General features: G+C 63.6%; 103 protein-coding genes. 39 read left to right on the forward strand and 64 right to left on the reverse strand.

What is annotated here, in order from left to right; genetic code table 11:
- Nucleotides 1-227: 227 nt before the first annotated feature.
- The gene (locus C8J43_RS17955; protein ID WP_056056105.1) at nt 228-1,469 is read right to left on the reverse strand and encodes a capsular biosynthesis protein; all 1,242 of its coding nucleotides are present in this window, start codon (nt 1,467-1,469) and stop codon (nt 228-230) included.
- A gap of 349 nt (nt 1,470-1,818) precedes the next feature.
- On the opposite strand from C8J43_RS17955, the gene C8J43_RS17960 reads away from it, so the two are divergent.
- Nucleotides 1,819-3,336 carry an LTA synthase family protein gene (locus tag C8J43_RS17960; RefSeq protein WP_330218692.1) on the forward strand — a complete coding sequence of 506 codons (1,518 nt, stop codon included), beginning with the start codon at nt 1,819-1,821 and terminating at the stop codon, nt 3,334-3,336.
- Here C8J43_RS17960 and C8J43_RS17965 read toward each other — a convergent pair.
- Nucleotides 3,323-4,081: an SDR family NAD(P)-dependent oxidoreductase gene (locus tag C8J43_RS17965; RefSeq protein ID WP_082471070.1), complete on the reverse strand. Its 759-nt coding sequence runs from the start codon at nt 4,079-4,081 to the stop codon at nt 3,323-3,325. The two genes, C8J43_RS17960 and C8J43_RS17965, sit on opposite strands and share 14 nt — an antisense overlap.
- Nucleotides 4,082-4,256: 175 nt before the next feature.
- Between C8J43_RS17965 and C8J43_RS17970 the strand changes: the two genes are divergently transcribed.
- Nucleotides 4,257-4,931, forward strand: coding sequence for a sterol desaturase family protein (locus C8J43_RS17970; protein WP_231420912.1), 675 nt, complete (start codon nt 4,257-4,259; stop codon nt 4,929-4,931).
- A gap of 90 nt (nt 4,932-5,021) precedes the next feature.
- Here C8J43_RS17970 and C8J43_RS17975 read toward each other — a convergent pair whose 3' ends face one another.
- The 5 genes from C8J43_RS17975 to C8J43_RS17995 form a co-directional block, all read right to left on the reverse strand.
- Entirely contained in the window at nt 5,022-6,713 is a 1,692-nt protein-coding gene (locus C8J43_RS17975; RefSeq protein ID WP_056056111.1) for a capsule biosynthesis protein, read from the reverse strand.
- Nucleotides 6,710-7,753, reverse strand: a complete 1,044-nt coding sequence (locus C8J43_RS17980) for a phytanoyl-CoA dioxygenase family protein (protein ID WP_056056113.1) — start codon at nt 7,751-7,753, stop codon at nt 6,710-6,712. The genes C8J43_RS17975 and C8J43_RS17980 overlap by 4 nt, the downstream gene beginning before the upstream one ends.
- 69 nt (nt 7,754-7,822) lie before the next feature.
- Nucleotides 7,823-8,449 carry a histidine phosphatase family protein gene (locus tag C8J43_RS17985; RefSeq protein WP_056056115.1) on the reverse strand — a complete coding sequence of 209 codons (627 nt, stop codon included), beginning with the start codon at nt 8,447-8,449 and terminating at the stop codon, nt 7,823-7,825.
- Complete coding sequence (locus C8J43_RS17990) at nt 8,446-9,243, reverse strand: 3-deoxy-manno-octulosonate cytidylyltransferase (protein ID WP_133032102.1); 798 nt, start codon at nt 9,241-9,243, stop codon at nt 8,446-8,448. The genes C8J43_RS17985 and C8J43_RS17990 overlap by 4 nt, the downstream gene beginning before the upstream one ends.
- Nucleotides 9,244-9,281: 38 nt before the next feature.
- Nucleotides 9,282-10,268 (reverse strand): KpsF/GutQ family sugar-phosphate isomerase, encoded by a 987-nt coding sequence (locus C8J43_RS17995; RefSeq protein ID WP_056056117.1) that lies wholly within the window; start codon nt 10,266-10,268, stop codon nt 9,282-9,284.
- 214 nt (nt 10,269-10,482) lie between these two features.
- Here C8J43_RS17995 and kdsA point away from each other — a divergent pair, with 214 nt between their 5' ends.
- Nucleotides 10,483-11,322 (forward strand): 3-deoxy-8-phosphooctulonate synthase, encoded by an 840-nt coding sequence (kdsA, locus tag C8J43_RS18000; RefSeq protein WP_056056119.1) that lies wholly within the window; start codon nt 10,483-10,485, stop codon nt 11,320-11,322.
- A gap of 25 nt (nt 11,323-11,347) precedes the next feature.
- On the opposite strand, the gene C8J43_RS18005 is transcribed toward kdsA, so the two are convergent.
- The 3 genes from C8J43_RS18005 to C8J43_RS21995 all read right to left on the reverse strand — a co-directional run bounded on the left by C8J43_RS18005 (nt 11,348) and on the right by C8J43_RS21995 (nt 14,291).
- A complete protein-coding gene (locus C8J43_RS18005; protein WP_231420914.1) occupies nt 11,348-12,556 on the reverse strand; it encodes a glycosyltransferase family 1 protein in 1,209 nt (402 codons plus the stop codon).
- Between the two features lie 212 nt (nt 12,557-12,768).
- Nucleotides 12,769-13,416 carry a hypothetical protein gene (locus tag C8J43_RS18010; protein ID WP_056056120.1) on the reverse strand — a complete coding sequence of 216 codons (648 nt, stop codon included), beginning with the start codon at nt 13,414-13,416 and terminating at the stop codon, nt 12,769-12,771.
- Nucleotides 13,417-13,694: 278 nt separating this feature from the next.
- The gene (locus C8J43_RS21995) at nt 13,695-14,291 is read right to left on the reverse strand and encodes a hypothetical protein (protein ID WP_165899674.1); all 597 of its coding nucleotides are present in this window, start codon (nt 14,289-14,291) and stop codon (nt 13,695-13,697) included.
- Between the two features lie 24 nt (nt 14,292-14,315).
- Between C8J43_RS21995 and C8J43_RS18015 the strand changes: the two genes are divergently transcribed.
- A complete protein-coding gene (locus C8J43_RS18015) occupies nt 14,316-15,854 on the forward strand; it encodes a glycosyltransferase family 1 protein (protein ID WP_207893448.1) in 1,539 nt (512 codons plus the stop codon).
- Between the two features lie 83 nt (nt 15,855-15,937).
- Here C8J43_RS18015 and C8J43_RS18020 read toward each other — a convergent pair whose 3' ends face one another.
- The 8 genes from C8J43_RS18020 to C8J43_RS18055 all read right to left on the reverse strand — a co-directional run bounded on the left by C8J43_RS18020 (nt 15,938) and on the right by C8J43_RS18055 (nt 27,160).
- Nucleotides 15,938-16,561 carry a sulfotransferase domain-containing protein gene (locus tag C8J43_RS18020; RefSeq protein ID WP_165899676.1) on the reverse strand — a complete coding sequence of 208 codons (624 nt, stop codon included), beginning with the start codon at nt 16,559-16,561 and terminating at the stop codon, nt 15,938-15,940.
- Nucleotides 16,562-16,818: 257 nt separating this feature from the next.
- The gene (locus tag C8J43_RS18025; RefSeq protein WP_133032089.1) at nt 16,819-20,430 is read right to left on the reverse strand and encodes a glycosyltransferase; all 3,612 of its coding nucleotides are present in this window, start codon (nt 20,428-20,430) and stop codon (nt 16,819-16,821) included.
- Between the two features lie 41 nt (nt 20,431-20,471).
- Entirely contained in the window at nt 20,472-21,068 is a 597-nt protein-coding gene (locus tag C8J43_RS18030; protein ID WP_056056127.1) for an NUDIX hydrolase, read from the reverse strand.
- Nucleotides 21,050-22,216 (reverse strand): glycosyltransferase family 1 protein, encoded by a 1,167-nt coding sequence (locus tag C8J43_RS18035; protein ID WP_056056129.1) that lies wholly within the window; start codon nt 22,214-22,216, stop codon nt 21,050-21,052. The genes C8J43_RS18030 and C8J43_RS18035 overlap by 19 nt, the downstream gene beginning before the upstream one ends.
- On the reverse strand, nt 22,213-24,000 hold the full coding sequence (locus C8J43_RS18040; protein WP_056056132.1) for a glycosyltransferase: 1,788 nt from the start codon (nt 23,998-24,000) through the stop codon (nt 22,213-22,215). The genes C8J43_RS18035 and C8J43_RS18040 overlap by 4 nt, the downstream gene beginning before the upstream one ends.
- A gap of 75 nt (nt 24,001-24,075) precedes the next feature.
- Entirely contained in the window at nt 24,076-25,002 is a 927-nt protein-coding gene (locus C8J43_RS18045) for a GDP-L-fucose synthase (RefSeq protein ID WP_056056134.1), read from the reverse strand.
- Nucleotides 25,003-25,236: 234 nt separating this feature from the next.
- The gene (locus tag C8J43_RS22000) at nt 25,237-25,779 is read right to left on the reverse strand and encodes a hypothetical protein (protein WP_056056137.1); all 543 of its coding nucleotides are present in this window, start codon (nt 25,777-25,779) and stop codon (nt 25,237-25,239) included.
- A 499-nt stretch (nt 25,780-26,278) separates the two neighbouring features.
- On the reverse strand, nt 26,279-27,160 hold the full coding sequence (locus tag C8J43_RS18055; protein ID WP_207893449.1) for an FkbM family methyltransferase: 882 nt from the start codon (nt 27,158-27,160) through the stop codon (nt 26,279-26,281).
- 614 nt (nt 27,161-27,774) lie between these two features.
- Here C8J43_RS18055 and C8J43_RS18060 point away from each other — a divergent pair.
- Nucleotides 27,775-28,593 carry an ABC transporter permease gene (locus C8J43_RS18060; protein ID WP_231420915.1) on the forward strand — a complete coding sequence of 273 codons (819 nt, stop codon included), beginning with the start codon at nt 27,775-27,777 and terminating at the stop codon, nt 28,591-28,593.
- Nucleotides 28,594-28,622: 29 nt separating this feature from the next.
- Entirely contained in the window at nt 28,623-29,747 is a 1,125-nt protein-coding gene (locus C8J43_RS18065) for a lipopolysaccharide biosynthesis protein (RefSeq protein ID WP_056056138.1), read from the forward strand.
- 456 nt (nt 29,748-30,203) lie between these two features.
- Here C8J43_RS18065 and C8J43_RS18070 read toward each other — a convergent pair whose 3' ends face one another.
- The 4 genes from C8J43_RS18070 to C8J43_RS18085 all read right to left on the reverse strand — a co-directional run bounded on the left by C8J43_RS18070 (nt 30,204) and on the right by C8J43_RS18085 (nt 36,154).
- Nucleotides 30,204-31,427: a polysaccharide biosynthesis/export family protein gene (locus tag C8J43_RS18070; protein ID WP_231420916.1), complete on the reverse strand. Its 1,224-nt coding sequence runs from the start codon at nt 31,425-31,427 to the stop codon at nt 30,204-30,206.
- An 88-nt stretch (nt 31,428-31,515) separates the two neighbouring features.
- Nucleotides 31,516-32,826 carry a glycosyltransferase family 1 protein gene (locus C8J43_RS18075; protein ID WP_056056147.1) on the reverse strand — a complete coding sequence of 437 codons (1,311 nt, stop codon included), beginning with the start codon at nt 32,824-32,826 and terminating at the stop codon, nt 31,516-31,518.
- The gene (locus tag C8J43_RS18080; protein ID WP_165899677.1) at nt 32,823-33,911 is read right to left on the reverse strand and encodes a glycosyltransferase family 1 protein; all 1,089 of its coding nucleotides are present in this window, start codon (nt 33,909-33,911) and stop codon (nt 32,823-32,825) included. Before C8J43_RS18080 ends, C8J43_RS18075 begins: the two co-directional genes overlap by 4 nt.
- Nucleotides 33,912-33,988: 77 nt before the next feature.
- Nucleotides 33,989-36,154 carry a glycosyltransferase gene (locus tag C8J43_RS18085; RefSeq protein ID WP_082471074.1) on the reverse strand — a complete coding sequence of 722 codons (2,166 nt, stop codon included), beginning with the start codon at nt 36,152-36,154 and terminating at the stop codon, nt 33,989-33,991.
- An 81-nt stretch (nt 36,155-36,235) separates the two neighbouring features.
- On the opposite strand from C8J43_RS18085, the gene C8J43_RS18090 reads away from it, so the two are divergent.
- The gene (locus C8J43_RS18090) at nt 36,236-37,468 is read left to right on the forward strand and encodes a right-handed parallel beta-helix repeat-containing protein (RefSeq protein ID WP_165899678.1); all 1,233 of its coding nucleotides are present in this window, start codon (nt 36,236-36,238) and stop codon (nt 37,466-37,468) included.
- 1 nt (nt 37,469) lies between these two features.
- Here the strand turns inward: C8J43_RS18090 and C8J43_RS18095 are convergent, their stop codons facing one another.
- Both C8J43_RS18095 and C8J43_RS18100 read right to left on the reverse strand, forming a co-directional pair.
- The gene (locus tag C8J43_RS18095) at nt 37,470-38,393 is read right to left on the reverse strand and encodes a glycosyltransferase family 1 protein (protein ID WP_133032090.1); all 924 of its coding nucleotides are present in this window, start codon (nt 38,391-38,393) and stop codon (nt 37,470-37,472) included.
- 41 nt (nt 38,394-38,434) lie between these two features.
- Nucleotides 38,435-39,094 (reverse strand): ABC transporter ATP-binding protein, encoded by a 660-nt coding sequence (locus C8J43_RS18100; protein WP_056056158.1) that lies wholly within the window; start codon nt 39,092-39,094, stop codon nt 38,435-38,437.
- 278 nt (nt 39,095-39,372) lie between these two features.
- Here C8J43_RS18100 and C8J43_RS18105 point away from each other — a divergent pair, with 278 nt between their 5' ends.
- Entirely contained in the window at nt 39,373-40,251 is an 879-nt protein-coding gene (locus C8J43_RS18105; protein WP_056056160.1) for a hypothetical protein, read from the forward strand.
- Between the two features lie 72 nt (nt 40,252-40,323).
- On the opposite strand, the gene C8J43_RS18110 is transcribed toward C8J43_RS18105, so the two are convergent.
- The 3 genes from C8J43_RS18110 to C8J43_RS18120 all read right to left on the reverse strand — a co-directional run bounded on the left by C8J43_RS18110 (nt 40,324) and on the right by C8J43_RS18120 (nt 43,926).
- Nucleotides 40,324-41,175, reverse strand: coding sequence for a GDP-mannose 4,6-dehydratase (locus C8J43_RS18110; RefSeq protein WP_056056162.1), 852 nt, complete (start codon nt 41,173-41,175; stop codon nt 40,324-40,326).
- Nucleotides 41,175-42,212, reverse strand: coding sequence for a GDP-mannose 4,6-dehydratase (gene gmd / locus C8J43_RS18115; RefSeq protein WP_056056164.1), 1,038 nt, complete (start codon nt 42,210-42,212; stop codon nt 41,175-41,177). The genes C8J43_RS18110 and gmd overlap by 1 nt, the downstream gene beginning before the upstream one ends.
- A 238-nt stretch (nt 42,213-42,450) precedes the next feature.
- Nucleotides 42,451-43,926, reverse strand: a complete 1,476-nt coding sequence (locus C8J43_RS18120) for a glycosyltransferase family 39 protein (RefSeq protein ID WP_133032091.1) — start codon at nt 43,924-43,926, stop codon at nt 42,451-42,453.
- Nucleotides 43,927-44,430: 504 nt separating this feature from the next.
- Here C8J43_RS18120 and C8J43_RS18125 point away from each other — a divergent pair.
- The 3 genes from C8J43_RS18125 to C8J43_RS18135 all read left to right on the forward strand — a co-directional run bounded on the left by C8J43_RS18125 (nt 44,431) and on the right by C8J43_RS18135 (nt 48,313).
- The gene (locus C8J43_RS18125; RefSeq protein WP_133032092.1) at nt 44,431-45,666 is read left to right on the forward strand and encodes an alpha/beta hydrolase; all 1,236 of its coding nucleotides are present in this window, start codon (nt 44,431-44,433) and stop codon (nt 45,664-45,666) included.
- A gap of 237 nt (nt 45,667-45,903) precedes the next feature.
- Nucleotides 45,904-46,434 carry a hypothetical protein gene (locus tag C8J43_RS18130; RefSeq protein WP_231420917.1) on the forward strand — a complete coding sequence of 177 codons (531 nt, stop codon included), beginning with the start codon at nt 45,904-45,906 and terminating at the stop codon, nt 46,432-46,434.
- 106 nt (nt 46,435-46,540) lie between these two features.
- On the forward strand, nt 46,541-48,313 hold the full coding sequence (locus C8J43_RS18135) for an ABC transporter ATP-binding protein (RefSeq protein WP_056056170.1): 1,773 nt from the start codon (nt 46,541-46,543) through the stop codon (nt 48,311-48,313).
- Nucleotides 48,314-48,340: 27 nt separating this feature from the next.
- On the opposite strand, the gene C8J43_RS18140 is transcribed toward C8J43_RS18135, so the two are convergent.
- Nucleotides 48,341-48,808, reverse strand: coding sequence for a lasso peptide biosynthesis B2 protein (locus C8J43_RS18140; protein ID WP_082471076.1), 468 nt, complete (start codon nt 48,806-48,808; stop codon nt 48,341-48,343).
- Nucleotides 48,805-49,440, reverse strand: coding sequence for an aspartyl/asparaginyl beta-hydroxylase domain-containing protein (locus tag C8J43_RS18145; protein WP_201780751.1), 636 nt, complete (start codon nt 49,438-49,440; stop codon nt 48,805-48,807). The genes C8J43_RS18140 and C8J43_RS18145 overlap by 4 nt, the downstream gene beginning before the upstream one ends.
- A 136-nt stretch (nt 49,441-49,576) precedes the next feature.
- On the opposite strand from C8J43_RS18145, the gene C8J43_RS18150 reads away from it, so the two are divergent.
- Together C8J43_RS18150 and C8J43_RS18155 are read left to right on the forward strand one after the other, a co-directional pair.
- Nucleotides 49,577-50,812, forward strand: coding sequence for a sulfotransferase family protein (locus C8J43_RS18150; protein WP_056056175.1), 1,236 nt, complete (start codon nt 49,577-49,579; stop codon nt 50,810-50,812).
- Between the two features lie 139 nt (nt 50,813-50,951).
- The gene (locus tag C8J43_RS18155; RefSeq protein ID WP_056056177.1) at nt 50,952-51,539 is read left to right on the forward strand and encodes a tail fiber protein; all 588 of its coding nucleotides are present in this window, start codon (nt 50,952-50,954) and stop codon (nt 51,537-51,539) included.
- 267 nt (nt 51,540-51,806) lie between these two features.
- On the opposite strand, the gene C8J43_RS18160 is transcribed toward C8J43_RS18155, so the two are convergent.
- On the reverse strand, nt 51,807-52,112 hold the full coding sequence (locus C8J43_RS18160; protein WP_231420918.1) for a hypothetical protein: 306 nt from the start codon (nt 52,110-52,112) through the stop codon (nt 51,807-51,809).
- 185 nt (nt 52,113-52,297) lie between these two features.
- Between C8J43_RS18160 and C8J43_RS18165 the strand changes: the two genes are divergently transcribed.
- Genes C8J43_RS18165 through C8J43_RS18175 form a run of 3 tightly spaced genes read left to right on the forward strand, consistent with a single transcriptional unit; the run spans nt 52,298 to nt 54,748 of the window.
- On the forward strand, nt 52,298-53,221 hold the full coding sequence (locus tag C8J43_RS18165) for a hypothetical protein (protein WP_056056181.1): 924 nt from the start codon (nt 52,298-52,300) through the stop codon (nt 53,219-53,221).
- Nucleotides 53,218-53,487 (forward strand): PqqD family protein, encoded by a 270-nt coding sequence (locus C8J43_RS18170; RefSeq protein ID WP_056056183.1) that lies wholly within the window; start codon nt 53,218-53,220, stop codon nt 53,485-53,487. The genes C8J43_RS18165 and C8J43_RS18170 overlap by 4 nt, the downstream gene beginning before the upstream one ends.
- A gap of 58 nt (nt 53,488-53,545) precedes the next feature.
- The gene (locus C8J43_RS18175; RefSeq protein WP_133032093.1) at nt 53,546-54,748 is read left to right on the forward strand and encodes a putative 2OG-Fe(II) oxygenase; all 1,203 of its coding nucleotides are present in this window, start codon (nt 53,546-53,548) and stop codon (nt 54,746-54,748) included.
- Here C8J43_RS18175 and C8J43_RS18180 read toward each other — a convergent pair.
- Nucleotides 54,745-56,502, reverse strand: a complete 1,758-nt coding sequence (locus tag C8J43_RS18180; protein WP_056056187.1) for an asparagine synthase-related protein — start codon at nt 56,500-56,502, stop codon at nt 54,745-54,747. The two genes, C8J43_RS18175 and C8J43_RS18180, sit on opposite strands and share 4 nt — an antisense overlap.
- Nucleotides 56,503-56,513: 11 nt before the next feature.
- Here C8J43_RS18180 and C8J43_RS18185 point away from each other — a divergent pair, with 11 nt between their 5' ends.
- Nucleotides 56,514-57,500: a hypothetical protein gene (locus C8J43_RS18185; RefSeq protein ID WP_165899679.1), complete on the forward strand. Its 987-nt coding sequence runs from the start codon at nt 56,514-56,516 to the stop codon at nt 57,498-57,500.
- Nucleotides 57,501-57,645: 145 nt separating this feature from the next.
- On the opposite strand, the gene C8J43_RS22005 is transcribed toward C8J43_RS18185, so the two are convergent.
- Nucleotides 57,646-57,792 (reverse strand): hypothetical protein, encoded by a 147-nt coding sequence (locus tag C8J43_RS22005; RefSeq protein ID WP_156364436.1) that lies wholly within the window; start codon nt 57,790-57,792, stop codon nt 57,646-57,648.
- A gap of 300 nt (nt 57,793-58,092) precedes the next feature.
- Between C8J43_RS22005 and C8J43_RS18190 the strand changes: the two genes are divergently transcribed.
- Both C8J43_RS18190 and C8J43_RS18195 read left to right on the forward strand, forming a co-directional pair.
- The gene (locus tag C8J43_RS18190; protein ID WP_056056190.1) at nt 58,093-59,289 is read left to right on the forward strand and encodes a putative 2OG-Fe(II) oxygenase; all 1,197 of its coding nucleotides are present in this window, start codon (nt 58,093-58,095) and stop codon (nt 59,287-59,289) included.
- Nucleotides 59,286-60,212 carry a hypothetical protein gene (locus C8J43_RS18195; RefSeq protein WP_056056192.1) on the forward strand — a complete coding sequence of 309 codons (927 nt, stop codon included), beginning with the start codon at nt 59,286-59,288 and terminating at the stop codon, nt 60,210-60,212. The genes C8J43_RS18190 and C8J43_RS18195 overlap by 4 nt, the downstream gene beginning before the upstream one ends.
- Here the strand turns inward: C8J43_RS18195 and C8J43_RS18200 are convergent.
- The 3 genes from C8J43_RS18200 to C8J43_RS18210 form a co-directional block, all read right to left on the reverse strand.
- Nucleotides 60,169-60,852, reverse strand: a complete 684-nt coding sequence (locus tag C8J43_RS18200; RefSeq protein ID WP_082471077.1) for a 2OG-Fe(II) oxygenase — start codon at nt 60,850-60,852, stop codon at nt 60,169-60,171. The two genes, C8J43_RS18195 and C8J43_RS18200, sit on opposite strands and share 44 nt — an antisense overlap.
- Nucleotides 60,853-60,917: 65 nt before the next feature.
- Nucleotides 60,918-61,643 carry a methyltransferase domain-containing protein gene (locus tag C8J43_RS18205; RefSeq protein WP_082471078.1) on the reverse strand — a complete coding sequence of 242 codons (726 nt, stop codon included), beginning with the start codon at nt 61,641-61,643 and terminating at the stop codon, nt 60,918-60,920.
- A complete protein-coding gene (locus C8J43_RS18210) occupies nt 61,613-62,122 on the reverse strand; it encodes a hypothetical protein (protein WP_056056197.1) in 510 nt (169 codons plus the stop codon). Before C8J43_RS18210 ends, C8J43_RS18205 begins: the two co-directional genes overlap by 31 nt.
- A gap of 137 nt (nt 62,123-62,259) precedes the next feature.
- Here C8J43_RS18210 and C8J43_RS18215 point away from each other — a divergent pair, with 137 nt between their 5' ends.
- Nucleotides 62,260-63,435 carry a hypothetical protein gene (locus C8J43_RS18215; RefSeq protein ID WP_056056199.1) on the forward strand — a complete coding sequence of 392 codons (1,176 nt, stop codon included), beginning with the start codon at nt 62,260-62,262 and terminating at the stop codon, nt 63,433-63,435.
- The gene (locus C8J43_RS18220) at nt 63,432-64,625 is read left to right on the forward strand and encodes a nucleotidyltransferase family protein (protein ID WP_133032095.1); all 1,194 of its coding nucleotides are present in this window, start codon (nt 63,432-63,434) and stop codon (nt 64,623-64,625) included. Before C8J43_RS18215 ends, C8J43_RS18220 begins: the two co-directional genes overlap by 4 nt.
- 27 nt (nt 64,626-64,652) lie before the next feature.
- On the opposite strand, the gene C8J43_RS18225 is transcribed toward C8J43_RS18220, so the two are convergent.
- Together C8J43_RS18225 and C8J43_RS18230 are read right to left on the reverse strand one after the other, a co-directional pair.
- Nucleotides 64,653-65,687, reverse strand: a complete 1,035-nt coding sequence (locus tag C8J43_RS18225) for a phytanoyl-CoA dioxygenase family protein (RefSeq protein WP_231420920.1) — start codon at nt 65,685-65,687, stop codon at nt 64,653-64,655.
- A gap of 508 nt (nt 65,688-66,195) precedes the next feature.
- A complete protein-coding gene (locus tag C8J43_RS18230) occupies nt 66,196-67,188 on the reverse strand; it encodes a tyrosine-type recombinase/integrase (RefSeq protein ID WP_056056205.1) in 993 nt (330 codons plus the stop codon).
- A gap of 367 nt (nt 67,189-67,555) precedes the next feature.
- On the opposite strand from C8J43_RS18230, the gene C8J43_RS18235 reads away from it, so the two are divergent.
- Nucleotides 67,556-68,839: a nucleotide sugar dehydrogenase gene (locus C8J43_RS18235; RefSeq protein WP_056056208.1), complete on the forward strand. Its 1,284-nt coding sequence runs from the start codon at nt 67,556-67,558 to the stop codon at nt 68,837-68,839.
- Between the two features lie 67 nt (nt 68,840-68,906).
- The gene (locus C8J43_RS18240; protein ID WP_056056209.1) at nt 68,907-69,701 is read left to right on the forward strand and encodes a metallophosphoesterase family protein; all 795 of its coding nucleotides are present in this window, start codon (nt 68,907-68,909) and stop codon (nt 69,699-69,701) included.
- Here C8J43_RS18240 and C8J43_RS18245 read toward each other — a convergent pair.
- The gene (locus C8J43_RS18245; protein WP_133032096.1) at nt 69,685-70,029 is read right to left on the reverse strand and encodes a hypothetical protein; all 345 of its coding nucleotides are present in this window, start codon (nt 70,027-70,029) and stop codon (nt 69,685-69,687) included. The genes C8J43_RS18240 and C8J43_RS18245 overlap by 17 nt on opposite strands.
- Before the next feature lie 26 nt (nt 70,030-70,055).
- Nucleotides 70,056-70,379 (reverse strand): hypothetical protein, encoded by a 324-nt coding sequence (locus C8J43_RS18250; protein WP_056056214.1) that lies wholly within the window; start codon nt 70,377-70,379, stop codon nt 70,056-70,058.
- 183 nt (nt 70,380-70,562) lie between these two features.
- Between C8J43_RS18250 and C8J43_RS18255 the strand changes: the two genes are divergently transcribed.
- From C8J43_RS18255 to C8J43_RS18270, 4 genes are all read left to right on the forward strand, one after another.
- Complete coding sequence (locus C8J43_RS18255; protein WP_165899681.1) at nt 70,563-71,258, forward strand: polysaccharide biosynthesis/export family protein; 696 nt, start codon at nt 70,563-70,565, stop codon at nt 71,256-71,258.
- A gap of 97 nt (nt 71,259-71,355) precedes the next feature.
- Nucleotides 71,356-73,515, forward strand: coding sequence for a polysaccharide biosynthesis tyrosine autokinase (locus C8J43_RS18260; protein WP_231420921.1), 2,160 nt, complete (start codon nt 71,356-71,358; stop codon nt 73,513-73,515).
- Nucleotides 73,505-74,758: a hypothetical protein gene (locus C8J43_RS18265; RefSeq protein ID WP_056056217.1), complete on the forward strand. Its 1,254-nt coding sequence runs from the start codon at nt 73,505-73,507 to the stop codon at nt 74,756-74,758. The genes C8J43_RS18260 and C8J43_RS18265 overlap by 11 nt, the downstream gene beginning before the upstream one ends.
- On the forward strand, nt 74,755-76,104 hold the full coding sequence (locus C8J43_RS18270) for an O-antigen ligase family protein (RefSeq protein WP_056056220.1): 1,350 nt from the start codon (nt 74,755-74,757) through the stop codon (nt 76,102-76,104). The genes C8J43_RS18265 and C8J43_RS18270 overlap by 4 nt, the downstream gene beginning before the upstream one ends.
- A gap of 1 nt (nt 76,105) precedes the next feature.
- Here C8J43_RS18270 and C8J43_RS18275 read toward each other — a convergent pair whose 3' ends face one another.
- Nucleotides 76,106-77,251 carry a glycosyltransferase family 4 protein gene (locus C8J43_RS18275; protein ID WP_056056222.1) on the reverse strand — a complete coding sequence of 382 codons (1,146 nt, stop codon included), beginning with the start codon at nt 77,249-77,251 and terminating at the stop codon, nt 76,106-76,108.
- 122 nt (nt 77,252-77,373) lie between these two features.
- On the opposite strand from C8J43_RS18275, the gene C8J43_RS18280 reads away from it, so the two are divergent.
- The 4 genes from C8J43_RS18280 (at nt 77,374) to C8J43_RS18295 (ending at nt 81,290) form a co-directional block, all read left to right on the forward strand.
- Complete coding sequence (locus tag C8J43_RS18280; RefSeq protein ID WP_056056224.1) at nt 77,374-78,441, forward strand: EpsG family protein; 1,068 nt, start codon at nt 77,374-77,376, stop codon at nt 78,439-78,441.
- A 177-nt stretch (nt 78,442-78,618) separates the two neighbouring features.
- A complete protein-coding gene (locus C8J43_RS18285; RefSeq protein WP_231420922.1) occupies nt 78,619-79,086 on the forward strand; it encodes an FdtA/QdtA family cupin domain-containing protein in 468 nt (155 codons plus the stop codon).
- Nucleotides 79,083-80,186, forward strand: a complete 1,104-nt coding sequence (locus C8J43_RS18290) for a DegT/DnrJ/EryC1/StrS family aminotransferase (protein ID WP_056056228.1) — start codon at nt 79,083-79,085, stop codon at nt 80,184-80,186. Before C8J43_RS18285 ends, C8J43_RS18290 begins: the two co-directional genes overlap by 4 nt.
- A gap of 99 nt (nt 80,187-80,285) precedes the next feature.
- Nucleotides 80,286-81,290, forward strand: a complete 1,005-nt coding sequence (locus C8J43_RS18295) for a glycosyltransferase (protein WP_165899682.1) — start codon at nt 80,286-80,288, stop codon at nt 81,288-81,290.
- Nucleotides 81,291-81,299: 9 nt separating this feature from the next.
- Here the strand turns inward: C8J43_RS18295 and C8J43_RS18300 are convergent, their stop codons facing one another.
- From C8J43_RS18300 to C8J43_RS18330, 7 genes are all read right to left on the reverse strand, one after another.
- Nucleotides 81,300-82,340: a glycosyltransferase family A protein gene (locus C8J43_RS18300; protein ID WP_056056232.1), complete on the reverse strand. Its 1,041-nt coding sequence runs from the start codon at nt 82,338-82,340 to the stop codon at nt 81,300-81,302.
- Complete coding sequence (locus C8J43_RS22575; protein WP_201780752.1) at nt 82,337-82,759, reverse strand: acyltransferase; 423 nt, start codon at nt 82,757-82,759, stop codon at nt 82,337-82,339. The genes C8J43_RS18300 and C8J43_RS22575 overlap by 4 nt, the downstream gene beginning before the upstream one ends.
- A 106-nt stretch (nt 82,760-82,865) precedes the next feature.
- Entirely contained in the window at nt 82,866-83,762 is an 897-nt protein-coding gene (locus tag C8J43_RS18310; protein ID WP_056056236.1) for a methyltransferase domain-containing protein, read from the reverse strand.
- An 86-nt stretch (nt 83,763-83,848) separates the two neighbouring features.
- The gene (locus C8J43_RS18315) at nt 83,849-85,042 is read right to left on the reverse strand and encodes a glycosyltransferase family 4 protein (RefSeq protein WP_056056237.1); all 1,194 of its coding nucleotides are present in this window, start codon (nt 85,040-85,042) and stop codon (nt 83,849-83,851) included.
- Nucleotides 85,039-85,956 carry a glycosyltransferase family 2 protein gene (locus tag C8J43_RS18320; protein ID WP_082471083.1) on the reverse strand — a complete coding sequence of 306 codons (918 nt, stop codon included), beginning with the start codon at nt 85,954-85,956 and terminating at the stop codon, nt 85,039-85,041. Before C8J43_RS18320 ends, C8J43_RS18315 begins: the two co-directional genes overlap by 4 nt.
- On the reverse strand, nt 85,953-87,446 hold the full coding sequence (locus C8J43_RS18325; protein WP_082471084.1) for an oligosaccharide flippase family protein: 1,494 nt from the start codon (nt 87,444-87,446) through the stop codon (nt 85,953-85,955). The genes C8J43_RS18320 and C8J43_RS18325 overlap by 4 nt, the downstream gene beginning before the upstream one ends.
- A 2-nt stretch (nt 87,447-87,448) precedes the next feature.
- Nucleotides 87,449-88,531: a glycosyltransferase family 4 protein gene (locus tag C8J43_RS18330; protein ID WP_082471085.1), complete on the reverse strand. Its 1,083-nt coding sequence runs from the start codon at nt 88,529-88,531 to the stop codon at nt 87,449-87,451.
- Nucleotides 88,532-88,929: 398 nt separating this feature from the next.
- Between C8J43_RS18330 and asnB the strand changes: the two genes are divergently transcribed.
- From asnB to C8J43_RS18355, 5 genes are all read left to right on the forward strand, one after another.
- Nucleotides 88,930-90,894: an asparagine synthase (glutamine-hydrolyzing) gene (gene asnB / locus C8J43_RS18335; RefSeq protein ID WP_056056241.1), complete on the forward strand. Its 1,965-nt coding sequence runs from the start codon at nt 88,930-88,932 to the stop codon at nt 90,892-90,894.
- 100 nt (nt 90,895-90,994) lie between these two features.
- Complete coding sequence (locus tag C8J43_RS18340; RefSeq protein ID WP_056056243.1) at nt 90,995-91,990, forward strand: NAD-dependent epimerase/dehydratase family protein; 996 nt, start codon at nt 90,995-90,997, stop codon at nt 91,988-91,990.
- Between the two features lie 205 nt (nt 91,991-92,195).
- The gene (locus C8J43_RS18345) at nt 92,196-92,435 is read left to right on the forward strand and encodes a hypothetical protein (protein ID WP_133032097.1); all 240 of its coding nucleotides are present in this window, start codon (nt 92,196-92,198) and stop codon (nt 92,433-92,435) included.
- 107 nt (nt 92,436-92,542) lie between these two features.
- A complete protein-coding gene (locus C8J43_RS18350; protein ID WP_082471086.1) occupies nt 92,543-93,574 on the forward strand; it encodes a M48 family metalloprotease in 1,032 nt (343 codons plus the stop codon).
- The gene (locus C8J43_RS18355; RefSeq protein WP_056056249.1) at nt 93,571-93,981 is read left to right on the forward strand and encodes a DnaJ domain-containing protein; all 411 of its coding nucleotides are present in this window, start codon (nt 93,571-93,573) and stop codon (nt 93,979-93,981) included. The genes C8J43_RS18350 and C8J43_RS18355 overlap by 4 nt, the downstream gene beginning before the upstream one ends.
- A gap of 34 nt (nt 93,982-94,015) precedes the next feature.
- On the opposite strand, the gene C8J43_RS18360 is transcribed toward C8J43_RS18355, so the two are convergent.
- From C8J43_RS18360 to traA, 7 genes are all read right to left on the reverse strand, one after another.
- Entirely contained in the window at nt 94,016-95,275 is a 1,260-nt protein-coding gene (locus C8J43_RS18360; RefSeq protein ID WP_231420924.1) for a sugar transferase, read from the reverse strand.
- A 202-nt stretch (nt 95,276-95,477) separates the two neighbouring features.
- Nucleotides 95,478-96,365: a glucose-1-phosphate thymidylyltransferase RfbA gene (gene rfbA / locus C8J43_RS18365; protein WP_056056253.1), complete on the reverse strand. Its 888-nt coding sequence runs from the start codon at nt 96,363-96,365 to the stop codon at nt 95,478-95,480.
- Nucleotides 96,362-97,291, reverse strand: a complete 930-nt coding sequence (gene rfbD / locus C8J43_RS18370; RefSeq protein ID WP_056056255.1) for a dTDP-4-dehydrorhamnose reductase — start codon at nt 97,289-97,291, stop codon at nt 96,362-96,364. The genes rfbA and rfbD overlap by 4 nt, the downstream gene beginning before the upstream one ends.
- Nucleotides 97,288-98,343, reverse strand: a complete 1,056-nt coding sequence (gene rfbB / locus C8J43_RS18375; protein ID WP_056056257.1) for a dTDP-glucose 4,6-dehydratase — start codon at nt 98,341-98,343, stop codon at nt 97,288-97,290. The genes rfbD and rfbB overlap by 4 nt, the downstream gene beginning before the upstream one ends.
- 11 nt (nt 98,344-98,354) lie before the next feature.
- Nucleotides 98,355-98,930 carry a dTDP-4-dehydrorhamnose 3,5-epimerase gene (gene rfbC, locus C8J43_RS18380; protein WP_056056259.1) on the reverse strand — a complete coding sequence of 192 codons (576 nt, stop codon included), beginning with the start codon at nt 98,928-98,930 and terminating at the stop codon, nt 98,355-98,357.
- A 382-nt stretch (nt 98,931-99,312) separates the two neighbouring features.
- A complete protein-coding gene (locus tag C8J43_RS18385; protein WP_056056261.1) occupies nt 99,313-99,996 on the reverse strand; it encodes a DUF6118 family protein in 684 nt (227 codons plus the stop codon).
- 11 nt (nt 99,997-100,007) lie between these two features.
- Complete coding sequence (traA, locus tag C8J43_RS18390) at nt 100,008-102,893, reverse strand: Ti-type conjugative transfer relaxase TraA (RefSeq protein WP_056056262.1); 2,886 nt, start codon at nt 102,891-102,893, stop codon at nt 100,008-100,010.
- 151 nt (nt 102,894-103,044) lie between these two features.
- Between traA and C8J43_RS18395 the strand changes: the two genes are divergently transcribed.
- The 3 genes from C8J43_RS18395 to C8J43_RS18405 are packed head-to-tail and all read left to right on the forward strand — an operon-like array spanning nt 103,045 to nt 105,134.
- Nucleotides 103,045-103,353, forward strand: a complete 309-nt coding sequence (locus C8J43_RS18395) for a conjugal transfer protein TraD (RefSeq protein WP_082471087.1) — start codon at nt 103,045-103,047, stop codon at nt 103,351-103,353.
- Between the two features lie 58 nt (nt 103,354-103,411).
- Complete coding sequence (locus C8J43_RS18400; RefSeq protein ID WP_056056264.1) at nt 103,412-103,618, forward strand: conjugal transfer protein TraD; 207 nt, start codon at nt 103,412-103,414, stop codon at nt 103,616-103,618.
- A gap of 1 nt (nt 103,619) precedes the next feature.
- The gene (locus tag C8J43_RS18405) at nt 103,620-105,134 is read left to right on the forward strand and encodes a right-handed parallel beta-helix repeat-containing protein (protein WP_133032098.1); all 1,515 of its coding nucleotides are present in this window, start codon (nt 103,620-103,622) and stop codon (nt 105,132-105,134) included.
- A 415-nt stretch (nt 105,135-105,549) separates the two neighbouring features.
- On the opposite strand, the gene C8J43_RS18410 is transcribed toward C8J43_RS18405, so the two are convergent.
- The 10 genes from C8J43_RS18410 to C8J43_RS18455 form a co-directional block, all read right to left on the reverse strand.
- Complete coding sequence (locus C8J43_RS18410) at nt 105,550-105,840, reverse strand: type II toxin-antitoxin system RelE/ParE family toxin (protein ID WP_056056269.1); 291 nt, start codon at nt 105,838-105,840, stop codon at nt 105,550-105,552.
- Complete coding sequence (locus tag C8J43_RS18415) at nt 105,837-106,103, reverse strand: hypothetical protein (RefSeq protein WP_056056272.1); 267 nt, start codon at nt 106,101-106,103, stop codon at nt 105,837-105,839. The genes C8J43_RS18410 and C8J43_RS18415 overlap by 4 nt, the downstream gene beginning before the upstream one ends.
- A gap of 167 nt (nt 106,104-106,270) precedes the next feature.
- Nucleotides 106,271-106,942: a hypothetical protein gene (locus C8J43_RS18420; RefSeq protein ID WP_060527258.1), complete on the reverse strand. Its 672-nt coding sequence runs from the start codon at nt 106,940-106,942 to the stop codon at nt 106,271-106,273.
- A 339-nt stretch (nt 106,943-107,281) separates the two neighbouring features.
- Nucleotides 107,282-107,548 carry a ribbon-helix-helix domain-containing protein gene (locus C8J43_RS18425; RefSeq protein WP_056056096.1) on the reverse strand — a complete coding sequence of 89 codons (267 nt, stop codon included), beginning with the start codon at nt 107,546-107,548 and terminating at the stop codon, nt 107,282-107,284.
- Nucleotides 107,545-108,213 (reverse strand): ParA family partition ATPase, encoded by a 669-nt coding sequence (gene parA / locus C8J43_RS18430; protein ID WP_133032099.1) that lies wholly within the window; start codon nt 108,211-108,213, stop codon nt 107,545-107,547. The genes C8J43_RS18425 and parA overlap by 4 nt, the downstream gene beginning before the upstream one ends.
- Nucleotides 108,214-108,343: 130 nt before the next feature.
- Nucleotides 108,344-108,739 (reverse strand): alpha/beta hydrolase, encoded by a 396-nt coding sequence (locus tag C8J43_RS18435; protein ID WP_056056099.1) that lies wholly within the window; start codon nt 108,737-108,739, stop codon nt 108,344-108,346.
- A gap of 22 nt (nt 108,740-108,761) precedes the next feature.
- Nucleotides 108,762-109,802: a CocE/NonD family hydrolase gene (locus C8J43_RS18440; protein WP_133032100.1), complete on the reverse strand. Its 1,041-nt coding sequence runs from the start codon at nt 109,800-109,802 to the stop codon at nt 108,762-108,764.
- Between the two features lie 276 nt (nt 109,803-110,078).
- Nucleotides 110,079-110,894 (reverse strand): helix-turn-helix domain-containing protein, encoded by an 816-nt coding sequence (locus C8J43_RS18445; protein ID WP_082471067.1) that lies wholly within the window; start codon nt 110,892-110,894, stop codon nt 110,079-110,081.
- Nucleotides 110,895-111,314: 420 nt separating this feature from the next.
- On the reverse strand, nt 111,315-112,394 hold the full coding sequence (locus C8J43_RS18450; protein ID WP_082471068.1) for a replication initiator protein A: 1,080 nt from the start codon (nt 112,392-112,394) through the stop codon (nt 111,315-111,317).
- Between the two features lie 443 nt (nt 112,395-112,837).
- Nucleotides 112,838-113,920 (reverse strand): mannose-1-phosphate guanylyltransferase/mannose-6-phosphate isomerase, encoded by a 1,083-nt coding sequence (locus C8J43_RS18455; protein ID WP_133032101.1) that lies wholly within the window; start codon nt 113,918-113,920, stop codon nt 112,838-112,840.
- Between the last annotated feature and the right edge of the window lie 30 nt (nt 113,921-113,950).

Below are 113,950 nucleotides of genomic sequence, written 5' to 3' on the forward strand. Positions count from 1 at the left end.
ATCGGCCAGAGGCGGGTCCCCGAACCACCCGACAGGATAACGGGGACGATCTTACGTACGGTCATGAATCCTCCAGATTGCGCCGAGCTATAACGGCGAGTCCGTGCCTGCCAATCGTATAATCGGTCAATTCGCTGCACGGTCTTCAGGGGTCTGGTATCTGGTCGCGTCACGCCGATCGGGTACCGGCCGCACTATCCGACATGTCGACATGTCGGATAGTCGGGTTACGAGATTGTGGTAGTCTGCCCCGTGGTCGACACCGCGGCCAAGCCCGTCATGTCCGCAATTCCGTGCCGCGGACTGGCCGCTTCCAGCCGGGCGATCACGCCTTCCGTTACGCGTGCGAGCGCTTCTTCTGAGAAGAAACCGCCGGGGATGAGGCACTGGTCGATGAGCACGCGGCGGAACGCGGCAAACGTCTCCGCGTCGGGCTTGCCGGGATCGCGCCAGAACTCGTCGAGCGATCCCTGGAAGGTGATCCCGTCCATGTCGTAGACCGCATGGCCGAGCGCGATCACCGGGACGCCCTGCATCAGCGCCAGCGTCCCGCTGGTGCTGTTGATCGTCACCATGCCTTTCGCCTTGCACGCGATCGGCACCATGTCGCCGCTTTCGAGATAGTCGACACGGTCGGTAATACCGTGGAGGGCCGCGAGCGACGCGGTTTCCTCACGCCAGTCGCGGACGCCGTTATCGAGCGGGTGCTCCTTGATGACCAGTCGCAGCGGGGCAGGGGCATTCTCGGCAAAGGAATGCATCACCATCCGCAATGCGTCGGCGATGCCGGCAAAGCTCGAATGCAGCCGGATCTGGGCATCGGAATCGAGCTGCAACGGAAACAGCACATAGGGATCGCCGCGGGTCTCGATTTCCGCGACCAGCGCGGCCGCCCGCACCGCAGCCTGCTTGCGGCCGCGCAACCGGCGTACCCAGCCCATCGCCTCGACCAGCGGATGCCACGGCCGGTGATTGGCCCAATGCGGGTAATACCAGCGGCTGAAAACGTCGGCGACGTTGTACGCGACCGCCTCGAGCGCGCGTCGCCGAAACGACGATGCGACCTGGCGATGCTCGGGGATCGGCGGAAGCGTTGCGGCCTGGGCGCGGTACCAGGCCGGATCGCGTGGCAAGCTCGAATGGCCGTTCACGCCGCCCAGTTCGAGCGTCACCCAGTCCGGCCGGATATAACCTTCCTCGAACACATGGACGGGGATGTGGAGGGTGCGGCACACCTGGGTCGCGCCGAGGTGCATCGCCCGGCAATCACCGAACAGCATGACATCGGTGATCTGGTGCTCCTCGATCAGCCGCGCCAGCGCGTCGGGCCAGTCGGCGAGCGAACCGCGATAGTCGATGCCGTTGGGCAGCCGCCAGAACAGCCGGTCGCCACCGTTGAAATTGACTTTATAGACCCCGTAGCCCTGCTGGCGCAGCGCCTTGCCGACCCGGCCGAAGAGCGGCCCCATCAGCCCTTGTAGAAGCAGGACGTTGCGTCGCGCCGGGGGTTGTATCGAACTCGGTGCCGCTATTTTGGGTGTAATGTCGGGCACATCGGCAAAGGAAGAAAGCATGCGGCAGCCTTTCATACATATCCGATGCAGGCGATAGACACATAATGCGGTGCATCATGGCGCGTGTCCGTCGGCATCCGGGCCGTTGACCCGGCAGCTAGATAGGTTGACGCACGGAGGCAAGATGACCGGCGGTGACAGCCTCACGGCCTCCCGCTATACGCCCGCCGCTACCAGTCCGTCGTCGCTTGCCTTCGCGCGTCGATATCATGACCCTCCTTCGAGTCCGACACCGCGGCAGACTGTGACGATCGGTTTTATATCCTTCCTGCTGATGCTGAGCGTCTCGCTGGCGCTCGATGCGGCGGTGCGACCGCGGCACCGCGATCGGGGCAGCACGCTGCGCAGTGCGCCGGGATTGATCCTGCACTGTCTGACGATGACCGCGCTGTTCGGCCTGATCCTGGCGCTTTCGGGAAGCGCGCCGGTTGCCGCCAGCCTGATCGTCGCGCTCATGGCGGTGTTCGTGACCGCATCGAACGCCAAGCACGCGATGCTGGGCGAGCCGTTGCTGTTCTCCGACCTGGCGCTGCTCTCCGCGCTGGTCCGACATCCCGGTTTCTATTTCACCGCGCTGTCGACGCCGCAGAAGTCGGGGCTGGCGATCGGTGCGCTCGGCCTGCTCCTCGCGCTGGTCTGGCTGTTCGTGCCGCATCTGACGCCGCATCTCGTGGGGTCGGGGGTGCTGCTGCTGGCGGGAGGGACCCTGGCGGCGCTGCTCCGCGGCAAGGCCTTTGCCGGCCTCGCGCGGATACCCGACATCGACGCCGATCTCGCACGCCACGGCCTGATCGCGACGCTGCTGCTGTATTGGCAGCGCTGGCGCGAAACCCCCGATCCCCCCTTATGCCCGACCGAATTTTCCGATGGATCGCTACCCGCAACCGATCCAGCAGCCGAATGTGCCCAGCCGGATCTCGTGATCGTCATCCAGTGCGAATCCTTTGCCGATCCGGTCGACCTGACGAACGATCCCCGACACGCTTTGCCCGGACTGGCGCGGGCGCGCGCGACGGCGTCGCAATGGGGCAACCTCGGCGTCAGCGGGTTCGGCGCCTATACGATGCGGACCGAATTCGGCGTGTTGTTCGGGCGTAGCGAGGCGGCGCTGGGCTTCCGTCGCTACGATCCCTTTCTGACCGCGCAGCGCGAAGGCTCCTACGCGCTGTCTGCCCGGCTTGGCGCATCTGGTTATGGCTGTCTGTTCGTGCACCCGCACGACCTGCGCTTCTACGGGCGCGACCAGATGATGCCGGCGATCGGTTTCGACCGCCTGATCGGGGAGGAGCATTTCCCGCCGGCAGAACCCGGCACCGGCCGCTACGTCGCCGACCGGACGCTCGGGGCGTCGCTCCGCAAACTGATCGACGACGCTGCGGAACCGACGTTCCTCTATGCGGTAACGATGGAAAATCACGGTCCGTGGATGAAGGACCGGGTGACCGGGTCGCCCGGCGGGCTCGACGCCTATCTTCACCATGTCCGCAACAGCGACACGATGCTGACCGAACTGATCGACGACCTCGCCGACACCAGCCGCTCCGCGCTGCTGGTCTTCTTCGGCGATCACCGCCCGAGCATTCCCGGCGTCGCCGAACCGGGGCCGGTCCGCCACACCCCCTATGTGATGCTGCGGTTCGTCGACGGAAAGCCGATTCCGGCACCAGTCACCGGCGCCGATGGCCGCATCGATCTCACCCCCGACCAGCTGCATCATGCCATCCTGCGCGCCGTCCGCGGCGCCTCCGTCACTTCGGCCTGAGGCTCCGCAACAACCGATCGCGCAGGCCCGCGGGCAGCAGGCGATCGATCAGCCGCAACGCGGCGAACGGCCAGGGCAGGACGAGATGCGCGTCGCCGCGTGCGCTCGCCGCCACGATCCGCGCGGCGACGTCGGCGGGTTGCATCAGGAGGCGCTGCGGTGCTGCGACCTGACGCCCTTCGGGCCGGTCGATCGGGCCGGGCGAGACGAGCATCACGTTGACGCCATGAGAGGCCGCGCCGATCCGCAGTGCCTGCGCGAAGCGGGCGAGGCCTGCCTTCGATCCGGCATAGGCCGCGGCGAACGGGAGCGCATGAAACGCCGCGGCCGATCCGATCAGGATGATATGGCCGTGGCCACGCGCTGCCATCCTGTCGGCCAGCGCCGCGGCCATCGCGCTCGGCGTGACGAAGTTGACCAGGCCCAGCCTGACCATCCGGGCCGGGTCTTCGCCCCGTTCGTGGCGACCCTGGATATCGCCGAGCCCGGCCGCGAGCACGGCTATGTCGATGCCCCCCGCAGACTCCTCCGCGTCGATCGCGGCGAGCGCCGCTGCGGGATCGACGAGATCGAGCAATCGGAGAGTTACCATCGCACCGGCGTCACGGCACTGATCCGCGACCTGCTCGAGCCGTTCGTGGTCGCGTCCCCACAACACGAGCAGGACATCCGGACCGGCATAATGTCGCGCGATCGCGGCGCCCAACCCGCGCGAGGCACCGGTGATGAGAATTCGCTGTCGCACGTCTATCCTGAATGGCGCTTATCTGAAGGAGCTGTCGGGTGTGTCGTCTACACCATAATTTGGCCCAAACCCGACGCGGTCTGTCGACAAATGCCGTTTCTCGGTAAGCTCAGGATAATCTATTGCTCCTAGTGTCACTTGACAGGGGTACCCCGCCTCTGTCCATAGCGGCGGTATGAGTATGCGTAGACAAGAGCCAAGGCCGAACCACGGCGGAGGCGCCGAGTATCCGCAACGCCTTCGGCTGTTTCGCAGCGATCTGCTCGAACGCCTGACCGTGATATCGCCCCGCGCGTTCGTCGCGACCTGGTCCATGATCCTCGTGCTGGTCACATGGGCGGGCTGGGGAACCGTGGCGCCGCTGACCTGGGTCGGACTGGTGATGACGGGTCTGCTGATCTGGTCGCTGTTCGAATATTGCATGCACCGCTTTCTGTTCCATCTGGAATTGCAGTCGGACCTGGGCCGCTGGCTCGGCTATGTGATACACGGCAATCATCATTCCGATCCGAACGATCCCTATCGCAGCCTGATGCCCCCGATCGTCAGCGTGACCTGGTCGGGTGCGATCTGGATCGGCCTGGCGTCGGCGTTCGGCCCTGCGGGCACGGTGATCTTCCTGGGGTTCGCGATCGGCTACGTCGCCTATGATAGCATCCATTACGCCTGCCATCAGCTACCGGCGCGCGGTCCGCTGATGCGCGCGTTGCGCCGCCATCACCTTCGCCATCATTTCGGTCGTCGCGACGGCAATTACGCGATCACGACGATCTTCTGGGATCGCCTGTTCGGCTCGCATATCTCCGCCAAGGCGGCAGCGACTGCGCCGGAGACCCCCGTACACTCCTGATCAAGGGTCCGATTGCGGGCCTGACCGAGACATGGTGCAGTGGCGATCGGTTCGACGCGCCCCCCGTCTCGGGCCCGCCTCAGTCCCGCTTCAGCGACGCCCCTTCATCAGGCGACCTTGGATCTGCCGCAGGCGCGTGACCCAGCCAAGCCGGTTGACGGCATCGCCCGCAACCATCCGCGCGAACAGCGTCTCGGGTTCGCAGGGCAGGCCGCTGACCGGATCCAGATACCGCGGATAGAGGATCAGCACGCCGGCGACGAGTTCGTCGAGCGTGAGCACGCGTCCCCTGCGATCGGAGATCGGCATCAGATCCCGCGTCAGTCCCCAGCCGGCATAGAACGGCATGCCGTGGCAGGTGACGTCGCACCCGCGCAACAGCGCCTCGAAACCGGTCAGCGAGGTCAGGACATGGACCGCATCGACGCGTTCCAGCAATGCGGCCATGCCGCCTCCGCGGACAATCCGGTCCGCAACGCCCAACGCGTCCGCATCGGGCACCGCGCCCTTGCGATGCCCGGCGTCGACATCGGGGTGCGGCCGGAACCAGAGTTCGGCCTCGGGCTCGAGCGCACGCGCACGGCGCAGCAGTTCGAGGTTGCTGGCGAGGCCTCCGCCACCCAGCTTGACCGACATATCGTCCTCGACCTGCCCGGGTACCAGCACGAGACGACGCCCGGGTTGGCGGGCCGGAAACACGTGCGGGGCGTTGCCGCCATATTTGCTGATCCCGCCCGCCAGGATGGCCGCGCGGAGATGCGCCGCGCGCGCCAGCAATGCCGGGGGGAAGTGCGTCTCCGCGAGCAACATCTCGAGATCGCTCGCGCGGCTCGGATCATAATGGATCCCGCGCCAGTCGACGGTGATCGAGGAGGGCGGCACCATGTCGCTGCCCAGCCCGACCGACCGGACGAAACCATCCTCGACCCGCACCAGCGGGACGCCCGCGGCCGCGGCATCGCGGACCATCGCCGGCGAGATCCGCGACGGCCACACCGCGACCGCACCACCGTGCCGCCTGGCATGCGCGATGGCGCGGCGTTCGGACGAAAAGAAGCGCAACCGGCGATCGGGCGACCAGAGGAAGCGCGCGATCTCGCGGCGCTTCCACCAGGCGATCCCGCAGGCCGCAACAATCCCGCGATTGCCGTCGCCTATCCGCCGCCAGAAGCCGAGATGCGCGATCGTCGCATCGATCCCGGTGTCCAGACCCGTCGCCGGATCGCGGTAGCGCGTGTCGAACAGCGCGGTGGCGATCCGCTGGCGGCGCGCCTCCAGGGCCGTATCCGGCGCCCCATAGGCCCCGTCGGACAGTATCCGCACGCGACATCCGGCGATGTCGGCCAACGCCACCCATTCGTCGTCGCCATGCGCGACCAGTTGCACGTCGTCGTCGAGCAGCGACCAGGGATCGACCTCCCCGAAGATCATCACCCCACGCGGATGCGGCGCGCGCAATGCCGGGTCGCGTGCGCGATCGGCCGGCAGCAGCCAGACGACCGCGTCCTGCTCGGCATCGGTCATGCCCGCACGAAGGTCTGCGACCTCGGACGCTGACCGTGCGCGGACGATCGTGCGGGCATCCGACGCAGCGGCGGGTCTCGCCCAGAAGGGGCCACCGACCCTGACCTCCCGGATAGCCGCGAAGATCCGCGCGATGTCGGCGTGCTCGACCGCCGGCGCGATCGCACCCGCGGTCGCAGGTATCGGGCCCGAATACGTCACGGCCGCGCCGGGAAAGGGCGGCGCGCGGAGCAGAGGGTCGGTCTTCGCGTCCCTCACGGCACCGTCCCGTCCGGATGCGCAGGCGCAGCCGCGGTCTTCAGCCCGGCGTCGCTCCAGGGCTGACCCAGCAGCCCGCGCAACCGGTCGCGGATCGACCAGGCCAGCGGCGCACGACGCTCGGCGATCCCGGGCAGGCTGAACGGATCGAGCCCGGTCCAGGGCAGGAAGGGATTGCGCCGGCCATAGGTCCAGATCTCGATCCGCACCGATGGTCGGACCGACGCGCCCCGCGCGTGAAACCCCGACGTATCTGCGACGACCAGGGTATTGGCGGGTACGGCGAATGCCTGCGGTTCGGGCAGATCGAGCGCCGGCAGTTCTTCCGGCGCGATCCGTAACGATCCGCGCGCCGACAACCGATCGAGACCCGACCGCGCGCGAACGCTGCGATCGCGTTCCCAGGCCAGTCGCTGCGGCGTCATCCGGTGCGACCCGGGAACATAGACCAACGGGCCTTCGTCCACGGCGACATCGGTCAGGAACAGCCACGCCTTGACCGTCGCGTGGAAGGTGTCGGCGTGTAGCGCGGTCTGCGGGTCGGGCGCGGCATCGCTCACATGGCTGAGGATGGTTTGGATATAGCCGACCGGTTCGCTGTCGAAGCTGCCGACATAGCGCATCAGCCCACGCCACCGGGCACTGCCGACCAACGCCGCGACTGCCGGCATCGCCGCCAGCGCGGCGGGATCGAGCGCGATCCGGCGGGTGATCGTATCGCCCTGCAGCATCTCGCGCGCCGGGGCGACATGCGCCAGCACCTGCCGCTTGAGGTCGGCGAACACATCGGCCGGCAGAAAGTCCCGCGTGAGAACGAAGCCGTCGCGGTCGAACGCGGCGCGATCCTCGGCCGAGACGAGATGTGCGAGCCGCTTGCGGCGGACCGCGGCCATCATCCCCGCCAGACGCACGCGCGCGACGTGCAGGCCCCAGCGGTTGAGCAGCGGAGACCCGATGATCGGATTGTCGCTGAAGGCCTTGGCGCCGGTCGGCAATTGCGCGATCCACCAGGGCAATAAGAGGTAACGGGCCGGTTTCATCGCCACCCTCTCTCCGAGGAGATCGACGGACGCAAGCATGCTGGTCGAGCAGGATCGATCATAGGCGGTTTACGGGCGCCGATCCCAGGCGACGCACTGCAAACCGGCATCGCTGCTCTGGATGATCCCGAACGCGCCGGTCCGCAATTTCAAGCTGGGGAGCGCACGTGCCTGCGTCATCAGTACAGCGTCGGCGAGCAACGCGAACCGCGCGGCGCCGTTGCTCGTGACGAGCAAGGTCGTGCTTCCCACCTGTTCCGCAAACGCCTGTTCCGCAAACAGGGCACGCCACCCCGCCAGCCGCGCTGCGGCATCGACGACCCACCCGGGGGGCGCGACGCCGTGCGTTTCCCATGCGGCCAGCGCGTCGCTGCCGATCCGCGCGATCACCTCGCTCTCGATCCGATCCTCGTCCGGCCCGTGATCGATCTCGGCGAGCAGCGGCGCGGGGATGACGGTCGGCGCATCGTCGAACGCGCCGCGGATCGCCTCCGCGGTCTCGCGCGTCCGCAGGAGCGGTGAACAGAGGATGGTGTCGAAGCGATACCCCTGTTCGGCGAAATAGCCTCCCAGCCGACGCGCCTGCTCGTGACCGCTGGCGACGAGCGGCAGGTCGGTTCTCGCGCCGATCCGGCGCGGGGCTTCGTGGTCGGCAAAGGTATTGCCGTGGCGGACGATGACGAACGTTCGGGTCACGACGCGTAAGGGTCGCCGAAGCGCCGGATCAGGTCCTCGGCAAGCGCGACGTCCTCGGGCGTGTCGATCCCCGACATGGCGTGCGTGGGCGGCGCGACCGCAAGCGTCTGGATATCGAGCCCCATCTCGAGGAAACGCAGCTGTTCGAGCCCTTCCAATCGCTCATAGCGGGTCGGGGGCATCGCCTCGAAACGCTCGAGCGCCTCGATTCGATAGGCATAGAGTCCGAGATGACGGAACACCGGCGACAGCGGGCTTTCCGCACGGAGACGGTCTTCGTCGCGAATCGCGGGGATGATCGTCTTCGAGAACCAGAACGCCTTGCCCTGGGCGTCGCGGGCGCAGGTCGTACCGCTGAACGGCGACCGCGCCTTGTGCGCGCGCATCGCGTCGAGCGCGGGCCAGTTGAGCTGGACCACCGGCGTGACGCAAGCGGCCGGGCTTTCCCGCGCGGCCGCGATCAGCGCGGCGACCATGTCGGCCGGAATGAACGGCGCATCGCCCTGGAGGTTGACGATGATATGCGGCCGCACGTCACGCCCCCCCGCCGCGGCGCAGGCACGCCCCGAACCCGACCGGATGTCGCGTGCGGTCATCACCGCATCGCAACCGAGCGATTGCGCATGTGCCGCGATGCGGTCGTCGTCGGTCGCCACGACCACGTCGCAACCGCCGGCGATCGTCGCGGCGGTGCGCGCGACCTGGACGACGCGCTCCAGCAGCGTTCGGCCCGCAATCCGGAGCAGCGGCTTGCCTGGCAACCGCGTCGAGCCGTATCGCGCCGGAACGACGATCAGGTCTTTAGGTGGCTGGACGCCAGGATGAACGGGAGTCAGACGACGCCAGCCCGCAACAGGTCGTGGACGTGCAGCACGCCGATCAGCCGGGTGCCGTCGCACACGAACAGGACCATGACGGCGTTGGCATTCATCGTCCGCAGCGCTTCGGTCGACAGCGTCGTTGGCGGCACGGCGAGCGGGGTCGGCGTCATATGCGCCTCGATCGGATCCTGCAGATGCTGGGTCGCGAAACTGCGCCGCAGATCGCCATCGGTAAACGCGCCGACCAGATTGCCATCGGCATCGACGACCGCAGTCGAGCCATAACGCTTGCGGCTCATCTCGAAGGTCGCATCCATCAGCGACGCACCGAGCCGGACCACGGGCACCTCTTCGCCACGGCCCATCAACTGCTCGACAGTGACGAGCTTGGCCCCCAACTGACCGCCCGGGTGCAGCGACAGGAAATCGGATTTCGAAAAGCCGCGCTGCTCAATCAGCGCGATCGCCAGCGCATCGCCCAAGACCGCCTGCAGCGTGGTCGACGAGGTCGGTGCGAGTTCGTTCGGGCACGCCTCGCGGACATGCGGCAGGACCAGACAGATATGCGCGGCCTTGCCCGCGGTGCTGTTCGCCTTGGCGGTCGCGACGATCAGCGTGATGTTGAACCGGTGGCAATAGGCGATGATGTCGCCGAGCTCGGCGGTCTCGCCCGACCAGGTGATCGCGAGCACGATATCGCTCGGGGTGATCATCCCCAGATCGCCGTGGCTGGCTTCGCCCGGATGGATGAACAGCGACGGCGTGCCCGTCGAGGTCATCGTCGCGGCGATCTTGCGGCCGATGATCCCGCTCTTGCCCATCCCGCTGACGATCAGCCGGCCGGAGGTCGCCGCGATCGCTGCGACCGACAGCTTGAACGCATCGCGGAGTGCTGAATTCTCCAGCGCGATCGCGAGAATGTTGAGCGCTTCCTGTTCGATCCGAACCGTCTTCAACGCCGATACCAGCGCGGCGTCGCCGACTTTACGCATTTCCATGGACTGCAACTCGTCACCTCGCCGGAGGGGCTCGTCATATCGCATATGGCGAATCCGTCCCTTAAAAGATACACGACGGCCGGGAGCCGTCGCGCGGCCCATACTGCAAGTGTGACGGGTGATCCAGTTTTTACAGTTCTCGCGGTCAGCCGTAACGATGTCGGTTTGATACCGATAATTGCGGCGGTCATCGAATGACGAAGGGTTAAGATAGATGCAATTATGCGGCAAGGCGGTGGGGTCGACGGAACCTTTGTTCCTGATCGCGGGTCCATGCGCGATCGAAAACGAAGCGCTTGCGCTGTCGACCGCCGAGACGCTGAAACGTATCGCGGACCGGCTGGGCATCCTGCTGATCTATAAGAGTTCGTTCGACAAGGCCAACCGCAGTTCCGGACTGTCGTTCCGCGGGCCCGGAATGGACGAAGGCCTGCGGATCCTCGCCAAGGTGCGCTCCGAAATCGGCGTACCGGTTCTCACCGACGTCCATACCGCCGAGCAGGTCGCGGCGGTCGCGGAGGTGGTGGACATGCTCCAGACGCCCGCGTTCCTCGCGCGCCAGACCGACTTCATCGCGGCGGTCGCGGCCTGCGGCAAGCCGGTCAACATCAAGAAGGCGCAGTTCATGGCGCCGGGCGACATGACGAACGTCATCGACAAGGCGCGACGTGCCGCGACCGAGGCGGGCTGCGATCCCGACAGCTTCACGGTGTGCGAACGCGGCGCGACGTTTGGCTACAACAATCTGGTATCGGACATGCGCAGCCTGGCGATCATGCGCGACACCGGATGCCCGGTGGTGTTCGACGCGACCCATTCGGTGCAGTTGCCGGGCGGGCAGGGCGATCGATCGGGCGGCCAGCGCGAGTTCGTGCCCGTCCTGGCGCGCGCCGCAGTCGGTGCCGGCGTCGCCGGCCTGTTCATCGAAACGCATCCCGATCCCGATCAGGCACTTTCGGATGGCCCGAATGCCTGGCCGCTGGATGACATGGAGCCGTTGCTGCGTCAGTTGATGGCGATCGACGCAGTGGTCAAGGCGACACCGATGCTCTGACCTTATCGGGGATCTTATCGGGATATTATTGGGCCGGGAGGGTTTCCAGCCAGCGTTCGACGATCGCGAAATGGCCCTCCCAGCTTGGTGCCCGGTATGCGCGCATCGCCGCGACCTGCCGCGCGCGTTCGGGGGAGGGACCACAGAAATCGAGGATCGTGCGCTCCCATTCTCCCGCGTCGTGGACCGGGATGAACGTCGGGATCGTGTCCGCGATCTCACGGAACACGGCCAAGTCGGATGCGATCACCGGCGCACCGAGCTGCAACGCCTCGATCACCGGCATGCCGAAGCCCTCGGCGAACGACGGCATCAACAGCGCGCGCGCGCTTTTCAGCAGCCCCGCCAGTTCGTGGTCGTCGCAACGACCGCGTTCGATCACCACGCCCTGCAGCGCGATGCTCCGGTCGAGCAAGGCAAACGCGCCCTCGGCCTCCCAACCGCGTTGCCCGACCAGCAGCAGGCGCGGGGCCGCGTCACCAAGCCGTTCGACCAGCCGCTTCCACACCTGCAGCAGCAGCAGGTGGTTCTTGCGCCCCTCGATCGTACCGACGACCACAAAATAGGGATGATCGGCGGGCGTCGGCGCGACCTCGGCCGGCAGCACGTCGCCGGCCAGCCACGCGGCGACCATAGGCGGGGAGGGGAGACCATACTGAGCGGCGAAGTCGCGCAGCGCGGTCAGCGTGGCCTCAGAATTGCCGATGATCCCGCTTGCGCTGCGCAAGGCGTTGGTCATGCGCTGGACGTGCCGACCGGCTTCGCCTGGCCGACAGAATTCGGGTGTCTCGATCGGAATAAGATCGTGGATCAGATGGACCGCACGCAGACCATGGTGGGCGATCCAGCTTACCAGGCTGTCGTCGTTCAGCCCGGTATGGCCGATATTGAGATAGAACTGGCCGCGTTGCGGCGCGCTGGCGAAGGCGGTCGGGATCGCCTTGCCCAGTACCGCGATCAGCTTCTGCCGGGACGGAAGCCCGGGGGCGACGAGCAGCGCCATCAGGCGTCGCGAATTGGCCGCGGTGAGCACGATACGGCGTCGCTTCCACTGGATGACCGCCTGCGCACGCGGACCGAAATGCTCGACATACGCCAGGCACACGCGATCGATGCCGGTCGGCAGCCGACCGGACCAGTAGCGCCAGATCGAGCGGCTGACGTCGATTAATATGGGGGTTGCCACGGCAATGTCGTCCGGAGCGGGGGCGGGCGGGCGGTCAACCATGGTCATGGTCGACGGTCGTCGATCTTGCGACCGACCCAGCAAAAGGCCCGGTAGGGAAATTGCACGTAACTGTCCTCGAAACCCGACGCAGGACCACGTCGGAATGTGGCTCACCGAGGAATGCCACGGCTGCCACTAGGGAGATCGTCCCTAGCGGCAGATTGCCTGTCGGCAAAGCGACGCCATCGGCGGTCGAGACCACCGATGGCGTCAACCGCTTACTTGAAGCGGATACCGATGCCGCCCATCACGCGCTGACGCGACGTGTGGTCGTCATACTGCGAGTAGACATACTGCGCGTTGACGTAGAGACCCGAGAGCGGGCCCTGGAAGCGGTTCGCCATCGAGGCTTCGACGCCACCGCCGACCTGATAGCCGTCGGTGTTGAAGTGGTTGTAGAAGCTCGTCTGGCCAGCCGGTGCGTCGAAGCGCTTGCGCTGCTCGTTGGTGACGTAACCGCCCTTGGCGAACACGAGGAGCTGCGGTGCGACCAGAACGCCTGCGCGAACGCCGACGCCATATTCCTCGAACGACTTGTGGCAGATCGACCCGCCCGAAACGCCGGCGGTGCAGTTTTCACCGAAACCGCTCGAACGCCAGTAGGTCGCTTCCGGCCCGATCACGATCCGCTCGCCGATCTGGCCGTCGAAGCCGATGCTCGCGCCGTAGCCGAACTTGTCGTCGTGGCGGCCCTGCGACTGGAAGCGATCGCCACCAGCGTTACCTTCGATGCGGAAACCGCGGAACGAGGTCGGGCCGGTATCGGTTGTGGTCTGGGTCGTGTCCGGCGTCGCATCCTGTGCGAGGGCCGGGGTAGCAACGGCCGCAAAGCCCGCGATCGCGCAGAGCGCAACGATTTTACGCATGTAAACATCCTTGATTGGTACGGTAGACGACGTTGAAACCGTGGCGCTGGCGGGACGTTCCCCGCCTAACATAGAATAATCGAAGCGTGGCTTTTGGGCCACAGGTTCGCCGCGCCACTCGGTTCCCGTTATTTTAGCTTCGTTAAATTTCGGTTATCCAATCGATGGTGGTGCGATCGCTCCAAGGTGCCGAACGTCGCGCCAAGCCTCTTCGCGCGCCTGTACCGTAAAACTTCTGTCCGCATCCCGGCCGGCGCGCTAGGGCCGGCGCCATGCGATCAATCAAACGGTGGTGGATCCGCGTATCCGCGCAGTTGCCGCTCAGTCCGCGGTCGGCCGGTGTCCGGGTACATCGAACGACAGCCCGTCATATTCGCGCTGGAAATGCCGCCCGCGAACATCAGGCGTGGCGGAACGCGGCGATGGCCTATCGTCAGGCCTTGGCGCGCGAACCCCATTTGCAGCATGTCTGGGTGCAGCTGGGCCATATGGAAAAAGAGGCCGGCGAGATCGACTTGGCCACGAGCGCCTATGAAGAAGCGGCGCGCCTCAGGCCGGACGACACGGAACCGCTCCTCCGGCTGGGCCATCTGGCGAAAGCATGGCGCCAACCGGCCGATGCCGCAGGCTATTTCATCGCGGCCCTGCAGCGCGACCGCAATACCTTGCAGGCCGTTTCCGAACTCGTGCGCCTTCTCCCTGATCGCGACGATATCGAGCCGGCCTTGTGGACGGCCGTGCTCGACGTTTTGGACATAGAACCGAACGACCGGATATCGAACGATACCGGCCACCTGCCCCCAGGAGCGGTGGTACTCGACGTCACCGATCTGCTCGCCTTTTTCGGCCAGCGGCGCCTGCCCACCGGTATCCAACGCGTCCAGATCGAGGTGTCGCTGGTGGGCCTCGAACAGATGTTCGATCCACAGCCGGTATTCTGCGTCTATTCGAGTGCGCGACGAGGTTGGATCAGATTGTCGCGCGAGCATTTCGATACGCTTTGCCGACTGGCCAAGCAAAGCGACGACGTCCAGGACCCGGCTTGGACCCGCCAGCTCGACCGGATGTATCGAGAAATCGCGGTAGCCCGTACGCTGCGATTTTCCCCGTCGACCGTGTTGGTGAACTTGGGGACGTCGTGGGCGGATCGGAATTATCTGCTCGACGTCCGTATGGTCCGCGCGCGCGATGGCGTGGTGTACGTCCCGTTGGTGTTCGACCTGATCCCGCTGATCGGACCGCAATGGTTCATGCAATCGCTGGTCCGCGACTATCGGGCGTGGTTCGGATCGCTGCTCCATTCCGCCGACGGGTTCCTGGCGATTTCCGAGGCCACACGCCAGGATCTGGTGCGTGTCTCCGCGGACTGGCGAGCACCTGTCCCCCCGGAATCGGTGCCGGTCGTCCGTCTCGACGGCGACTTCCGCCAGGCCTCGGCCGATGCCGCGTCGCTGCACGCTCATGGCCTCGAACCCGGCAGCTACGTACTGCTCGTCTCGACACTCGAGCCGCGCAAGAACCACCGGACCGCGTTCGAAGCATGGCTGGCGCTCGCCGATACGCTGGGCGAAGCGCACGTTCCCCGGCTCGTCTGCGTCGGTGGTCGCGGCTGGCTCAACGAAGACCTGCATCAGATGCTGCGCGACAGCCCAGCGCTGCGGCGCATGGTCCTCATCCTGCACGGGATACCCGACGACACCCTGGCCACCCTCTACGAGCATTGCCTGTTCGCGCTGTACCCCAGCTTCTACGAGGGGTGGGGACTGCCGGTGTCCGAAGCGCTCTCTTACGGCAAGGTTCCGGCGATCTCGCGCGTGTCGTCGCTACCCGAGGCCGGCGGACGCTTCGCGCAGTATTTCGATCCAAGCGATCCTGCCGATATCGCAACGACCGTGCGGGCGCTCCTGCACGCGCCGACGCGACACAGCGCCGAAGCGGCGATCCATCAGGATTATGTGCCGCGCACATGGCGCGGGATAGCGCAGGATGTCGTCACCAAGGCCGGGAGCGTCTCGTCGCGCGTGCAGGATACGCTGCCTTGTCTTGCCGGTGCAGGGCAATGGACCCTGGCGCTGCCGCACCAAGCGAACACGACGGATCGACCCGTCACGGACGCATGGCAAGGCGAAGCGCTCCGGCATGGCCGGGCGTGGCAATCACCTGGCCTGTCGGGATGCAGGATCGATGGAGACGATGCCGCGCTGTGGTTCCACTGGGCAGGCGCGCAAGGCGCCATGCTGCATATCCATTTCGTGGCCGGCCGAGCCGAGGCCACGGCCAAAGTCGGGATGGATGGTGTGGATCGGGCGTGTCGTGTTCAGCCCGGCATGCCCGAGATCGTCTCCTGCCCGCTGCCGAATACGGCCAAGACTCTTTGGATCACGATCGTACCGATCATCGGCGACGTGATCGTCGAAAAGATCGAGATCACGACATAGGACACACTGACAAGATCGGTAATTTGTTGCCGGTCAACTAAGCCAGACCGTGCGGATTCAGCCAATATACGACGTATACGCGCCTAAAGCTGATAACCGAAATCGCGCATCAATTCGCGAAACATTGCCGTCAGCTTTTCTATCGTGGCCGCCTGCAGCTTGTTTGCGTGGTCGCCAGGCGTTCCACGACGGATATGCCGTGTTGGATCTTCGAATACCGGGCGAATATCGTGGGCTACTGCAACGGCATCTATGATCTCTGTGTCTATCTCTATGCGGAGATGTGCCATCACAGCCCTAAGCAGCTGCCTCTTGTCGAAGAATATATCTTCGTAGCGAACCATGAGCAGGTTTTTGTCGAAGATACGCGCCCTGTAGCAGCATAGCTTGTCGTACAAGACCTCTGCATGATCGATCACATACTCGTCTATTTCCATATGCTTATCACGCATGTGGTAATCTACGACGGAGTCCGCATTCTTGTTGGGAAGCCTGTGAGAAAAATGCTTACCGCCAAATGAAAAATATTGTGATGTCAGTATGTCTCTAGGATCTCTTATCAGAAAGACCTTGGGAACGTCGCTAAGTCGCGCGTAGTTTTCTAGGATAGCGGGAAAATTCCGAAACCCGAAATACACGTAGCCCGGCGTGAACATCGGTCGAATATCATCGTCCGTCTGCCAATTATCATCGCCGATACCTTCCATAAACAAGATATCGGGTATCGATATCGCTGGAATTGCGCCTCTAGCGCAGGCATCCTCCAACATCCCAAAAAGCAGAGAGCTTCCTGCCTTGTGGACCGAAAACACAAATGACTCACTGCTGACACTGGCTGTCGGCATTTTTATAATGGAACTATAGTCCATACGAGTTTTTGCATGTTCTATACACGATCATAACTACACATACGCCCTTGAACTAATACAGTCCCGGCATCTCGCGTAGAGAAACGAACACAACCTTAAATCTCAAGCGAGAAACCAGAACGATCTGGGGCAGAATCTATCATGACTTCAAACAAAATGAAGCCAAGTTCCTGCCCGGGCGGACGCAACACGTCGCTGACTTCCAACGTTATATCGATATCCCCGACCGGCCAGTCCACCAGCCATGCGCGACGCTCGACGTGACCGATCGGGCCCGCCAACGGTGCACACCAGTCATAGGCCCGGCCTGCGATCACCGGGCGCACGCGTTGATCGCGGACGCCCGCGGCCAAGGCGAGACGCAGTGTCCGAGGTCCGCCAGTCGCGGTTCGCACGCGGATCTGGCATGTGTCGCCCAGGCTCCATCGGAAGGGGGCGTGTAGTCCTTCCTGCGGGACCGCCGGTTCTTCGGGCAGAAAGTTCGCCACGCGCTGCCAGTCGCCGTCGAACTCCAGCGTCGGCGTCGGCCAAGCTGCGGCGGGCACCAGCGCGAGCTTCGTTTCTTCCCAGCCAGGTGTCGTCGACACCGACTGACCGATCGCACTCAATCCGACCACATGGAGAAGCGGGCCGTCGACGTCACCATGCCGTTCGAACCTGACGCGGATCGGACCAGCATCGTATAGGCCGGCCACCGATACCGTATCGGCACCGTACTCGCCGAGGCAGAACGTCGCAGCGCTGTCGCCCGCATGGACGGTCCATGTGTCGCCGGGCGTTCCTCGAACGTGCACTCGCAGCCCCGATATGTCGGCATGATCGAGGCAGCCGACAATCTCCGCATCGCGTCCGCCGATCGACAGGCCCTTTTCCCCATCCGCAGCGATGAAGGGCAGTGCGTCGCCCAGCACCGCCATCGTCGCAGACCCGGCGATCGGATCGAACCAGCCGGGTTGCTCGGCGTCCCGGTAAGATCGCACCCGTACGGTTCCGCCGCGCAGATGCAGGGGCGACGATCCGCCGACACCCGAAAAATCGGAGCAGCGCTCGTCTATCGCGGTGGCAAGCGCCACCAGCGAACGCGTTGCCACGATCAGGTCGCGGAATCGGCACGCATCGTCCGCCGTGTCATGCTGCACGTGCGTCGCGATTCCCAAAGCGTCCAGTTCATCGTCGGGCCGCAGAACAGTACCGCTCTGGTCGAGGACCATGAGGCCGCACGCCCATGCTGCGCCGGCAAGCATCGTGCCGCCCGGTTCGGAGACGACCGCGGCGTCCGCTGCGCTGAGCAGATACGACAGCAGCAGCGGGTCGGCGATCGTGCCCAGCGCAAGCACCGCGCATCCGGGCGTCTCGGACGATGAACTATGGCCGAAGTTCAGGATCCGCGACGGGCCCTCCACCATCGCGGCGACCCGCGCGATCGCGGTCGCCGTTTGCTCTGCGGATGCCTCGGCGATGCAGACGATCCGCTCGTCCGCGGCAAAGCCCAGACGCTGGCGAGCCTCGCGCCGATGCCGCGGGAGAAGCAGATCGGTATCCACCGCCAGCGGCAGGTCGACCGCCTCGCCTGCATGCCGGACGAGACGTAGCGTTCCGCCATCGCTGGCGATCGTCAACGCTGCATCGGCGCGGTCGGCGAGACCTTGCGACGCGATGACCAAGGCACCGGGCGGCAGTGCCGGCACGGTACCGGCGCCGACGACGACGTGGCGCACGTCATATCCGAGCAGCGCCAGCCCCGCCGCAAGCAGCGCGGCCGGTGTCCGCCCGAGCAGCGGCCGATCGCCGTCGAGCACCCATATCACCGGTGGATCGAACACCGTGGTCGTCCGCGCGACCGCCTGGGCAAGCGCACAGCCGAGCCGGAGTACTACGGCGGTTTCAGCGGTGGCGCGGTACAAGACCGGTGCCGCGCCCTGGATGCTGGACAGGTGCAACGAGGCCCCCATCGAATCGCGCGCGTCGACGAACCCCGCCGCAGCGCCGGCGCCGGTCGCATCGAGCAGCGCGGATGCCGCGTCGATGCCGCGCGGAGTCATCACAGACCCGCGCCGCAGGATCAAAACCTCGTCATGGCCTGCGGCATGAAGCATCTGGCGCAACAGCTCGATGTCGATGTGCGGACCGGCGATATCGATGCAGCCGGCGATGTCAGCGTCCCGAGCACGAACGACCCGGTCCAGCACCGCGCTTTGTGGATCGCAGACGACGAAGATCGCCGTGCCGACCGGCGCAACCGCGGCGCAGCCGGTCAGGCTCAGGTCGAGCAGATCGGGCTCGTCGTCGTCGCACAGGACGGCGATCGCCAGCGCCGGACGATCGGACCGCATCGGCTGGGGAGGGGGAAGAACCGGTCGGCGCAGGAACGCTTCGTCGGTGCTGGTCGCTTCGCACCGGATCAGCAATACGGAGCGCGCATCGGGAGGCCCGTTGCAGTCGATGAACAGGCTGTTTTCACCGGGCTCGAGCCAGCGCACGGTTTCGATCACCTGATCGATGAGGGGTATGGGATTCTCAAGCGTAATCGGCTGCGGTTCGCGCACGCCGATGCCGAGACCGATGACGATATCCTTGCGGCTCGCGCGAAGCGTCAGGCGAAGCCGATAGCGACCGCTCGCCCGCACGCGTATCGCGATCTCGGCCCGGCAACCATCGATCCAGCGAATACCGCCCGGGAGCTGATATTGCGGATAGGGTCCTTCCGGTGCGGCGAACCCCGTCACCGGACGACAGACCGCACTGATCTCCGGGCGACCGTCGCGCAGGAGTGCGGGTGCCGTGAGCATTGCGGGGTCGTAGGCGGTCTCGATCCACCGTGCGCTCGCTTGGTCGAACGTGACGATCGTGCCGAGCACACTCAGTTCGGTGGTGTCCGGCAAGGCCGCAGCCGTGTCGATCTCGCGGCGATAGGCGTCCATGTCGCCCGACAACTGCCCGAGGCGACGACGGTGAAACCCCGTCAACGAGTCGACCGTACTGTGCCCGGCAACGCGCGCCATGCGGCGCCAGAGATCCCAGTCGCCGGCCAGACGAAACGCCGGATCGACGCCCCCTACCGCGTTCCAGACCCGCCCCGAAAAAAACGTCCCCTCCTGCATCAGGAAGGATAGCGTGCGGCCATCGTGAAGGCCGTCGGCCAACGCCTTGCGCGCGTAGGGAAGTGCCGGTGCCAGCACGATCACCGCGCCAGCCTCGTTGAGCAAGGCGGTCCGGCCGCTGAGGAATTCGCACCCCGGTATGTCTTCGAAAACGCCGCCCACGGTCACCAGCGCGCCTTGCGCCAAGCCGTCGTCGCTGTTGATCCAGGTCAGGATGTCAGTGTCTTGCGGTGCCAGTCGCGCAAACCCGCGCTGCAACGCATCGTACATCCCGCCATCTCGCTCGGACTCGAAGCTGAAGACGATATTGCCCGCATGGGGGATGTAGAGGCCCTCACGCAATCGTCGGTCCCACGCGTGCAGCTTGTCCACCGTACCGTCGGTCGAGCCCCCGTCCTGCACGTGATAATGAAGCGAATATCCGGGGACGCCCTGTCGCAGGACCGAAGCGACCGCCTCGTCGATGAACGCCTCGGCATTGAAGACGGGCGTGACGATCAGGAAGCGTCGCAGGCCTATCTCGGGCGCATGGGGTGCGTGCCCGTCGTCAGCGGTTTCGACCGGTTCGTCGAAATGCGATTGCGGCAAGGGGGCCTGCGCTTGCATCAGCAAACGCAAGCGGTGGGCAAGCGCCACATAGGCCTGCTTCAAGCGAACAGGTCCGGCCGACGAAGGCGTAGCGCCTGAACGAGGATCAGTGTCTTGGCGTCGAGCAGTCGCCCGTTATCGGCGTCTTGAGCCAGTCGCGCCAGCGGGAGTTCATGCACCATGATGTTCTCGTGCTCATCGTCGCACCCGCCACCTCGGCCGGTTCGGTCCGCCATAGTATAGGGGGCAAGGAATAGATCCAGCCGTTCGGTCGAGATCGACGGCATCGTCCATAGACAGACGACATGCTCCAGCGATTCGAGTTCGACGCCCGCCTCCTCCATCGCTTCCGCACGCACGCGCGTGGCGGGATCGGCCGCGTCGAGCCGACCTGCGATCGCCTCGAGTACGGGGGCGCCCCCGCTGAGCATCACGGCTGCGCGCGGCTGGGAGATGAGCAACGCGGTCCGGCGCTCACCATCATAGGGCAGTACCGCCACACCAGGCCCATGATCCTCGACGTGACGCTCGACCAAGGCGCCATCGGGCATTGCCATGCTCACCCGGCTGACGTTGATCCATCCCTGCAACACCATGTCGACCGCAGCGACGCGCGCACCCGCGTCTTCGGCCACGGTCACGCCGTCGGTGCCCATGTATTGACGTCGACCGCCGCCTGAAGCCGGCGCAGCGATTGCCATGTCTCGGCAAAAGCGAGGTAGTCGGCCTGTTGACCGAGCTTGGCTGTCTCGCGCGCCGCGTCCGCGATCGTCGAGACCAGAGCCGACCAGTCGAATAGCGCCGCCCGCTCCAGCCCGGCGCGGCGCAGATCGTTCCGCACCGACTGCGACATCAGTTTTCCGAGTGCGGCCGCCATCTCCGACCGCGAAGCGCCGTCGATGATCACGCAGGCATTCCCCGTCACCTCGGACAGCGATCCGCGCGCGGTCGTCACGACCGGGCATCCGCAGGCCATCGCCTCGAGAACAGGCAGGCCGAAGCCCTCGTACAGCGAAGGGTAGATCAAGCCTGCTGCACCCGACAGCGCAGCCGCCAGATCATCGTCGGACAATTGAATCCGCTCGGCCTTCACGGCTGGCGGCAATGCCGCCAGTTTTTCAGGAGCGATCGTCGGCTCGCCACCGATGCACAGGATGTCGAAGGCATCGATCCCGAAGGTGGCCATCGTATCGAACAGCAAAGCCCCGTTCTTGTAGTTGAGATGCTGCTCGCGCGAACCGACCGTAACCAGATAGGGGCGTTGGTCGAAACCGACCCGCTGCCGGAATGCCGCGACCCGCTCCTCGTCGACCGGGTGGAACACCGCGTGGTTGAAACCCGGATGCGCGACGTCGACCTGATCAAGCGTCGGATAGCAGGTCAGCAAATCCTCGCGCGTGCTCCGCGAAATTGCGATGTGCCGCCTGGCATAGGCGATCGCGACGGCCTTCTCCTGCCAATGACGGTGCTTCAGGTCGAACTCGAACAGTTCGGGGATCATGTCGTAGACGACGAGGACCATCGGCGTCGACAGCGGTGTCGTGTAATAGGTCGATGTGAAGACATCGATCGCGTAGAAATCGCAGATGCGTTGGATCAGTTCGCTGTCGTCCGCGGTGTAGAGATCCTTGTAGGTGGGAAACGGGATCCGCGTCACACCCTCGAGCGTGGGCATCCCGCCGCGGTCGAGCACCAGCACGTCGAGACCATCGATCGCGGCTAGCGCAGGCAGCACCGCTTGCCAGACGCGGGCGATGCCCGAACTCGCCAACTGGAAGAACACGCCGTCGACAAGAAGCTTCATGCCACCGCTCCTTCGCGCCGCGTGCCCAGCGCTAGCAGCGCGGACTGGACGATGTCGTACCGACGCCCTTTCCGCAGCGGCGCCGCGTCGATCTCATCGACTCTGGCGAGAAACTCGTCGTCGGAGATCACCAGCATGGGCGAGACGATCTTGCGATAGAGTTCGCGCGAAACCGCATAGGCTTCGATCGCACCGCGCGTGTCCGGGCGCGTGGACATGCCGTCGGGATTGACGAAATAGGCGGCATGGGCCTCGTTCACCTTGTAGAAGATCTTTCCGGCCACCAGACAGCGCAACCAGAACTCGAAGTCGGCCGCAGACTGCAGCGACTGGTTGAACAGGCCGACGTCGCGGTGCAGCGCAGCGCGCCACATCGGCGCGTTGTGGGGACTGTTGAACTCCATCAGATTGTACCGGCTGACGACCGGCAGGTCGCTGCAGAAGTCGCGTTTCGCAATCTCGTCGAACGGCATCCGAGGTTCGAAGGAATAGAGAACATCCTGGTAGGTGACGTCGACGAAATCGAGCGAATCGAGAACGGCGGCCTGTATTTCGAACGAGTCGGTGCGGCGGATATCGTCGACATTGGCATTGGTAAGGTACCGCCCCCGCGCCAGTCCGACGCCGATATTCCAGGCTTCGTAGATACTGACGCGCGCATCCATCCGTTTGTAGATGATGTTGGGGTAGTCCCGACAGAATTCCTCGATGATCGCCTGCTCGCCCTCGGGAGAATTGGCATCGATGATGATCAGTTCGCAATGCGTCCTGAAGATCGTCTGGGAGGTCATGTTTTCGAGGAAGGAACGGATGAACGCACCGCCGCGATAAAGGCTCGTGATGATGCTGACGACGCAGTCCTCGGTCGGGCGAAGGCGGATGGCGCTGTCGGCACCAAGGACGTCGTGGTTCTTCTTGATCCCCGGGAGCGCCTTGCTGGTCCGCCAGTCCGCGATGTTCACCGCCCCGCGCGACCCGAATACATAGGCGAGATGAGGATCGTTGGCGTGCTGCGGCGGTAGCAGGCGTTTGCGCGCTTCGTCGCCGAAGAGTTGCCAGACCAGCGGCGAGATATCCAATCCCTGCTTGTCGACCATGCCGCGGAAATGATCCACCTCGGCAGCCGCGGCACCACGCCCCAACACGATTTCGAACGCAAGCTGGACCTTTGTCCCCGGCACCACGTCGAGCGCGCCGCGGATCAGCTTGGCCTCGGCGCTCTCGCCGATGCCGAAAACCACGTTCGACAGACGCCCGCCGTTGCCGACCGCACCTCGCCAATTTTCCAGGTCCGCCGGGCCGGGCATACGCCCCAGCGCAAGCCGGTACATGATCTCGATCGTGCGATCGATCGAGGCCTCGTCCTCGACCGAGTCCTCAGCAGGTTGGAGAGGCTGCAAGGCGTCGCGAAGCACCACCGCGAGCGCGGTCCCGCGTTCGACATCGTCGACACGCAACTCCACCTCATAGGCCGAAGGGGCATCGTGTCTGGCCGCTTCGAGCGCATGCGCGACCACCTCGGCAACGTCGGTTCGACCGATCGCCAGCATTCCCTCTGGGAGGCTCGGCCGGGGCGGCTCGGCTGCCTGGGCCCGGACGGCCAGCGCCTCCGGGCTATAGACGATGCCCGATACGGCCGCCATCGCGCCATCGTTCCACAGATTGCCGCTATGCACCGCCACTTCGTCGTCGCTCGGTTCCCGAGCGAGAAACGCACGATATAATTGCCGTACCAGATCGGCCGCCTGGTCTGCAGGTACGGCATGCTCGATTATCATCAACATTCTCGTAATCGAAGGGCTCGTAATCGAAGGCGGCTCGTAATCGAAGGGACCGCTACACGACCGCGACGCCGTGGCTTACTCGGCCGGGGACGCCTCCAGGAACGCGGCAACGGTCGAGCGAATGCCGTCGACCAGCTCGATCCTGGGCGCCCAGCCGAGCGCGCGCAGGCGGCTCGAATCCATCACTTTCCGAGGGGTGCCGTCGGGCTTGCTCGTGTCGAACGCAAGCTCGCCCTCGTAGCCGACCACCGACGCGATCGTCTCCGCCAGCTCGCGGATCGTGACTTCCGACCCGCTGCCGCAATTGATGTGCTCATAGTCGGTATAGTTGTCGTGACAGAAGACTACGCCCGCGGCCAGATCGTCGACATGCAGAAACTCGCGCATCGGCTTGCCCGAACCCCAGACCTGAACGGTCGGGTTTCCCTGTCGCTTGGCATCGACGATCTTGCGGATCAGCGCGGGCATGACATGGCTGCTGCGGAGATCGAAATTGTCGCCCGGGCCGTACAGATTGCACGGCATCACCGAAATGTAGTTGCGGCCATATTGCCGCATATAGGCCTGGCACATCTTCAACCCGGCGATCTTGGCGATCGCGTACCATTCATTGGTCGGTTCCAGGCTGCCGGTCAGGAGACTATCCTCCTTGATCGGCTGTTCGGCGAATTTCGGATAGATGCACGACGATCCGAGGAAGACCAGATTGTTGACCGCCGCAAGATGCGCGGCGTTGATCGTGTTCACCTGGATGCACAGATTGTCGTACAAAAAGTCCGCAGGCAGCGTGTCGTTGGCCATGATCCCGCCGACCTTGGCCGCACAGAAGATGATCGAAGAAGGCTGGTTCTGCTGAACCCAGTCGCGCACGTCGCGCTGATTGGTAAGATCGAGATCGGCACGGTCGACAGTGAGCACACGCCGCCCCTGTGCTCTGAGCGCCCGCGTAACGGCACTGCCTACCATGCCGTTATGGCCAGCGACCCAGACAAGCTCGTGCATTCAATACTCCATCGGAAAGCGGCGGTGCTACCATAGCCGTTTGTGCCGTCCAAGCCGGACACCCCATAGGGGTCTACGTTTCTTGTTCAACCTGCAGCGGTGCACTCTTCGATCGGCGACCGCGCCGGGATCGGTGCGGGATCATCGGCATATCCATCTCCGCGCGCCCGATCTGGAATGCCAAGCGTGGGATGCCAAGCCGGGGATCCCGAACCCCGGATCCCCGGTACCGCGTTATCCGGTCCGCCCGACAAGGATACCAGGCAGATCGTTGCCACTGCGATCGGCCAGATCGAAAATCATCCCGATCTCGGCGCCAGCCGGCCCGTATAGTCGCCCCTGAAAGGCCCCTGCATAGGCACCATCCGCCGTCACCGCAGTACCGGCGAGACGGCCGGTCTGCGGATCGACAGTCCCCTGGAACACGACGTTGATTGTCGAACTCCCCCCGGTCAGCGTGATGGCGACGGTACCGGTGATACGCCGGGTTGCCGCATCGACGACCAGCGCCTGCCCGGCAGCCGACGTGCCGATCTGCGCTACGGTCAATCGATACGTGCTCGTCCCGGTGGTGGGCAACTCGCTGATGGAGGTCGGTGCGCCGATCAGCGCGAAGTTGGCCAGGCCCAATGGCTTCACCTGCTCGTCGTCGCGCACATAGCCGACATACGTCGTATCCGCGGACCCGCGATACACGGTGAGTGTCGCGGGGGAAGTACCGACCAGATAGCTGTAGACCAGGCTGTCGGCCGTCTGCGCGAGCGTAGCCCCCGTCATGCCCGGTACGATGGTCGTGCCGAACGCCGTGATCGCACGCGTCGCGGCGGTGTACGCGATCGTCCCGGAATCGAAAATACCATAGGTGAGCCGCGCGGGAATGGTCTGCGTCGTGCTCGCCGTGACCAGTCCTGCAAAACTGCGATCACGCGTGAAGTCGAATACGGGCTGATATGTAGACGGCGTAGGAGTTGGGGCCGGAGTAGGGGTTGGGGCCGGAGTAGGCGTAGGCGTTGGGACCGGTGTCGGAGTTGGCAAAGGGGAGGGCGTTGCTGTCGAGGAATCGCCACCACACCCCGCCAAAAGCAGAAGACACGCCATCGGCAGCGGTAGATGCCGCTGGGTCGTCACGACCATTTTCATCCATCCGTTTCGCAAAGACATATCCCCAAGACCGACTTCGGCAGACCAGTCCTGCCCACTCGCCAATTCCATCCTTTCCACATCGCGTCGCCTGATGCCACGCCGTCTGGCGGTATTGGCATCATATCCGTTCGGTTCAGCGCACCAGCAGCAGCATGACGTCTTCGGTCGGGGGCGCCGCGAGGATCGCCGCGCGGGTGGTCGGCTGGATACCGGCCTCCAGCGTGATTTCCGCCAGCGTGAAACCGTCCGCGACGATCTGGTCGATGAATGCCCCTGGATCGTCGTACCGCATCCGCGCGAATTCGAGGACGATCGTCAGCGGCCGCGCCGCCTGCAGGATCCCCGCCATCCCGCGCCAGATCGCCAGTTCGGACGTATCGGCGTCGATCTTGATAAGATCGGCGTCGCGCAGCGCGGCAAAGCTGTCCAGCCGACAGGTCCGCATCAGGCGGGTCTCGGTCGCCTGATCGTCCGAGACCGGATGATCCGCGGGCAGCAGATGGCCGTTCTTGGGTTCGTCGGTCGGCACCACCAGCACGACGTCGGTTTCGTCATCGGCCAACGCCTGCTCGTACACCGTGGCGACATCGTGGAAGCCGTTGATGGCGATGCTCTGCGTCATCCGTCGCGCCAGATCGGTGTTCGGCTCGAACGCATGGACATGGCCGGTCGGCCCCACCAGATCTGCCATCAGCAAGGTGAAATAGCCGAGGTTGGCGCCGACATCGACGACCTTCATGCCCGGCTTGATCAGCGTCGCGAGCAGTTCGGTGAGCCACATCTCCCAATAGCCGTCGAGCAACAGATGGCTCGACAGGCCGACGTCGGTCGTGTCGACGATCATCTTGTACCGACCCAGCACCCGGCACAGCGAGCGGTTGTCGCCAAGATAGGCGTTGGCGCAGAGCTGACGGATCACCGCCTCGTTACGCTGCCGCGACTGGCTTTGCAGATGATCGAGATGGAACAGACGGATGCCCGCCTCGGCGGTCGATCGACGATGAAGGCGAGACACGATACTCGACAGAACGGAAGACTGATTCATGTGGGTCGCCATATGGCAGGTCGGACCATAAGGCGACCATTACCCGGTAAAATGGTACCGTCACGCGGCCCGATGCAGCAAAAATATCGGAGCGGTTTTCGAAATGGGAACGCCCGTTCCCGCATCTGGCGTGCAGTAGCTTGTGCCCCTCTCGCGTCCAAAAGGCCGAACGCCACCTGCTACAGGGCAGGACCTATTTCGATCGGCGTGGCATTCACGGTGAGGATAGGGCAACCACGTTGCGATCTTTCCGTATCTGCCACGCCCTGTCGCTGCCACACTCTGTCGCTGCGACGCCTGATCGCAAGGTGTCGAACGCCTGCGACCGAAGCGATAACGACGGAAGTGCCCTTTCCCTACCGCAATTTGCTGATATTGCGCGCCCATGGACAGTATCCCGAACGTGCAACTCTGTTGGGCAGGCTAGACTTGGCTGACACGCTTTCCGTCTGTGGTGCGTGGGCCGCGCGTGGTTTGCGGGGCGCATTGCATCGCTACCCCAAGACGCGTTGCGCGAGGGCGCGGTGCGTCTCGGCATCATATGCGCCGCGCACGTCGCCCTTCCCCCAGCTGGATATCCGGGCATGACGATGATTTCGGACACCTCTGGCTCGACCGGAGATCGCGGCTTCTGGCGCGGGTTGAAGGTTCAGGGGGATGTGATCGGCGCGCTGCTGATGCGCGAACTCCATACCCGCTACGGTCGCGAGAATATCGGGTATCTGTGGATTTTCCTCGAGCCGATGACGTTGGCGGGCGCGGTCGCCTTGCTGCATGTCGGTGGGGGATCGTCGCACGGGACAGGCATCAACCCGATCCCCTTTGCCATTCTCGGCTATACGCTTTTCATCATGTTTCGCGGCATGGTCACGCGCGCCGACGGTGCGCTGGAAGCGAACATGCCGCTGCTGTATCATCGTCGCGTCACGATCTTCGACATGATGTTCGCGCGCGCGTTGCTGGAAGGAGCGGGCACGATCGTCACGTACGTCGTATTGATCGGCTTCGTCATGATCATAAACCTTGCATCGCTGCCGGCACGCCCGCTGGAACTGCTGATCGGGATCATCCTGATATTCTGGTTCTCGTTTGCGGTCTCCTTGCTGATCTGCGCCTGGACGCACGACAATCGGCTGGTCGCACGATTCGTCCACCCCATTACATACATCCTGATGCCGCTATCCGGCGCCTTCTACCAATTGGCGTGGATCCCCGAGCCGTATCGGACGTGGCTGACATGGTTCCCGCTGACCACGGTCTTCGAGTTGCTTCGCTATGGCCAATTCAGTGCCGCGAAAGACACGTACGTCGATATTCCTTATATCGTCGGATTTTGCCTCGTGCTGACATATGCTGGATTGGTGTCGATCCGGGTGACGCGGCGTCGCATTCATCTTCACTAAGGTAACTAGACTTGGATAACGCCTCTTCAATGGACCAACCACGGCGCGGCGGTGCGCTGCTTGGCTGGTTGCGCGCACATCGCAACTGGTGCCTGATCGTTCTCGTTCCCACGTTGCTGATCGCCGCCTATTATTATCTGGTCGCTGCCGATCAGTACGTGTCCGAAGCGCATTTCGTCGTGCGTACATCTGATACCCAACCCGCCGCGCCCAGCGGGCTGGGCCAGGCATTGAGCCTGGTGGGAGGGGCTTCGTCCGAGCGGGATGCCTTGCTGGTTGCCGACTATCTGAAGTCGCACGATGCGGTCGATGCCTTGCAGTCGCGGATCGGTCTGACCGAACGTTTCCGTCGCCCCGAGGCCGATATCGTTTCGCGCCTGTGGTACGCGGATCCTACTCCCGAACAGCTCCAGAAATATTTCGAGGGCAAGGCCGAGGTCGAGGTTAGCACCGAGACGGGGATTACGACGCTGAAGGTGCGCAGCTTTCGACCCGAGGATTCCTACCGGATCGTCCGCGAACTGATCCAACTGGGCGAGAAGCGTGTAAACACGCTCAATCGCCGCAACTATGCCAATGCTGTCGCCATGTCGCAGCGCCAGGTGAGTGAAGCCGAGACCAACCTCGCCCAGGTCCAGGGTCAAATCACACGCTTTCGGCGTGACGAGCGCGATTTCAACCCGCAGGTGACGGGTGCCACGCGGACCAGCATGGTATCCGAGCTTCAAGGCCAGCTTGCGGTTGCCCGAGCCCAGGAATCGTCGATGGCCGCGGTTCTCTCCCCCAACAGCCCGCAATTGGTCGCTACCCGCCAGCGCGTTGCGGCGCTCTCCCGCCAGGTCGGCGCGGAGACCGCCAAATTGTCGCAAGGGCCAGGCAACGTCGCAGCCGGCATGGGTGCGTACGAAAATATAAAGATCCGTCAGGAACTGGCGGGCAAGCGGTTCGAGCTCGCATCCGCGGCGTTGCAGCGTGCGCAGGACGACGCCCGTCGGCAACAGCTGTATGTCGTGCCCGTGGTCGATGCCAATCTACCGGTCCGCGCGCTGTATCCGCAGCGTACCAAGATCGTCCTGACCGCGTTTCTCGCGCTCCTGCTGATCTACGGGATCGGCTGGTTGATCACCGCGGGTGTCCGCGAACACGCGGCGTAACCCGAATGGGTCCGGTCGGCGCGATGATTTGCGCCGACCGGATGATCATGTCGATCGGGCGGTAGAACCGTGACGGCCCCCTTGGTGTCGGAACTTGAAAAGCTTGACGCTAGGGCTGTCGGTGGCCGTCTCGCCGATGACCGATTGCAAGGCCCCCGCGTGGCAGGGCGACACCGTTCAAATTCGGCGCAATTCGGCACGCCCCATACGGAGCGGAAGGCCGCGCCGCGTGGCCAGCATACGCGGCGCGATCGTTTCGAGCGGCCAGATCTGATCCTGTGCACCACTATGAGCGCGTGTCGGGCTGCGCGCGCGATCACTCGCCCGTCTGCGGTTTCTCGCGCCAGAACGCCTTGTACGCAATGTCAGATTGCGACGGGTCCGCGGGCCTGCGCCTGTCCTGTAGAGCCATGATCGGTGCGCCGCAGCGCACCGATCATGGTATCAACCATGGTATCAACGCGTCGCGTTCTGGACGGCGATGACCGGCGAGAAGAGCTGGCCCAGTGCCTGGACCAGCTTCAGCGGCTGGTTGGCGGAAGCGTTGGCGATATACACCACGTCCTTGTCGCGCATCGCAAATTGCTGCGCCAGGAAGTAGTTCTGGGCGCGCAGCATATCGATCCGGTAGATGATCGGCCTGACCGTCGCGGGTGCTGCGCCCGGCTGCTTCGCCTCAAGCGCTGCCGCCCCGGCCGGGAGGCGGAAGACGAACACCGAGCGGGGATCGGCGCGACCGTCGTTCGGTCCGCCGGCACGCGCCAACGCCTCTGCCAGCGTCAGCGTCCGGCTTTCGAAGGGAACCTGCGATATCCGGTCGATTGCCCCGAAGACGGTGAAGGTACGCGGCTGCCGGATCAGCTCGATCCGGTCCCCGCCGAGCAGCACAAGATCGTCCGGCGACCCCGACACGATGGAATCAAGCGGTTGTTCCACGGTGCGACCGTTGCGCGTAAAACGTACGATCGAATCCTGCGTGCCGGTACCGGTCGCGGTCGACGAACCGGATTGCGCCGCACGCGAAATGCCCCCCGTATCCGCGATCACATCCAGCAACCGCTCGCGCGCCAGCGTCAACGGTACCCGACGCGGGGTGGTGACAGCGCCCATCACGACCACGGTGTTCGCGACGTTGCTGCGCAGCGAGACAATCACCTGCGGGCTTTGCGACTTGCCGCGCAGGCCGGCGAGGATCCGTTGCTGGACCTGCGCGAGCGTCAGCCCGGTGACCTGGATCGTCCCGACATAGGGTATCGTGATATTGCCGTTGCGATCGACGGTGAGGCCGCCTTGACCGAGCGCCTGCCCACTCGCCGACGGCGCATCGCCGCCTGCCATGCCACCGCCCCCGGCGATGCTCGCCCGGCCACCGAACAGCGAAACACCGACCTCGTAGATTTCGACCGACAAGACGTCGCCCGGCCCCAACGTGTCGACGAAGCCATCGGCCGCCAGCGTGGCCAGCGCACCGCTCGGCACGTCCACCGTCGACAACGCCGCGATATTGCCGGGCGCGATGTCGACGAGTTGATAGCCGATATCGTTCGCCTTGGTCGCGTCATGCGTGATCTGGCTGCCGGTCGGCCCGTTGCGTGGCAGCGTCGCACAGGCACTCATGGCCGTCATCACCAGCAAGGCAAGGCCGGGTCGAACGACCCGCGCCGAGTGCATAACACGCATTATCTTCACTCCAGTGTCACCAATCGCAGCTGCGGGATATAGTCGAATGGGTCACGTTCGATCCGGGAGCCTGCGCCTTGCCACGCGCCTAGCGTGTCGCGACCACTTGGTAAAGTTGGCGAATGCGTTCGGCAAAGACGCGCCCCGAGAAGGTCGCCGCCTGGATGGGCCCGTCTTGCGAAAGCCGGTCCCGCAATGCGCCATCGGTATCGAGCCGACGTATCGCATCGACCATCCCGTCGACGTCGTACGGATCCACCGCGAGCGCCGCATTTCCGGTCACTTCGGGCAACGCGCCGGTGGTGCTCGACAACAGCGGAACGCCCGCCGCCAGCGTCTCCAGCGCCGGCAGCCCGAAGCCTTCGTACAGCGCGGGGAACAGGCTTGCCTTGGCACCGTGCAGCAGATCGGTCAGCAACGCGCGCGGGACGTAATCGATACGGCGGATCCGCTCGACCCCGGGCAATTGGCGACCGTGCGCGCTACCCAGCAGCTTCAGCTCGCGCTCGGCGTGCCAGGCTTCGGCCCCGACGATGACCAGCGGGGTTTCCAGATCGGCCTCGAGATACGCCTGGATCACGCGCCCGAGGTTCTTCTTGGGCTCGATCGCGCCGAAGAACAGGAAATAGCCCTTCATCTCCAGGTCGAACAGCCGACGCAACCGCCCGGCCAACCCGGCCGGATCGCGCAGCGGCGGGATGTCGCTCGACTGATAGCAGTTGGTGACCCGGTCGGGATCGGCGCCGAGTAGCTCGATGATATCGTCACGCGACTTCTCCGACACCGTGACGATGTGATCGCCGCGGGCGACGCAGGCGCGCGCGAGGCGGTCGTAATAGCGCTTGTCCTCGAGACTGGCGCGCGGCAGCCGCAGTGGCACGAGGTCGTGCAGCGTGTAGATGTTGCGCGCGCCGGCGATGCGCAGCGGCAGCGGATAGGTCCAGTGCATGATCGTCGGCGGATTGGGCATCCGCAACGTCATGAAGGTACCGTAGCGGCGGAAATGTCGCGCGCAGACGTCGTAGATTTCGCTCAGGTTGAACAGCCGGTCGAACCGCGGCAACCGGTCTCCCGCATCCGCCATGATCGCGCGGCCGGTCACCGGGATCTCGATCAGGTCGTGCGCCAGCGGATGGACGCGCCAGCGCCGCACGCGTTTGCGCCAGGTCAGGCGGTTGGGGACATCGGCGCCCAACTGCCCGAAGAACAACGATTCCCGGAGATCGATATCGGCCTTGCGCGGGATGTTGACGCCGAACACGAGATCGACCGGATAGCCGAGCTGGTCGATCGCCGCGGCCAAGTTGCGGCCATAGGTGGCAACACCGGTGCCCTGCGGCAAAGCGAGATTATAGCCATCCAGTCCGATCCGGATGGGCGATGAAGCATGGTCGGTCATGCCATCCCGTACAGGGATAGCAGGCGCCGTGCATAGGGGCCGAACGCAAAGTGTTGCGCGCGCTGCCGGCCAAGCCGCGCCAGACGGTCGCGCAACGCGGCATCGCCGTCGATCGCGATCAGCCCGGTACGCAGCGCGGCCAGGTCGAGCGGATCGACCAGCAACGCGGCGCCGTCCGCGACTTCGGCCAGCGCCGCGACGTCGCCCGCCAGCACCGGCGTTCCCAACGCCATCGCCTCCGCCACCGGCAGCCCGAAGCCTTCGGCGAGCGACACGAAGACCAGCGCGCGTGCGCCCGCGATCAGCTGCAGCACGCGGCCGCGCGGCTGGAGCCCGAGCCGGACCGCGCCGGGGGTCGCCGCGATATGCGCGTCGATCCCCGCCGCATCGAGACCATCGGGTCCCGAGATCACCAACGGCGTCGTGATCCCGCTGGCGCGGTAGGCGTCGAGCAACCGGTGCAGATTCTTGCGCGCTTCGACCGCGCCGACATAGAGCAGATACTCGCCCTGGCGGAGGTCGCCGGGCAGCGGCCCCGTATCGGCGCCGGCGACATCGATCGCCTGGTGACAGCCCGTCACGGTCTCCGCGGGCCAGCCCATCCGGGCGACGATCTGGACGCGCGCCGCCTCCGAAACGGTCGCGAACTCGGCCCCAGAAGCCCGAAGCGCATCGAGCAGGCGACGCAGGCGCGGGCCGTTGACGGGACTGGGGATCGTCGGATCGAGCGGCAGCACGTCATGGACGGTGTAGAGGTTGCGCCAGCCCGTGACCCGCAAGGGCAGGGGATAGGTCCAGTGCATGATCCCGGGGGGGCCCGGCAGAGCGATCGGCATCGGCCGCTTGTGGATGTCGAAGAATACCTGCGCCTCGCGAAAGACGTCGCGGACCAGAAACCCTCCCGCAGTCACGGTCGCATGGCGGCGCCACGGACGCGCGGCTGCCAGCAGCTTGCCGATCCGCGAGCGGCGCAGGACTGGGCCGCCATCCTCGAGAATAGCGGGGTGGATTTCCACGTCCTGCAGGGCCGCGATGAGAGTCCGCGCGAATTGCCCGACGCCGGTACCGGCACCGCCATCGGACACCATTCGCCCATCGATGCAGAGCGACACTCCAGACGGAGGCGTCGCCGATGCTTCTTTCAAACGTGTACCGGCAGATATCAGGCTGACAAATCCTGAAGCGTCATGGTCTCGATCAGTTCTTGGCGTGCAAGCGTATTTTCAGCGCGCGCATACCCGATGGACCGCAGCCCGATCGCGTAATCGCGCTTTTCGCCCGGCAGCTGGGTATAGATACCGACGACGTTGAAACGCAGATGAAGGCTGCCATCTTCGCCGACCACCGCCGGCATACGGATTGTTCCTCCCGCGAGCCTGAGGTCCTGCAATCCAATCGACGCCGTTTCCGCATCCGACACCACGTCGGATATCTTCAAACGACACTCAAACGCGCCAGGCGCGATGGAAACCTTCACATACGCCAGTATCGCCGTACCGGCCGCCATATCGGTCGCTATCGTCATCTCCGGACTGGCGCCTCGGAACCAGATTCCATGGTCTTCGGCAGCATAGAAAAATGCCGATTCCACCAAAAGACGATTCAGGCGTCGAAAATAGCGATGCGCATCGACCCGGTCACCTGGATAGACCTGGAACGAGAAGCTCTCGCCTTCCTTCAGCGTTGCCGTAAACGGCGTGATCGGCGCATCCTGATAGAGCTTTATCTTTTCGAGGAAATCGGCGCCGACATCGTTCCACGTCCGGGCAACGAAACGATCACGGATCGCCTCGACCCGACCGCGGAGATAGGCCCGATCGGTGATCATCCGCCGAAAGACCTCGACCCCCTGGGTCAGGTTGAAAGGATCGACATAGTCGACCAGGTCGCCACCAACCTCGGGAATGGACGACGTATCGGAGGCGATGCACGGGCGTCCGTGGAACAGGCTTTCACCGACCGGCAAGCCCCAGCCTTCGACGAAGCTCGTGAACACCGAGAATTCACATCCGGCATACACCGCGTTCAGCTCGCCATCGGACAGGTTGTGCGCGATGTGCAGTCGTCCGCCGAGATTTTCGGTCGCGATCAAGACATCGGTAAGGGCGCCGATCTTCCAGCCATGCCGACCGACGAAAACGAGATCGGGCACATCGACGCCTTCGGCGATCAGACGTCGCCAGGCGTTGATGACATACAAGTGGTTTTTGCGGCCCTCGATCGTCGAGACATAGGCGACGTAGCGCTTCCCCTTCACACGCCGAAGCTGCTCGGGCCATGCGACGGAATGACCGGCTTCGCGCGTCAGGTGATGCGCCAGCGGAACGGTCGTCATCGGGATCGGCCGCCCCCCGTTTTCCGCAATGAAGTCGGTCAGCGCGATGCGCGTCGCGTCGGAGATCGTCAAAACGAAATCGGCGGTGCCGCAGAGCTCGCAGATCGCCATCGTAAAGTCGGTTACCAGGGCATCGTCGCAGAATTCCGGATGCGTCACCGGGATGATGTCATAGACATAGGCACCGATCCGCACGCCATCGCGCTTCGAGCGCACAAAATGCTGAATGCTGTTCCCCAGACCCCAGAAAGCACCCAGCAGGATAATCGTACTCCCCTGGAGCGGCCGTACGCGTTCGGATGCGTCTTCGCACGCCATCAGCATCGCCCGCAGCGTTTCGTGGTCGACCTGCTTGCCCGAAGCATAGTCGATGACGCGCATCATCTTAGCGTTGTCGACCATCCAAAACTCGCCAGCGGGAAGTGCCGGCGTGTCAGGCCCCACATTGCTCAGGATGAACCGAACATCGATGGCGGCATCCCGGATCGCGTGCATGGCGATCCCCGCCTGCACACGCTGGATACCGGACATCGTCACATGGGCCTTGAGGTACCCAAAGAGATCCTGGATCGCGAAGAAGGTCGTGCCCTCCCCCAAACCCAAGGCTTCAGTTGCTCTGGTATCGCGGCGTAGCATGCGGATCTGCTGCATGCTTTCGGTGTTGGGTGCGATGTCGTTTACCCTCTCATATGCTGCAAGCGCGTCTTCGCCGCGACCAAGCCGGCGCAGGACATCGGCAAGGTGTATGTTGGCATCAGCGTCCCGGCTGTCGAGATCGACGGCGGTCTGATAGGCGTCGGCTGCCTCCGCGAGCAGCCCCTGCTCCTTGCGTGCATGCCCCAACTGAACCCAGATCGGCTGATCGGTGCGGTGGACCGCGAGGTGTCGCACATAGGCGCTGGATGCGCCCGCCCAATCGCCTGCGTTACGGCATTGATTACCCTTGCGGCGATCGCTAGCCCGGCTTCTTTTTCCAAGTATTTTCGAAAGCATGTTTTGCTCCTACAGCTCCCGAGCCGTCGAATTCCCGTGTATCGGCGCTCCCTGCACCAGCCCGGATCGGCCCGCAAGCAAATGACCTCATATACTTACCGATCTGTCGGCGCGATTATCCTGCTACTGGCAGCAGCGCTGGCGGCGCTATCCGGGTTCGGCGGGGCGGATCGGACAGTCGCGCGCGCCGCACCTGCGCCCTGTGCCGCGGTAGCGCGCTTGACTGGTAGCGGACGAGATGCGGGCCCTGCCCTTCAGGACTGCCTGGACGCGACACCGGCGAACGGGACGATCGCGCTTCCATCCGGTCGGTACGAGATCGCGACGCCTGTTCGCCTGCGGCATCCAGTGACACTGACGACCCGCGGCGTTTCACCGATGGCGCCCCCATGCTCTGCCGACGAGCGGCGCTGCGCCGTGCTGCATCTCGCGATCAAGACGTCCGCAATCACCGGCGCGATCATGCCCATCGAGATAGCCAGCAACGCAGTCCGGCTCGATCATCTGGTATTCCAGGGAACACGGCTGAGCGATCCTGCCCTGTCGGCAAAACGTTGCGCATCGGACAAGGAACGGGCGATGGCGGGCGGACTGCTCGTCAACGGCAATACGGTGACGATCACCCGCTCGGTCTTTCGCGATATGGCCTGCTATACCGCGCTCGAATACGGCACCGGTGTCGAGGGGGTCATCAAGGACAACGCGTTCACCGGAAACGGTACGCATGACGCCCTGCTGCGCTGGGCGGACGGACTGACGATCCATACCGCGCAACGCTTCCAGGTGTCGGGCAACCGATTTCGCGACAATACCGACGTCCAACTGATCTTCGGCAGTTGCGTCGGCTGCACGATAACGGGCAACCACTTCGATCATAGTGGCAGCGCAGAGGGCGGCGCGTTTGCCGAGATCATGCTGCAGGCTTGGCCGAAAGCCACCAGCGGCGATTTCACCGGTACGCAGGTCACCCGGAACACGATCAATTGCGGTGCGCAGCGGCGTTGCGGCTTCGGCATCATGATCGGGTCCGCGCCTTGGTACGAGGCGTCGACCTTCGGGGGTGAGGTCACCGACAACCGGGTTCGCGGGGCAATGCTTGCGCTCAACGTCGACTATCTGACGGGGCCGATGGTGATCGCGCGCAACGATCTCGAGACGGTGTCCGGCACCTATCCGAGCATGTGCGGCCCGCAACGGATTTCCGGCGCCTCGGCGAATTTTTCACCGCGCTCCCGGACGGTGTTGCCCCCGATCGCTACGGATACGACCACCACCGCCAAGCACTATTGCATTCTGAATTACGCCATCCGCTAGTCTAGAGGGATCGCATCTCGGCCTCCACGGCACGATTCAGAAGATCGACCGTCTTTTCATTGGACGTAAGGTCGCGAACAGTCGTCCGGGCATTGTCGCTAAGCTGTCTGTATTCGTCCAGCGTGAGCGCCTCCAGCGCGGCTATGGCCTGCTCGATGGTATCCGTGACGATGGAATTTTCGGGACGCAGGAAATATTCGCCGAGCGTTTTGTCGCGCATGAACTCATGCGTGCTCACAACCGGAGTTCCGAGCATCATCGACTCAAGGCAGGACAGACCATAGGCCTCTTCGTCCTTGAAATGTGCCGTGAAGAACGATGTCGCCATCCGCGCATTGCATTGCTCGTGCGTAAGCAGGCCATCGGTCGCCTGATGGCCGAACATATAGCAGTTCCCCTGCCACTGCGCGCGAAACGCTTCGAAGGCAGGCAGTCCGCGCTTCCAGAACGTCGGCATGCTGATGAACGACGCGATCGTCCGGTCTTCGAACGACCGAACGATATCCTTGGCGGGAACGTCGGCAATCACGGGTCGCGGAAAATACAACAGCCTGTGCTGTATCGGATCCGGATAACTGCGCCAAAGCCCGACATCCGGGCATATCAGGATATTCGAGATATTGGGCTCGTACACATGGTTTTGCTGAGCGATATTCAGAATCATCGTGTCGCCATGCTGACGCGCAATAGCCTTTAGATCGTCCTCCTGTGCCTTGCACCCGATCAGCACGAAGCCCGGCTCCGTCTTCATGTAATCCTCGAAGGATATGATCTCTCCGCCAAGACCGGTACTTTCGGCAAAATACTTAATCCGCCCCCAATCGCTATCGGGGCTGAAGACCTTGAAACCAATAGCCTTGAAATCACGAATTAATGCTTCGGTGCCCTGGGGGTGATAATTCTGGATAAGGATAGACTTATTCATGCAGATATTTCCCAGCCCGTATACCGATTGAATATGTATTTTTACTGTATGGACTGATTGTGCATGTGGATATCGATCGCTTCGTCTATCGTGTCGTAGAAACTGAGCCGGCCATCCTGCAAGACCGCACCGCGTTCGCAATACGCGCGCAACGTATTGGGGTCGTGGCTGATCATCAACAAAGTGCCAGCAGAGCGCCGATGATGGAGCGCCTCTTCGCAACGCTGTCGAAAGCGGTCGTCGCCCGCGGCAGTAACTTCGTCCACCAGATAACAATCGAAATCGATCGCCAACGAAATACCGAATGCGAGACGCGCCATCATACCGGCCGAATAGCTATAGATCGGCTGATAGAAATAGGCACCCAGCTGCGCAAAATCCTCGACGTAATCGAGCAGATGCTGGATGTCCCTGCTATAGATCCGCGCGATGAAACGCGCATTGTCGGCGCCGGTAAGGCTGGACTGGAAGCAGCTCGAATAGCCGATCGGCCAGGAGCATGATACCGAGCGTGTGATGCGGCCGGCGCTCGGTGCCTCGACGCCCGAAATGAGACGCATCAAGGTCGATTTACCGGCGCCATTGGCACCGCATATGCCGAGACTGCATCCGGTAGGAATATCGAAGCTCAAATCGCTCAGCACATCCTTGCGAAACTTCCGAATGTGATAGCTTTTGGATACGTTTTCAAACGAGATCATCAATTAAACCACAATATATCAATGTCATCGCCCTGTGCGATCACGCTCGGATCTACCGAGCAAATCAATGCTCCGTGTCACCGCGGTCGGCACCCAGTGTAAGGCTCCGAGACGCAATTCTCAAGCAGCGGCATTAATATCGCTTGCTGGACCAGACAGACGACCATACCGTTACCGAAGGTTAACTGCACGCTGATCACGCAGTATTATGATCGCGTTTTGCGATATATATCAAGTGTTTAGCCAATCAATATTTGGTTTAGCAATCAGGAGTTACAATGGTCGACAGCCCATTTTGGCATTATCAAGCCCGGTTTGACGTTCCAGGAACTATCCGACGCTATGCAGCTGGCCCGCAGGTCGCACGCGCCGACTACGTGCTCAATTATTTTGGCGTGGCGATCGATCCTAAGTTCTTTCCCGAGCATCTCGAGCCGATGAAGGGGACCATCGAAGTCGATGTTATTCCGGCCAATTGGCATGCCGATATGGCGGAGTTCGGCGCGGCATTGCGCGCCATCGATCTGGCTGGCGATGTGTTCACCGTCATCGAGCTTGGCTGCCACTGGGGCTGCTGGATCAACATAACGGGCGTGGCAGCACGTCGAGCGGGTAAGAAAGTCCGCGCGATCGGCATCGAGGGCGAGCCAAATCATGCGGCGTTCGCCCGGGAGTCAACCTTGGCAAACGGGTTTTCCCCCGAAGACGTGACGATCCATCACGGGGTCGCGGCGCCCCGTTCGGGAACTGCATTTTTCCCACCTGAGGGAAGCGGGCTCGATCCGATCATCAATGGAACGCCGGACCAGGAAACGGAGGCGGAGAATACCGGGCTCTATCACAAGCTGCCCGCGGTCGGTTTCGCCGATCTTGCGGCCGGCGTGGAGCGCGTGGATTTGTTGCATATCGACATCCAGGGCGGCGAGGCCGATTTGGTCGCCAGTTCGCTGGACTTCCTGAACGGGCATGTCGCCTACATGATGATCGGGACACATTCGCGCGAGATCGAAGGACGCCTTTGCCATGACTTGCTGTCAGCGGGATGGCAACTCGAAGTCGAGCGTCCCGCCATCATGGACCTTGCCGGCAAGCCGATGCCGCGGGTCGATGGCGTCCAGGGCTGGCGCAATCCCCGCGTCACAGGTCACGCCGGATGACGTACGCGCAGCCGATCATGGTGACACGCCGTCGGCTGCCATAGCGTTTTAACTGGGTCTACTTATTGGGATCTACGTCGCGCTCGCGGCGTACATCCACTGTAGCGTATCGGCGAGGCTGCGCGGCGCCCAATCCGGCAGCGTCTCGCGGAGCAGCGTCGCGTCACCGCCCAGCACCTCGACGTCGCCCTTGCGGACGAACGCCTGGTTGACCTCCACCGCGATCTGATGGCCACTGATCGCGGTCAGTTTCTCCAGGATGTCGCCGATCGAGGAGACCGCCCCGGTCGCGACGTTGACCACCGGCGGGACGTCGGTCGCGAGTGCCAGACCCGCATAGGCGTCGGCGACCGACCGCACGTCGCCGAAATCGCGCTCCACCCAGGTATTGCCGAGTTCGATCACGTCGGCACGCCGGCGGAAATGATCGACGATCTTAGGGATCAGATACTGCGTGTCCTGACCGACGCCGGTATAGTTGAATGGCCGCGTCACGACGATCTCCAGCCGGTCGCGCCACAGATCCGCGCCGTCCTCCATCGTCCGCTTGCTGATCGCATAATGGTTGACCGGGTTGGTCGCCGCGTCCTCGGTGATCAGTCCCTCGGCATTGGGGCCGTATACCTGCGCGCTGGACGCCAGGATGCAGCGTGCGCCCGGCTTCCTGCGGCTGACCGCGTCGAGCAGGTTGAGCGTGCCGAGCTGGTTGACCGTATAGAAGGACAACCAGTCGCTCGCATCGACGAACGCATGACCGGCCAGATGGATGACCCGGTCGAAATCCAGGCCGTCGACCGCCTGGTCGACGGCCGCCTGGTCGCGCAGGTCGCACTGCAGCACGACCGGCGTCGCGCCGGCCCGCTCCAGCGCGGCGGACACGAAGCGACCGGTAAAGCCGGTCGCTCCGGTCAGCGCGACCCGCATCAGAACGACCAGCCCGCAGTATTGCGACGCAGGTCGGCTTCCATCATCAATCGTGCGAGTTCTTCAAGCTGAACCTCGGGCTTCCACCCCAGTTCGCGCTCGGCCTTGCCCGGGTCGCCGATCAGCAGATCGACTTCGGACGGACGGTAGAATGCCGGATTGACGCGCACGAGCATCTTGCCCGTCTTGCGGTCGATCCCGGTCTCGTTCTCGTCCTTGCCCGACCAGTCGAGCGTGATCCCGACATGGCCGAACGCCAGCTCGACGAACGTGCGGACCGGCTCGGTGCGGTTGGTCGCTAGGACATAGGTGTCGGCGACGTCGTGCTGGAGCATCAGCCGCATGCCTTCGACATAATCCTTGGCATAGCCCCAGTCGCGCTTGGCATCGAGATTGCCGAGCTCGAGGATCTCTGCCTTGCCCTGCGCGATCTTGGCGACCGTGTCGGTGATCTTGCGGGTCACGAACTCACGCCCTCGCAACGGCGATTCATGATTGAACAGAATCCCGCTGGTGCCGAAGATGCCGAAGCTTTCGCGGTAGTTCACGGTCAGCCAATGCGCGTAGAGCTTGGCGACGCCGTACGGGCTGCGCGGGTAGAACGGCGTATCCTCCTTCTGCGGGATCGCCTGGACCTTGCCGAACATCTCGGAGGTCGACGCCTGGTAGAAGCGGATGTCGCGATTGACGGTGCGGATCGCCTCGAGAAGATAGGCCGCGCCGAGACCGGTGATCTGCCCGGTCGCGATTGGCTGGTCGAACGACACGCCGACGAAGCTCTGCGCGGCGAGGTTGTAGATCTCGGTAGCTTCCGAGGTCTCGATCAGCCGGATCGCCGAGCCCATGTCGGTGAGATCATATTCGACCAGCTTGAGCCCAGGGTGGTTGGTGATGCCGAGCTCGTCGATCCGCCAGAAATTGACCGAACTCGTCCGCCGGTACGTCCCGTAAACCGTATAGCCACGGTTCAGCAGGTTCTCCGCCAGATATGCGCCATCTTGGCCGCTGATCCCAGTAACGATAGCGGTCTTCGACATAGTTTCTTCCCTCGATAACATGGCAGGGGCGATAGTAGCGTCATGCGCCGATAACCAGAGAGTCTTCCGCCCTTTTTGCGTTTTGATGGGGCATTCCCGTGCTGGATGGTCCCCTTACGGACCATTCTCGACGATCTGTAGCAAGGCCCAGTCGGCAAGCCCTGCCGCCAAAGCCCTGTCGATAAAGCGAGGTCGGCGGATGGATGCGGCAACGCAGCGCATCGACAGTCTCCGGCGGTCAGTGCGTGGCTTGCCCACGCGTTTGCCCAAGCGCGGCGAAATCCGCCCTTTCGTACAGCGCCCAGGCGGCCCCCGACAGGCGAGCGCTACGACGGACGACGAGCCGGCGATAGCGCTGTCCGCAGCGAACGATCGTCGGCGACGCCCTATCGTGCACGCTCGGATCGATCTGCAGAAAGCGCCGCGCGGGACAGTCGCCGGTGATCGCGAGCGGATAGTGCGCCTCGGCCGCAGCCACGCGCAACACGGCGACGGGACGCAGGTGATCGACCATCACAGCGGCTCCGCGCGGCGCACGTGCCGCCATCGTCGCGATCGCTGCTCCGGGATCGCCGCGACGAAGCGCCGCTTGGGCGAGATTCTCGCAAAGGCTGGCGACGACGATCGCCCCGAGACCTAGCATCGCCAATACTCCGCCCCATCGACGCCTCCCCCCTCGACTGGCGCCCCGTGGCTGGACAAGCGCGTGCGCGATATCGTCAGCGACGAGCAACAGGATCGCGACCACGGTCAGCAGGAAATAGCGCGGAAAACTGCTGTTGCCGATCTGCAGAAGCGGGAAGAGCAGCGGAAAGACAGCGATCGCGACGATCGCGAACGGTCCGATAGCCGATCGCCGACTACGCACGCGGAGACCAAGCCACGCGACCGCGACGACCGGCACAACGACGATCCCTCGTCCCACCCATTGCCCCGCATCGGGCAGTCCGAGCGTAGAGCTCACCATCCTTGTCATTGCAGTGGCCCACCCGGCTAGCGAAAACCCGCTGTAATCGCCAACCTGCATACCGGTCGTGCTCAAGGCCGCAGCACCGAACGTCGTCCCGATCGCGAGGATACAGGCGCCGATGCTGGGCAGCAGCAGGCGAATGGCCGAGCCGAGCGCCGCCTCGATCGGCATCCGTCGCGCCATTACCCACACCGCCCAGACGGCGATGGCCAAGACGAAGAACAGCATCGTCAGTTGCGAGAACAGCCCCAGCAGCGCCAACCCGCCGAGGCCCAAGGCCGTCCGCGGCGATCTGCACTGCGGGTCGTCGAGCACCCGGGCGACGCGCCAGATCATGGTCATCGCGGCGAGCAGCATCGGTGCGTAGCCGCGCGCCTCGGACCCGTAGTTGACGAGAATCGGCGAGACCGCGAACAGCAGCGCGGCGACCAGCGCATGGACGACGCCCTGCCGCGCACCGATCGCGCCGGCGACGAGGATGGTGAGCGTACCGGTCGCGATCGACAGGCTGCGCAGCGCGAGCGGCGCGGCGCCTAGACCCCACATCTGCATCCACAACGTGTTGAGGTGGTGGTTATTGTCGTGGTTGATGTCGAGGAACACGCCGAGCGGCGTTCGAGCCCGTGCTGCAAAGATCGCCGACCACGCCTCGTCGACCCACAGCCCGCCGCGTGCCGACCAGATCCGCAAGGCAAGACCCAGCAGAGCGATCGCAAACAGGGCAGGGCGGTAGCGACGGCGCACGTCTCACCCGTAGGACATGCGCGTTAAGACCAGATTAGCTATGGCCACCGGTCGGCCCATCACTCACCCTTCTGGTTTGTTGCCAGGATGATTGCCGTGATGGAATGATCGCCTCTGGTCCACGTGACCTGAGCACAGGAAGGCGGTTTTCGTTGATTGGCAATCCAACGGCCGGAAACCGCGTGTCTCCAGATGCATTAAATCGTCTATCTGTGACGGTCGCAGCGACACCTCGGGCGCTGTCAGCCCAGCGGCGGATGGGAAAAAAATGCGCGCGCTATATGGCCCCATAGGATCGTGATACCGATAAGCCGGATCAAGCGCATCGATGCCGAATAGCCAATCCGCCGTATTACAGGCGGACCCTTTTGACACACCTGTCATGGCGACAACGATCAGGCGATTCACCTAATCTTGCGCAGACGCGCATAAGTTGCAATCCGGAAGCAATGATGCCTTCCTTCGTTACTTTCTCTTCAACTGCGCCGGTCGGCAAGTTCGGTCATGACCGATAAAACGCGGGCAGAGCGGCCGCCAACTGCCGAGTTATACCGTAGCGATACGATAATGGTCAGGCAGGTCGTTACCGGTTCATCGCAACGTTGGGTCATCACCTTTGATCATCACAGCATTGGTGATGGCTTCGACCGCTCTGGGTTTGGTGAAGAATTCCTGCTCGCCAATGGTATTTCCGCGATCCACGTTCTGGGACGCGGAAACGACTGGTATCAATACGAAGATATATTCGACGCATTGGCAACGGTTCGTGCAGCGACAGCCGGCGCCGCGCGAAGGATAACGTATGGATCCAGTATGGGCGGCTATGCAGCGGTACGTTTCGCCGATGCGGTAGCGGCGGATGGTGTCCTAGCGCTATCCCCGCAATGGTCGATAAACCCTTCGCGCGCAGGTTGGGAACATCGGTGGCCGCAAGATTCTCACAGGATTCACTGGCTCGATTCAATTGATGGACCTGTCAGCTGTCGAGCCCAACCGGTGCTGATCTACGATCCGCACATGCCACTGGACCGCCGGCACGTCCGACACATCGCGGCGGAAACGCCGTCGCTGCTGATTGCGGTTCCATACAGCGGGCATCCGGCGAGCACCTTTCTCGGCGAAATCAGTTTGCTGAAGCCGATGCTTGAGGATCTGCTGCATGATCGTTTCGACGCCAAGGCCGTGGCTGAGACGATCAGGGAGCGCCGGTCGACGAGTTCGGTCTATCTTGGCTCGCTTGCCGAGCGACAGCCCGATGTCCGTCCGCGTACGGCGCTGGCGCTGGCGCGCGCGGGGCACGCCGCACGGCCTGGCAGTATGCTCGGAATGCTCAGTCTAGCGCGTACCCTGACACGTACCGGCAACCACCTCGAAGCGGTGACGCTCCACCGCGAGCTCGCCATGCACACAGAGCGTATGCCGCTGTATCTGGTCCCCTTTGCGGATGCTCTTTGGCTGGCCGGTGCAAGGGGCGAAGCGCTTGCGATCGCACGAGAGGTGGTGGATGCGTTGCCAGCGCAGGCCCATCTCAGAAACTGGCGGGCCACAATGTTGTGGAAGAATGGCGAGCGGTCCGCGGCGATCGGCCAACAGAAGCAGGCCGTTGCGCTTAATCCGAAGAATAGCCGATATCGGCGCAAATTCTATCTGTACCGGATCGCACGATGCGGGTGGTGGTTACCCGACTTGCTCCGGCGGACGAGCTTAAAATGGGAAGCGTCACGCCAAGTTCAGTTATAGGTGACAGGAACCAGCGCTTGAGCAGCACCGCAGGCTTCATGCGTACCAACCACTGTTTCCACCTTGCCACGAGAAAATACTTGGGAGCCGGGACTGTATTGTCGCTAAATTGGCTGGTCAGACGAGCGACCAAACACCCGGGACAGCCCGAGGCAGCCTTGTATCGCCATCAGCATGCATACCTCTGACCTTCCCTCCGAAGATTCGAACACGCCCGGTACAAGAGGAAAACGAAAGGTGAAGATTTCGCTTTCCTTCGACTCGGCGGTGACTCATAGAATCACGATGCCGATCCGCCCCGAAAACCGCTGGCTCTATCCGATCGACTGGCCGCAACTGTCGCAGGCGATCCGGTTCGACCGCGCCGGCGCGCGGTGCGAGCGGTGCGCGCGGCCGCACCGGCGGTTCGTCGCGCATCTCGGCGACGGACGCTGGTGGGACGGCGATGCGGCATGCTGGCGGTCGGCGCGCGGACGGCGGGTCGCGGTGCGCGATCGCTTCGAGCTGGGCAGCGTCCGGACGACCTATGTGGTGCTCGCCTGCGCGCATCTCGACCATGATCCGGGCCACAACATGCCCGCCAACCTCGCCGCGCTTTGCCAGCGCTGCCACATGCTCCACGACGCGGCCGAACATCGCTGGCAACGCTGGTGGAACGTCTTCCGCCTGTGCGCGCTGCGCGACCTCTACGAGGATCCCCGCCTGACGCACGCACGGAGCGCCCGACGTCCCGTGTCGGCGCGAGGTGAGGGTGCGGCGCTGGCGTAGACCGCAGGACGGCGCGCACTTGCTCGCGGCGCGGCGGACCCGCATGCTGCACCATGCGCTTTTTCCGCCATCAGGTCGCACGCCAGAGTCTCATCGGGTGACCCCGTTGGGCACGGCAGCCGGTGACGCCGCAGTCCCCGAGCCCAGGACGTCGCTGATCGCCGACGTCCGCGCATTGGTCGGCGATTTCGTCCGCCATGGCGGGCGTCGGCTGGCCGTAGCGGTCGCATTGATGCTCGCGGGCGGCGTGCTCGAAGGCGTCGGGCTCGCGTTGCTCGTGCCGATCTTCTCGCTGCTGGCACCACAGACGGGCGGGCGCTGGCGGGCGATGATGGTCGAGGCGCTGGCGTCGGTCGGGCTCGTCTCGCAGCTGACACAGCTGGCGGCGGTGCTGCTGGCCTTCTGCCTGCTGGTCGGTCTCCGCGCGGTGGTGCTGGCAACGCGCGACCGGCTGGTCTCCGACCTGACGCTGGGGTTCGTCGATCATCGCCGGCTGATGCTGGTCACCGATCTGGCGCGGGCGCGCTGGTCGGCGCTGGCGCGGCTGCGGCACGCGCGGATCGGCCATATCCTGTCGAGCGAGATCGCCCGGCTTGCGCTCGCCTGCTCGATGCTGCTGACGATCATGATGGCGGCGATTATGCTCGTGACGCAGGCGATCCTGATGCTGCTGCTGTCGCCGGTCATCGCGCTGCTGACGATCGGCCTCGCGCTGCTCGGTCTGGCGCTGCTGGTGCCGCTGTCGCGTCGTGCGGCGACCGTCGGCACGTCGAGCGCGCGGTTCGCGTTCCGGATCGCCGGCGAGGCTGCGCAGTTCCTCGGCGGGCTCAAGATCGCGATCGCGCACGACATGGCCGACGCGTTCGTCGCGCAGATCGCGCAGGAGAGCGGCCACCTCCGCGCCCAGCTCGATGCGCAGCGCCGCTTCCAGTCGCGCGTGTCGATCGCGTCGGCGAGCGTAGCCTCGCTGGTCGGTGCGGCCCTGATCTTCGGCGCGGTGCTGATGGGCGTACCGACGGTGACTCTGTTCGCCGCGCTGGTCGTGCTGGTGCGGATGAGCGGCCCGGTCCGGTCGCTGCAGCAGAGCACGCAGCAATTGTTCGGCGTCCTGCCCGCCTTCACCGCGTTGCGCGCGCTGAAGGTCGATCTCGGCGATCCCGTGACGGCCTTGCCCGATGCCACAATGGGGTCGGTGCGACACGGGCCGCTGCGCTTCGAGCAGGTGGCGTTCCGCTATCCGGATGCGCTAGCGCCGGTCTTCACCGGGCTCGATTTCACGATCGGCGTCGGCGAGATGGTCGGGCTGTCCGGCCCGTCGGGCACCGGCAAGACCAGCCTCGTCGATCTGCTGACCGGGCTGCTCGAACCGACCGCGGGACGGATCATGATCGGCGACGGGGTGCTCGGCTCTGCCACGCTGGCCGGCTGGCGGCGTCGGCTCGCCTATGTGCCGCAGGACTCCTACCTGATCAACGACAGCCTGCGACGCAACCTGACCTGGGGCAGCGCCGTGCGCGCCGACGCCGATCTCTGGCAGGCGCTGGCGCTGGCGGGCGCGGCCGACATGGTCGCGGCGATGCCCGGCGGGCTCGAGACCCGGGTCGACGAACGCGGCACGCGGCTGTCGGGCGGCGAACGCCAGCGGATCGCGCTCGCGCGCGCGATCCTGCGCGATCCCGACCTGCTGATCCTCGACGAGGCGACCAACGCGATCGACGTCGCGACCGAACAGGCGGTGATCGCCAACCTCCGGCGCGCGCTGCCGCGCACGACGATCCTGATCGTCGCGCACCGCGAGGAGACGCTGCGCGCCTGCGACCGCGTGATCGCGCTGGAGGCCTTCAGGCCCGCGGAGATCCACTCCGCCGCACCGCGCTGAACCCCGCGTCCCGGCCCGCGCGGCCCGTCACGTAAAGCGACCGACCTCGGCCAGCCCCGGATCGACCGGATAGCCGGTGACCTGCAACCGGCCCGCGTCGAGCCAAGCATGCGCCACCAGCTTGGTCCCCGTCGGGTCGCCGACGCCGAGATGCAGGACGCTACTGATCCCGCGGCGCGCCAGCATCGCGCGCGCGGCGATCGCCTGCTGCAGGCACTGCGTACGGAAGGGCAGCCACGGCGCCACCGCAGCAATCGCCCAGCGGACCGCGAACACGCTGGTCTCCTTGTCGGGAGACAGCGGGGCAGGGGGGGCGGGGGATCGTGACGGGACCATGCCGCCCAGATGCCGGGCGAGAACCCGGAACGGCAACAGGCTGCGCAGACGCGCCGTCAGCAGCGCCGCCATCGCCTCGACCACCAGGCGTCGGTCGGCACGACGCATCCGCGCTGCAGTCCCGAGCTTGCGTAGCGCCCTGCCACTCCCGAGTGTCATCGCGATAGCGGCCCCCCGGTCTTGGCCCGATCCAGCAGGTCTTCGAGCCAGCGATCGACGATCGCATCGATCACCAGATGAACGCGCGCGGTCGTGCCCGCATTGGTCACCGAATGCGGATCGGCCAGCCGCAGATACCAGACGCTGCCGGGCGCCATCGACACGCGCGTGCCGTTCAGCCGGAAATCCACATCGGGGTTAGTCGCGACCGGGATGTGCAGCCGCGCGCGCGCCTGTTCGGCCGCGAGGTCGTAATCGCGGTGCGTCTTGATCGCCGATCCGGGCGCCAGCCGCATCAGCCGCACCGCCTCGATCGGACAGGCAAACGCCGCGAGGACCTGTGTGAAATACGGGCACAGCACGAGCAGCGCGGTATCCTCCCAGTCGCGACAGCCGGGATCCGGCGCGATCCGCAGGATCGGATGCGTGACGCCAACCGGCGCGCGCAACGGCAGCACGCTCCAGTCGCCGGTGTAATGCTGCGGCACGAAATGCGCGGTCCAGGTGTCGGCATCGAGCAGCGCCAGATCGTCCGCGAGACGAACCGGATCGAACGCCAGCGGCAGGCACAGCCGATCCGGCCACCCAGCGTCGGCGCCGTGTCCGTGCAGTTGTCCGCCAAGCCCCGCCACGATACCCCGTCTCCGATCGCCGCAGCGTAAGAGGCGGCGACGCCGATGCCAAGCAGGCGCCGGTCAAGCACCGATGCCACACGGATACCGGGGGGCCGCACCCCGAAACGCTGCGGTATCATGCGAAGGAGAGCCCGTGGCCACGATGTCCAACCGCGATGCCATGGCGGCCGACACGGCCATCGGCGCCTCGCCGCTCGCCGCGTTCCGCACTCTGGTGCTGGCCGACGATACGTTGCAGGCCCGGCTCGGCGCGATCGAACGCCCCGATCGCTATATCACCGACGCAATCGCGCTCGCGGCCGCGCATGGCATCCCGCTCGAGGCGGACGCGATCCGCGACGCGATCCTGCCGATGGGGCGTCCGAAGCCCCCTCCGATCACGCTCGATCGCTGGCCCCCGCGCGGCTGGCTGCCGATCCACGCGGTGGAGACCGGCGCCGCCCCCGCGTTCGACTGGGCCTGGTTCGGTGCCCAGGCGCTCGACGCGCCCTTCTACGGGGATATGATCCGCCGGTTCACAGCGCGCTCGTTCAACCGGATGTTTCGCGTACGGACCGATCTGGCTACGCTCGTCGACGGCAGAGATGCCGTAATCGGACCGGTGCCCGCCGGCTTCATCCACCATATGTCGCGATGCGGCTCGACGCTGGTCGCACAGATGCTGGGTGCCGATCCGCATCACGTCGTGCTTTCCGAACCCGCACCGCTCGATGCGGTCGTGCGCTGGGCGCTGCAATCGGAGACGCCGCGAGACGATCAGGTCACGGCGCTGCGGGCGGTCGTCGCCGCGCTCGGTCGCGACCGGTCGGGCCAGACGCGCCGCGTCGTCTTCAAGCTCGACAGCTGGCACGCAGTGGCGCTGCCGCTGTTCCGCGCGGCGTTTCCCGAAACGCCCTGGGTGTTCCTGTACCGCGATCCGGTCGAGATACTCGTCTCGCAGCAGCGGCAGCGTGGCATCCACACAGTGCCGGGGCTGTTGCCGGCGAGCATCGTCGACATCGCGGGCGGCGCGGCCATGGCCGCGGATCGCTATGCGGCGTGCGTCCTCAAGCGGATCGGCGAGGCGGTCCTGGATCATTGGCCCCTCGATCATTCGCCGTCGGGAGGCGGACTGCTGGTCGACTATGCGGAAATGCCGGATGCGGTCGTCGATCGGATCGCCCCGCATTTCGGATTCGTGCCCGACGCCGGCCAGCGCGCTGCGATGATGCAGGTGGCGACGCGCGACGCCAAGGCGCCCGACCGGCGCTTCACACCCGACACTACCGCGAAACGACGCGATGCGACCCCCGAGATCGAAGCGGCGCGCGTCCTAGTCGATCCGGTCCATGCCAGGCTCGAGACCTTGCGCAAGGCCTCAAAACCATGACCCAGCCTGCAACAGTATAATGTTTGCGCTAAACTTGATCGAAAATCGATCATGATTTTCGTTTTTGCTGTCATCTGCATGATGTTGACTTCTAGTATCAATATATCGATTGTAACCTCTGACCAGGGGAGAATGTCATATGGGTGCCGAACCATTTTTAGGCGAAATCTGCATTCTCGGGTTCACGTTTGCACCATCTGGCTATGCTTTATGCAATGGGCAGATCATGTCCATCGCTCAGAACACCGCGCTGTTTTCCTTGCTGGGCACGACTTATGGCGGCAACGGCTCGACGACGTTTGCGCTCCCCGATCTGCGCGGTCGCGCTCCAATCCATTTCGGACAAGGGCCTAGCCTTGCGCCATATGCCCAAGGCCAGGTCGGCGGTATAGAGGCAACCACGCTTACGACTGCTCAGTTGCCCGCGCATACGCATGGTTTCGCCGACAACGGCTCGGCACTGAACGCGATAACGACCAAGGCAACCTCTCAGATACCGGCTGCGGGCTCGTTTCTGGCCAGGACCGTCGACGGCAGTACGTCGGGCGCCCAGCCGCTCATCTATGTCCCGGCAGGTACAGCCGGCACGTCCGTGGCAATGGGCGGCCTGAACGTCGCAGGGACCATTGCACCCACAGGCCAGAACCAGCCGGTTCCGATCATGCAGCCGTATCTTGTGCTAAACTATTCGATAGCCCTCCAGGGTATTTTCCCGTCGCGCAACTAGCGCCGGGATACGCGGGAGTTGGTGTTGAACAAGGGGCGTTTTGGCAATAATCGGGGCGTGATCGAGCATACCGAAAAGCTGTCCGATAGCCCCCCGCCCGGCGGTCATCTGCCGCACGGACCGCTTCAGAGCCGACCGCTTATTACGAGGCCCATGTACGTCGAAAACCGCTGCGATTTCGATATCTTCGGAGTCCAGAATGACGGTTGTCGAACCTCGACAGCTACTCGGCAAAACCTCTGCTCCAGCCGCGAAAATTCGCGATACTCAGTTGAACACCGCCTGGTAATAATAGCCCGGTTCACCGGACAGGGGACGCGAAATCTGCACGATATCGATCCGGTCGGGGCCGAACCCCTGGCCGCGCAGGACATAGGTGCCCGACGTAAGCATGGCTTCCGGCGCGGAACGGAAGATCAGAATGAACGGCAGCCGATCGAGCTTGGCATGATTGGCCAGCGAAGTCGCTTCGACAAGGTGCAGCGCGACGGGTTGCGGATCGCAATCGGCCATCAGTGCGGATCCGACCAACGGAACGAATTCGGCGAGATGGATAGGACGGAAAAGCGGCACGCTGTTCGACATCCCGCAGGCTTAGCATCGCGCCCGCCCCGATCACAGCGTCCATCGACGGATATGCCACCGATGTCGATCCGATTGTCGGCATATCGACCGCAACTTCTGAAAGACCGACCGGCCGCTCCGGTCCTCCCGGCTTCGGCGCGGTCCGAGCCAGTATCGAAAAGGGAACGATCATCATGACCGACGGCGGTCTTCATGCCGGCGTCGATCGCCAGCGCTGCATCGGGTTCGACCGAATACTCGATACCGACCGGCGCATCCGAGGCACCCTTGCCGCGTCACCAGCAGTATTGGCATCGCGCGAGAGGGGAGACCCCATCGCGATCGGCTGGCAGCCGGCGATCGCGGTCTCCGCCCATCCCCGGCCAATCTGGTCGCAAATCGGGGAGTATCTGTACTTCAACGCGCCGGCGGTCGCCGAATATCGCTGCACACGGGCGCTGATCGACGTGACTCCATTCGCAGGCGCGCCCGACGCGGCGGTCGAGGCGCTGCTGGTCGCGACCGCGCTACCCGCGACCTTGTGGATGCGCGGCGACGTCATGCTGCATGCCGCGGCGATCGTCCCGCATGACTGCGACGACGATGGCGCGCTGGCGATCGCGGGCGCTTCGGGCAGCGGCAAGTCGCGGCTTGCCGCAGAATTCCTCGCGCGCGGTGCCTCACTGGTCGCCGACGACAGCATCGCGGTTCGCCGCCAGCATGGCCAGGTGCGGTGCGCCGGACTTGCCGGTGGCTATCACCTGGAACGGCATCTAAAATCGAACCCGGCGACCAGAGACACGACCGAGCGCGCCTTCCACGCCGTCGCGGAGCACCGCGCGCGGGGCTCGGCTCGGCTGGCGGCGATTGTCGTTCTCGAAGACGATCTACAGACCGATCGGACTCGCTTGCACGGTGTCGCGGCGGTCGAAGCGCTACTGGCGAACCGGCACCGCGCCAGCGTGCCGCGCCGCTGCGGCCTCGAGCCGCGCGGGCTCCGCGATGTGGCACATTTTGCGCGAACCGTCCCCGTCTGGAAGTGGCCGAGACACGACGCGGATGCGCTGCTCGACGACGATGTTCGACACATGATCATGCAAGAGAAGGGACAGCAATGACCGAGACACTATGGCAGCGGACCGACGAATGGGTAGGCACCGAGGTCGAGGACAGCTTCGTCATGATCAACCTGGAAACGGGGACCTATGTAACGCTGAACCCAACCGCCAACGCGGTCTGGGACATGCTCGAGACGCCGCGGACGCAGAGCGCGGTCGAGGCGTCGCTGCTCGACCAATTCGACGTTACCGTAGCGGACTGCACGACCGCGGTGACGACGCTTCTCGCGAAGATGCACGCCATGAAGCTCGCCGCACCGGTCTGATCACACCGAACTGATCACACCGATCTGGTCGTCGTCGCTTGCAACAGGGGAGGGGCCCATGCTGATACGTCCCGAACCCGCTAAGGCGCTGAGCGCACGCCAGGAATGCGCCATCCTGACCCATGCGGTTGCCCGCAATCCCGGATTCGCATCGTTGCGCCTGCGGCTAGCGAGGCTGCTTAACCAGCTCGACGCGTTCGACGAAGCGATCGCCGTGCTGACCGCGCCCGATGCCGCGACGCCTAACTCCCCCGATTACGGTGCGTGCATGGCGCTGGCGGCGGCCTGGTTCGGGCGGGACCAGCCCGGTGATACGGTCCGCGCGCACCATACCGCGATCCGCGCGGAGGCGCTCGCCACGACCAGTACACAGCGCAGCGCGGCGCTGGCCGATCAGGGCAAGGCGTTGCTGCGGCTAGATCGTCTCAACGCCGCGCGCGATCGGTTGACCAAGGCGCTGCGACGCGATCCCGGCAACATGCCGGCCTGCCGACACCTCGCCACCGAATTGCTGCGGACTGGCGACACCGAGGCGGTGATCGCGATGACCGACCGGCTGGCGGCGCAGGGCATCGGTCATGCCCGGCTGTTCATGGCACGGATGCTCGCCTTCGCGCAGCTCGACCGGATCGCGGAGGCGCGCGCGATCATCGATCCGGAGCGGTTCCGGCATCGCCGGATCCTGACGCCTCCGCTTGGCTGGGCGGATATCGCGGCGTTCAATACCGCACTCGTAGAGGAACTGAAGACGCACCCCGGGCTGCGCTACGAACGCCACGGTACCGCATCGCGCAGCACCTGGCGGATCGATGCGCTGGCGACTGGCGCCGCACCGATCGCGCGCGCGCTGCTGGCACAGATCGCGGAGACTGCGGAACGGCATGTCGCCGCGTTGTCGGACATCGCGCATCCCTGGCTTGCGGCACGTCCCGATCGCGGCGAGCTGCGGAGCTGGTGCGTCATCACCGAAGGCGAAGGCTTCGAGCAATGGCACGCGCATCCGTTCGGCTGGATGAGCGGGGTCTATTACGCTCAGGTCCCCGATACGGTCGTCACCGGCAGTGATGCCGGCGGGTGCATCGCGTTCGGTCTGCCCGATGGCTTGATCGGTGCCGACAGGGCAGCGCAGTTCGGCGAGGATCTGGTCCGCCCGCAGCCGGGCTTGCTGATGCTGTTCCCGTCGCACAGCTATCACCGCACGTTCCCGCATGGTGCCGAAGATCGCCGGATCTGCGTGTCGTTCGATATTTGGCCTGCTTAGGAGCGCGCGCGCCACCAGGTCAGGAATTCCGCGGTGATCGCGGTCAGTTGCACCTCGTAGGATTCAGCGAAGTTTGTCGGCCCGCGCTCGGCGACCTTTGCAAGCGCCTGGTCGAGCCAGTCGAGGTCGATCCACTCCTGCACCTCGGCCTTGCGGAACTCGGCGATCCGCCCGCGCGCCGCAGGCGCCTGGCGTTGGAGCCGCGCCATGTGATCGGGCGATGCCGGCCTGCCCGAGCGCCGCAACCGGATCGTGTCGGGCAGATAACCCGCGAGCATGTGGCGTACCGGCGCACGATCGAGACCGTCATGGACGAGAAAGCCCGCCGGAAACCCTGCGAACAGCCGAAGCAGCCGCACGTCGCGGAACGGGAATTCCATCCGCAGCGCACCCGGATAGAATTCGTTCGGATGGAGCAGCGCCTTGTCCGCGCCGGGTAGATACCCCCACGCGTCACGCGGACGCCGGACCTCGTTTTTCACCGTGGCAGCGGGGGGCGCGCGCATCGCCTCAGGCAGCGCGCCGAGACGCTCCGCCGACAACCGGACATGGAACGCCCCCCCCGCCGGCTCCACCGCGGTCCCCGCCAGATAGCGGCGCACACGTCCCGCGGTGCCGCGCAGTTGCTGCCGCATCGTCGTCAGCGCGAACTTACCCGTCAGTGTCGCCTCGCCGAACGAGCCGTCGAACAGCGCGGTCGCGCCTAGCGCCTTGCCGCGCATCTGAAACGTCTCGGTCAGACAGTGCCGCACCGGCATCGGCGGACGACTCGCCCCGCCCAGGATCAGGTCGGAGGGGCGGTAGATATCGGCGTTTTCGGGCGGCGAGACATGCTCGGCGGTCAGACCGATCCGATCAGCGACCGCATCGGCGAACACGGCTTCGTCGACAAGCCCGCTACCGGGCGGCGCGACCGAGGTCAGCAGGATCATCCGCTGGTCCGCCGCCCGCTCGCGCGCAGCCAGCCACGCGATCGTCGAGGAATCCAGCCCGCCGCTGAGCAGCACGCCCGGCACCGCCGTCCGGGCGATCCGCGCCCGCAAAATCGTCTGCATCGTTTCTTCGGACGCGACGACCGCATCGTCGAACGACCCTGTCCACCGAGGCTGCGGGACTAGGATCGCTGCGACATCACGGTAGATGCCGTCCGCCATAATCGTTAGCCGCGTCGCGGGCTCGAGCTGCCGGACCTTGGCCAGCATCGTCCGATCACCCATCTCCTCGCGCAGCGCCGCACGTAGGTCAGCACGCCCGATCGACGCCAGCAACCCCATTTCGTCGAGCCGGTTGCCGATCCACGCAATCCGTGACAACGCGAACAGGTTCGGGGCGACCGCGACGCGCGGACCGTCGACTGCGAAGAACAGCCGATCGCGCCGCGCGGCCGACATCGTCAACACCAGCCGGCGGTCCCGACGATCCCAGTGGAGAAGCGACCACTCACCGATCATCTCGGCCGGGGTTTCGCTTCCGAACCGGTCCAGCGCGGCGCGCGCGAGCAACGCTGCAGGCAGCGTCGGCGGAACGTTCAGCCGCACCGCTAACGCTTGCGGTTCCTCGATATGGCCAACAAGGATGGTCAACGCATCGTCCGCCTCGATCCGGTGCAACGCGGTGCGATCTTGCGGGTCGACCTCATGCGCGAACGCCGCACCCGACACGTTGCCGCTATCCAGTCCAAGCGCGGCGACATCGCGCGGATCGACCGGTCCGCCATCGAGACGGAACAGACCGTAGATTCCGCTGCTCAGCATTGTACCGACCCATGATTGACGCGCGTGCGGCGTCGGATAAACAATGGCGGATGCCCGACATGGATCGTCTTGCCGCCAAGAGTGCGCTGCGCGAAGCGATGGCGCGCAACGCCTATGCGCGCGGCGAAGTACGCATCGCCGATCCCGATCTGACCGAACAGACCTGGCTGGTCGCGTCGCATCGCGGGCTCTTCGCGATCTCCGCCGATGGCGGGCCGGGGGCCGGCGTGGAAACCGCCAGCGTAAAAACCATAGTCTATGGCTGGTTCTTTGGCCTTTGCCGGCACCACGACGTGCTCTACGTATTTGAGAATTGCGGACACCGCGACCGCACCATACCGATGGGGCGAATCGTCCGTTTCGATCTTGCCGGAGACCGGCTGGCCACGCCCGAGGTAATCGTCATCGGGTTGCACACCAATTGCCACCAGATCGCAGTCATCGATGGGCTGTTGTGCGTACTCGACACCGCGAACCAGGCGATCCTTCGGTTCACACTTGAAGGCAACGCGGTCGACGTCCAGCGCCCGTTCGCGGCCGCGCCGCCATACGACACCAGCGGTGCGTATCTGCATATCAACGCGATAGCAGCAGTCGGCGACCGCACGGCGATCATGCTTCACAACGGCAAGGCGATCCCCGCAAAGACTAGTGAGCTCGCTTGGCTCGACCGCGACTGGCGGGTGATCGAGCGTCAGCCGCTGCCCGGGTATAGCTGTCACGACATCGTCGCGGACGAACGCGGGATGCTATGGCACTGCGACTCGATGGCCGGCGACATCATGGCCGCGGATGGCACGCGTGCGCATGTCACCGACACGCTCATGACGCGAGGACTGGCAATCACGCGCAATGCAATCATCGTCGGCATGTCCAGTTTCGGCCCCCGCCATCTGCGCAGCAAGCTGCATGGCGGAGTCGTGATACTCGATCGCGCGCTCGAACTGCGCATGACGATGGTCCTCGATGGATCGCCGACGGATATTATCGCACTGTAACAATATCCTGTCGCGACGGCCGTAGCGACGCGCTTCAACGACAACCCGAACAATACCCCGTACCGTCGGCTCGTACCGACGACGCAGAACCCCGACGCAACGACGTAGCCACGCGATCAAGCGCTCCGGCGTACGCTAGGAGCGATCAGGACCTCTGGCAATCCGGGGAGGGGTTGCCCCCGACATCGTTACCCAAACCAGGTGACAGCGCGGTTTCACGGACATCGAGTTCGCGAATTTCAGGTGCGATCCAGGTCTTGCGCTGGCCTGAAGGAATGATCTGATCTGTCATTGTACTATCCTCGTATACTGCGTCCAAGTCTACGCAATGCCCTATAGGTGCGATCTACGCCTGTTTTTCTCTCATAGACAAGAGATTCGATTATCCATCGATTTTCATCTGCGCACGTCGTTGAACCAACGAATATACTCAAATTGGTTTTTCTTTAGCAGGTATAGCCTTTTAAAACATATGTTTCCATATATAATTTCGCCGATAACTGATCCATACTGTAGAGATTGCACCAGTTTTTTATGCTGAATCGTCGCAAGGGGTCATGCTTGGTGAATTCGCCGAACCGTGAGAGCGTTCATGTTGCAGCGCACTAAGATCGACCTTGAAGTCGCCAAGCAGTTGACGCTTCCGCAAGAGTTGGCGATCGTCCGAGCAGCCTATGCCCGTCATCAGGGGCTCGTGGTCCGCAGCCGATTGGCGACGCTTTTGCTGGTTTGCGATGCGTTTGACGACCTTGTCACCTTGCTGTCGCCACACGACGACCTGAATTTCCTCGAAGAAATGCTCTTGGCCCAAGCATGCCTTGCCCGCGAGACGCCGGAGGATGACGACCATGCGCGGCGCGTTGCGAACCGCGCGCTAGCGTCGGCGACCAGCGACGTGCAGCGCGCGGCCGCGCTCGCGGTACGCGGCAAGGCGGAAATTCGGCTCGGCGCAGTCGAGGCGGCGCGGACGACGCTTGATCGCGCGCTGCGCTACGACCCGCGCGAGAAGGACGCCTGCAAGCGGCTCGCTGCACTCGATCTCGCCGCGAACGATCCCGCTGCGGTGCTGGCGATGGTCGAGCGCCTGACCGCGCGCGGCGCCGCGCATGCCCGATTGTTCGCCGCTCAATCGCTTGCCTTGGCGCAGGCTGGCGCGATTCAGGCGGCACGCGCAGCGACCGGGCAGGGAGAACTCACCGCGATGGCGACGCTCGCACCGCCGCCCGGCTGGGACGACATCCACGCGTTCAACGCGGCGCTGGCCGAGGAACTACTTGCGCATCCGGGGCTCCGCTACGAACGCTATGGTACCGCATCGGCACGGACTTGGCGGATCGATTCCCCGGCAACGCGCGAAGCGCCTCTGGTCCGCCTGCTGCTCGCGCATATCGCCGACGCGATCGCGGCGCATCTGGAAGGCCTGGCCGATCTCGACCACCCCTGGGCCCGCGCACGACCGACCGCGGCGATGCTGCGCAGCTGGTGCGTCATCACCGAGAGCGACGGTTTTGAAACTTGGCACGTTCACCAATTCGGTTGGCTGAGCGGAGTCTATTACGTCCGGGTTCCGGACTCGATCACGCACGGCGAGGACCCAGGCGGATGCCTAGCGTTCGGAATCCCCGAAGACCTGGTCGGGGATGACGCCGCGTCCGCGTTCGGCACGCGGACGGTGCGGCCGCACGACGGCCTGATGCTCGCCTTTCCGTCGCACAGCTATCACCGCACCTTCCCGCACGGCCTGATCGAGAAGCGGATCTGCGTCGCGTTCGATCTCAGGCCGCTGTGAGCGAAGAGTACCGCGCATCGGCGTTCGGCCTAACATGGCATTCGGACATCGCGCTCGACGGCTTCGACCAATGGTCCCCGACACTTGATACGCCGCGACCCTGCGTGCGCGTGACGCGCGTCGCCGCGCTTGCCGACCGCGGGCCGGGACACGCGCTCAACCGGGGACAACTCTATCCCGACGGCATCCGGCTCGGCTGGGGAGACGCGGTCGTTTTCGACATGATCGATGGCGCCCGGATCGACTATCTGCCCGGCCCCGGCTGGCGCGGCTCGCTGCCGTTCACCTTCTACAGCACGATCAGCGCGGTGACGCTGGCGTGGCGCGGCACGATCCCGTTCCATGCCTGCATGGTCGAAGTCGACGGTTGCGCGGTACTGATCGCGGGCCGATCGGGGGCAGGTAAATCGAGCCTCACCGCAGCGCTGCTCAGGCTCGGCGCGCGCCTCGTCGCCGACGATCTGGCCGTGATCGGTGTCGCCGACGGCCGGATCGAGGCGCTGCGCGGTCGCCCGACGATGCGCCAGCACCGCGATACAGCCGCGCGGATCGACGCCGATCTTCGCGTACCCGTGCCCGACGACCCGCGCGGCAAATGGCTGGTGCGTCCGCGCGCGCGCGCAGCCGATGTCGCGCTACCGCTTGCCGGCCTGCTGACACTGACTGACCGGCCTTTGGCGCTCGACGCACGCGCGAAGCTCGCCGCGCTCTCAGTGCATCTCTTCCGGCCGAGGTGGCTCGCCGCGCTCCCGAACCAAGCGGTCCGCCGCCACGACCTGCTGAAGATCGCCGCAGCGATACCCATCGCCACCTTGCCCGCGATCGCGACATTCGACCCCCACGATCAGAAGGACCGCGCCCACCGGGCGCTCGCGCAGATCAGGACGATGATCGCGGCACGGCCTGCACGAACCAGCCAGTGAACACGCGCCGCGGTCCCCCGCTCGCCAACGGCAGAACGCGGTGTTCAAGGTCGCTGGCAATATCAAAGATCAACGCGGTCCCGGCACGATCGTGACGATAGCGGACCAGCGTCTCCTGCGTCCCGGTCATACGCAGCTCGAAACTGCCCCCCTCATAGGCGGCATCGGACAGGTTGATGGTAATCCCGAGTTTGCGAGCGCCTGCCGCATCGTCGTGCGTGTCGTTATGCCAGTCGAGCGCGTCTAAGCCGTTGGCGCGGTTCTGTACGAGCCGTCCTTCGACGCGGTGCAGGTCGTGGCAACCGGTGACCACCTCGATCCAGTGCAGGAACGACGGACGACTGAGCACGATGTTCAGCGCGGCGCCGACCCGCTGTGGTGCCTCGACCTCGCGCGATCCAAGCTGGTCGACATGGTCGGCGACGAACCCCCCGCGACGACAGCGATCAAGCAGGCTGGCGAGCAGGTCAGGGGCTATGAGGTCACGACATTCGATCGCACGCTGCCGTTTGAAATCCTGCGCAGCGCCCGCGGGTGCGACGAGTATCTCGGTACGTTGCGCACCAATCGCGATCGGCCGCCCCCCAAGACCCGACAGCGAAGCCGGTTCGAACGGCGACGGCATGATTGATACGGGCATTTCCCCTTCCCCATAAAAGCGCGCGATAGGCCAACGAACCCGCGCGCAGGGATCGCGTCAAGCCGCTACCGTTTCAAGAACACGAACGCGGCGTAGTTGTCGTGGGGTAACAGCCGATCGTCGGCGCCGTAAAACGGGCCCGGTTGTAGCTTTATGCCCGGTGTCACGATCGCCCGGTAGCGTACCGCTACAGGGGCGTCGGTGAACCGGAAATTGCATCCCCACAGGATGAGAAGCCCCCCCGGACGGATACATCGGTCAAGCGCGTCGACCGCCGCGGCGAACCGCGAGAACGGGAGCAATCGGGTACAACGGTCGGGACGCCACGCATCGAGATCGCCGTGGCGCAGCACCGACAGGCAGAACACCGCATCATATCCCTCTGCCGTCAGCACGTTCGGCGTATCGGCACAGGCGAACCGGATCTGCCCCAGCCCCAGGCGATCGGCGGTCCGTCGAGCCTGCGCGATGCAGGCAGGGTTCGCGTCGATCGCGTCGATCCGCGCATGCGGCAGATACCGCGCCAGCGTGACCGCTTCCTCGCCCGTCGAACACCCGAACGACAACAGGCGCGGTGCCGGATTATCCCCTAATCGCGCCGCCACGGCTGCGAACAATCCCGGATGCCGATCCAGTCGCGTCACCGTGGCAGGCTGAAACAGCTGTGCGCCCCGCCGTCCGGCGTCGAGCCGCCCGCGGCCGAGCGGCGTCGCCAGCGCCCGAACAAAACGAACGAGGGCAACGAGCCTCGGGAACGCTTTCAGGCGGTTACGCACGAAAGTCGCAACCATGTCCGCATCGCCGGAAAGCGCGGAGCCCCATCACCCGGGCGTGCCGCCATCCGCCAATATTGCAGCATCGGCAGCCCGATAAAGCTTCCCCAAGCAAACGCCGCGATCAGATAGTCGGGGCCACCCTTATAGCCTGCGTGGAACAGCGTGGCCGTAGGGATGCCGATCGCCATCGCCGCGGCATAGGACCAGGCGATCGCCGCCATCTCTTCGGCGGGATCGTCGCCGACCTGCGACAGCGTATCCCAAAGCGCCGGATTGGTCACCGCAAGGTGCCCCGCCTCGTGGAGCAGGTCGCCGATCCGGCCCGGCTGCGCGGGGTCGTACACCACCGCGCCACCCCGAACCGTCATCGCCAGCAGAACCGCATCGGCAGGCACGATCCCGACCGCGGCCGTCAGCCCGATACGCTCCAGGAAAGCGAGAATATCGGCCAGTTCCGGCGCATTGCCTAGCGGAGAAGGGTGCCCGGTCTGCATGTAGACACGTCTACGCGTCTACGACCATACCGGCAAGGCGCGCGCAAATACCCGCTTGTTAAACGCCCGCCAATGGCCGACCATCGATCCGCACGCGTCGCTGTGCGGGTCGAATTCCTTCTATCCAGGAACCGCGCATGACCAGGATCGTGCTTTTCGCAGTATCGACGCTTACGCTAGCCGGCCCCGCAGCCGCGCAGGTCGATCCGGTCGCGCGCGCGATGGCGGCGAAGGCGCTCTCGGTCGCGACTGCACCGACGACGATGAAGACGACGATCGTCGGTGGCGAGCAACCCGATACGCCGGCCGTCTCGGGCGCTTCGGGGACAATCGGCAACTCGCCGATCCAGGTCAACGGCAGCGCCGCCAACGACACCGGCTATCTTGCATTCAAATACGGCGCAGACGGCAAGGGGGTGACCAATTACTGGGTCAAGACGCGCAGCCCGGCGATGAACGGCTATGCCGCGGTCCAGAACGGCGATCGCATCGTCGTCGACCTGTGGCAGGCGGGCACCGGCGGACAGACCGGGCATGTCGGCGGGAGCCGGGTCACCGTCGACAATGCGGTCTTTTCGGCAGGCGAGGTCGCCGGGCGCTGGGCGCTGTTCACCGGCACCGGGGTCGCGTCGTCACAGGTGAGCAAGCAGTATCCGGTTCGCTACGGCACGATGAACGCGATCGTCGCCAACAGCTATCAGCAGGTGATTTTCCCTGGCGGCGTCAACCCGGCGCTGCCATCGGCGGGGAGCAATTTCGGCGGATGGGTGGTGATCGGCGCGGGTGCGGCGTCGCCCGGTTTCGGCGCGCTGAAGTTTCTGCGGTCGGGCGCCGCGCTGCTCGCCACGCCTGAGGCGGGCGCGTTCGAGGTCGATGCGAACGCCCGGCCGTATTTCACCGCGGCCGACGGCGTCCGGCGCGGCGTCATGCTCGCCGACACCAGCGATCCGAGCGTCACGGTGCTGCCGGGCGCGGGCGCAGGCGCGACCGTCACGATCGACGCGAACGGCAATGCGGGGGTCGTCCTGCTGGTCACGGGCCCGGGACCCGGTAACGGACCGGGCAGCAGACCGGGCGCGGGGCTTGGCGCGGGCGACCTGTTCACGGTGACCTATGCGCATGCCTATCCGTCCGCCAGCTACCCGGTGATCTCGGCCGCCAACGCAGCTGCGGTCGCACTGGTCCGGAACGGCTATCTGACCGCGACGAAGACAGGCTTCACCGTCAGCGTGCCGATCGGTCCTGGGGATGGCCCGGGCGCAGCGCTTCCGACCGGCAGCTATGCCATCACCTTCAACGCACCCGGCGCTTGACCCGACCAGCGCTTCCCGAGCCGGCGTTTCCCGAGCCAGCGCACCGGTCGATGGTCTCGCCCGAATTCGCGTTCGTCTGCGCCTGCGCCGGACCGCTCGCCACATCCGACACGGACGGCGATCTCGACGGTCCCTCGCTCGCCGCGATAGCCCACCGGCATCAGGTCGTGTCGCTGGTGGTCGAGGCGCTCAAACGACACGGCCGGCCGATCCCGCCGGCGCTTGCCGCGCGCCACGATCCGCTGGCGCCGCTGCGCGCGGCACGCGAGGCGATCCGGTTGCGGACGCTGTTGCTGGCGGAAGAGATCGAGCCGATCTTCCTTAAGGGGAGCGCGCTGGCGGTGCTGGCCTACGGCGCGCTCGCCCGTCGTCAGTTCAGCGATATCGATCTGCTGGTTCGCCCCGAGGATGCCCGCCGCGCAGCTGCGCTGCTCGAGAACGCCGGGTATCGCGCACGCAGCGATACGGGCGCCAATCTCGCAAACAGGGTCGCGCGGCTCTCGCCGCTCGCCAAGGACATGGAAGTGCGTCACGCCGGCACCGGCCAGATCGTCGAGCTTCACTGGCGCATGACCGACGCTCTGCGCGAACGCCCGGCCCAGGATCGCGAAGCCGTCCAGTGGGTAGACCTGGCCCCCGGCGCAGCCGTCCCCACGCTCGCGACCGACGCGCTGTTCGCCTATATCTGCAACCACGGCGCCGCGCATATGTGGGCGCGGCTGCGCTGGCTGGCCGACGTCGCGGCGTTGCTGGCGCGCGAGCCCGACGGCGGGGACCGGCTCTGGCACGCCGCGGTCGCGCGCCGCCAGGGTCGCGCGGCCGCCTCCGCCATCCTGCTGGCCCGGCGGTATTTTGGCACGCCCGTCCCGCCAGCCTTCGCGGCCCCCGTATCGCTGCGCCTGAGGTTGCTCGTCGCACTGTCCCGACGCGTGATCGAAGCGGGTGGCGGCACCACCGAGCTCGCCCGCACGCGCTGGCGCGGCTGGGCCGAGATGACGGGCAAGCTGCTCGTCGCGTCGAGCCCCGGCGATCTCGGCGGATGGTGCGTCCGCCTGCTGTTCTCGGCGTCCGATGCCGAGGCAGAGCCCTCGCGCTTCTGGTTCGTGCTCCACCCGCTGCAGCGCATCCCGAGGCTACTCAAGCGACGCAGGCTGCGGCAGGACCTGCGCCGCACGCGCGAGCGCGCCTGAACCCCGCAAGTCCCTGAACCCCGCACGTCACAGCCAGCGACGCGTATCGGGCCAGCGCATCGGCGACATCGTCACATACTGCGCCATGCGCGGACGATCCGCGGTGTTGGCGCTGGCGCCATGCGGCAAGTCCTGGCGCCAGATCACCAAGTCGCCCGCCGCTGCCGCGATCGGCACGGCTTCGCGCGTCAGGTCGATCGTCCGCGGGTCGCGGGTCCCGAGCGTCTCCAACCACCCTTGCGCCAGCCGGTGATGGAAGCCCGGAACGACGCGTAGCGCCCCCTGCGTCGCCTCGGTATCGGTCAGATAGAGGATCGCCTGTGTCTCGAACGGAATCTCTCCGGCCAAGCTGGTGTCCCAGTGCAGGTTGGGCCCCGGAAACGCGTAGCGATCGGTCACCGGTGGGTTGAAGCTCAATCGATCGGTCGACATCAGAAGGTCGGCATGACCGTAAAGCTGGGCGAACCCGCGATGCACTCGCGCCGATCGACGCGGGACCTCCATCGTCGGGTGCTGGAACGCCTGCACCATGATGCCGTTCTCACCGCGGCCGTACCAGCTGGCCCGATCGGCCGGCGTGGCCGCCTTCAGCCTCCACAAATGCGCCGTGATCGCGGCCGCCTCGTCGCGCGTGATCGCCTGGTGCAGGACGACGACGCCGTCGCGCGCCCATGCGGCCATTTCGACCTCGGAGAACACCGGTTCGGCCGCCATGATCGCCGCTTGTCGCCTCAGCTCCGCATCCGGTATCGGCGCGTCGTCGTACCAGGCATGATAGCGCGCGATCGCCGCGCCGCGCGTGCCGTCAGATGCCCCGCCTGCCGTCGCCTCGGTCCAAGCGACGAACGCGTCCCACGCAGGACGCTCCCGACCGAGATACGAGATCGTCTGCTCCAGACCCAGGCCCAGCGTATCGAGCAAGGCGCGCAACGGCACGGGCCGCGCCGCGCCGCGCGCGACGCCACCCGTCACGCTTCGCCATACGTCTTCGAGGCCGCGTATCGTTCGAAAATCCAGCCGACCATCGGTCATGTCTTCGCTCTCGCCCACTGCCAAGCTCATCAATAGTTTTTTCACGATTGAATTGACGCGCTTAGCAAAAAACATTTCCAAATAAATAGTATCGGACTTCATCTGAATAACTCTTTGATATCTATCCAATTGTATTTCTATATGTCAGATTCTTGCAATTAATATATATTACGATTGATCTATGCCGCTCTACACAGGTATCACTATGCTTCTTTCATAAAAGTTTTATTTTCTGTATTTGCCCGACTTATCTATATTTAATTATCTCATAGCATCAATGACAAACCATCATTATCAAAGGCTTATCCATGAGACCATTAATAGTTGAAGCCTTGCTCATTGCCTTGCTAGCGACTGGATGGTATATTTACACTAAGATGATGGAATCTAAGAGAAAGCACCGGTTTGCTCGCAAACGTGCGCGCGATGCGCTCGCATGGCAGAAGGTGTTGGACAAGAACGCCGCGGACCGCGCAATGGCCGACACCGCCACAGGTTCGGCCTGAGGCTTGGAACCTATCCGATACGGCCATACCATCTAGAGAAAGCGCTCTCCGGCGTGGTCGCGGAAGAGTTCGTGGTTGCGGACATAGTCGGACAGGATCTCGAGCGACTTGTGTCGGCTGACCTCCTTCATCTTGAACACCGTCGCGCCTTGTCGCGCCGCCTCGGTCAGGAATCCGGCGCGTAGCGAATGGCCCGAGACCTGCGCCGGATCATAGCCCGCAGCCGCAGCGCGGGCCTTCACCACCAGCGCCACGCCGCGGTCGCTCATCGGCCTGGTCGTGATCCGCCCCTGCGGCGTGAGCTTGCGGAACACCGGCCCCGTGTCGAACCCGGCACAGGCGATCCACGCCAGCAATAACGCCTTGGGCCGGATCCGCCGGCCCTCGGGGATCGCAATGATCGCGCCCTCACCTTCCTGGTCGGTCTTGGATTTGCGGACCGTGATCATCAGTCCCTCGGGCGTGATCGCGACATCGTCGATCTCGAGCGCGACCAGTTCGGACCGGCGCAAGGCCGCAGCCATGCCGATCGCCAGCAACGCCCGGTCACGGACTGCGCGCACGCTGTCGCCGTCGCATCCGCGCAGCATATCACGCAGCATGTCACCGTCCGCGGCGCGTTTCTGTACCTTCCTGATACCGTGCGTGCGGCGGATACCCGCGACGGCATTGCGGATCGCGACCGCCCCGGGCTTTTGCTGCGGCGGATCATACCCAGCCTGGGCATGCATATAACCGATCGCCGCCAGCCGGCGCCCGATCGTCGAGGGCCGCACGCCGGCCTGTGCTTCGGCCGACAGGAATATCGCGACGGACTCGGGCGCGGCGGGCAACGACGTGATCGCGCGCGGCGCGCACCAGGCCTGAAATATCCGCCAATCGGAGTCATAGGCCCGCCGCGTCGCCGGCGCGCGCGCGGCGGCGACATAGGCGCGCGCCGCCTCGATCTCGTCGTCCAGCAACAACGGGATCAACGGTGTCGACGCAATGCGCGTGAGCGCGGTATCGTCGAGGTCGTCGTTCATGCGTCGGTGCCTTCGCCTGGAGCCTGTTCGGTGGCCCGGTTTCATCTACGATCGAAAATACGGTCGGCCGACCTGTCGCCGCGCAGCCGGCCGCCCGCCCCAAAACCAGCTGGTTCGTTTATTCCGAGAATAACGATTATCGGAATAAACGAACTTGTAAACGACCGTGATATGGCGTGCTCGACGATGCTCGAGGCTCCGGAATCGACGGTGCGGATCGTCGCGTCATCCGCGCGAGCGCTGTCGACGGGATTTACGCGTCCTTTCGCAGGACGCCGGACGGCGCCGCTGTAATGATCGCGACTTGTCGTTACGCCGGTTAACGGTATGGAACCGGATTCTTGCAGAACATGTAAAGGTGTCGAACATGGTCGATAACACGCGCGTAATAGTGATCGGGCTCGGCTATGTCGGGTTGCCGCTCGCTGTTGCGCTGGCCAAGTCGTTCGAAACCTGGGGTCTCGATGTCGATACCGGCCGCATCGCTGAACTCGAACGCAAACATGACCGCACCGGCGAAATCGACGCCGATCGTCTCACCGCATCGAGCCTGCGCCTGACGACCGATCCCGCAGCCTGTCCGGATGCCGATTTCTACATCGTCACCGTGCCGACCCCGGTCGATGCGGACAACCGGCCGGATCTCGGCATCGTGATGGCGGCGACGCGGACCGTCGGCAGCATGTTGAAGCCGGGTCGGCGCTCGATCGTCGTCTATGAGAGCACCGTCTATCCCGGTGTCACCGAGGACCTGTGCGGCCCCGAGCTCGAACGCATCAGCGGACTCGTCTGCGGCGAAGACTTCTTCCTCGGCTATTCGCCCGAGCGGATCAATCCGGGCGACCGCGAGCATACCGTCGACCGGATCACCAAGGTGATCTCCGGCCAGACGCCCGAAGTCCTCGAGGCGATCGCCGACCTGTATAACAAGGTGACGACGGGCGGCGTGTTCCGCGCCGCTTCGATCAAGGCGGCCGAGGCAGCCAAGGTGATCGAGAACGCGCAACGCGACATCAACATCGCCTTCGTCAACGAGATCACGCAGATTTTCTCGAAGATGGACCTGTCGGTATGGGACGTGCTCGCCGCGGCGGGCACTAAGTGGAACTTCCTGAAGTTCGAGCCAGGTCTCGTCGGCGGACACTGCATCGGCGTCGATCCCTATTATCTCGCCCACCGCGCGACCGAACTCGGCTGCGATCCGCGCATCATCCTGGCCGGCCGCGACATGAACGACGGTATGGCCACATGGGTCGCAAAGGACGTCCACGACTGGCACGCGGGTGCGGATGCTGCGCGCGTCGCGAAGGTGCTGATGCTCGGGCTGGCGTTCAAGCAGGACGTGCCCGACCTGCGCAATTCGAAGGTCGCCGATCTGGTCGCCGCGTTCCAGGGTCTCGGCCATCAGGTCGACGTCCACGATCCGCTCGTCTCCGCGCCCGAAGCGCTGCACGAATATGGCCTGGAACTCGTCGCCGCGCCCGTCGATGTCTATGATCTGATCGTCCTTGCCGTCCCCCACCGCGAACTGGTCGAGGATTTCGCCCGGTTTACGAGCCAGTTGGCGCCGGATGGCGGGATCGTCGATCTGAAGAACGCGCTCGCCGGGTCGGGACAGGTGCCCGATGGAATGAAGCTATGGACGATGTGACAATCGCGCCTACATGCAGCCGGAGCGGTCATCGTGCGGCCGCCCGGGTCTGCGTTCGAGGTTTTGCGTGTTTTCTAAGCTGTTCCGCCGCATGTCGGCCTCCGTGTCGTCGAAACCCGTGTTCGCAGGGCCACCCGGCGCGCGTCTTTACGCGATCGGCGATATCCATGGCCGGCTCGATCTCGTCGACGATCTGCTCGGCCGGATCGAGGACGACATCGCCGACCGACCGGTGGAGACCGCAGCGGTGGTTTTCCTGGGCGACCTGATCGATCGCGGCCCGGAGTCCGCCGGCGTCGTCGATCGGTTGCAGAGCCTCCGGCATTTTCCCGCCAAGATGCTGTTCATCCTCGGCAATCACGAAGAATTCCTGCTGCGTGTCCTGAACGGCGAGCCGGGAGTCGCGCATGACTGGCTCGGCTTTGGTGGCGATGCCTGCGCGGAGAGCTACGGTGTCGCGACCGCCGCGTTGCAGGCGATGGACGAACAGCGGATCGCCGAAGTGCTGCGCCAGGCGATTCCGGCCGCGCATGTCGCCTTTCTGAAGACCTTCGGCGACACCTTTCGGTTCGGCGACTATCTTCTGGTGCATGCCGGAATCCGGCCCGGCGTGCCGATCGACGAGCAGCAACCGCGCGATCTGCGCTGGATCCGCCAACCTTTCCTGTCCGATGCGCATGATCATGGCTGCATGGTGATCCACGGCCACACGATCAGTGACGGTGTCGACCGGCGTATCAACCGGATCGGAATCGATACCGGTGCCTATCGGACCGGCATCCTGACCGCCGCGGTGATCGAAGAGGAGGATCTCCGCTTCCTGGCGACGGGGCCGCAGCAGGCGGTTAGCGCAGTGGCCTGAAGCGCTGAAACTCCGGTGAGTCCCACCGTGCGGCCAGCACGATCACGAGGGGAGGCAACGTGGTCAGCGCGATATCGACGAGCATCGGGCCCGGCCCCCAGGGGTAGCTGTCGATATGATAGCGAATGAAGTCGAACGCTTCGTTGATCAGTTCGAGACCGAGGACGAGGATCAACGGCAGCCAGGACCCCAGTGGCCGACGCAGCAGCCAGCCAAACCCCAGCGTCAGCAGCACGCCGAGCAGCAGATGGAAATCATGATGCGTCAGCCCGGACGTCGCTGTCAGCCAGACCTTGAACACCTCCCAGTCTAGAACGATCCCGACCATAGCGCTGCTATGCGCAACAACGCCCATCAGTCTGCCTTCCCCGGCGCGATTTCAATTATCGGCGTACCGGGCATGTCGACAAATTCGGCCTGCGTCACACCGTGATCGTGCAGTTTGAACATGATTTTGGCGAGACACTTCGTTCGTGCAGCCCGCGGAACGATGATCCTGACCGGTCGACCGGCCGCCCATTCGGCTGCGTATTTCTTGAAGTCGGCATTTCGCAACGTCCGCCCGGCACTCGACAGATCGCATTTTCGGGATTTCGCCACGACGATAATTTCGCTGGGGATCTCATCAGGCTCTGCGCTATTCGACAGAAACAGCGCAAGAGCGGTGATCAGGATCATGCAACCGCATTCGCTACCCTGGCTACGCTGTCAACACAGTCTCGATCGCTATTGCGACAAGGGCCAGCTTATTGCCTGTCTCATTGAACATTGCAGTGCTCGACTTGCGGCAGACCGGGGTTAATTGTAGGTGTGCATCCGTGCATCACGGGGATGCAGGGTCGGTTGCAGGGCAGTGACATTATGAAAATCGGATTGATGGGCCGGACGGCCATCATCGGTCTCGCCTTGCTGCTGGCGGCGTGCGCGTCGACGCGCGGTGGAAAGATCTCGTATGATTCCAGCAACTTCGGCACTCCCGATGCACCCAAGGTCGTCGCGATCGACGATACCTATAAGCTCGCCCCGCTTGATACGGTAAGCGTCATGGTATTCCAGGTCGCCGATCTCAGCCGCGACTATGACATCGATCAGAGCGGACGCATCACTATGCCGTTGCTCGGCCGCGTCGATGCGGTCGGCCTCAGCACGACCGAGCTCGGCACCGTGATCGGACACCGGCTGGACGAGAAATACCTGCGAAACCCGAGCGTTACGGTTTCGTTGAAGTCGTCGGCCAGCCGCGTCGTCACGGTCGATGGATCGGTCCGCCAGCCCGGCATCTATCCGGCAACCAGCACGCTTTCTCTGGTTCAGGTCATTGCACTGGCGCGCGGTACCGACGATCTTGCCAATCCGCGTCGCGTCGCCATTTTCCGGACCATCGGTGGGAAGCGCATGGCGGCCGCATTCGACCTGACGAGCATCCGCCGTGGCGAGATGAAGGATCCGGAAGTCTATCCCGGTGACACGGTCGTCGTAGACGGATCGGCGGTCAAGAAAACACAGCGCGACCTGATGCAGAGCCTGCCGCTCGCGTCCATCTTCCTGGCGCTTTGACGCCCCGCCTTTAGGACTTTTGTACATGGCAAGCCCAGGGGCCGTGGGTCCTACAAACCTGACCGTGCAACCGGATCAGCGCCGCGATCTCGCCCCTTTGGCCCCGGAAAGCGGGTATGGCGGGTATGGAACCACGAATAACAGTCGCGAACTGTCGTTGTCGCTGCTGTGGCGCATCGCCGTCGAATGGCGCTGGCTGATCCTTGCAGCGATCGGCACCGGTATTGCCGCAGCGGTGCTCATCACGCTGCTGACACCTCTAAAGTATCGCTCCGTCGCCACGCTTGAGCTCAACCCACCCGAGGTAGAGATCATGGCAGACGAAGGGAATAAGGGTGGGCGGCAAAGCAGCGGGCGCAACGATACCAATTTCGTCGGCACGCAACTTTCCCTGCTTGGCAGTCGAGCGCTCGCCGAACGCGTCGCACAAAATCTCAATCTTGCTGCCGACCCGGCAATTGTCGGTGAGAGTACCGATCGCACCGCCAACACCGAGATCGCGGCAGGGTTCGTACAAGGCGGAACGAAGGTAAAGCTTCAGCCACAGAGCATGATCGTTATCGTATCGTTCGTTGCACGCAATCCGCAACTTGCAGCGAAGGTCGTCAACGGTATCACCGACGCATATATCGCGACCAATCTAGAACGACGCTACCAGTCGTCATCCTACGCGCGGGAATTCCTTCAGCGCCAGATCGCGACCACACGGCGTGACCTGGAAAAGTCGGAACGCGGGCTTACCACCTATGCGCAACAGCAACGGCTGATCAGCACGGGTAGCAGCGAAGAAGGTAGCGACACCAATTCGCTGACCGGTAGTTCGCTCGTCTCGCTGAACACCGCTCTTGCCGCCACCCAGGCACGCCGGATCGCAGCCGAACAGAAATATCGCGAGGCGACCCTAGGCGGTGCAACGACTGAGGGAAGCGCTAACGCTGCACCGTTACGCGCGCAGATCGCTGCGCTCGATGCCGAATATCAGCAGAAACTCCAGACGTTCCGTCCCGACTATCCCGAAATGGTCGCGCTCAAGGCGCGTATCGATGCCTTACGGGCGTCAGTGGTCACCGAGACGCGCACCGCGAATTCTGATCGCGTCGGCACGCTCCGTCAGGATTTCCAGGCGGCACGCGCCGAGGAAGACCGACTTCGTGCGCAAGTGTCCGGGCTTAGCGGCACGGTGCTCAATCAACGTGGCCGGCTGATCCAGTATAACATTCTCAAGCGTGACGTTGATACCAACCGTACGCTCTACGATGCGCTTTTGCAGCGCTACAAGGAGATCGGGGTCGCTGGCGGTATTGGCACCGCAGTCGCGTCGGTGGTCGATCGCGGCCTGGTTCCGGGCGGGGCGTTTTCCCCTAACCTGTATCTCAATCTTTTGATCGGTGCCGTCCTGGGCTTTGTCGTCGGCATGCTGGCGGCGATCGCCCTCGAGTTCATCAACGACACGATCAAGACACCCGACGACGTCCGCAACAAGCTGCAGCTACCTTTCCTGGGGGGCATCCCCACTGCCAAGAGTGCAAAGCCTGTCGAGGAGTTGAAGGATACGCTGTCGCCGGTCGCCGAGGCCTATCTGTCGACCGCGTCGGCCATGCAGTTCGTGACCGAAGGCGGCGCACCCAAGACGCTGCTGGTCACCAGCACGCGTCCGGCAGAAGGTAAATCGACGTCGGCGTGGGCGCTCGCGCACAGCTTTACGCGGTTGGGCAAGTCCGTCCTGCTGATCGATGCCGACATGCGTCGTCCCGCCTTCGTTACCGGGCGCGACAATATTGGCCTCTCGCATATCCTCACCAACACGGGTTCGCTGAGCGAGCACGTCCTGCACACCGATGTGGAGGGATTGTGGATCATGCCATCGGGCACCATTCCACCGAGCCCGCCCGAACTGATCGCCTCGGCGCGCTTCGCGTCGCTGCTCGCCGACGCCTCCTCGACGTTTGATGTCGTCGTGATCGACGGTCCACCGATCCTTGGTCTCGCAGATTCTCCGCTGTTGTCGTCGATCGCGCAGGCGACGCTGATGGTGATCGAATCCGGCCGCACCAGAACACGGGCAGTCGTCGAAGCGCAAAACCGTCTGCGGACTGCGGGCGCGCATATGGTCGGCGCCATCCTGACGCGCTTTCAAGCGCAGGCATCGTACGGCTATGGCTATGGCTATGGACAGACCAAGGATCAGTATCGCTACGTTGCCGACGACAACGACAAGAAGCGCCGGATCATGCTGACGATGCACGATGAGCCGTAAGAACGGCAGACGTACGCCGCGCAACGCCCTGAGCGTTCGCGGCATGGCCTCTGCTGCGATCCTGGCGGTCGCGGGCCTATCGCTCGGTTGGCTGTCGTTCAAATCCGCGATGGTCAATACGCTGCCGACTTCGTCAGGCGAAATCGTACGTTTGGCTGCCGATGATCCCGGCGTCGTACTGGGTCGAACAGCCACAAGGCTCGTGGCGCAACACGGTATCCTCGATGCGCAAACTCTCGACGCCGTCCGGCGGGCAGCTGCGGCCGCGCCGCTGGATGCGCGTGCCTATCTGATCCTCGGGCATCAACAGTTGCTCGACAATACACCGGACCGCGCGGTCGCGACGCTGGAAGCCGGACAACGGCTCGATCCGCGCCAGCGGTTGATTCATCTGTTGCTGCTCGATCGCTATCTGCGGACCGCGCACTACGCCGACGCCGCAATGCAATTCTCCGTCCTCGCACGCATTCTCGGCGCGGCGCAGGCACCGATTGCGACGGCGATGGCACAGATGACGATGGCGCCGGAAACCCGCGAGGCGGTCCGCCGCACGCTGAACACAGATCCGGTACTCGAACGCGCGGTGCTGATTGCTCTGGCCAAGTCGGCCATCGCGCCGGATGCGATCTTCGCGCTCGCGAGCCCTGCGGCTAGCGCCGATGCAGGCAATGCCGAGAGCTGGGGTCCCGCTCTCGTAAACCGGCTTGTCGAGCGCAGCCAGTACGCAGCCGCGCGGTCGGTATGGCAACGTATCTACGGCATATCAGCTGCGCAGGCCGCGATGCCGATCACCAATGCCGGGTTCCGCGACACCAAGGCAGCCCCCCCGTTCGACTGGACGCTGACCGCCAGCAGCCTCGGCGCAACGGATTTGCGGAGTGGGAGTATGGCGGTGGAGTATTATGGGCGGGACAGCGGTGCCTTGGCGAGCCAGTTGCTGGTGCTGCGGCCGGGGCGCTACCGCTTTGCGATCACCGTCGATCCGGGCAAAACCGATGCCACCACCACGCTAGCCTGGACGCTGGCCTGCAAGGCCGCGGCGTCCGACACGCGCGATACGCTGATGACGCTTCTCGTCACCGCAACCGCCAAACCGCACCGTATCGCGGCCGATGTCGTGGTACCGGCAAACTGCCCGAGCCAGATCCTGACGCTGCGCGGCGAAGCCGGCGAGTTTCCCTCGCCGCTGAGCGTGACCCTGCGCGATCTGGATCTTCGCCCCGTACCGGACTCCACTTCATGATCCGCCACGCGATCGTTCCCGTCTTCCTTCTCGCCTGCCTGCTGCTCGGAGGCGCGAGCGCGGCGGGCTTCACCGCCAACTTCATTCTCCAGATCACGAGCCTGCCGCTGATCGGCTGGGCGCTGTGGACGATGCTGCAGGAGCGTCCGTCGGCACAGATTCGCGCGCTACTCGGCCTGCTCGCGATCTTCGTCTTGATAGCGGTCCTGCAACTCGTGCCCCTGCCGCCCGCGCTGTGGACGCTGCTGCCGGGCCGCGCCCCGGTCGTGGAAGGCTATCGGCTGCTCGGCATCCCACTGCCCTGGCTGCCGCTGACGCTGGCCCCCGATATCGCGCCGGCGAGCCTGTTGTGGTTGCTGCCGGCGATCGCCGTGCTGTTAAGCGTAATCGTGCTCGGCGCGTTTCGCGGTCGCTGGATCGCCGCGACGATCGTCGCGGTCACGCTCGCCTCGGTCGCGCTGGGCGCCTTGCAAGTCATCGGCGGGACCGGCGCCTATCTCTATGCGATTACCAATTACGGCGTCGCGGTCGGGTTCTTCGCCAACGCCAACCACAATGCGACGCTGTTGCTGGTCTGCATCCCGTTCCTCGCCGCGCTCCAGGCGACACTGCTGCGGCGCAGCAAATCGCAGCGCAGCGCCTCGGCGGTCCACCTGCTCGTGGGCGCGACCTATGCGGTCATCTTCGTCGGCCTGCTGATCAATTCCTCGCTCGCGGGGATCGGCCTCAGCGTGCCCGTGGCGCTCGTCTCGTGGCTGACGTTCGGGCGCCGCCGCAGCGCCGTCGTCCAGCGCGGCCTGATCGTCGCCACCGGGCTGGTCTCGCTGGCGGCCATCGTCACGATCGTCGTCGGTCCGTTCGGCAACAACCTGTTCGGCGCACAGAAGGCCAATGCCGAGCTGTCGCGCCAGACCTCGTTCGCGCTCACCTTCCAGGCGGCGCGCGCGTATTTCCCCATCGGCTCGGGCACCGCCAGCTTCCAGCCGGTCTATCACATGCAGGAGCCGCTCGCGTCGGTCACGACGACCTTCATGAACCATGCGCATAGTGACTGGCTCGAATTACTCCTCGAAACGGGCGCCGTCGGAATGGCGTTCGCGGCGCTATTCCTGGCATGGTGGGTAATCCGCCTGCGCGCGATCTGGCGGGTCGAAGAGCCCGATCCGTTCGCCCAGGCCGCGGTCATCGCGACCGCCGCGATACTGCTCCACAGCGTCGTCGACTATCCGCTGCGCACTGCCGCGTTATCTGCGGTGTTTGCGGCATGTATCGGCCTCATGTCGGGGGTGCGCCCCTATACGCAGCGCAGTCGTGCCCCCTCCTCGGCGCGGCATCTGAGCCTGTAGCTCAGGGCTGCGCTACCCCGGAGTCGGCAACCGCGCCGGCGGTCACCTTGGCGATCGCCTCGAGATACCGCGCTTCGACGACCGACACGTCGAATTCGCGCTCGGCAATCTCCCGACTGCGACGCCCCATCGCCGTCCGCTCAGCAGGGTCGAGCGCGAGGAAGGCAAGCATCGCGTCGGCCAGCGATCGTGCGTCGCGCACGGTGCACAGGAACGCGTTCTCGCCTGTCCGCGCGATCTCTGTACAGCCGGGAACGTCGGTCGCGATCAGCGGCCGCCCCATCGCAGCCGCCTCGAGCAGCGAGCGCGGCATGCCTTCGCGGTACGACGGCAGCACCACAGCTGCGGCGAGGACCAGATGCGGCCGCACATCGGCAGCCTCGCCGAGATAGCGCAGCGTGCCCTCCTGTCCCCAGCGCTCGACGGTAGCACGATCGATCGCGGTCCGGTTCTGGACGTCGAGGAAACCGAGCAAATGGAATTCGACGTCGGGCCGGCTGGCGCGGACGATCCGCGCGGCATCGGCGAACTCGACCACGCCCTTGTCGCGCAGCAGCCGTGCAACCATCAGGAAGACCAGGGGCGCGCCATCCCCTGCCGGTTCGGGAACGAACTGCGCCAGATCGATCCCCGAGCCCGGGAGCAGCACGGTACGCTCCTGACGGACCAGCCGCTGTTCTACGAACAGATCGCGGTCGTGACGGTTCTGGAAGAAGACGGTGGCCGACCGGGCGAGCGCGGTTCGGTAGAGCAGCCGCACCACCCGCGTCACCAGGCCGATCTTGATGAACGCGGTGCCGAGGCCGGAAATGTTGTTGATGACCGGAATACCGAGCGCGTGCGCGGCCAGCGAGCCGTAGACATTGGGCTTGATCGTCCAGCCCAGGAACGCGACCGGGCGCACCTGTTTCAGGATATGGAGATACGCCGCGGCAAGCTTCAGGTCGCGGACCGGCGAGAGTCCCTTGCTGTCGATCTCGATCGAAAAATACCGGACGCCCAGCGCGACGAGCGCGTCGCTATGCGCGTCACGCGGCGCGATCACGACGACGTCATACCCTTCGCGCTGCAGTCTAGCGATCAGGTTGCGACGAAAATTCACGATGTTCCAGGAGGTATTGATCGACAATACGATAGCGCCAGCCATGACAGTCGGTTCATCCCTTTCCGGTTATGGCGCAGGCTCTACCGGGTAGACCTGCCAAGCGCGAGCGCTATAGCTGCGTCGGTGGATCGCATGAACTCCTCTTACATTGTGCCGAGGCGGACGTGACGGCGTATTGGATTTTGTTTGCGATATGGGCGGCCGGTGCGGTTCAATTCGCCCGTCGGCAATATCAGGCGTACAATCTCGCATTTTATATTTTTGCTGCCACGCTGACGGCGCTAATGATCGGGCTCCGCTATGATGTCGGCGGCGACTGGTACACCTATCTACACATGTATGAGACCATTGCGTTCCAGACGCTCGGCCCCGCACTGACGACCACCGACCCAGGATATGCGCTTTTGAACTGGATGTCCGCTGGCGCGGACTGGGGAATCTGGTTTCCGAACCTGGGTTGCGGCATCCTGTTCATGGCAGGCCTCGCGCGACTTGCGTGGCGGCAACCCAATCCGTGGCTAGCCGTCTTGGTCGCGGTACCATATCTCATAATCGTCGTCGCGATGGGCTATACGCGCCAGGCTGCGGCGATCGGCATCATCTGCTGGGCAGTCGCCGACGCATCGCCGAAGCGGCTGGGTCGGCTGGTGCTGATGATCGCCTTCGCGGCCCTGTTTCACAAGACTGCGATCCTGTTCCTGCCCATCCTCCTGCTTCCGGTGGTAGTCCGCAGTCCGTTACTCGGCATCGTGGGTGCGATCGCATTCGCGCTGCTGTTCAACGTTTTTCTGGGCAGTTCCTCCGACGATCTGATCAACAACTACGTCAACAGCGACTATAATTCGCAGGGTGCAGCCATTCGCGTAGCGATGAACGTGATCGCGGCCATTGCTATGCTGCTATTGCGAAATCGGCTCGGGCTGGAAGACTTTGCAAAGAGTTTTTGGACGAACTGCTCGATCCTATCAATCTTGTCTGTCATCGGCCTATTAGTATTTTCGGCCTCGTCAGGCGTCGATCGTATCGCCCTGTTCCTGATCCCGTTACAGGTGGTGACGTTCTCGCGTATTCCCTACGTGCTATCGACCACTGGCCGATCGCATTTGTCGGGAGTGCTGGCGGTAATCGGTTACAGTTTTGCAGTTCAGTTCGTTTGGCTCAATTTTGCCGATAACGCTGAGCTGTGGAAACCGTACGATACAGTGCTTAGGGCAGATGACCTCGGACAATAGCCGGCTTGATCAGACCTCGACGTCGACGCTGTACGTCGGACCCGCCGTCATAAACACCCGTAAATCATTGGGAAGAATATATCGAGAGTTTGGGTCCTACATACGACATCGATGACGCGTCGAGATCGGCTGAGCCTGCTCATTGCACTGCCGTGGTGCGGCTGATACTGGCGGCAAATGAATGCTTTTCAACCTGATGACAGCCAAATGCCGTCTGTCGAAGTACCATTGCAAGGTACGTCCGACCCGCTGATTCGGCAATTGCCGGTACTGGGCGATCACCGCGGCAGCCTGATCGCGATCGAGGGGGGGAGCACCGTACCGTTCGACGTGAAACGCATTTACTACATCTTCGGGACGCAGCCGGGAGTGGAGCGGGGGTTTCACGCGCACGTCGCACTGCGCCAGCTCGCCGTCTGCGTGGCGGGGAGCTGCGAGATGATCCTAGACGACGGGCGGGAAAGAACCACGTATCTGCTCGATCGCCCCGATCGTGGGCTTCTGATCCAGGCCATGATGTGGCGGGAAATGCGTAACTTCTCTGCGGATGCCGTGCTGCTCGTTCTCGCCGATCATGCCTATGACGAAGCCGATTACATACGCGACTATGACCGCTTTCTCGAGACGGTGAACAGCCTGACATGACGATCTCCTTTCTCGAATTAAAACCTATCTACGACGAGTTGAAGGACGAGATCGATACCGCGATCGCCGAGGTCATGGCCAGCGGCTGGTTCGTGGGCGGCCCCATCTGCACGCGGTTCGAAGAGCGTTTTGCAGATTTCTGCGGTGCCAAGCACTGCGTCGGCGTAGGCAACGGGCTGGATGCCCTTCACCTAGCGATCCGCGCGCTGAGCATCGGTGCCGGCGACGAGGTCATCATCGCCAGCAATTCGTTCGTAGCGACGGCGCTGGCCATAACGATGGCTGGCGCTACCCCGATTTTCGTCGAACCGGATCCGATCAGCAGCAATCTTGATCCCTTGCTGATCGAGACGAAGATTACGCCCCGAACCCGCGCGATAATCCCGACGCACCTATACGGCCAGCCGGCCGATATGGCGCCGATCAAGGACATCGCCGATCGCCATGGCCTGAGACTGATCGAGGATGCGGCCCAGGCGCATGGTGCGCGATATCGAGGACAGCGCGTCGGCAGTGGATATGGCGATATCGTCTGCTGGAGCTTCTATCCGTCGAAGAATCTCGGCGCTTTGGGCGACGGCGGAGCGATCACGACCGACGATGCCGACCTCGCCGAACGTATCCGCGTCCTGGGGAATTACGGTTCGCGTCTGCGTTACGTGAACGAAGAGCGCGGGGTCAATTCCCGGCTCGATCCGCTTCACGCCGCGGTGCTGGCGGCGAAACTGCCCTATCTCGACGCGTGGAACGCCCGCCGTGCCCAGGTCGCGGCTCTCTATCTGACCGAGTTGGCGGATTGCCCGATCCAGTTGCCGCATGTGCCCGAATGGGCCGACCCCGTCTGGCATCTGTTCGTCATCCACTCGCCACACCGCGACGCGATCCGTACCGCCCTGGCGGAGCAGGGAATCGCGACTCAGCTTCACTATCCGATCCCGCCCCATCTGCAGCAGGCCTATACCGATCTGGGGCTTGGCGAAGGCAGCTTCCCGATCGCCGAGCGGCTTGCCCGAGAAACGCTGAGCCTGCCGATAGGGCCGCATCTTGCCCTCGACGATGCCAGGCGAGTTGCCGAGGCTATCAGGAAGTGTGTGATATAAGCCGATCGCTGCCTGATGTGGCGATCTTTTCAATCAATCGCGTGTCCTGTTCACACGGATCAGGGCACCGCCGGGCGCCAGATACGATACCTATGCGGCATGTTACTCAATGCCATTCCAACAGGATCATCCATGATCAATTCTGAGCACCCTTTGGTCAGTGTGATCATCCCCGCCTATAATCACGATAAATATGTCGAGCGCGCAATTCGCAGTGTCTTGACCCAGACCTACCGCCACATCGAGTTGATCGTGGTCGATGATGGATCAACCGATAATACGCTCGCGGTGATAGAGCAGGTTCGCAGCAAGTCGGAAAAAGACTTCAAGATCATAGCGAAAAAGAATGGCGGCGTATCGTCCGCACTGAATGCCGGCATAGCCGCTTCGCACGGTGAATATATTGCGATACTGGCGTCGGACGACTGGTTCCTGCCCGAAAAGATCGCGCGGCAAATCGCGATGTTCAGCGCGGCAGGTCCGACGACGGGCATGGTCCACGCCAACGGTTTGATTCAGAGCGAGGACGGCGGAGCACCGGTGAATCTGCTTGGCAGCTATCGGCCCGCCGAAGGTCTGTGTTTCAAGGAACTCGTTGCTCGCGGCGTTACCGCGATCGCCCCAAGTATCATGGTACGGCGATCGGTGGTCGACGAAGTCGGCGGATTTGACGAAACGCTCGTTGGCGAGGATCTGGATTTCTATGCAGCGGTCGCAGCCCATGGCTACGCGATCGGATTTGATCCGACCCCACAAATCGTGAAATCCGCCCGAGCAGACAATCTGGCGACGAGGGTCGAGTTGTTCTTCAACGATCCGTTCATAACGCTTGCCAAATATCGCGACCGTTTCACCGCAGCAGAATATCTGGCGATGGAGAACGGTTTTTATGCCGGCATGGGTCGCGCTTCGGCGGGAGTCGGTGAGTTTGCCTTGTCTTGGAAGGCGTATCTGACGCTCTTCCGCCGACGGCGAAATGCCGCACCCCTTGTGGAATTCGCCGCTCAGAACGCACGATACCTTGTACTTGCCGCCTTACCGCGACCTCTGCGCTCCCGTCTCAGACGCGCGCGCGCTGACATTCGTTCTAAAGCCGATAGGTGACAGAGCGGCTCACCTAGCTTTCGATGTTTGTCTAAGCTGTTGCAGGCGGGTTCGTGCGATCATGGGCAGAACGCGGATTCCGACGGCGCTCTTCATCCATCGGCGACTTGCGAAGCGGAGCGTCATCAGTCGCGACGATGTGCTCAGATCGCTCCATCGGCCTACGCGATCGAAATAGGCGATATCGCGAGCGATCCGGTTGGATAAGGGGAATACGCCTTCAGCCTGCCGCCCATGCCATCTCCTGAAACTGTCGAGCGTTGTCCCGAAGGCGGCAGAACGCCGCTGCCATTCACGGTCTGCCCGTTCGATCGCTTCGCGATCGGTCCCGGCTGCGCTCTCGAAATTGGTCAGGGCGCCCGAATGGCGGCGATATTGGACCAGCACGTCGGGAACATGGGCAATGCGAGCGTCCATCGACGCGAACGCCAACCCGAGCCAGGTATCTTCGAACAAGACCATCTCGTCGTTCCGGGGTCGGCCCAGCGCCTTCAAGTGCTCTATGTAGTAGACCGACGAGGCACCGTGAATGTTTATCCCCTTGGTCTCGGGAATATAGTCCTGCGGAGAAAAGCCTGAATCGTCGAACCGGTAATGATCGTCGATGATCGTGCCGATGTCGTCGATCACCGCATAGTCGGCGAATGCAGCCGCATAGGGCTGGCGGGACCATGTAGTGGCCATGACTTCGGTGCGCCGGGGCAGCGACACGTCATCCGCCGCGCTGACGATAAGCAAACTGCCCGATGCCAGCTCGGCTATGTCCAGGAGGTGATGAAGGACCCCGCGATTGGTCGGGCTACGGCGCACCACAAGGCGATGCGGCCCCTCGTACGTCGCCGCGACCGCCTCCATACGGCGCATCGTTCCGTCGGACGAACCGTCGTCACTGACGATGATCTCCAGATTCTCGTAGGTCTGGGCAAACGCCGCACGCATCGCGGTTTCGACGAACTGCTCCTGGTTGAACGCCATGATGCAAAAAGTGAGCAAGGGCGGTTTAGCGATCGCCACGACGCTATCATCCGGCATGGTGCTGGCGCCGGTCATTGGACGGCCCGCGCGGGATTACCCACCATCGTCGCTCCCGCCGGCACGTCGCGGGTCACGACGGCCCCCGCGCCGATCATCGCGCCTTTGCCGATACGCACGCCCGGCAATATAATCGCACCGGCACCGATGCTAGCCCCCTGCTCGACCACGGTTTGCGCGTAAGCCGTGGGATGCTGCTTGGAACGGGGCCGCTTGTCGTTGGTAAAGGTGGCATTGGGCCCGCAGAAAACGTCATTCTCCAGCGTTATGCCATCCCAGACATAGACGCCGCACTTCAGTGTCACGCGGTCGCCCAATATCGCGCCGCCCTCGACCAAAGTATGGGCGTTCAGATTGCAATCTCGACCGATCACGGCGCCGGCCAGGACGACGGAGAACTGCCAGATGCGGGTTCCCTCACCGATGACATCGGACATCACGTTTGCCAAAGGGTGAATCATCTTGGGTATCCGATATGGAGAGAATTGGTGCACGGTCCTGCGGGTGACGCCTACGGAGTACTTAACCGTCACGCGGTATAGTTCACCCTAACTTGCGCAGCCAGACGAAGAGGTTGCGGCGGTCGTGATGCTGAAACCAGGGGCGGATCATCTCCTTTGCAAACGTTTTCGGTTTGCCGAGATCGACAGCGCCGCGGTGCTGCAAGAAGGCAAACCGATGACGCATGCTGGGCAGGACCGGCTCCAGCCCTGCAGCGGCTGCCATCGCCTCGATTGCCGGCCGGGAGAAGAGGTTGACATGTTCCAGCGGTTGAACCGGCACGATCGTCGGATAATCGCCGGCATACTCTCCATCACGCAGAAGCTTTATGAGCGACATCTGGTCCGGGGCGGTCGGCACCGATATCTTCAAGATGCCACCAGTGCGCAGAGCCTGAGCCAGACGCCGGAACATATCGAGCGGTGCAATCAGATGCTCGAACACCTGCTCGGTGTTGATGAAATCGAACTGAAGCGTATCGATCTCTTCCAGATCGACGGCCTTCACTCCATGTGAACGCGCGAAATCCATGCGCGACTGCGACAGGTCGGATCCGTAGGATTGGCAACCGAGGATCGCTGCTATGCGCGCCCACAATGCCCACCCCATGCCGAAATCCAACGTACGCAACTCCTGTAGCGGAACGCCCAGATACGACGCGGCGGCCATCACCTCATGCGCATCGCGGGACAGCAGCGGTGCCCGGATATCGCGCCGATACGTATCGATTTCCGCTTCCGGATCCTGCGGGTTCTCGACCCAATCGGTATAGAGATCGCGCAGCAGCTCGTCCGAACCGACATTATGCTGATATACCAGATCGCACTTTGCGCATTGATCAAGTCGGTAGGTCGCGCGTGAAAGCCTTACGGTATCGACGCCGTAATAGGTCCGGACAAACGTACCGATCCCGGCCTGATCAAACCCGCTTTCGAACAATATCGTGCTGTCCGGGCATTCGCACGCAGGGCAAACCGTCCGAGCCTCAAAATCATATAATGACCGAGAGGGCGTTCCAAATGCTGTCATATCGCCTCCAGTGCGGTCGCATAATCGCCGACGGCACGATCCAAAGAGAAGTGTGCAAGACCGATCTCGCGCGCGTGTCGCCGAATGTCTTCGGCGTCGGCCCTCATCAACCGTTCTTCTAGCCACTCGGCCGCAGCGTCGTGGCCTGCACTTTCGTCCATGAAGACCCCTGCCGCGACCGCGCTCCGCACGTCACCGATCGCTGCCGTGCCGACCACTGGCGTTCCACACAATAGATATTCGGCGACCTTGACCGGTGCGACCGCGCGCATGGAGAATCCGGTGTTCCGGTATGCGGTAGCGAGATCGGCGCAGGCAAGATAGGCCGATACCGCATCGGGTGGGACACGGCGGACGATCACATGGTGCGGGCTGTACGGCACGGCGGCCAGGGCGTCAGGCACCAGGTCGGGCGAGCCGGTCAGGATCAACAGCTTGGCATCGGGCCGCTTGCGCCGCACCGCAGCCAGCAATCCGACGCTTTCATCGAGCCGATATTGCGGCCCTACGGATCCGGCATACACAATCAGCGGCGCATCCGTCGCCACCCCCAATTCGGTCCGGATACGCACCCGTTCGGCTTGCGGGATGGGCGCGAACAGCGTTGCGTCGCGCCCATTGGTAACGATACGCACCCGGGCCGGCGATACCATCGGCCCAGCCCGCGCGAGAAGGATATCCCGGGCCGCATCGGTACGGGCGAGCGTGATATCGGCCTTCCGAACCATCGACGCCTCGATCTCGCGCAGCAATCGATAGGGCGCGCCATTCGCATCGAGCCCCGCAAACTCCACCCGCTCGTCCGCCGGCAGTCCGTCCGCATCAAATATGATAGGCTGCGTCCAGCGACGACCCGCCAGAATGGCCAGCGCCGGCATCAGGCTGCGCGGCATGATGACATCGCTACCGAACGCCGCAGCGGCCGACCGCACGGCGCGTGCGCCGACGACTGCGGTCGCCATCGCCCCCATGCTGCCCCCGCGCCGCAGAACACGGTGAAGGCGAAGACCGATACCGGCCTCGGCGCAGAGGCGCTTCAGCGGCTCGGCCGTGTCACCGGAACCCCAGCGAAACTGCAAGATGTCGAAATGAAACCCCCTGCCCCCAAGAGCCTTGAAGATCGGAACGAAGAGACCTTCGACATAGCTGACCTGCGGGCCATCCCATGTGACGAAAAGAACTCTCTTCACCTATGGCGACCATGACGGAGTAAAAAAAAAGGACGAACCAGGTATATCGCAACCCTATATGGCACATCCATAATAATCCAAGGTATATCAAGTGCAACTACACTTTTAGCGATATCCAAAATTACCAGCTTATCTCTGGCAGATGGAATTCCCCTTTTGACTATAGCTAGTAGGTTTAAAATAATGTTGTTTCTCGCGATGCGTAACTTGTCAACGGCAACACCGTGTTGGACAGCAAGCTGCAGAGTTCGCATATTTGTAAGAGCTTGCCCTAATATTTGCTGAGCAGTATATTCGCGAGTCCTGTCACGATATAGGTAAACTCCGTGATTTCCACCTACCTGTGCAGCAGATAGAAAAATATACCGCGTAATTACCTCGTCATCCGAGTGACCATGAAAATCAAATTCATTTGTGGCCGTATCGTAAACTTCTCTTTTAAATACACCCATAGGATGAATTGCCCATCCACCGATCGTTCGACCAAAAGCCTCATTTCCACTAATAACCTCTGTTAATGGTGGTATATAAAAATGAGTCTTTCCACTCGGATCAAGTCTTAGCATAGTATATATTGAAATATCAAGCTGACGATTAACTAAGTCCGAAGCCGCATCTCTTACTGCTTTGGGACCAAGAATATCGTCAGAGTCGAGAAATGTGATCAACGGATAGGAAGATAATGCTATGGCTTGGTGCCGAGCCCTTGCCGCCCCCACATTAGCAGAATTACGAATTATTTTAACTTTAGGTATATTAGCTAATGTTACCAATGACACTGAATTATCCGTTGAAGCATTGTCAATGACAATGACCTCACCAATCATGTCATCGGTAGTATCGATGGAGTTAAGACACTCAATAATATAGGATGCGTCGTTCCACATTGGAACAATGACCGATACTAGCGTCATAAGCGTACCGACCCTTTGAATTTTCCGATGATCCGCCTCAGGCGTTCGCCTATGGCTGCATCAGCGGCGCCTATCGCTTTCAGTCCACGGACTCCGAAAACTGTTGCGACCAGCATACCGACCATAAGCCCTGCAATGTGCGATTCAATCGAAACCAGACATATGCCAACTGCGCTAGCGCACACGACCAGAGTTACTGCCCAGTTTTCCCATGATAATCTTACACCCCGCCGCATACTTAATATTACCGACACTGCAACCGACGATATCAGGCCAGCAGCATATCCAACGGCAATACTGTCGAGGCCCAGCGTCGCAAAAAATATCCATGGCACTCCAACCAAAAATACGTCAAAAGCTAATTCCGCTGCAATAAATCCTAACGCACTACGTGTAACTATAAGAATATATCCAAGCGCCCAACTTAGTATTTTTAGACTATCCGCAGCTACTTGCCACTGAAACAATGGTACGGCATTAGAAAAATCTTTACTGTATAGTAATGGCATAACCCATGGCGCCGCAGCTACTGCTGATATTAATATCGGCGCCGACAATATCAATGCTAGTCTATATTGTTCATTCAATATATCAGTAAGGCCGGAAGAATTATCTGCTGAAGAACTAAGTTTAGGGAAATATTCTACGCTCATAGCGGCTAAAACTATGCTGAGATTCACATTGGTTAGGGTGTAGGCTGCCTGAAAGAAGCCCGCTGCCTGAAGATTACCGCGCTCGGTAATAATCCACCTTACCCAAAGCTGGCCAAAATTGCCTATCCAAGCCGCTACGGATACGCCGATACCGAGCATCAAGAGCGCACGCCACTCGCCCAGAACCGCTTTATCAAACCGGCGCCAAGGCATGCGGGGCACTCGACGGAAATAGGGAACCGTAACCAGCAAACTTGCCAGCGGCATTGCAAGCACCGCCATATACAGGCCCGGTGTTCCAGTCGCGGCAACCGCGATTACGCCAGCAATCGCACCGAGCACAGAACCATAAATGCGGATACGGGCAATATCGCCGATACGGCTGTAAACCTGAAGAAAGACAAGTTGCGCGGCGTTGATCACCGCGACTGCAACCGCCAGAGCAATCCACGGCACGGTTGGCGAAGCGCCGGCACCCTCTGTATAGAACCTCTCAAACCCCCACAGACCGACCCCGCCGACGACCGCTGCGACAAGCGCAAAATACCAGACCGCAGACTCTGCTAAAGACCTCGCTTCGGTGTCGGTATCATGCTCGCTAATCTGCCGCACACCGCTGACGCCAAGATTTAGGCCCGCTAAAGCCGAGCCCGTGGACCATAGTACGTTAAGTAGGCCAAACAGACCGACGCCGGCAGGGCCCGTTAAGAGCGCAATTACCTTCATCCGGCCAAGACCGACTAGCAGCGATATCACCGTAGCTCCGCCGATCAGACCGGTGGACCGCAGCGTCCGCTTCATCGATTCGTTGCGGTTTTCCACGGCGCTATTTTCCAAGGCTATTTCCCACGGCGCCGACCTTGCGCAGCATCACGGAAGGCATCGGCCATTGCCGATTGTTGCGACTGGAGTGAATAGTGCGCCTCGACCCGTGCTCTACCATTCGCACCCATGGTGGCACGCAATCCGGCATCGTTCATCAGCAAACCGATGCGATCACGCCAAGCCTCGGGCGACGTGCACAGAAAACCCGTCTTGCCGTCTTCGACGATCTGGGCATTCACCCCTACCGGCGACGCAAGCGTGGGGAGTCCGCACGCCATGTATTGAATCAGCTTGTACCCGCACTTGCCACGCGCCCATGGCTCATCCGGCAACGGCATGATGCCGATATCGATCTGCTGGACTTCAGCGATCTCGGTCGCTTCCTGCCACGGAATATTGTCCACGCCGGCATGGCAATCCGCCATCGGCCCTGCGCCGACCGCGCGAAACCGCCAGCCGGCGCGCTCGATAAGAGGCAGCAGTACGGGCAATATCGGTTCGACGTAGCGCCACGTCGATGGCGACCCGATCCACCCTACCGTCCCCCCCCTGGACGTTGGCGAACTGTCCTGCTTCGTGGGAATATAGGCTTCGATGTCGACCACGGTGGGAATGACCCTGACATCGGCGTGCGATCGCACATACTCCGCCAGATACGCATTGCCAGCGACGACCAGCGCCGCATGGTCGAGCAAGGTGGCGATCTTCCCACCTAGCGCCTTGCGGACAGCACCATTGGCATGAGCATCATATTGGTGGAAGATCGCATCATCCATATCGATCATGAATGGCGGGCCGCCCTTCATCGCCAGCAGCTCCACAAAAGCCGGCATGAAAGGCAGCGCCTCGAAATGTATCCAATTCAGATCATAGTCGTGGTTCTTCAACAGAACGCCAAGCCTGTTGATATAGGACTTCGCGACCAACAATCTGTTTTTTGGTTTGTTTTCCGCCAAGTCACTTAAATATTGCGCGTTGAACAAAGGCTTTACGTCAACCTTAATACCCTGATCAGCCAAGAAGGGCAGATATTGCAAAAGGCGTTGTCGCGTACTTGCGGCTTGCCTTTCATATTTGGTAAGGGCAAGAACACGCATATATTGTTAAAATTTCTCTTTGTCGGCTAGCCGCTTGCTGCGCATCCTCATGATGCCGGTTTGTTACACGGTAAAGCTTTTTTTGCCATCGTCCGACGTAGCGGCTCCAGTGCGCATGCCTGTTGCCCACCGGACTTTGGTTTATCGGTCAAACGCTATCCACTCGTTCGTAGAGCCTTCGACAGTTTTCAGATCGATCAGCTGCGTGACGTGTCACCTGTCGTACACGACCTCCCATAAACGACGCGCCAGCGGATCGACGCTCTTCAGCAAGACCTTCCGGTCCGGCAACCCGGTCTCACGAGGGCAGGCCAGCCGCTGGACTTTACCGCGGCGATACGCTTTGGACCTCCCTGCTGCGGTTCTTAGACTTGCTGTCATCGCTGGGAGAGTATCGCATGTGTGGGATAGCAGGATATTGGAGCGCATCGAGCGCTACCGTCGATGCCACCCCGATGGCGGACGCGCTGACGCACCGCGGTCCCGACGATGGCGGTGCTTGGGCCGATCCTGCGGTAGGGATCGCCTTGTCGCATCGCCGCCTGTCGATCGTCGATCTATCACCCGCCGGGCATCAGCCGATGGCGTCATCCTGCGGACGCTACATGATCGTCTTCAATGGCGAGATCTATAATCATCTCGACCTGCGCCGCGAGCTCGAGGCGACCGGAGCGATCGGGTGGCGCGGGCATTCCGATACCGAGACGCTGGTCCACAGCATCGCGCGCTGGGGCCTGGATGCGACGCTCGAACGCGCCGTCGGGATGTTCGCAATCGCGCTGTGGGACCGCCACGCGCACACGCTGAGCCTCGCGCGCGACCGGATGGGCGAGAAACCGCTTTTCTATGGGTGGAGCGGGATCGGACTGGTGTTCGGCTCCGAGTTGAAGGCGTTGCGCGCCGCCCCCGGCTTTGCCAACCCGGTCGATCCGAACGTGCTGTCGCTATACCTGCGCTTCAACTACGTGCCCGCCCCCTGGTCGATCCTTCGACATGTCTACAAGGTGGAACCCGGCGTGATCCTGACACTGGGTCGCGATGCGCTCAGTGTACCGCCCGCACTGCCGCCAACCGCAGACGGTGCATCGATGCTGCCCGGTGTTACATGTCGCCGGTACTGGTCGCTTGACGCAGTCGTCGCGGCGGGGGCCGATCCGGCGATGACCGAGAGCGAGGCGCTGTCCGGTCTCGAAGCCAAGCTGACGGAGGCGGTGAAGATCCAGACGGTCGCCGACGTACCGGTCGGTGCGTTCCTCTCGGGCGGCGTCGATTCCTCGGCGATCGTCGCGTTAATGCGCAACGTCACCAGCGCCGACGTGAAGACCTTCACGATCGGCTTTGCCGAAACCGGGTTCGACGAGGCACCGCATGCCCGCGCGGTCGCCACGCATCTCGGCACCGATCATCACGAGATGTACGTGGGTGCTGAAGACGTCCGCGCGGTGATCCCCGACCTAGCGCGGATCTACGACGAGCCGTTTGCCGATTCCTCGCAGATCCCGACCGTGCTGCTCAGCCGGCTGACGCGGCAGTCGGTCACCGTCGCGCTGTCGGGGGATGGCGGCGACGAGCTGTTCTGCGGGTATAATCGCTACCTCGTGTCGCGCCGTTATTGGGATGCGGCCGCGCGCGTGCCGGCGCCGTTGCGAGCGGGTATTGGCAAGGCGCTTACCCGGTTGTCACCGGGCACCTGGGACGCGCTGACCCGACTCCCGGGGGCGCCGCGCATCTCGATGCTGGGCGACAAGGTGCACAAGGTCGGCCGGATGCTGCAAACCGAGGTCGGGATCGCCGACATCTATCGCACCTCCAGCGAGGAATGGTCGGGCGGGCTGCCGCTGACATCCGACATACGCCTGGCCGCATCGATCGATACGCCGCCTGCGCTGCGAAACGAGGCAGCCGAACAGATGATGCACTGGGACATGCAGTCCTATCTGCCCAACGACATCCTGACCAAGGTCGACCGCGCGGCGATGGCGGCCAGCCTGGAGACCCGCGTTCCGCTGCTCGATCACCGCGTCGTCGAACAGGCGTGGCGCACGCCGCTCGGATTCAAGGTTCGTGACGGCCAAGGCAAATGGGCGCTGCGCCAGATCCTGTATCGCTATGTTCCCAAGGCACTGATCGAGCGGCCCAAGGCGGGGTTCGCGATCCCGATCGGGGCCTGGCTGCGCGGTCCGCTGCGCGACTGGGCGGACTCGCTCTTGTCGGTGCAGGCGCTGGCCGAGCAGCCGACGCTCGACATCGCCGCGATCCGCACGCGCTGGACCGAGCACCTCGCTGGCACGCACGACCGGACTGCATCCTTATGGGGCGTGCTGATGTTCCAGGCTTGGGCGCGCGAATGGCATGCACGCTGAACGAAGATAGTCTTTCGCAAGCGACCGCCCTCAAACCGCCGGGCGTTGCCGTTTACGGGACCGCGCCGTAGAGGCATTTTGAATTTTCAGGAGTGACCGCATGCGCGTTCTCGTTACCGGCGCAGCCGGATTCATCGGCTTCAACGTCAGCCGCCATCTGCTCGCACGCGGTGACACGGTGCTCGGCATCGACAGCCTCAATGGATACTACGACGTCACGCTGAAGCATGCGCGCCTCGCCGAGCTCGACAAGCTGGGAGACGGCTTCGCATTCAAGCAGGTCGACTTCTCCGATCATGTCGCGCTTGAGGCTGCGCTCGACGGCGAACCGTTCGACCGCATCGTCCATCTCGGCGCGCAGGCCGGCGTGCGCTATTCGATCGAGAACCCGCGCGCCTATTTGCAGGCCAATCTCGCAGGGCATCTCAACATGATCGAGATCGCCCGCCACCGGAAGGTCGAGCATATGGTCTATGCCTCGTCCTCGTCGGTCTATGGCGGCAACGACACGCTGCCGTTCCGCGTCGAGGACCGCGTCGACCAGCCGCTGTCGCTCTATGCCGCCACCAAGAAGGCGGACGAGCTGATGAGCGAGACCTACGCGCATCTCTACCGGATTCCGCTGACCGGCCTGCGCTTCTTCACCGTCTATGGCCCGTGGGGCCGTCCCGACATGGCGATGTGGCTGTTCACCAAGGCGATCTTCGAGGGTCGTCCGATCGACGTGTTCGGCGAGGGCAATATGCGCCGCGACTTCACCTATATCGACGACATCGTTGCCGGCATCGTCGCCTGCGTCGACAATCCGCCCGCCGACGATGGCAGCGTGAAGGCAGGCGGCAGCGTCAGCCCGCACCGGATCTACAATATCGGCAACAGCCAGTCGGAGGATCTCGGCGAGATGATCTCGCTGATCGAACAGGCCTGCGGTCGCCCCGCCGAACGCCGGCTGCTGCCGATGCAGCCCGGCGACGTGCGCGATACCTTCGCCGACATCAGCGCGATCCAGAACGACCTCGGCTTCGAACCGCGGACGACGATCGCCGAAGGCGTGCCGCGGTTCGTCGAATGGTATCGCAGCTATCACGGCCTCTGAGCCATGCGATGACGGAATCTGTCTAGAACACCCCGGAAGCACCTCGGACAAAGGAACTTGCCTTTGCTCGACGAGTTTCGATACCGTCTATAAGTCTATGACGAATAGCAAAACTTGCCACTATTTGATGTGGACAAGGATCGCGATTCGGGGCTATGGAAACTGCGATATTAGGTTTTCCGAATCCTAAAAGGGGATGAAGGCAATGAAATTGAAGGCACTCTACACGGCGATGACGGCGCTTTCGCTCGTCGCAGCGCCGACCATCGCGGCAGCGGCTCCCGTCGCTACCCCGCTCACGCAGCCGGCCAAGGAATCGGTCGATGGCGACAACGCACTTGCTAGCGGTGGTGGCTTCATCGTCGCCGCACTCGCAGTCGTTGCAGTCGGTCTCGGCATCTATGTTGCCGTCGACAAGAACGACGACACGCCCAACAGCCCGTAAGCCATTTGGTTTTCGGTAGAAGAACGGCTCGGATGGTCATCCATTCCGGGCCTTTTTCTTGTCCGGACGCTTTTGTCTGCCCTCTTAGATCGATCGATTGATCGCCCATGGCTTCGGTCAATCCCATGCTTGTAATGCTCGGTATCGTCGCCGTGATCGCGGCCGGACCGGTAACCGGCCTTGTCGCTGCGCAGGCCGTACAGCCCTTATCGAAGTCGATCTCGGCGCGGGGCCCCCACCCTTCCCCTGCCCCCGCCCCGGTAGCGACCGCAGTATCGACTTTGCCGGGCCGGGAGGCGGATGGCCGGGTGGAGCGCATCGCGTTTCGTCTCGCCACCGCCGGCCGCCCCCGTTGCCCGGCGCTCGAGCCCGCTCTCGGCCTCGTGCTCCAGCACCTGTCGCAATTCGAGCTGGCCGATCGCGCGGGCATGATCGCCGGACTGTCGCTCGATCGCGGCCCTGGCGTGATCGCGGTCGTTCCGGGCGGTCCCGCGGCGCTGGCAGGGATCCGTCCCGGCGACGTGCTGCTGGGGATCGATGGCCACGCGCCCCCCCCCGAGACGGCGCTTACCATGCCGTTCGATGCCGCCCGCGCGCATGCCCGCGCCGACGCCGTTCGCGACCTGCTGGCGCACACGAAGACCACGCCGTTTGCGATCTCGCTACTGCGCCACGGGGTAGCCATGACCGTCACGGTGACGCCGCGTCTCGCGTGCCCGTCCTACATCCACCTCGCGCGCTCGGACCAGCGCAATGCCTATGCCGACGGCCTCCATGTCTTCACCACCACCGGTCTGCTGTCGACGGTCCGGAACGACGACGAACTCGCGTTCATCCTTGCGCACGAGATGGCACACAACATCCTGCATCACGCCGTCGTCATGCGGGGCAGCGAGGTCGGACACGGCATCGGCCGCAATCTGGGACGCAGCGGCCGGATCGTGCGCGCAACCGAACGCGAGGCCGATGCGCTTGGCGGAACACTGATGCTCGACGCGGGGTTCGACCCGGTCCGGGGGGCCGCCATCCTCGGGCGTCTCGGGGGAGGCGATCTCGGTATCGAGCTGTTCGCCGCGCATGACTCTGCCGGCAAACGCATCGCCGCGATGCGCGCGCTGGCCGCGGCGCGCCAACGGTGAGCCAGCGTGATTTCTACCAGGTCCTCGGCGTCGCCCGCGATGCGTCGGCCCTCGACATCCGTGCCGCGTTCGTCCGGCTGGCGAAGCATCATCATCCCGATCACGGGCAATCAGCGCACCTGCCAGGACGCCTCCACGAGGTCCAGCAAGCCTATCGCTGTCTGTCGGAGCCGAGCACAAAGGCCCGGCACGACGTTGCCCTGGCGGAAAGCGAGCGGCTCCATATCGCGCACCAGCGCCGTATTCGGAGCCGGCTAGCTCGCTATGACGGGCGCCATATCAGACGCGATTCCGGGCCCGACCCCACCCCCAGACTCGGGGCCCATCGCAGGATACGCTGGTGGGCAGTCGGGGTGCTCGTCGTGAGCGCGGCGATCGCAGCGAACGTAGCAGGCCTCGTCCGCTGACTATTGGCGTCCGCGACTGTTTGGCGTCCGCGGACTATTTGGCGCCGAAGCCGGTAAACATGATACCGATGGTGCGGAGCGCGATCAGCAGGTCGAGCCACGACGAGAAGAACTTGATGTAGTAGAAATCATAGTGGAGCTTGACGTGGACGTCGTCGAGCCCGGCGACATGGCCCTGGTTGACCTGCGCCCATCCCGTGATCCCCGGTCGCACGATATGGCGATAGGCGTAGAACGGGAGCTCGCTCTCGTACCAGGTCGACAGCGGCACCGCTTCCGGCCGCGGACCGATCCAGCTCATCTCGCCGCGCAGGATGTTGATGATCTGTGGCAGTTCGTCGATCCGCGACCGGCGCAGGAAGCGACCGATACCGGTGATCCGGTCGTCGGCATCGCGGGTGATCGCCGAGTGCCGCGCGGCGACATCGCCGGTCGTCGTCGCCTGCTCGACCATCGTGCGGAACTTGATCATGTTGAAGGGGATGCCGCGATACCCCATGCGCTGCTGACGGAACAGGACGGGTCCGGGCGAGCTCGCCCGCACCAGCAGCGCAACGACGACGAGAGGCAGCAGCAGGACCGGCAGCAGCACGATGCTCGCGACGATATCGATCGTCCGCTTGATCCCGCGATAGCCGAGCGCCGGCAGCAACGAGCCGAAGCTGTTCTCGGACAGATGCTCAATCTGGACACGCCCGGTCACCGATTCGCGCAACTGCTTGGTATGGTAGACGGGAATGCCCGAGATCGCCGCCTGCGCCAGCATCCGCTCCCATTCGGGCGAATGGTTCGACCGCAGGTCGACGACGATCGAGGCATGCGGATCGTCGGGCACGACCGGTTCGATGAGCTTGATCCAATCGATCTCGGGCGTGTCGTCGACGATGCCCGTCTTGCCCACGGGGACGTAGTACATGCGCCTGGGTGCTGCGCTCTGATTAAAATAGCCGAGCAGGAACGTCACGCCCACCGATGCGAGATACCCGGTCAGCAGCATCGAGCCGCTATAGCTCAGACGCGAAGTCAACAGGATCGCCGCAGCCATCCCGAATGTCGTTGAGAAGGCGGGCAAGATGAAGCCGAACGCGCGCGCGCCCGGATAGATCGTGACCCGCCGGAAGACGAGCAACGCCGTAACCGCCGCGATCAGCGACGTCAGCTGAGTGTTGCCCGTGCTCGAAAGGTCTAGGGAGAGCGTGCCCGATGCTACCAGCGGCGCGGCCAGCGGAACGAAATACGCCGTCAACGCCACCACCAAGAGCGGCTTGAGCAATCGAACGTCGGTATGGCTCACCCGCGTGGACCGTCCATTATCGCCGGTTATAAGCAAGAACCACCCCATACCGTATTAACAGCTTGTACGTTTTGCCGAGCCACGACCAAATTGACTTGCACAGCGCGGTATGCCCTCCACCTCTTTCCAGCAAGCATTACAATCCTGCTTGCTGCTGGAATGCGATCTTCACGTCGACAGCCTCTGCCGACAGGAGTCTTACTTATCCGACCAATCCACGATCTCGGTCAGAAACGGCGTTCAGGATTGCTCGGCCATATGCCGTCTTCTTAAACCGCTCGCCTGCTGCACGCGCCTGATCGGCGGTGATGAAGCCCTGCTGGAACGCGATCTCCTCGAGACACGCGACCTGGATTCCCTGGCGATTCTGGATGGTCCGGACGAACTCGCTGGCCTCGAGCAGGCTGTCGTGCGTACCGGTATCGAGCCAGGCATAGCCGCGGCCCATCGGTTCGACGAACAGGTCGCCGGCGTCCATGTAGAGGCGGTTCAGGTCGGTGATCTCGAGTTCGCCGCGGGTCGACGGCTTGAGGTCGCGGGCGAATTGCACCACCCGATTGTCGTAGAAATACAGGCCGGTGACCGCATGGTGCGACTTGGGCCTTGCCGGCTTCTCCTCGAGGCTGACGGCCTTGCCGCCTTCCCCGAACTCGACGACGCCGTAGCGCTCGGGATCCTCGACGCGGTACGAGAACACCGTCGCGCCGCCCTTGCGCGCAACCGCGCTCGCCAGCAGCTCGGTCAGATGCGCGCCGAAGAAGATGTTGTCCCCAAGCACGAGCGCGACGTCGTCGTCGCCGATGAAGTCTGCGCCGATCGTGAAGGCCTGGGCGAGACCCTCGGGGCGGGGCTGTTCGGCATAGGAGATCGCCAGCCCGATCGCCGACCCGTCCTCGAACAGGCGACGGTAATTGTCGAGATATTCGGGGCTCGAGATGATCAGGATGTCACGGATGCCGGCGAGCATCAGCACCGACAGCGGATAATAGATCATCGGCTTGTCGTAGACCGGCAGCAGCTGCTTGTTCACGGCCAGCGTCGCCGGATGCAGCCGCGTACCCGTGCCGCCTGCGAGAATGATGCCCTTCATCGGGAAATGTCCTTCTTGGGAGTCCCGAGCAGTTCGTCGAGGATGTTCCCGAGCGCGGTCTGCCAGGCTGGGGGACGGATACCATAGTCACGCGTGATCGCGTCATGGCTGAGCAGCGAGTTGGCGGGTCGAATGGCCGGCGTCGGATATTCGGCGGTGGTTATGCCCTGCACTTCGGCGCGGGCACCGCCGCGCGCCGCACTCTGTGCGAAGATCTCGCGCGCGAAACCGGCCCAGGTCACCGCACCGGCGTTGCTGAAATGATAAGTGCCGGTAGGGGCGGAAGGATCGTCGACGAGGCGCATTGCGATCGTCGCGAGCGCGGCTGCGAGATCGGCCGCGGACGTGGGGCTGCCATGCTGGTCGTCGACCACGCGCAATGTCGGGTTGGTCGCGCCGACGCGGAGCATCGTCTTCACGAAATTGCTGCCGTGCGCGCTGACCACCCAGGCGGTCCGGACAATCGCATGGCGCGCGCCCGACGTCCGTACCGCCAGTTCGCCCCCAAGCTTCGACGCACCGTAGACGCCGAGCGGGGCGACCGGATCGGTCACCTCCCATGCGCCGTCGCGCGCGCCGTCGAAGACGTAGTCGGTCGAGACCTGGACGATCGGGATACCGGCCTTCGCGCAGCCTTCCGCAAACGCCGCGGGCGCCAGCGCGTTGACCGCCCAGGCGGTAACGATGTCGCTCTCGGCCTTGTCGACGGCGGTATAGGCGCCGGCGGAGATCACCGCCCCCCAAGGTTCGGACGCGACCATCGCGGCGATCGCAGTGGTATCGCGCAGGTCGAGTTCGTCGATATCGATCGCGGTGACCGCCCAGCCCTCCGGCCAGGAATAGCGCTTCAGTTCGGTACCGAGCTGGCCGTTCCCGCCGGTGACGAGGATCTGCTTAACGCCGCCAGCCCGAGGGGCGTCAGTCATACCGAGAGCCCACGGCGCTGGTCGGCGCTGTGCTCGGCAACGATCGCCTGCCACCAGTCCTGATTGTCGAGATACCAGGCGACGGTCTTCTCGATTCCCGTCTCGAACGTCTCGGTCGGCGTCCAGCCAAGCTCGTCCCTGATCCGGGTCGCGTCGATCGCATAGCGCTTGTCGTGGCCGGGCCGGTCGGCGACATAGGCGATCTGCGTCGCATAGGACTGGCCGTCGGCGCGCGGGCGCAGCCGGTCGAGGATCGTGCAGACGGTCTTCACGACCTCGAGGTTCTGCTTCTCGTTGTTGCCACCGACATTGTAGGTCCGGCCGGGTTCACCCTTTTCGAACACCGCGTGTAGCGCGCGGACGTGATCCTCGACGTACAGCCAGTCGCGGACCTGATCGCCCTTGCCGTAGACCGGCAGGTCAGCGCCAGCGAGCGCCTTGACGATCATTAAAGGCACCAGCTTTTCGGGGAAGTGATACGGCCCGTAGTTGTTCGAGCAGTTGGTGATCAGCACCGGCAGCCCGAAGGTGTGACCCCAGGCGCTGACGAGATGGTCCGAGCCCGCCTTCGACGCCGAATAGGGCGAGCGCGGATCGTACGGCGTCTCCTCGGTGAACAGCCCGGTATCGCCGAGCGAGCCATAGACCTCGTCGGTCGAGATGTGATGGAACCGAAAGCGCTGGCGTGCCGCCTCGTCGAGCGACAACCAATAGGCGCGCGCCTCGGCGAGCATCGTATAGGTGCCGACGACGTTGGTCTGGACGAACGCACCAGGGCCATCGATCGAGCGATCGACATGGCTCTCGGCCGCGAGATGCGTGATCACGTCGGGCTTGAACTCGGCAACCGCCGCGCGGACGGCATCAGCATCGCAGATGTCGCCCTGGACGAAGCGGTAGCGGTTCGACTGCGCGACCCGCTCGACCGTCGTCAGCGTCCCGGCATAGGTCAGCTTGTCGAAGTTGAGCACCTCGTACTGCGTGTTTTCCAGCAGATGGCGGACTAGCGCCGAGCCGATGAAACCCGCCCCGCCGGTGACGAAAATGCGCATCAATCTATCCTTCAAACGAGCGAGACGAGCGGACAGCCATCATAGGAAAATGGGCTATCGAAGTTTGCCAATAGCGGCTGGACCTGATCCTTCGCGCTCAGCTCGGGCGTCGTACCGATCGGGATCGGCCAGGCGATGCCACCCGAACCGATTGCGGGATCGTCCCAGCGTATGCCCCGATCGGCTTCGGGGGCATAGGTGTCCGAGCACTTGTAGATGACTTCGCAATCGGGCTCGAGCGTCAGGAAGCCGTGCGCGAAACCGATCGGTATAAAAAGCTGGTCGCCGGTCTGCGCCGACAATTCCGTTCCAACCCACTTGCCAAAGGTCGGCGACCCCTTGCGAATATCGACCGCGACGTCGAAGATTCGTCCTCGAATGCACCGCACCAGCTTGTCCTGCCCCCGCGGCGGTGTCTGGAAATGCAGGCCGCGCAGCGTGAAAGCGGCCACCGACAGCGAATGATTATCCTGCACGAAACGACACTCGATACCCGATCTTGTAAAAGTATCGACGTTGTAGGTTTCGGTGAACCACCCGCGGGAGTCACCATGTCGCTTGGAGCGGATCAGTTGAACGGAAGACATTGCCGGGCGGCATAGCCTTACGCTCATTCATGAGCAATTGACCGGTTCACGATCGAGTTTATCAAAATCGCAACCCATCATGCCGGCATGCCCAATACGATGCAAATCGGTGTAGGCCTGCAATTTTTCGCTAAGGACAGAGCTCCATCCCCCCCCGATGGGAAGAAACAAAAAGTACCCGCGGCATCCATGTGGTTTTGATCCGAACACACATCATCCAGGCATTCTACGCATGTTCGTAAAGTCTGGATCTGCGACGCAGCCAGTCGTCTCGCCCGGCCTACGTAGGTGGCTCGGTCCGCCTCTCATCGCACAGCACCTAATCCAGCATCACTACGCCACGGGCGCAACACGATCCTGTCCGAACACGTCAATCCATACCTCAGCCCTCGGCCTTCACCTCGATGCTACAGTGCACGGTCTTCCTGACCTTTCCAGCACGCTTGCGACAGGCTTCCAGCGTTTCGCGATTAGTGGCTGCCAGCCGGTTACCCGCCAAGATTCCGGCGAACGCCTGCGGCGACGCCGCCCGCATCAGGCGCTGTCCGCCTTCCCACATCGGCATGCGTAACGTGCGCGCGGCCATCTGCTCCGGCCACAGCCAGTCGGGCGGCATGGCCCGCGCGAGTGGGCCCGCCAGCGTCGCCCACACGACCATCCCCAGAACCAGGCCAAGCACGAGCCCGATCATCCCGACATGACGCATCCGCCTTCCCTGCTCTTTCGCCATGACATGCGAGTCCAGCTGACGGCCGAGCTTCGTTGCTACCTCCTCGATCACCTGCCGGGCAACGGCGATGGCACGGCGATCCTCGCTCCGCCCCGCAGTACCAACCTCTATGATCTGCCGGCCGATTTCATGCGGAGTAAGCGCCAGAGCCGGACTGTTTACCATCGCATCAATGCGCTGCGCCGTCGCGGAGAGGTTCCGGGATATAATCCCCAACGTCTCGGTATAGTCCGGTGTGTTCGACGGGTCGGCGCGCTCGACCGCGCGCCGCATCAACGACACCTCGGCACGAAGGTCTTCGAAGGCCCTGGCCGCCTCGTCTTCGCCGTCCGCCATCCGCTTGTCTCCTATCGGCTAAGGTCACGATCCTGCTGCTGGTCGCGCTCGAACTGCCTCTGACGCTCGAGCATCTGCTCAATCGACGGCGCCCTTTCGATACGGATCCCCAGCTCGGGTGCGCGGCGGGCCAACTCCTCCTTCAGCATGGGGTCGTGCCGGAGGTCGTCGACCAAGATGGCCATGCGCCTCACGACGGGCCCTGTACGAGCGTCACCACGTTCGGCCTCCAGCACCCGCCAATGCTCCATGAACCGATCGGCACGCAGCGCCGGGTCGGCCCGGACGCGGGCTTCGTCGGCCAGGGCACGGGACGCGGCCCGCATGTCGCCTGCCGCGACATCCCGGGCCAGCTGCGGATTGCGCGCGAACGCCGACGCCAGATCGCTGCTGCCGAGATAGCGAGACCTGTCCAGCGCTTTGCCAGCACGCGCCAGCGCGGTTTCCTGGTGCGGCAACACCGGCAGGTATTTCTCACGCATGCGCGCGATATCAGCCGCGGCACGCGCATAGCGCTGGATCGCCTTCACCTCGCCCGGCCGGCTCGTGCTTTCGGTCACATGGTCAAGCACCTCTCGTGGCTTTGGCCTGAACCCGGCGAACATCGAGCGCGCCTTGGCCTCCACCTTCTCGATCACCGCGCGCGCGCGCTTGGGCAGCCGGATGTCGCGCCTGTCGGCAAAAGCACGAGCGGCCTCCTCGGGCTCGGCCGCATAGTCCGCCGCCATGTCCTTCGACCGGTCGCGTGACAGCACCGCGGCAAGCTTCGCGTCGCTCGCGAAATCGTCGCGACCATAATGCAGCTGCACCCCGTCACGGTGCCGCGACAGAGCGACATAGGCCGCGTGCCGGTCCATGCCGGGTGTAGCGAGCACGTCGACGCGGTCGACTGTCACCCCCTGCGACTTATGGATGGTAGCGGCATAGCCATGATCGACATGGGCATAGTCCTTGAGGTCGAACCCGACCTGACGGCCGTCATCGAGACGCACATCCATATGCTCGGCCGATACCGTGTCGACCATACCCAGCGTGCCGTTCTTCACCCCCAGCCCGCGCTCATTGCGCAGGAACATGATCCGGTCGCCGGTCGCGAACTGCCGCTCACCACGCTCCGCCTGCACAGCGACATCGTCGCCAAGGTCGCCAGTTGCCCGCAGCCGTTCACGCGCTTCGCCATTGAGCGCGAGCACCTCGGCGTTGGTATGGGTGAGGATCATGCGAGTTGATCCCGGCTCTGCCCGCCGCAACCGGTCCCAGCCCTCAACCAGATTTGCTCGCGCGGCCTCGCGCGTGTCCGCCGCGTGCACCATGCCGTGCTCGCGGTACGCGCCGATCGCCTCGGGTGTCATACCGGTTGCAAGCCACCGGGTCGCATCGCGCTGCCACGCCGCCCGCTGCCGGCGAATCTCGGTGATCTCGGCCGCACCGTGCCGCTCGCTGATCGACCGGAATGCCGCGCCCGCCTCGATCGCCTGCAACTGCTCGGGGTCGCCCACCAGCACCACCTTGGCGCCGGCCTGGTCCGCAGCCGACATCAGCCGCTCCATCTGCCGCGTCCCGATCATACCCGCCTCGTCGACTACCAGCACGTCGCGGGGTCCAAGCTGTTCACGGTCCCTGCCCCATGCATATTCGAGACTTGCGATGGTGCGCGACGTGATGCCGGAACCGCTCTCCAGATTCTCGGCGGCGATTCCGGACAGTGCGGCGCCGCGTACCATGTAGCCGGCATCCTCCCACGCCTCACGCGCAACCCCCAGCATCGCCGACTTGCCACTGCCGGCATAGCCGACGACGGACGCCAGGCCCTCGCGTTCGGTAATCCGCCGGAGCGCGTCCCGCTGCTCGTCCGACAGGGTAAGCCCCCTACCCTGCGCCGCGTCCAGCGCGCGCTGGACGTGAGTGGCGGCAACGAAGTGATCCCTGCTCTCGACAAGCCTGTCGGATGCCCGCTCCAACCGCGTTTCGGTCGCGATCATTTCCCGGCTCGTGAACCGCTCGTTACCGCGCCCGTCCTTGCCCAGCGCGACGAGGTCTGGCGACGCCTTTGCAGCCGCCATCACCCGGTCATACTGATCCTTCCCGTCCGAATGCCGGAACGCGAACAGGGCGAGGTCACGGCTGGTGAACGTCGCCTGCGTCCGCGTAATCGCATCGAGCGCGATATTGGGGTCGGCGATGATGCGCTCGCCATTCTCACGCGCGATGCGGTCGTGATCCTCGAACCGCTCGGCTTCGAGCCCCTGCCCCGGTCGCCGCGAGGCAGCCGGCCCGATCTTGTGTTGCGGCTCGAGCTTTATGCCCTGTTCGGCATAGGAGCGATGGTCGATCCGAGCGTCGATCCCAAGCTCCGCCAGCCGCTCGTTGACGTGCGCGCTCCACGCCTCCCGCCAGTGCTGCAATAGTTCGTTCCGGTTCCAGTCGCGCGCCTTCTGGCCAAAACCGTCAGCCCCCACTTCGCGCATCGTTAGCATGACATGTGCGTGCGGCTTCGGACTGCCGTCCTCGGCCTTGTCCCAATGCACATTCAGATCCGCGACCATGCCGCGCTTCACGAACTGCTCCGCGACAAAATCGCACGCCAGCGAAACGCCCTGCTCGCGGGCCATCTCACGCGGGATCGAGAACTCGATTTCCCGGGCGAGCTGCGCGTCCTTGCGTTTCTCCGCCGCCTCCACTTCGTTCCACAGCGTCGTGCGATCCTGCAACCGCTCTGGCGCGCCTTCCGGCAGCATCACTTTGGAGTGAACAACGCCGGTCTTGTTCGTAAAGTTGTGATGCCGTTGCAGACGGTTATCGAAAAGTTCGGAAGCAGAGCGATAGGCAGCCGCAGCAACGGCGCTCGATCCCTTCGCGCGGCTGATGACCTTGGCGGAGAAATGGTAGATCGCCATGACGCCGCGTCTTTTACGCTTCTAAGCGCACGTCGGCAACGACGTATAAGCGCGCACTCGCGACCACTTCGTTTAGTCGCTCATGACTTAATACCGTAACGTAGGAAGGGCATAGTCGGCTTTCGTGATGAGCCATGCAGGAACACACACGATGCGTAAAGTCCGAGACTATGACGCTGAGCTCAAAGCGCTGAACGATCGCGCACGAGACCTCAAAGCAAAGAAGATTCAACAGCTTGGTGAGCTGGTCGTCGCAACGGGTGCTCAAGGACTCGAGGCTGAGACCCTTGCAGGCGTGCTGCTTGCTGCGGTTGCGACAGATGATGCTGATCGAAAGGAGGCGTGGCGCGCAACCGGCGCTGCCTTCTTTCAGCGACGCGGGCGCAAGGTCGTTTCAGACGTCGCGCAAAAGGGTCACACAAAGCCTGATAGCCATAGCAACGGCGGAGCGGCGCAATAGGGCCTTGGTCCTACGTTTGGAAGCAGCGCGGCGTCGAACTGATACGCGGGACTGGGTCGTGCAACGCCGAGAACGCACCCGCCACCTGATCGAACTGGGCGGCCTCGTCCAGAAGGCTGGCTTGGTCGATCTCACCGACGACGATCGCGCGACCATTTACGGCGCGTTACTAGAGACCGTCGGCAAGGCACGGAGTAAGGCAAATGGCGATACGCTTGCGCTATGGCGACGACGTGGTCGACGTGCTTTCAACATAGAAGAATAATATGGGTGACAGCGCAATTGGCCCGACAACCGGCGCCCCTCATCTTATGAACGCGCGACCGAATTTGGCGAATGTCGCAGCTTTATTTTTTGTCAGTAAAGTGGGAAACGGATACATGATGATCCATCGACGCGTCCTCCTTCGCGGAGCCCTGCTGGCACCGTGCGCGTCCCGCGCGTTCGCAGCGCAAAATCGCGTGTTCACGCCGGAAGAGTTCGGTGCGAAAGGCGATGGCGTAACGAACGACAGCGCTGCGATGGCACGCCTATCGACGGCAGTACGACTGTACGGCGGTGGGACTGTGGAATTTCGTCGCACGACATACGTCGTGGGTGCTCAAGGCCTCCAGGTGCAGGGCGCATTCGCCTTCCCCCCTCGCGAGCTGCTGACGTTCGTAGGATGCTCTCTACCCCTTCATCTGAAAGGCAACGGCGCGCGCCTGCTTTGCGAACCGGGCTTGCGGTTTGGGGTATTCCGCGACGGCGAACCGTTCAAACATGCGATGCCGTACCTCGGCCCAGGAGTAGCCTCGCCCTACAACTCGATGATCCTAGTCGAGGGATGCACTGCCGCCGTTCGGATCTCGGATCTCGACCTTGAAGGCCCCGGCGACAGGATAATGGTAGGAGGGCAGTACGGCGACACCGGCTGGCAAATCCTCTCGACCGGACTGATCCTCCGAAACAACGCAGGGTCGGAGATCGTAGAGCGGGTTCACACCCATAGTCATTGCCAGGACGGCATGATGATCGACGGTGTGGATGCCGATACACCCGGTGTCGAACGCAGCCTCGTGAGGGTCACGGCCGATTCCAACGGGCGCCAAGGATGCAGCATCGTTGGCGGGCGAGGCTACCGCTTTACTGGCTGCTCATTCACCCGTTCCGCGCGGGGCAGTATCAAATCCGCACCGGGCGCTGGCGTCGATATCGAAGCCGAGGGAAAGAAACACGTCCGCGACCTCGCATTCTCCAAATGCCTCTTCTCCGATAATGGGGGGTGCGGCATGGTCGCGGACTCAGGGGATACCGAACGCGTTCGCTTCGAGAATTGTACGTTCATCGGCACGGTCAACTGGTCGGCTTGGCCGAGCAAGCCGTTTTTCAAATTTGAAGATTGCACCTTTGTCGGTGCGATGACGAGGGCGTTCGGCGATAGCACAGTTGCGCGTGCAACCACGTTCGCCCGATGCACTTTCGACGACGATCCTGCGCGCTCGCCCACCCGTGAAGTCTTTGGCGGAGGCGACGCAACCGCACCAATGGTCAATCTCGGGAACAACCAGAACGTGTCGTTCGACAAATGCCGTTTCTCGGCGCTTCATGGCTCGGTTCTGCCGTGGTCGACGGGAGCGATCTATCGCGACTGCATCATGGCGCAAGGCAACCGCGCATTTGGCTATCCCCGTGGCCAATTCGTCGGAACAAACCGCATCACCGGTAAGGTCGACCTCTACAACTCGAAGATCTCCGGCGTCCTGACGGTGAACGGTCGCCTGATCCCGCCATCTCTGTGATAATAAGGGGCCGTATTGCCGCTCCCCCAACCTTTTTTCCGGCAACTTATACCGTCGTAGATCGCAATCCGGCAAGCCGATCCCGCGAAATCAGATTTGTTGGCGTGCTACGCCGGTATGGAGCAGCGTGAAGACGACCGATCACGCTGAAAGAGAGCGGGGCGCGACCGATGTCACGCCCCGCCCCTGTCACGTCCAGCGATAGACCGCTGGCTGTTAGGAAACTGCATCCTGAAACGTAGACATGTAGGCATGTCTACGCCTAGCGGTGTAGACACATCGATCGCCATCGAGTGTGTCGGGAACGCGGTGGACACGATTCACATAGGTTCCTTTCCCTCGACGCAAAAAATTCGTGAACCACGGCCGCCTTGCGAACAACCGTTCATGATCAAACCCAATGCCTGAATAGCTCTTATTGCGAGGCCCGCAGCGGGGGCCCTTGGCGGGATGCGTGGATCAGGACGAGGATCCAGACGATATCATCGGCGACCTCGTAAACCAGGCGGTAGCTTCGGTGGGGCGTCAGTTCACGTGTACCGGGGATTTCTCCCTCGTGTCCGAGCATCGGAAAAATGGCGAGCCCAGCGACCGCATCGCTGAACAGGCGGTCGATCCGTAACGCAGCGTCTGGGTCGCGCGCCTCGAGATAGTCCCAGATCGCCGCGCGGTCCTGCTCAGCTTCCGGCGTCCAGACGATCCTCACGCCCGGTCGGTGATCCGGGCGCGGCGCGCGGCGAAATCAACTTCGACCGCATCATTGTCACGCCCCTGCCCCGCATCGACCGACACGCGCGCCGCCTCGACTTTGCGGTGCAGAAAAGCGGTATGATCGTGCTTTTCGACGAACTCGCGCATGAGTTCACGGACCACCTGCGATGCCGGGCGGTGGCTCGCTTGTGCGGCAGCCATGAAGTCCGCGCGCAGATCGGGCTCGAGCTTCATCGTGAACACAGCGGGCTTAGGCATGACAATCTCGCATAGATACTGACAAGGTATATACGTCGTCGCGACACGGGTAACAATGATCGCCGCGATTTTCGATCGAGCCCGGACGCACGAAGGGCGGGAAATGGCCCTAGCCGCTCCCCGCCCCGTTACGCGTCCAGCTATATACCCGTTGCCGGGCGCAAGGCTCAGAAGTGCGTGATGATGCCGAGCATCGGACGGAAGCTCTGCGCCGTGCCGAAGGTGTTGACCTCGGCGCGGATGCGGAAGCCGGCGTTGCCGGTGATGCCCTTGAGGCCGATGCTCTGCGGACCGACTTCTGCGCCGATGCCGTAGGTCACCGCGTTGTAGTCACGGTTGGTGCGGCCGCCATTGGTCGAGAACTGCGCGAAGTGGTCGAAATTGACCCACTGGTAGCCGACCTTACCGTAGAAGATGCCGCTGTCGCCGGCACGGAAGCCGAAGCGGCCTGCTGCGCCGTATTCCCAATCGATGTTGCCATCGACGCCCTTGATGACGTTGCCTTCGACGCCGACGAAGACCGGGCCGAGCGGCACGTTGACGCCGACGACGCCCTGCACCAGCGCGCCGTCCGCGCGGTAGTTGTTACGGACCGAGCCGTCCGAGTTCAGCGCGCGCGGGATGCCGTGGTTGCCGACGTTGTCGAACTGCTCCCAACCGCCCATGATGCCGACATACGGCTCGATGCCGAACGCCTTGGAGCCGTCGGGAGCGGCTGCTTCGCCGGGAGCTGCGCTGTTGTCGGTCGGCGCAGGCGCGGGTGCTGCCATGTCCTGTGCGAAAGCAGGGGCTGCGAATGCGGTGGCCGCAAGGACGAGGGCCAGGGAAAGCGTACGCATGGAAATAGACCTTCTATCGTTGATTACGTGGCCCCCGACCGCACGGTGCGTCGGCTTGATCCAGGGCCTCGAAACAGGCGGCTAGCCGCTTTGTTGCAATAAAAATACAGTGGTCGAGGAACTTTCCTGCGGTGTTGCACTGCAGCAACGGTTCCTGACGGGACGATGAACGGTTTGCCTCGTCCGAACGCGCTGGTGATCGCCGCGGCCGGCAAAACGTCTTCGTCCGCAAGAGACCTTCGTCTTACGTCTGCGATGACTTTTCGGAACAGACGCGCGTACGATCGCCGATGCCTGTCGGGCGCGCCTCGATTGGATCGTCGTCTACCGGGGCGTAGTCTAGTCGCCGATCGGACTTTCGCCGTGCTTGCGCAGGACGTCGTTGAACGCCTCGGCCATCAGCGCCTGGAGACTCCTGCCCTGTCGACGCGCGAGCGTATGCATCGCGAACGACATTTCGGGCGAGAAGAACCCCGCGATCTGCTTGCGCCCCTGCCGGCTGGCGGGTCCGGTCGATGCCCCCTGCCCTGCCGCCAACGGTGCCGGCGCGACCGGTTCGGATGGCGTGCGATCGCGCAGATTGGCGAACGAGGGTTTGCGGCTCATGCTGCGGTCTTTCTCTTGCGGGCTCGTTTTGCAGACGATGTCGACACGCCTGTCTGTCGACATGTCCACTCGTAGATATGTCGAATGTCCTCGGCCGCCTTGCCGTTGGGCTCGAACTCCATGACGGTGCGGCCTTCGGCGCTCGCATGACGGAAGGCGGCGCGATCGGGGATCTGGATCGGGCAGGCCGGCGTCCCGAAGCTTTCGACAAGCTCACCGGCCTCCTGGTAAACCCGCGGTGCGTTCGGCGAGCCCGCGGTGAACACGACGAAGGCGGGTTTGCGGAGCAGCTGGACCAGCTTGGCGGTGGTCTGGATCGCCGACAGGTCGAACGCGCTGGGTCGGCACGGGATCAGCACCAGGTCCGCGATCTCGACCGCGGCCCGCGCGGCGCTGTCGGCATGCGGTGGCGTGTCGATGACGATGAACTCGGCCCCCTGCTCGGTCGCCTGCGCGACCTTGGCGGCGAGCCGCGGTGGTGGGCTGTCGATCACCTCGGGTGGCGCTTCGCTTCGCCAAGCCGCCCATTGGCTCGCAGTGGCCTGCGGATCGGTATCGATGACCAGCGCGATGCGGCCTGCATCATGCGCGGCCGCGGCGAGGTGGAGCGCCAGCGTCGTCTTGCCGGCGCCACCCTTCTGGCTGATGATCGCGATTGTCGTCATGTCAAAACCCCTACATGTCTACATGACGACAAATCATTTGTTTTGGCAAGTCCATAATCAGGTCGGCGGATGGAACTGAGACGCATATCGGCAGGCGCTGGCAGCGCTGGATGCCCCTGCGAGCGATGTGCTACCCCAGTTTCGGTCGACCTCGGGCGCGCTTCGTCTGGTCGACGATCCAGTCGCCCACCGTCTTAAGGGCGATAGGGGACACCGTCTCCTCGATCGCGGCATATTCGGAAACGTTTCCCGTCGGCGCGGTCTGCAGCAAATGGTTCAAGCCCGGTATCTCGATCGTCGTGACATCCGGATTATCGTGAAGCGCGGCCCTGATATCGGCGAGATTGCGCGACGCCGGCACCTGCACGTCCTTCGAACCGCCCAGTGCGAGAACGGGGCATAGGACCTTTTCGAGCGCTGGCCGCGGATCGTAGGAAAGGAACCAGCGCATCCACGGTTGTGCGATGGTACGGAGCCCGATCGGAACGGCAGCATCGTCGCGCTTTCCGCCGTGTTGGGCGATCATATGCCACGCCGCGGCGAGACGGCTATCCGCGCTGCTGATCGGGGGCGCCTTTTACCGCATCGTAAAGGCTCTGCATGGTCGCCGCGGACTGGTCGACGGTCGCCTTCGGCACACCGGCAGCCGTTTCCAGCCAACGCTTCTGGGAAAGAAGGACCTGTTCGAGCGGTTCGCCCGGGCTCGACAGCAACACGATGAATGCCAGGGCAGGGTCCCGGTCGGCGACGATCGGTGCGATGATCCCGCCTTCGCTATGGCCGATCAGACCGATGCGGCTCGCGTCGACATCCCGGCGCGAACGCAGAAAGGCAAGGCCGGCCTCGACGTCGCCGGCAAAGTCGGCTGTCGTGGCAGTCCGGACATCGCCGGTCGACCCACCGGTCTGACGATCGTCGACGCGGAGCACGGCAACCCCGCGACGGGTCAAGGCACCGGCCCAGACAAGGAACGGCTTGTGCCCGAACAGCGTCTCGTCGCGATCCTGAAGCCCGGACCCCGTGATCAGCAAAACCGCCGGGAAGGGGCCCTTGTTTGCAGGCAGGGTGAGTGTCCCGGCGAGGTGCGATCCGCCGATCGCGTTGTCATATGCGACCTCCTCGACGCGGTACGGGAACGGTGGCCGGGGCGTTCGGGGTCGCGTAGTGCCCAACGTTGCGGCACGAGCCGCCCGGGTCGTCGCACGGGTCATCGTGAGCGAAATCGAACCGCTACCCTGCGACCATGTCCCCTCCAGCGTTCTGCCGTCATCCGAAAGGATGGCCGTATAGCTGGCCGATGGGGTGGTCAGCATGAGGTGGAGCGTTCTGCCCTCCTGCTTGACCGATGCGACAGGCAGGCCGACCGCGCCTTGGGCAGGACTGTCGAGCGTTGCCGTCAAACTGCCGGGCGTGCCGCTGATATGCAGTATGAGGGGGATCGACCGGCCTGGCGCGGGTACGATAGCGCCCTGCCAGTCGCCGACGATCGCGTTCGATGCCGCTACAGTCGTTGTTTGGGGTGCGGATCGGGCCGGGATTTGTCCCGCCATACCCAGCGTGGATGTCGCAAACAGGATCGCCGTCATCATCGTCGCCGGACCTCACTATGGTCCGAGCTGAGTCTAGCTATCGGATCAGAACTGGGAACGTGATGCTGCCAAGCAGCCGGCAGCGGCGCAAGTGGAGATGATCATCGACCTGCGACATGTCGAATCGACAGCTGATCCTATCACCACCATGACTCTGAAAGACGGCGCTCACCGCTTGCTCCAGCTAGGGAGCATGTGACGGCAACGCCGGCACTCCTGGACTTAGTTTTTACCGCTTCCTGTGACCCGATCCGGCATCAATCCTCTTTCTATCAATTAACTTTGTAGGGGTTGAGACTCGATTTGAGACTCGCGTTCGATCCGGTCGACACCGGCTCCGAGCTTGGCCAGCATCTTGCCCAATTGCCCCCCGACCGTCACCGCCGCCAGATCACGGCACGACAATCCGGACAGCATGGCCGCGGTATCATCGATCCGATCCGCCTGCTGCTGGACGACATCATCTGGCGTTGGTGCCGGCTGCATCCAGCGCGGCAGATAGGCGAGGACGCGCTGGGGCAGGGTGGGACGGTACACGTTGGAGGTCTGCCGATAGCGCGGCCCGGGGCCCTCGGCCTCGACACGCTTGAACCGCCGCTGCCGAACGAGAAAGCCGATGTCCTCGAGGATATGCAGCGCGCGCGCGATCGTCGCACGCCCCAGGCTCGTCGCCTTGGACAGATGGTCGTAGCTCGGAAAGACGCGCCCCTTGTTGAGCCGCGCCAGGGTTAGGATCTCTTCGTAGACGCGGACCGCGGCCGCGGTGAGCAGGATGATCCGGCGCTCGGCCGCGCTCAGAATACGGTCGCCGGCGCGCGCCTCGCGGCGCAACTGACGCCCCGCATCGAGTGTTCGCCTGGCGATCCGCAACAATTTGTCGGTCTCGCCCTTGGCCGGAACGGTGAAGAACAGCGTCTCGAACGTCCCCGCCTCGATACTGTCGCGCAGCACCGGCGCACCGGTGCGATGTGGACCACCCGACCGCGCGCCCAAGCCTGGAGACAGGCCAGGTGACGGCCGGCGCGGCGACTGACGTCCTGCAACCGCACCCAGCGCCTGCGCGGTCGCTTGGCCCAAGGTAAAAACAGCCATCTTCCATCCCCTTAAGGGGCTGGGACCGAGACAAAGAGAGAGCGTGGCGCGAAACGCGCATCCTTGAACCGAAGTCCGTGTCAGGCTATGTGGAGAGGGTCGGTCAGTTTCGACCCCGGAATCGACGTTTGGCGACGTCGCTCCATCACTACCTTGGGATGCCCGGCCTTCGTGCCGGGCTTTCCTTTATGGGGTCACAGCCGCTCCAATTTGCGTTCCACCGACGTCATCGCCGACATGTCCCGATTTTTGCAGTTAATCTGTAATAACGAAAGCGTCCACGGTTCGTGCTTTCGAGTATCAATTACGAAAATCGATCGATTATCCCGTCGAAAGTTCGTGCTTTCGAGTATCAATTCGTCCGCGTATTCGTGCTTTCGAGTATCAATTCGCGGGAAAGTTCGTGCTTTCGAGTATCAATTAAAACAGGTCTTCCGACTCGGTGATGCCTGATTCGCGCGGTGATTCGCGGCTTGGTTCGCGGCCAGTTTCACGACTTGCTTCACGGGGCGCTTTCGACACCGGTTCCGCGGTCGACAGGAGCTGCCGCGACAGGCGAGGTTTGGGGTGTTCGTCGAGCGCAGTCAGCCGCCTGGTGATCACGACCCTGACGGGGTTGGTCTTGCGGCCCCGCTTGACGACCTCGGTGCCGTCGGGATCGCCGATCGTCTCGACCAGGTCGAGCCGGTAGTCGGGGATCGTGTCGGCGACGACGATCTGTCGCAACGCGGCGCGAAAGTTCGCCAGCGGGTTCTGGTAACCGATCTGCAACCGGAAGGTCGCAAGGTCGATCTCGAACCCGTCGCCATCGCCGGTCGATCGCGCGACTTCGTAGATCCGCCGCTCGATCGGACCGAGTTGAAAATACGCCGCCGCATAGTCGAGCACGTGCCGGTCGAGCAGGATCGCCCGGAACAGCCAGTCGCACAGCCGCACCTTGACTGCCTTCAGGCGGCGTTCGCCGGCGCGGGTCTTGTTATAATGAAGCTTGGCTTCGGATAGCCATGAGAAGAACCCTTCCTCGCCTTCGCCCCCCGCCTCGATATTGGTCTTGATCTGGGTGCCCTGCAGCCGCTCGAGCGCTTCGGACAGCCGTCCATAGGAGCGCGCGCTGTGGTTGCTGCCGGTGACGCTGAACAGATCGTGCGCGGTAAAGACGAAATCCTGTGCGACGTCCTCGCCGGCCTCGAGCTTGGCGGCCATCAGGCTGGCGATATAGAGCACGATCTCCTTGTCGTAGATCGTCGCGACGCCACTCGCACTGGGCCGGACTTCGATCGTGACGGTGTCGGTCTTGTAGCTGAGCGGCTTCATCCACGCATTCTTGCTAAGCGCGAAGAACGGGAACGCCATCAGCGATCGCTCGCCGCGGATCTCGCCGTATAACGGGCTGTCGAGCAGGAACAGATCGCCCTGCGGAATTTCCGTCTGGCCGGCGCTCGACTTGCGGGGTTTCGCGCGCGGGGCAGGGGGGCGCTTGGCAGGGCTGGGTCGGGTCATCGGCTATTTCTACTCGAAAGCACGAACTTATGGGAGCCTGCCAAGGGGGACGGAGAGGAAAATCGCGGTTTTCGGTGAAAAGCTCGTGCTTTCGAGTATGAATTCAACGGGTGGATGGCGCAGGCCTGCAACCGGTCGCACGGCTACGCCCCCACCAAACATCGTCGATCGATCGACATGTCTGCGTGTCGACAAACGGCGGATAACGATCCTCGCCGTCATGGCCCGCGGGACCTCGTCGCCGAGACGCGATCACGGCTGGCACGTAGGCAGCGATCCGGGAGGCAGGACGCGGTCGGTTGGCAGCGCCGATCTCCGACGGAGCCGGCGCGTCTTGGCGAAATTCCCATCATACATGTCGACACGTATATGCGTCGACGACGATGCGGGATCTTGGTGGGACGCAGGTGCGGGCCGTCTTCCGTGCCCGCACCCGCCTTCGGTTACGCCTTGGCCTTCATCGCTTCGATCAGTTTCTTGACCTCCTGGCTGCGGCCGCGCGTCATGATCAGCACGTCGTTGCCGCTAGCGACCACGATCAAATCCTCGACGCCGACCAGCGAGACACGGATGCCGTCGCTGCGGACGAAGCAGTTTTGCGTGTCGATCGCCAGTACATGCCCGTCCTTGTCGCTGCGATGCGCGTTGCCGCTGTCGTCGCGATCGCTGATCGCGTGCAGCGCGTCCCAGCTGCCGACGTCGTTCCAGCCCATCGCGACCGGCACCACCGCGACGCGGTCGGCCTTTTCCATGACCGCGTAATCGATCGAATCGTCGGGCGACGCGGCGAAGGCGGCCGCATCGGGATAGATCCGCGTGCCCTCGATCCGCGCCTTGTCCATCGCCTCGCGGGTCGCGACCAGGATGCCGGGATGGAACTGCGCGAGCGCCTCGAGATAGGCGTCGGCGAGAAACAGGAAGATCCCGCCGTTCCAGGCATGATCGCCGCTCGCCAGCATCGACTGCGCCTTGTCGAGCGGGGGCTTCTCGACGAACCGCGCGACGCGGTTGATGCCGGGCTGGAGCTCGTCGCCGATCTGGATCCAGCCATAGCCGGTCTCGGGGGCATCGGGCGCGATCCCGAAGGTGACGAGCCAGCCTTGTGCCACGAGCGGCATCGCCGCCTCGATCGCGGCATGGAACGCGGCGACGTCGCCGATCACATGGTCGGACGGCATCACCAGCAGCGCGTCGCCACCACCGCCCGCCGAGGCGGCCTTCGCCGCCAGCGCGGCCAGCGCGATCGCAGGGGCTGTGTTGCGGCCGGCGGGTTCGAGGATCAGCGCCTGTGGTGCGGCGCCGGCCTCGGCGAGCTGCTGCTCGACCAGCTCGGCATGCCGCGCATTGGCGACCACGATCGGCGCGGCATAGCGCTCGCCCAGCGCCCGCCCGGCGGTCAGTTGCAGCATCGTCTCGTCCGCGGTCAGCGCCAGCATCTGCTTGGGCATTTCGGGGCGCGACATCGGCCAGAGGCGGGTCCCCGAACCACCCGACAGGATAACGGGGACGATCTTACGTACGGTCATGAATCCTCCAGATTGCGCCGAGCTATAACG

Source organism: Sphingomonas sp. PP-CE-1G-424 (assembly GCF_004341085.1).
Taxonomy (GTDB): domain Bacteria; phylum Pseudomonadota; class Alphaproteobacteria; order Sphingomonadales; family Sphingomonadaceae; genus Sphingomonas.

Excerpts from the sequence above, each read along its gene's own strand:
- C8J43_RS17955 (WP_056056105.1), bottom strand. The coding sequence starts at position 1,469 with ATGGGGCCGCTCTTCGGCCGGGTCGGCAAGGCGCTGCGCCAGCAGGGC.
- C8J43_RS17970 (WP_231420912.1), top strand. The coding sequence starts at position 4,257 with ATGAGTATGCGTAGACAAGAGCCAAGGCCGAACCACGGCGGAGGCGCC.
- C8J43_RS17980 (WP_056056113.1), bottom strand. The coding sequence starts at position 7,753 with ATGAAACCGGCCCGTTACCTCTTATTGCCCTGGTGGATCGCGCAATTG.
- C8J43_RS17995 (WP_056056117.1), bottom strand. The coding sequence starts at position 10,268 with ATGGAAATGCGTAAAGTCGGCGACGCCGCGCTGGTATCGGCGTTGAAG.
- kdsA (WP_056056119.1), top strand. The coding sequence starts at position 10,483 with ATGCAATTATGCGGCAAGGCGGTGGGGTCGACGGAACCTTTGTTCCTG.
- C8J43_RS18005 (WP_231420914.1), bottom strand. The coding sequence starts at position 12,556 with ATGACCATGGTTGACCGCCCGCCCGCCCCCGCTCCGGACGACATTGCC.
- C8J43_RS18010 (WP_056056120.1), bottom strand. The coding sequence starts at position 13,416 with ATGCGTAAAATCGTTGCGCTCTGCGCGATCGCGGGCTTTGCGGCCGTT.
- C8J43_RS18020 (WP_165899676.1), bottom strand. The coding sequence starts at position 16,561 with ATGGAAGGTATCGGCGATGATAATTGGCAGACGGACGATGATATTCGA.
- C8J43_RS18025 (WP_133032089.1), bottom strand. The coding sequence starts at position 20,430 with ATGCAAGCGCAGGCCCCCTTGCCGCAATCGCATTTCGACGAACCGGTC.
- C8J43_RS18030 (WP_056056127.1), bottom strand. The coding sequence starts at position 21,068 with ATGGGCACCGACGGCGTGACCGTGGCCGAAGACGCGGGTGCGCGCGTC.
- C8J43_RS18035 (WP_056056129.1), bottom strand. The coding sequence starts at position 22,216 with ATGAAGCTTCTTGTCGACGGCGTGTTCTTCCAGTTGGCGAGTTCGGGC.
- C8J43_RS18040 (WP_056056132.1), bottom strand. The coding sequence starts at position 24,000 with ATGTTGATGATAATCGAGCATGCCGTACCTGCAGACCAGGCGGCCGAT.
- C8J43_RS18045 (WP_056056134.1), bottom strand. The coding sequence starts at position 25,002 with ATGCACGAGCTTGTCTGGGTCGCTGGCCATAACGGCATGGTAGGCAGT.
- C8J43_RS22000 (WP_056056137.1), bottom strand. The coding sequence starts at position 25,779 with ATGACGGGGGCTACGCTCGCGCAGACGGCCGACAGCCTGGTCTACAGC.
- C8J43_RS18060 (WP_231420915.1), top strand. The coding sequence starts at position 27,775 with ATGACGATGATTTCGGACACCTCTGGCTCGACCGGAGATCGCGGCTTC.
- C8J43_RS18065 (WP_056056138.1), top strand. The coding sequence starts at position 28,623 with ATGGACCAACCACGGCGCGGCGGTGCGCTGCTTGGCTGGTTGCGCGCA.
- C8J43_RS18070 (WP_231420916.1), bottom strand. The coding sequence starts at position 31,427 with ATGCGTGTTATGCACTCGGCGCGGGTCGTTCGACCCGGCCTTGCCTTG.
- C8J43_RS18075 (WP_056056147.1), bottom strand. The coding sequence starts at position 32,826 with ATGACCGACCATGCTTCATCGCCCATCCGGATCGGACTGGATGGCTAT.
- C8J43_RS18085 (WP_082471074.1), bottom strand. The coding sequence starts at position 36,154 with ATGCTTTCGAAAATACTTGGAAAAAGAAGCCGGGCTAGCGATCGCCGC.
- C8J43_RS18090 (WP_165899678.1), top strand. The coding sequence starts at position 36,236 with ATGACCTCATATACTTACCGATCTGTCGGCGCGATTATCCTGCTACTG.
- C8J43_RS18095 (WP_133032090.1), bottom strand. The coding sequence starts at position 38,393 with ATGAATAAGTCTATCCTTATCCAGAATTATCACCCCCAGGGCACCGAA.
- C8J43_RS18100 (WP_056056158.1), bottom strand. The coding sequence starts at position 39,094 with ATGATCTCGTTTGAAAACGTATCCAAAAGCTATCACATTCGGAAGTTT.
- C8J43_RS18105 (WP_056056160.1), top strand. The coding sequence starts at position 39,373 with ATGGTCGACAGCCCATTTTGGCATTATCAAGCCCGGTTTGACGTTCCA.
- C8J43_RS18110 (WP_056056162.1), bottom strand. The coding sequence starts at position 41,175 with ATGCGGGTCGCGCTGACCGGAGCGACCGGCTTTACCGGTCGCTTCGTG.
- gmd (WP_056056164.1), bottom strand. The coding sequence starts at position 42,212 with ATGTCGAAGACCGCTATCGTTACTGGGATCAGCGGCCAAGATGGCGCA.
- C8J43_RS18125 (WP_133032092.1), top strand. The coding sequence starts at position 44,431 with ATGACCGATAAAACGCGGGCAGAGCGGCCGCCAACTGCCGAGTTATAC.
- C8J43_RS18140 (WP_082471076.1), bottom strand. The coding sequence starts at position 48,808 with ATGACACTCGGGAGTGGCAGGGCGCTACGCAAGCTCGGGACTGCAGCG.
- C8J43_RS18155 (WP_056056177.1), top strand. The coding sequence starts at position 50,952 with ATGGGTGCCGAACCATTTTTAGGCGAAATCTGCATTCTCGGGTTCACG.
- C8J43_RS18165 (WP_056056181.1), top strand. The coding sequence starts at position 52,298 with ATGACCGACGGCGGTCTTCATGCCGGCGTCGATCGCCAGCGCTGCATC.
- C8J43_RS18170 (WP_056056183.1), top strand. The coding sequence starts at position 53,218 with ATGACCGAGACACTATGGCAGCGGACCGACGAATGGGTAGGCACCGAG.
- C8J43_RS18175 (WP_133032093.1), top strand. The coding sequence starts at position 53,546 with ATGCTGATACGTCCCGAACCCGCTAAGGCGCTGAGCGCACGCCAGGAA.
- C8J43_RS18180 (WP_056056187.1), bottom strand. The coding sequence starts at position 56,502 with ATGCTGAGCAGCGGAATCTACGGTCTGTTCCGTCTCGATGGCGGACCG.
- C8J43_RS18185 (WP_165899679.1), top strand. The coding sequence starts at position 56,514 with ATGATTGACGCGCGTGCGGCGTCGGATAAACAATGGCGGATGCCCGAC.
- C8J43_RS22005 (WP_156364436.1), bottom strand. The coding sequence starts at position 57,792 with ATGACAGATCAGATCATTCCTTCAGGCCAGCGCAAGACCTGGATCGCA.
- C8J43_RS18190 (WP_056056190.1), top strand. The coding sequence starts at position 58,093 with ATGTTGCAGCGCACTAAGATCGACCTTGAAGTCGCCAAGCAGTTGACG.
- C8J43_RS18200 (WP_082471077.1), bottom strand. The coding sequence starts at position 60,852 with ATGCCCGTATCAATCATGCCGTCGCCGTTCGAACCGGCTTCGCTGTCG.
- C8J43_RS18205 (WP_082471078.1), bottom strand. The coding sequence starts at position 61,643 with ATGGTTGCGACTTTCGTGCGTAACCGCCTGAAAGCGTTCCCGAGGCTC.
- C8J43_RS18210 (WP_056056197.1), bottom strand. The coding sequence starts at position 62,122 with ATGCAGACCGGGCACCCTTCTCCGCTAGGCAATGCGCCGGAACTGGCC.
- C8J43_RS18215 (WP_056056199.1), top strand. The coding sequence starts at position 62,260 with ATGACCAGGATCGTGCTTTTCGCAGTATCGACGCTTACGCTAGCCGGC.
- C8J43_RS18225 (WP_231420920.1), bottom strand. The coding sequence starts at position 65,687 with ATGAGCTTGGCAGTGGGCGAGAGCGAAGACATGACCGATGGTCGGCTG.
- C8J43_RS18230 (WP_056056205.1), bottom strand. The coding sequence starts at position 67,188 with ATGAACGACGACCTCGACGATACCGCGCTCACGCGCATTGCGTCGACA.
- C8J43_RS18235 (WP_056056208.1), top strand. The coding sequence starts at position 67,556 with ATGGTCGATAACACGCGCGTAATAGTGATCGGGCTCGGCTATGTCGGG.
- C8J43_RS18245 (WP_133032096.1), bottom strand. The coding sequence starts at position 70,029 with ATGGTCGGGATCGTTCTAGACTGGGAGGTGTTCAAGGTCTGGCTGACA.
- C8J43_RS18250 (WP_056056214.1), bottom strand. The coding sequence starts at position 70,379 with ATGATCCTGATCACCGCTCTTGCGCTGTTTCTGTCGAATAGCGCAGAG.
- C8J43_RS18255 (WP_165899681.1), top strand. The coding sequence starts at position 70,563 with ATGAAAATCGGATTGATGGGCCGGACGGCCATCATCGGTCTCGCCTTG.
- C8J43_RS18265 (WP_056056217.1), top strand. The coding sequence starts at position 73,505 with ATGAGCCGTAAGAACGGCAGACGTACGCCGCGCAACGCCCTGAGCGTT.
- C8J43_RS18270 (WP_056056220.1), top strand. The coding sequence starts at position 74,755 with ATGATCCGCCACGCGATCGTTCCCGTCTTCCTTCTCGCCTGCCTGCTG.
- C8J43_RS18275 (WP_056056222.1), bottom strand. The coding sequence starts at position 77,251 with ATGGCTGGCGCTATCGTATTGTCGATCAATACCTCCTGGAACATCGTG.
- C8J43_RS18285 (WP_231420922.1), top strand. The coding sequence starts at position 78,619 with ATGAATGCTTTTCAACCTGATGACAGCCAAATGCCGTCTGTCGAAGTA.
- C8J43_RS18290 (WP_056056228.1), top strand. The coding sequence starts at position 79,083 with ATGACGATCTCCTTTCTCGAATTAAAACCTATCTACGACGAGTTGAAG.
- C8J43_RS18295 (WP_165899682.1), top strand. The coding sequence starts at position 80,286 with ATGTTACTCAATGCCATTCCAACAGGATCATCCATGATCAATTCTGAG.
- C8J43_RS18300 (WP_056056232.1), bottom strand. The coding sequence starts at position 82,340 with ATGACCGGCGCCAGCACCATGCCGGATGATAGCGTCGTGGCGATCGCT.
- C8J43_RS22575 (WP_201780752.1), bottom strand. The coding sequence starts at position 82,759 with ATGTCCGATGTCATCGGTGAGGGAACCCGCATCTGGCAGTTCTCCGTC.
- C8J43_RS18320 (WP_082471083.1), bottom strand. The coding sequence starts at position 85,956 with ATGACGCTAGTATCGGTCATTGTTCCAATGTGGAACGACGCATCCTAT.
- C8J43_RS18330 (WP_082471085.1), bottom strand. The coding sequence starts at position 88,531 with ATGCGTGTTCTTGCCCTTACCAAATATGAAAGGCAAGCCGCAAGTACG.
- asnB (WP_056056241.1), top strand. The coding sequence starts at position 88,930 with ATGTGTGGGATAGCAGGATATTGGAGCGCATCGAGCGCTACCGTCGAT.
- C8J43_RS18340 (WP_056056243.1), top strand. The coding sequence starts at position 90,995 with ATGCGCGTTCTCGTTACCGGCGCAGCCGGATTCATCGGCTTCAACGTC.
- C8J43_RS18345 (WP_133032097.1), top strand. The coding sequence starts at position 92,196 with ATGAAATTGAAGGCACTCTACACGGCGATGACGGCGCTTTCGCTCGTC.
- C8J43_RS18350 (WP_082471086.1), top strand. The coding sequence starts at position 92,543 with ATGGCTTCGGTCAATCCCATGCTTGTAATGCTCGGTATCGTCGCCGTG.
- rfbA (WP_056056253.1), bottom strand. The coding sequence starts at position 96,365 with ATGAAGGGCATCATTCTCGCAGGCGGCACGGGTACGCGGCTGCATCCG.
- rfbD (WP_056056255.1), bottom strand. The coding sequence starts at position 97,291 with ATGACTGACGCCCCTCGGGCTGGCGGCGTTAAGCAGATCCTCGTCACC.
- rfbB (WP_056056257.1), bottom strand. The coding sequence starts at position 98,343 with ATGCGCATTTTCGTCACCGGCGGGGCGGGTTTCATCGGCTCGGCGCTA.
- rfbC (WP_056056259.1), bottom strand. The coding sequence starts at position 98,930 with ATGTCTTCCGTTCAACTGATCCGCTCCAAGCGACATGGTGACTCCCGC.
- C8J43_RS18385 (WP_056056261.1), bottom strand. The coding sequence starts at position 99,996 with ATGGCGGACGGCGAAGACGAGGCGGCCAGGGCCTTCGAAGACCTTCGT.
- traA (WP_056056262.1), bottom strand. The coding sequence starts at position 102,893 with ATGGCGATCTACCATTTCTCCGCCAAGGTCATCAGCCGCGCGAAGGGA.
- C8J43_RS18395 (WP_082471087.1), top strand. The coding sequence starts at position 103,045 with ATGCGTAAAGTCCGAGACTATGACGCTGAGCTCAAAGCGCTGAACGAT.
- C8J43_RS18405 (WP_133032098.1), top strand. The coding sequence starts at position 103,620 with ATGGGTGACAGCGCAATTGGCCCGACAACCGGCGCCCCTCATCTTATG.
- C8J43_RS18415 (WP_056056272.1), bottom strand. The coding sequence starts at position 106,103 with ATGCCTAAGCCCGCTGTGTTCACGATGAAGCTCGAGCCCGATCTGCGC.
- C8J43_RS18420 (WP_060527258.1), bottom strand. The coding sequence starts at position 106,942 with ATGCGTACGCTTTCCCTGGCCCTCGTCCTTGCGGCCACCGCATTCGCA.
- C8J43_RS18425 (WP_056056096.1), bottom strand. The coding sequence starts at position 107,548 with ATGAGCCGCAAACCCTCGTTCGCCAATCTGCGCGATCGCACGCCATCC.
- parA (WP_133032099.1), bottom strand. The coding sequence starts at position 108,213 with ATGACGACAATCGCGATCATCAGCCAGAAGGGTGGCGCCGGCAAGACG.
- C8J43_RS18435 (WP_056056099.1), bottom strand. The coding sequence starts at position 108,739 with ATGATCGCCCAACACGGCGGAAAGCGCGACGATGCTGCCGTTCCGATC.
- C8J43_RS18440 (WP_133032100.1), bottom strand. The coding sequence starts at position 109,802 with ATGATGACGGCGATCCTGTTTGCGACATCCACGCTGGGTATGGCGGGA.
- C8J43_RS18445 (WP_082471067.1), bottom strand. The coding sequence starts at position 110,894 with ATGGCTGTTTTTACCTTGGGCCAAGCGACCGCGCAGGCGCTGGGTGCG.
- C8J43_RS18450 (WP_082471068.1), bottom strand. The coding sequence starts at position 112,394 with ATGACCCGACCCAGCCCTGCCAAGCGCCCCCCTGCCCCGCGCGCGAAA.
- C8J43_RS18455 (WP_133032101.1), bottom strand. The coding sequence starts at position 113,920 with ATGACCGTACGTAAGATCGTCCCCGTTATCCTGTCGGGTGGTTCGGGG.